Consider the following 115,343-nt stretch of genomic DNA (forward strand, 5'->3'; position numbering starts at 1 on the left):
AACAGGCCTGTTACATTGCCTTTAAAAACGAAGTCGGTGGAAACGTGAACGAGCTTCGCGCCATGTGCGGCACAGGCTCTCGCGATGTTAGCAGCCCCATCCCGGTTCACTTTTCGGCAGATTTCCTGCTCGTCTTCGGCTTTGTCTACGGCAGTGTAGGCGGCGCAGTTAATGACGAAGGAAGGGTTTTCAACTGAGAATAATTTATTGAGAAGCGCTTCATCTAATATGTTGCCATCCTGTTCTGATGGGAACGATATGTCTGTAATGCTTCTTTCAGTCGCTACTTTTTTCAGGCAACTACCCAGTTGGCCCGAGGCGCCTAATACTACTATTCTCATGTATCCTTGTTGAAAAACGTTCGAGACAAAGATAGGGAATGAAGGAGCTTAGCAAAATTATTTATTGATAATAAGCTTTTTTGAAGTAATAATTCCGTCCAAATTTTCCATGCTTAATAGGTAGATGCCAGAAGAAAGTAACCGAACATCAATTCCTCTGTCTGCCGACTTCGCCTCGATCCATCTTTTTCCAGTTAGGTCCTGGATCACAATGCGTCTGACGCGCTCAAAATTTACACCCTGAACAAAAATGCGATCACTAGCAGGGTTAGGATATATACTAATAGACACCTCTTCTACTTGACCAAATTTTACAATTATCGGCTTACGGGTAACAGTTCCTTCCGGGAAAGTAGTCCTTAAACGATAAAAGTTTTTGCCCGTGGCGGGATTTATGTCTTCCGCAAAATATCGGGATGAAACCGAATTGACAGCTTCCACACTAGCCACCTGCTCCCAGCTCGTGCTGTCAGTACTTTTTTCCACAGTGTATTCAATTGCCGTTAGAGAGTCTGTATTCCATTCTAAATTAATTCTTTGGTTATCTGCGCTTCCACTGAAACTCGTAGTGGCTAACGCTGGTGCCGCGGCAGTTGACGCTGGATCGGCGCCAAACGTGTACACGTTGTACGTGTTTGGCACAATGGGAAGATTTGTAGTGATGGACCCACTGCTGTGGGAGCTTTGACCTCCTAAAATAGACGTCGCATCATAAGTAGATGCAATTTTTACCCATTTCTTTCCATCCCACCCGACAATGTATAACCTTGTCAGGTTTCCGTTGTTCAGCAATTGGGCTATCCCACTCTGGCTATCCCAAGTCAGGGTAATTCTGGTTTTCGTGCTACCATTAATATCCCAATACTCTTTTGTTGATATAACCTTCACTGCCGCTTCCTTTTGTGATGTTGGAAACGGAGCGCCTAAGGGCAATGGCCCATAATTTCCTCCTTTGGGATTGCTAGTGACCGCCACACTTGGGTTTGCAGCATAATAGGCTCCCAAAGTTCCGTCCGCACTAACTGCAAATGGTCTAAATCGTCCATTGTCTCCAACTGGGAATGTAAAACGAGACGCTCCTGAAACCTGAACATAGCCATCAACGTAGTAACTTGTAATGGAAGAGGTGCTGACGAATTTTACCTTTCCAATGGGACTTTTCCGCTCAGCAGAGATATGGCCAGCTGATTGTGCTTCACAAAAGTTGTGGTATGCAAATATGATTAGGATGAACAAAAGCTTTTTCATTCCAATAAATATTACAATTGTAGAACTATTATACTACAAATATAAAATAAACTATGTAGAAAAAGTAGTATAAATTCATATTTGTAGAATTTATACTATTACGTTTAAAAAGAGAGGCCCCTGATTTTTGGTTGTCACACCAAAATCAGGGGCCTCTCTTTTTAAATTTGCGCAATCGCTTATTGCCCTCTCCCTAAAACCATTACTTGGACTGTTCGAAATATTAATTGCACATCGTCGAAAACACTATATGTTTTAAGGTATTGCAAGTCATATCTAAGACGCTCTACATTCTTAGCGACAGTATCAGCATAGCCCACATTGATCTGACCAATGGATGTGATACCGGGCTTCACTGTAAGCAACCTCTGAAATTCATGCGGTGCCGCTTCCATGAGCATATCGACGTCATATTTGTAAAGTGGCCTGGGACCTACCACGGACATTTCACCTTTCAGCACATTAATGAACTGAGGAAGTTCATCCAGTCTTGATTTTCTTAACATCCGCCCAATCGGCGTTATGCGAGGATCACCATCCCCCTGTGAATGCTGCAGCCCCATTTTATCGGCATCAACATACATGCTTCTAAACTTGTAAATAAAGAACATTTCTCCCCAGCGCCCTGAACGCTGCTGTTTGAAAAACACTGGACCGGGTGAGCTGATTTTAATTGCAGCCCAAACGAGGAAGAATATGGGTGCACCCAGCACCATAACAATGACAGAAAAAACAAGATCAAAAGTACGTTTCAATGTTTGCTCATTGAAACTGGAAAACGGCTTCGTGTTAACCTGAATGATCGGATACATATCATGGTATTCGATTGTTGCCATGTTAGTCATAAATCCCCGAAAATCAGGAACCAGCCGAATCTGGGTTCGTTGGCGTTCGCCCATCTTGATAACATCCCGTACCTGATCATCGCTCATCTCTGAAAGACAGCAATACAGGTAATCAAGCTGTTTTTCTTTAACAAGTGTTTCAAGGTCAACAATCTGATCATCCATGTTCTCCAAGCTGAACATGCCATAAAACCGGTAGCCAAGCTCTTTCCTTTCACCGTAGAATTCTCTGATTAAGGTTGCTAGGTCACCCTTGCCAACTATTGCATATCGATTGTAGTTGTATCCAGCCTGCCGGTATAATTTCAAGAACAATACTGCTGTGGCTCTGGAAGCAGTAGACATAATTACAAACAGACCGTAAGTAACCAGAAACTGATATCGCGAATATTCTTCTCCTTGTTTGGTAAGGTATAGAAATGCCATCATCGCAGCCCCATGGACTAGCACTGCCTTCAAGAAATTTCCAAGTTGTGTATTGAAATGATAGGATAAGCGAGTGAAATAATACGTCTTAAGAATATGGATCGTGAATATCCAAACCAGATTTGCAACTAAAAGCAAGTTTACATAATGATGGGGCAGAACACGTGAGCTGATCTCGAAGCGCAGCAGGTAGGCTATAATGAAGGACAGATTCAGTAGGAAAACATCTGTCCACAAATGGGCCTTTGGAAGAAGTCCGGAATAGTGATTTTTCATGATATAACGTTGAGTGTTGATAACTACGCTTTTCAAAAATTTTCCATAATAATCCGTGGATTAATACAGAAATGTGCGTCAACCGTCAGGCTTCTAAGCTTCTAACCGCTAGTTGGCCTTAGGATACACAAGTCTAAAACATTTTCAACGAAATTCCAAGTTATCTTTTTCTTAGATTGACATATCGGGTCCTTTTCGTAATGTGTTAATGTCGAGAGGACAGTCTAGTAAGTGTCAAAAAAATACTTCGTAAAGTGAACTACAATTACCACGTCGTTAACATTTAAAATTATATTTAAATATGTAGAAATAATTCGTGTTGGAAGGATGAATTGTCACTACTTTTGTATAGGTATTGACTGTTTAGATCGACATGGAAAAATATTACAGACTGTTTTTTATAATACTAATAGCGTTTCAAGTTTCAGATTGTGCCCTATACGCTCAAAAAGATCTAATTGTTGAAGCTTCCCGCATATCGCCTGTTGGCTTGGTTAGCTATGCTTCGGGGGTTAAGCTATCTGATATAGGCAATTCGAAGCATATAGATGGATATGTGAAGACTTACGGAGATGAGCATTTCATTTTTCCGGTAGGGCATCATAATGTTTACAGGCCTTTTGCAGCCGAAAGTGCCGGGACATACGGCGCTTACTATGAAGAAAATCCAAGCTTGATATCCTTGCAAGGTATAGGACCCTTTAGCATAAACGCAAAGGATAGTACTGTAAATAAAATTAGTAGTACCGAATTTTGGGATATAAACGGCAACAATGCTAGTAAACTGAGCCTAACCTGGAATCGCGCAAGCAGTATCAAAAACTTGACAGGCGATTCATTATCTAGATTGAGCATCGTCGGTTGGAATTCATCGACTAACAGATGGGAGTCAATAAGTTCTTCAATAGATGAACTGGCAATTACGGGATGGGTCAGTAATATTGATTCCGGCTCAATAACCACTCTTCATCGCATCATACCAAACTCCTATGAAATATATTCTTTGGCTTCGCTGAGTACTTCGTCTATACCCCAAAGTTTCGACGGATTACTTGAGAGCATAAATTGTGACACAATAAAGGGATGGGCCTGGGACAAAAGTAATCCATTGGCTCACGTTACGGTTGAACTCCTTGATGCTGATGTTGTTATTGCAACCGGTGCTGCGGTAACCTATCGAGCAGATTTAGAAGGAGCCGGATTGGGGACTGGTCGGTATGGTTTCAGCATTGTTGTTCCGCCTCTTTTAAAAGATGGAAAAGATCACAACATTAAACTCAGAGTAAGGAACTCTACTTACACATTACAGAATTCTTTACAAAATCTGAACTGCCCTTACGGGGGCCGCTTGGAAGAAGTGGATTGTGCTAATTTTAAGGGTTGGGCGTGGAATCCGAACAAGCCAAACATTGAAGGTCTAATTGTTGAGCTGCTCGAGAACAATATTGTATTGGGGTCTACCAATGCGAAAATCTACCGTGAAGATCTGGCTGCAAATGGCATTGGTACGGGTTACTATGGATTTCTTCTACCAATACCTCAAAGCTTAAAAAATGGATATGCTCATACCGTCAGCATGCATATCAAAGGCACCAATTTTTTCTTAGATGAGTCGCCTAAAACGTTTACGTGCTTTTCTCCTTCTTACGAAGGGGCGCTTGAAACGACGAGCTGCAACGAGCTGAAAGGCTGGGCATGGGACAAGAACAACCCTACTGCTGCTGCCTTGACAGTTGAGCTGCTGGATGGTAATGTGGTGGTGGGCAGCGTCGTGGCCAATGCTTACCGCCAGGACCTGAAAGATTCAGGTAAAGGGACTGGTAATTACGGCTTTACGCTAGCTATGCCGAATGTTTTGAAGGATGGCCAGCAGCACACGATCACTTTACGGGTGAAGGGTTCCAGCTATAAATTGGCTGGCACGCCGCGGGGTGTAAATTGTGTGATGCCTGCCTTGTACGGCGGGGCCCTTGAGTCGGCAACCTGCACAGAGATCAAAGGTTGGGCCTGGAACCAGAACTACCCGTCCAAAACGGTAAGTGTAGAATTGATCGAGGGCAGTACGGTCCTAGCAACGTCGGTCGCCAGCATTTTCCGTCAGGACCTTGATACATTGGGCACGGGCAACTATGGCTTCGTTATTGCTTCGCCAAGCATTTTACGTGACGGTCAGTCCCATTCTGTAAGCGTTCGCATACAGGGTACGAATATCCTTTTAAGTGGTTCACCGAAAATAATAAATTGTGCCATTCCACCTTCTTACGAAGGGGCACTTGAAACGACGAGCTGCAATGAGCTGAAAGGCTGGGCATGGGACAAGAACAACCCTACTGCTGCTGCCTTGACAGTCGAGCTGCTGGATGGTAATGTGGTGGTGGGCAGCGTCGTGGCCAATGCTTACCGCCAGGACCTGAAAGATTCAGGTAAAGGGACTGGTAATTACGGCTTTACGCTAGCCATGCCGAATGTTTTGAAGGATGGCCAGCAGCATACGATTACTTTACGGGTGAAGGGTTCCAGCTATAAGCTGGCTGGCACGCCGCGGGGTGTAAATTGTGTGATGCCTGCATTGTACGGCGGGGCCCTTGAATCGGCAACCTGCACAGAGATCAAAGGTTGGGCCTGGAACCAGAACTACCCGTCCAAAACGGTAAGTGTAGAATTGATCGAGGGCAGTACGGTCCTAGCAACATCGGTTGCCAACATTTTCCGTCAGGACCTTGATACATTGGGCACGGGCAACTATGGCTTCGTTATTGCTTCGCCAAGCATTTTACGTGACGGTCAGTCCCATTCTGTCAGCGTTCGCATACAGGGTACGAATATCCTTTTAAGTGGTTCACCGAAAATAATAAATTGTGCCATTCCACCTTCTTACGAAGGGGCACTTGAAACGACGAGCTGCAATGAGCTGAAAGGCTGGGCATGGGACAAGAACAATCCTACTGCTGCTGCCTTGACAGTCGAGCTGCTGGATGGTAATGTGGTGGTGGGCAGCGTCGTGGCCAATGCTTACCGCCAGGACCTGAAAGATTCAGGTAAAGGGACTGGTAATTACGGCTTTACGCTAGCCATGCCGAATGTTTTGAAGGATGGCCAGCAGCATACGATTACTTTACGGGTGAAGGGTTCCAGCTATAAGCTGGCTGGCACGCCGCGGGGTGTAAATTGTGTGATGCCTGCATTGTACGGCGGGGCCCTTGAATCGGCAACCTGCACAGAGATCAAAGGTTGGGCCTGGAACCAGAACTACCCGTCCAAAACGGTAAGTGTAGAATTGATCGAGGGCAGTACGGTCCTAGCAACATCGGTTGCCAACATTTTCCGTCAGGACCTTGATACATTGGGCACGGGCAACTATGGCTTCGTTATTGCTTCGCCAAGCATTTTACGTGACGGTCAGTCCCATTCTGTCAGCGTTCGCATACAGGGTACGAATATCCTTTTAAGTGGTTCACCGAAAATAATAAATTGTGCCATTCCACCTTCTTACGAAGGGGCACTTGAAACGACGAGCTGCAATGAGCTGAAAGGCTGGGCATGGGACAAGAACAATCCTACTGCTGCTGCCTTGACAGTCGAGCTGCTGGATGGTAATGTGGTGGTGGGCAGCGTCGTGGCCAATGCTTACCGCCAGGACCTGAAAGATTCAGGTAAAGGGACTGGTAATTACGGCTTTACGCTAGCCATGCCGAATGTTTTGAAGGATGGCCAGCAGCACACGATCACTTTAAGGGTGAAGGGTTCCAGCTATAAGCTGGCTGGCACGCCGCGGGGTGTAAATTGTGTGATGCCTGCATTGTACGGCGGGGCCCTTGAATCGGCAAGCTGCACAGAGATCAAAGGTTGGGCCTGGAACCAGAACTACCCGTCCAAAACGGTAAGTGTAGAATTGATCGAGGGCAGTACGGTCCTAGCAACTTCGGTTGCCAGCATTTTCCGTCAGGACCTTGATACATTGGGCACGGGCAACTATGGCTTCGTTATTGCTTCCCCAAGCATTTTACGCAACGGCCAGTCCCATTCTGTCAGCATTCGTATAAAGGGCACGAGCATACTTTTGGGTGGCTCGCCCATAGTAGTTAATTGCCCATCATCCGCACGAATGTCGAGTATCGCAACTGCTGAACCGCAAATTGATTTAGAAAAATCTTTGAGCTTGACAATATCGCCTAATCCGAATACTGGGAGCTTTAAATGTATATTAAATTTAAGTAACCATACGAAAGCAAAGCTAGTTATACGGAACATTGCCGGGACCGAAGTATGGAAACAGCAAGTTGTTGGATTGGGTGGAGAACAATACCAAGAAATCAATCTGAATATAGAGAGTGCAGGTATTTACATCGTGACTCTTGAAATTGGTGGGCAAATTATAAGCAAAAGAATGGTAGTTCTAAAATAGCTGAATGCTAAACATCCTCTGGGTAAGAGTCAGGCAGAATACTGCTGACTGTAGCCTTGACAGTTCTCTATGAATTATAACAAGCTACTCAGTTGTTTGGCATTCACAATAAATGTTGGTTTAGTTGCAGAATTGCCACCAAGGGAAGATGAAATGGTTAAGAGACCCTCTGCATTAGGATCAGAAACGGATAAGTCATAAGTTTTATCTTCCAAACTTGCCGATTTTTTTATACTACCAAGCCGTTCTGTTGAAAAAATGCCGTTTGAAGATTTGTAATAATAAACTAAAAAATTAGCAGCCATCAAGGCATCGCCTTTTCCACCGCTTTTTGATGTGACGGTTACCAACCAAACTCCCGGACCCTTAAGTTTATATTTTATACCATTTGGAATTGAATTGTTTGTAGAGGCTATACTTGCAACTTGATTTGAGATATCGTCGATCTGGGGGGTATCGGATTTTTTTGAAGCGCTCTCAGTTCGCAAACCGGCATAGTTGTCGTATGACTCTGTTCTCAAAGAACCGTCCAATTTTAATATCTTATTGTTGTTTTTGACACTTCCAGGCGTGATCTGATAAACATCTTTAAATATATCAACTCCCGAAAAATTCAGCGAAATTTGCTTGCCTGGTTCGGCATAAGCAACATATAAGTCGAGTATTTTGGCGTTATCGGGAAAATGAGTTGACTTTCCAATATTTTGAACAGTTATCTGTCGAAAATCACGACTGGTCTGCTGCAATTCTGTTCGGATTAGCGCAACGAAATCCGGGGCGGTAAGATTGATGTGTATGTCTCTTAAAGACAATGTGGCACCAGGAGAGGCGCAATGCCAAAGGTGGGTCAGGTTGGAAGTGCCTTCTATAAAGCAATTTTCAAAATTTGTAATGTTGTTTCCTACCTGAAAAATCCGGCCAACATCGTTCCGTTTTATGACTTTGGTAATGTAGAAATAGCATCCTTGAAATCTGTGATTGGAGCCATTGCCTACAATGAAAGCGACGTCAACCGGGGACTTGTCCATGTGAAAGCGGCATCCAATAAATTGAATGTCGTCTTGGTTTTGTCCCAGGTTCAACATTTTACCTGTAGCTCTCCAAACACAATTTATGAATGTGGCGCCCGTAAGCATTCCCGGGACAGCTTTTTTACTGGCTCCCCCGACAGTAAATGAATCCTTGTGAGTGTTGTAAAAATAAACATTCTCATATACGGTTATAGAACTTCCCTGGGCATCCCCGGAACTGCCTATAATTTGAAGCCCTGCCACATCGTTCGCATCCAGCTTCACATTTTTTAAGAATTTCCTTTCCCCGCCGGCATAGTTGTCAATCATAAATTGCCCTTTGAATTCCTTCAAGGCTTTGATGATTGCACCCTGATTGCTGTTTCCATTAATAGGGCAGGAGAAAGGTATTGGTGAGTTGATCAGAAAGGTGCCATTGGGAATGAGTATTCCTTCTTTGTTAGCTTTGGCCGCCTTGATAATGGGTTCCGTATCATCTGTTTTCCCATCTCCGACAGCACCATACCAGCGGATATTAACAAATCCATCGTATTGTCTCACGAATCTTTTGTTCCCGGAAACGATCACCATGCTACTGTCATCGGGAGCAGTGCTGGCAGGGTCGTAACGGAAATTGCCTGAACGGAGGCCTTCGTCAATGTATACAACACTTGCGATTTTGGGTGAGGAGGAGCGTAACTCATTCATTGTCATGAAAGGAATACGGTGCCCCATATTCTCCTCCATGTTGTCTAATGCATCCGCAACATGATTTGTTCTTACTTTTCCATCGGCTTCATTCCGAATTTTTTCAGTAAACTTATTGGATCTGCTTTCCCGGGAAATAGAATCTTTTTTCTGAGCGGCTGCTAAAAAAGAAATACTAATCAACAACAGTGACAACGATACTTTCATGCTAATAGAGCTTTGACCTTAACTAAGCAACGCTCCAGTCTTAGCTTATATTGGCGTTCTGTCGGAAAAGGTTCTCCTGCACTGTTAGCTCGTTGTTTTCACTGAGTAGTTACCCAAAAACTTCAGTTCACCTTCAACATGAATTTTTTTAGCTATTATATTGTGTCCAACTTCGACAATGTGGCCGCGGTTTATTCTAATTGCATCGGCAGCAGCAGGGACGCGTCCGTTCGACCAAGTCGAAGGATTAATCCAGGATCCCGAGGAAATAGATTGTACTAAATCGGAAAATAAGGAAGTTGTGTTAAAATTCCTGTAAAGGACTTGTTCGGTTGATGAACTTGCATTTCCAAACCAGTCATTTAAAATATCTGAATAAACCCGCCGGAAATCAATTTGCATTTTAATATCGCGATTAATTTCTGATGGACCAGGCTGTTCAGGTAAAAGACCATTCACCAGATCAGGATTTGTTCCAATAATTTGACGTTTGATACCGGTCCCAAAAACAAACATTGGCGCGGCAATGCCGTGATCAGTGCCTTTTGACGCATTTGAAGTGGCTCTCCGCCCAAAGTCGGAAAACGTGAGGCCAATCACCTTGTTCTCTGTTCCTTGCAATTTCAAATCGTTTTGAAATGCGGCAACGGCATCAGATAGTTTTTTCAATAACCTAGCATGAGTGCCTTCAACTGACGTTGTACCTACCTGACCCGAATGCGTGTCAAACCCCTCCAGTTCGACATAGTAAACTTTTGTTCGAAGCCCTCCGTGTATTAGTTTGGCTACAATTTTGAGTTGCTCCGCGAGATCGTTCGCCTCAGCTGCTGGAGGATAAGCAGCGAGATTAGTCCCAGCATCGGAAGCAGCTTTGATTTCCGATGCGTACCCAACGGACAGTAATTGTTGTTCGCGTACATATGCTATCAGATCGCCAGGATCACAGCAAGGTAAATCACTTGACTGCTGTGTTGGGGAGCCGACGATTTGATAGAAGTTACCAGGAGTTTTTATGTTAATCGCCGTCGACTGCTGGGATCCAAGTAATGTTGTGGTTGCAACATACCCGATCTGGAGTGCTAAGGGATCCTCCATGTTCGAGTTTGGGTATCCTTGCGGATAGCCGGGATAGTTTTTCTCGAGAAACCTGCCTGCCCACCCGGAAGTGGCAAATTGATTCGATTCTACACCCGTCATGTAAATATCTGCCGACCTGTTATGGGATTGATTTGGGTTAGGGTAGGAGACGGAATGTACAATCGCTAGCTTACCTTCGTCGTACATTTTTCGCATTCCAGTCATAGCAGGGTGTAAGCCGGTCTCTAAATTACCCTGAAGACGCAAAACGTTACTTTCTGGGATAGCAATATTACTGCGTAGTGAGTAATAATTAGAATAATGCTCTATTGGAATGACTGTATTTAACCCATCATTACCACCATTCAAATATATTATTACCAGAACCTTATCGTCTGCAATAGCATTTGTTTTTAGTATTGATTGAATCAACCCCGAATTTTTGCTGACTGATCTCAGGCTAAATCCATTCAGTGCAATAGGGAGCAAGGACGCTGATGCGGTTGTTAGAAACTGTCTTCTTTTCATGGTTCGTTGAATTAAAAAACTTGGTATTCAGCCATCCTGAACATATGTTTAACCAGCCATTGGCATCTTGATACGACCGTGTTTCTTTTCGAAGTGTCGGTAGGCGTAGTACGATACGCATTCCATTCCCTATCCCATGAGGTTCGGGGAATGCCTCTCATCATAATTGTATCTATTAAAAAGTTTTGTTGACTTTGGCTTAACTCAATTGCAAAAAGATTTTTGGAGAAATCTTTGAAGACCACATCAATGGAAATAGGAGGAGTACCAGTGACGTCAGAAAAATTTGGTTGAAGAGCAGTCAAGCGTTGAATAAAATTAATGCCCAACATTTGTCCGGGCTTGATTTCCATCCACGGGACAACGAATCCATCAGAATGCTGCCCTCTTAATCCCAGCGTCGTTCCATTTATCCAATTTTTTGAAAAGCCGGTTTGATAATAGGGGACGGAGCCGAAAACTAATGGCTGGTCCAGGAAGCTGAGTTGCATTGTTGTCATGTTCCAATACAGATAGTTCATGACTTTAAAAAATGCTGCATACTCAGTTGTAATATTTGGAATAGGCTGATTGATCATCCTGAGTGTGCCGATCATAAACTCTGCGGGAGATTTAAGAATTGCCCCTATGTTGTTAGTTGCAAAGAAAATCTGACTTGTCAGCAACTTTCGAAGGACAGGAGTTATTGCGAAATTGTTTTGGGAACTGGCAAAAAAGGTCGCCAAAGGAACAATGACCTGGCTTTCAATTTCTGGGGTGACATTCGGATTTACGTACCACCTGTAGAGCTTTCTACAAATATGTTTCGGCATTTCCGGATGATGGAGCAACATGTCAATAAGCTCATTTACTTCTGTATCTCCTGCAGTGTTATCATTTCTGCCTCTTATAACCGTATCATTGTATTTGGATGAAAACACCTTGTCCGAAGTGTCGTGTCGTGTCAAATTAAAAGTTGGATCTACACTCACTGTGCCGGCCTTCTTATAGTTAGGAACTTGCCATCCCGACAGCACCCTGGCGGCTGCTTTTACATCTTGTTCTGTATAATTATCGTTTCCCTGAAAGTCCTTTTGTCCCACTGTGAAAAGCTCCTGTAATTCACGCCCATAGTTTTCGTTTGGATGCGCCTTAGTATTTTCACTTCCATTTTGAAATATTAACATTCCAGGGTCTTTCGTGATACCGACCGCAAGGGTTTTAAAATTCCCAAGCGCATTTGCCCTTAGAAACCGGATATATCTATTTACTAGTCGGTAATCACCCACACTGGTATGTGCCACCACAAAATGATTCTGCCAAAAGGCCGTCAATTTTTCCAAAACGGACGGCTTCCCGTCCTGCTTGCACATTAATCCAATCCACCAGTATTTGATGTACATACTATAATCATATGTCCGGGTTGCATCATAAGGATTTGATAGAAATTGCTGACCAGCATTTGCTCTCGTTTCGTCCATTTCAACCGGCGGCGGCGGAGATGCGGCATATGTTGAGTTGCTGATTAATTTGTCAACAGCCTCCGTAGCTGTAAGCCCTGTAAACTCAGCTACTTCGGAATTTGTAGGTCCAAAGGTCACTCTTCTCAATAAATGAGCTGCGGTATTTGGTGTAAGCGGATCAGTATATACGTCCAGAAACGGCATAGTTTATTTGATTTGCTTTTTGTAGTGAGATACAATTCTCAACATTTATTCGAATCATTGATAGAATTAACTCTACAAAGTTAATAAAAGTTCGTAATACTTTTGTTCGAATTGAAGATAAGCTTGCAAAAGTTTTGCAGAGCCATTTATGAAGATGGTAACGACGTTAAAAACAGTCTTGCAGACATGATCAATGACATGCAAATACGATGATTCTAGGTTCTATTGACGCGTTATTTGTCTTGGAGATCGGATTTATTATGCGGGCTTTGATCCATCAAGAGGAATCTTTCGCTTTTCTGAACGACTTAATCTAATGCTGCTCCTGAGGTAGAACTCCGAAGAATTTATAACGTCTAGCAAAAAGTTGGAATAAAGTCCATTAGGATAGCTGAAATCAAAAATATAGCCATCGCCAGCAATCGTTTTATTTGCCAGATACATTCAGCTATTTGATACCGGAGAGTAACACTATTCAGTGAGCTGATAAAATTACAGCCTATCGGGACTACGAAGACAAACAAAATAATATGATTCATATAAAATCAGTAAGAACTAAATGTCGATTGTCGCAACAGAATCTTATCTTTATAGCATCGCTGAAACCTAATAATGTCTCAACTCCTCTATGCTATTTAACTCTATCAGTTTTGCCATTTTCCTTCCTATAATTTTTGCAGTATATTGGTTTTTGACGCCAAGAAATCATCGGGCCCAAAATATTATCCTACTACTGAGCAGTTACTATTTCTATGGCTCTTGGGATTGGCGGTTTTTAGGCCTTCTGGCGTTTTCAACTGCACTAGATTACTTCTCAGGGCTGAAAATTCACAATGCGAAATCTGACACTTCTAGAAAAACATGGTTATTTCTTAGTGTCGGAATTAACCTGGGATTTTTAGGGTGGTTTAAGTATTACAACTTTTTCGTCGACTCATTTGCAAGCCTTCTAAGCACTGCTGGATTTGAGGCAAATATCCCTACACTGAATGTGATTCTTCCAATTGGCATTTCATTTTATACATTTCACGGACTTTCTTACGTATTTGATATTTATAATAGGAGAATTGTTCCATCTACTAACATTGTTGAATATTCACTTTTTGTAAGTTTTTTTCCATTGCTTGTTGCCGGCCCCATTGAAAGAGCAACTCACTTACTTCCACAAATCGAAAGGCCACGTATTTTCAAATATTCCACTGCCACCGATGGTCTACGACAGATGTTGTGGGGATTTTTTAAGAAAATTGTGATTGCGGATAACTGTGCCCAATATGCCAATCTCACGTTTGAAGACCCGAGTTCTCATTCAGCAAGTACGCTCTTGGTAGGCGCAATATTCTTTGCATTTCAAATTTACGGTGACTTTTCGGGATACTCAGATATTGCATTAGGAACAGCAAGACTATTCGGCTTTGAATTACTCAAGAATTTTGCATTCCCATACTTTTCAAGAGACATTGCGGAATTCTGGCGCAGATGGCATATTTCTTTATCATCTTGGTTCAAAGACTATCTCTACTTCCCTTTAGGTGGAAGTAGAGGTGGCAAGTATAAAAGCCTACGCAACACTCTGATAATTTTCGCGGTCAGTGGCTTTTGGCACGGAGCTAACTGGACCTTTATAGTTTGGGGTGTCTATCATGGCCTGCTTTTCGTACCGTTGTTACTCCTTGGAAAAAATAGAAGGAATACTAACACTGTTGCACAAGGCAAGATAATTCCATCTATTTATGAGTTAATTCAAATGATAACAACGTTTGTATTAGTTGTTATTGGATGGATTTTCTTCCGATCTGAAAGTATTGAAAAAGCATTTGTATACATTGCTGGCATTTTAAACAAATCCCTGCTCAGTATGCCCTTGCATACAAAGTACCATACTACGATGTTACTTGTAACCATTATGATAGCCGTAGAGTGGTTTGGTAGACATAACGACCATGCTTTACAGCTTCAGAAAGTAAAATTTTCTGTGGTTAGATGGGCTTGCTATCTTGCTATTTTTATGGTATGCCTGGCTAATTTCAAACAGAATCAAGAATTCATATACTTTCAATTCTAGAAAAATGAAAAGATTTATTTTAAACATTACCGTGTTTATGCTGATAACTTTTTTAGCCATTTTTACCTCATTATTCTGGATTCATAAAGAAGGAATCGAGGATAATATGTTAGCTGCAATTGTTGACAAACATAAACTTTTGAGCGAAACTAAATCTCCCAAAATAATATTAGTTGGTGGATCTAATTTAAGCTTTGGACTTGAAAGTGCGAAAATAGAAGACGCATTTCATTTACCGGTAATCAATTCTGCAATCCATGCGGGGATCGGTCTAAAATTCTATTTCAGCGATATAAAACAATATATTAGACAAGGGGATATTGTTGTTATTGTACCAGAATATAGTCAGTATTATAGTGACTCTTTTTACGGGAGTCTGGAACTTGTTTCAATATTATTTGACGTATATCCAGAAGGGCGAAAGCTTATTGATAAGAAGCAATGGTATCACTTAGCTAAACTGATTCCTACATATGCCGCAACGAAGCTATCATATCAAAGTACAACCAAATTCAATACTAGGAAAGTTGGTGTTTATGACAGAAAATCGTTTAATTCCAGGGGTGATGCCTATATTCACTGGTCCCTACCTCGACAGCAGGTTGCAGTGGCAAAAAAAAATTCACCAGATGATAAAGCAAGAGATGAATCTATTTTGTTTCTAAAAGAATGTTTGAAATTCATTGCTGCCAGGAATGCTACGATGATTGTTCTGCCTCCGGTATACCAGGGTAGCTCCTATGAAAATCAAGAAAAACTGATAAACCAAATATTTGCGAAGGTACAAGCTTCTGATCTTCCGTTAGCTGCTGAGCCTATAAGGTACAAGTTCCCTGACTCTCTTTTTTATAATACAAACTACCATCTGACCAAAGCAGGAGTTGACCTTAGAACCTCATTATTAATCGAGGACATTGCTCCATATATTAACGGTAAAGTAGGTACAACAATAGCGATTCCCTATTCTATGAAATAATTGAATAGGAAATCGTTGTATCTGGTCTATCCAAGCGAATCGCACCCGATTTGTGTATGCTTTACATAGATGTCCCTAATTCGCTTGCGGTTTAAAACTTAAGTTCTTTCATCTTGGATATAACCCGATTGGCAACTATTTGATAGCCATTGTTATTCAAGTGAGTGCGATCTGCACGTAATCCCATCGGAAAAACTCCGTTTTCGATCTCAACTTTATCCTGATCCGTTGGAGTGTAGTTAACGGCCGTCATTTCGGTAATAGTTGGTGGTAACATTGGCACATACCGATTGCCATATTTTGCCTCTAACTGCGAGTTTAGCTCCGAAATCCATTTATAACGATCAGTGGTCATAGTTTCTAAAAGGCCAGCCAATACGCCTAGAATAATAATCCTTTTAGGCTCGGCGATGTAAACAACACTATGTTCGATATTTGCCAGGATGTCCGAAATCGCTGTTGCACCGGCAACGTCGTTGCGACCATACCATAGAATCTGAGTAGCAGTTTTTGCCTTTTCAGCATTTTCAAGGATTACCAACGAGTCCTCTGGTACCGCTGCTGTACTGGCAACATCAGGCCTTATTCTGTAAGTCTCCACAGTTGGATTACCCTTATGATCTCGGATAATGGTGCATTTGACGCCAGCAACAGTCACCTTCCTGGTTAACTGATTTACCGTTGCTGCTGTGGAAAGGAATTCATTTGATATTTTGGTTATAGGAATGGTCTCAGCTCCCCTGAATGCATTTCCTTCAACAGAAATTTTCAAGGGCAGCCCGCCTTGCCGAGCAGCTATTTGAGCGCTGTTTTGACCTCCAATTGCATCTATAAAGACGGGACGGTTATCGAGACTTTTCCCAACAGCTGTTCCGAGAGGCTGATCCACCAGCACCAACAGTCAAACTGTCACCGAAGAATGCAAGTGTTTTATCAAGTTCTGGTTCCGGTTCCGGACTTGGGGCAGGTCCTGGATCATCACCTCCACAGCTCACCAGAAAAAACGAACTTAGCGCCGAGAATCCGGCAAGCTGAAGGAAGCTTCTTCTTTCAATTTTGCTTAGTATAGCTGGATCTGTGTAGTATGTTCTTTTTCATAGGCATTATTATTTGCAAATGATAGTGATATCAAAGAAATCCCCTTTTAATAACGCTAATACTTACGCCGGTAGAGTTTTTGTATAATTTACCAATGTCTGATGCAAGCACAATCTTTCCATTGAGATTTCGCATTGTACCTAATCGAAGAGGGAAATTTAGATCAAGCATGGCAGAAGTTTGATTTATACCTTCCGGAAAAGGGCGATCATAGATTCCCAGATTCTTAGAGTATGACACTTTCGCAACGACACTCACTTGGTTGACCTGGCCAGCAATACCTGCATGAAAGACTTTTACCCTATTATTGTTAGAAAAGAAATATACTGATGGTTGTGGCAGATCTTGTCGTGTAGCAATCTTTGGAGTGATAAAGGGAGTGCCGATTGTATTTTCCTGATAGACCCATCCTTCGAACTGAGTGTGGTTAAAATAATTATCTCTTCCTCTTGGCCCACCGTCCAGATCGAAGCTGTTGCCACCCTGGCTTACAGTATATAAATATTCGAAAAGAAGAGACCTAAGATAAATCTTTGACGAACTTGGTTTACGAAGCTTGAGGGTGACACCATTCAGGCCATCGCGGATGTTCGCTTTTTGATACAAAGAGCCATCATCATAAAACGATTGTCGGTAAAACATCAGATTCCAATCTGCCGACCGGATTTCCAGGGCAACATCAATAGAACCAAGATGATTACCTACCCGGTTACCCCTGTCTATTAAGTCATATTTTGTGGGATCAACGTAGCCAAAGGTAGGAATGCTTTTGCCGGTAAATACATACCAATAGTCAATCCAGTCCTGGGGATTTTTTTTGCCAACAGTCCATCGGTTAGATGTTATCACAGTACCGCCCCATTGCACATTATGATTGAATCCACCGGAAATTGCCACTGGCCATTTATCTTTTCCGAACCTTAAATAAAACGCTTTCTGATGCGAGTAATGATTTCGCACAACTGCATTGGCATCAAACCATCCGTGATTGATAAAGCCCTTAAAGGCAACCAATCCTTTAAGTAAAGGAACATAGTTAGTGAAACCAATTTGGATCATAGGAATAGGTATACTATTCCCTGACTGAATGTACGACCCGCTGGTCAACGATGAGTCGCCAACAATTCCAATAATTTGTTTTTGCCTTCCACCGAGAATTTCAAAACGTTTGTATTTCGCCTTTATATATGCTTGCGGAACAATTACACTTGAACTTGCACCAAGATTTATCCACGTTTCAATTCCATAACCCCAATCCCAATTTTTTTTGGTATAATCGGACATAATGCTACCAGAGAGAAATATGTTGGGATTTTTTTCCGGCACTACTCCAAATTGGTTCGAACGCAGCCAAAATGGGGTCTGTGTGGCAGTTGCAACTGTAACACCTCCTCTTAAACTGTATTGAATGTTTTTCCTGGTTGAATCAACCGACGTTAACTCTGCCTGTCCATGCAAAAATCCAAACGTCGACATCATAATTGCAAGAGTTAGAAGAGATTTTATATTATGCTCTCTCCGTCTGAACTTGGGATAATACATGTGATGTTTGTATAAGGTGAATCAATTTATCCTCGAAAGATTGAAGAATTTTATCTTTCGTTAGAACGTCCTCTGCATATCTCCGCGCGTTGGTCCTGTATATGGTAAGATCTGACGTCAAAGCCAGGTCAATTCCATTTTTTAAAGCGGCTACAGACTCAGGTTCTATCAATATTCCCAGATTGTTACGTTTTACCGTATCATAAAGTGACGTATTTGGAAATGCTGTGACAATAGCGCACCCACCTGCTGCAAGAATCCCCGTTAGCTTGCTTGGCATTACTAGGTCTGAGGCAGACTTCTTTTGTAATACAAGATGAAGGTCTGCTGTAGCGAGAAGCGCAGACAGTTGTTCAATTGGCTGCAGTGGAAGAAAACTTACATTGGTTACATTCAACTCCGCAACCATTGTTTCAAGTTTTAATTTTCCTCCACCTGAACCCACTATCAAGAACTTGATGTCGCTCCTGGTTTTATATAGGGCCGCCGTCTCTATAATAAGTTCCAACCCCTGTTTTTCTCCCAAATTTCCTGAATAAAGAATCACTTTATCGTCCAATTCGATCCCAAATTGTTTGCGAAGTGAATTCTCCTTTGAAACCGGATGTACTACTTTCTCATCGACCCAGTTCGCGAAAAGCATTATTTTTGAAGACGGGAATCCCTTTAATAAAATCTTCCTCTGCATTCCGGGGCTAATGGTTGATATGGCGGAACAGCTTTTTAAAAGAAACGATTCAAGTTGGAACATAACTTTTAAAAGCCATGGATTTCGAATCATTCCAAGCTCCTTCGCTGCATCTATCTGTAAATCCTGAACATGAATAACTAGTTCTGAATTTTTAAGTTTTGAATAGATCAAAGCCATAAAACCCAGATGGAATGGGGGAGAAACACAAATGACAATGTCATATTTTTTCGCAAATAGGAGTTTAAGCCATATCGGTAAGCTGCTGATCAAGAAGGAAAATTCATGAATAATCCTGGTTATGGACGTAATCTTTTTAGGTACATAAAGTGGACAGCGATAGACCTCTACGCCTTTAATTGTTTCTTTCTTCCAAAAAGTATTTTTATAATTATCGTGAATATCCCATTCAGGATAGTAAGGCACAGCTGTAATGACTGAAATGTTATGCTTTTTATCAGCCAGCCATGACGCCATCTCACCAGTATATTTACCGATTCCTGTTAACTCCGGAGCGTAGTTAATGCCGTATATTAAAATTCGCATTATTCAATTTCAGTTTAGTTGCATTACCATCGTAAATACGTCAGGCAGATATCCCTCTTTCTTCCTTGTTCAGCCACTCAATCGTTTCTTTGCTACCATCTACGCGCCTTACAGGAAGTACTGGGGCTAATAGTTGTATAGGTCTTAAATCATGTATATTGTCCGTTGTCATATTTCGTAGCCTGAAGGAGGTCATAGGAAATTTAATACCAATGGCTTTCAATATGTCTCCAAATATTGCTGCTGACCTGAATAGGAAAAAAGGTACGGTCCTGATTTTTATGTTTGCTATACCAGCTATTTCATCAGCCCATTGGGTAATGTCATAAGGCTCATAATCGCCAATATAAAACACCTTTGAGTTTACTGCGTCGCTAGGAGCATAGACTAATGTTGTAATTTGGAATACAGCGTTTGTCACAAAACCATAAGTCTTCTTGCATGCCTTAGCGCCAAGGTGGAAGTATTTTCGAGATAGAACTATTTTAAAAAATAGGTTATACGGCTCTCCAAAATAAGGCCCCCAGATGGATGTTGGCCGTATAATTAACCAAGTATAGGCAGGATTTCTAGCCTTTATAATTTTCTCCGTTAAAACTTTGCTCTCGCCATAGACAGTATGTGGCAAATAATCGGAATCATTTTGAGGGCTGTAACCTGGTTTACATACATACATGGAAGACGCAAATATTACCCTTTGCAAATCAGCAACTTGATCCAGTGCGTCTAGTAAATTTGTTACACCGTCTGAGTTTGCTTTATAGTCGCTCAAAGTCTCACCATTAAGGTCAGTTCTGGCAGCTAAATGAATCACATATTGCGGTTGAAAGCTGGTTATAGCATTTATAAGCGCCGATCTATCACGAATGTCCACATTTTTCCAAAAGGCAATATGGGCGGGATTTTTTGGGCTGAAACTATCAAGGTTTAAAACGTCGTTATTTGCTGCTATCAAAGCTTGAACTACATGAGTCCCAATGAAACCAGACCCGCCGGTAATCAGATATTTGGCCATAAATACAAATGATATATTTTAAATCCTGTCTTTAATAGGTCTGGCCGGTGTACCGACACAAACTTTCCCCGATGGCATGTTTTGCAATACGGTACTTCTTGCTCCCAACACACAGCCTCTACCAATTCTAACGCCGGGAGCAACGTATACGTCGTTAGTGATCCAGCACTCGTCCTCTATTATCACTTCTTCACTAAATATGGGAAACGACTCAACTTTGTAATCATGCCCTCCTGTGTTTAAATACACTTTATGTGCGATCGCTACATTTTGGCCTATACTGATTTTACCTAAATTGTAAAGCACAGTATCATCACCAATCCATGTATTGTCGCCTACCGACAGATTCCATGGATATGTTACTTTAACTGTTGATCTGATTAAGACGTTTTTGCCAATCTTGGCTCCAAAACATCTTAGGAGAAACCTTCTCCACCCATATAAGACCTGAGGAGACCAGGAGAAGGCAGATGATTGTATCATCCACCAAAGCTGAACAACTATTTTAGATCTCCCACGGAAATGGGCTGGGACAGAAAACTTGCTTAAATCCTGATAACTCATGATAACTTATTCGTTGTTTTAGCTGGTTGCAGGATTTGCTGAAACATTTGTTTTGCAGCCTTTTCAGTAGTAAAAAGTTCTTGAAAAGTATTTGAAGCATTTTTACCCATTATTTGCTTTTCAGCACCCGATAGCGCAACCCAACGCATAATAAGACTCGCGGCTCCGGATGCATTATCGGGTTCAATCATTCCTCCTTTTCCAGCGTCTATTTCACGCCAGATATTAATTTGATCAGAAATGAGGACAGGCTTCTCACAAGCCATTGCTTCAACCACGGCAATTCCAAAATTTTCCTGATGACTTGGCAGAATAAATGCTTCGCAACCGTAAAATGCTCCCCATTTGGCATTTCCACGCAGCATTCCCGGAAATAGTATATCAGTGGTATTTGAAGCCAGGACTAGAAGTTGATCTCCGTAAGATGTCTCCATTCCAGGTCCCGCAATGACCAGCTTTGGTAATGATATTCCTTTTTGTTTTAATAATAAGTAGGCCTTGATAAGTAAGTCAACACCCTTTTTCTGGTCGATCCTGCTTAGGAATAGCAAATACGCATCGTCCCCCAAAGTAGGGCAAGCACTCCGGAATGCGATGTCCATATCGGTTGTGTATGCTGGCGGAGCAATGATCCCGTATCCAACATTAATTTCTTTTTTTGGACGATATGGTCTGAATGGAAGCCTGGCAAGTCGTAATTCCTCCAAACAGGTAAATAACACGCCATCCGAATTATTGACCACATCGCTTTCAAAGAACTTCCAGAAAAAATAGTTTCTTATTGCTTTTATCCGCCGTTCTTTGGCTTTTTGAAACCATGGATCGAGCATGCCATGTGGCATTACATAAATAATAGGAGTGGCCTTGTCAGGAAATTTTTTCCTGTAGATAGCGGCGGCTTTGTTAACGGCATAGCTATGATATTGCCAAAGACCATGGATAATGACAATGTTGTAAAGGTGAAAATTTGATACTAAATGTGGAATGAGCTTTTCGCAATAACCCCATGGTCCTTTGGATGGGCCCAATGCCTTAATAGGGAATGAATCCATTCCTAAAAAATCGGCATCTTGAGCATCCATACAAACCACCTCATTTTCAATACCCAACTTTGTAAGCTCGGGAATCGAATTCCTGATTCCTTGGCACGGGCCTCCAATAGAAGGATCCATACTGGGTATAACTCTTAGTATTTTCATCAAATCACAATTTATATCAAGCAATATGCCCAGTTCTGGTTTCGATAAGTTGTTTTAAATAGCCAACTATCGATTCTTCTCCGAACATTGCGATTGCTTTCGATGAAGATTCCTCGATGTCAGTTTTATTCTTTTCAAACCAGGATCTGGCTTCAGTAATTGCTTTTGCAAATGCGGTTACTGAATGATCAACAAACAATGTGCCCTTGGCCAACTCTTCAAAACCCGTGAAAGACAATTCAGTAGATATGAGCATTCGCCCACTAGCAATAGACTCGATCACTTTGAACGGAAACAGGCCATCCTTAAACTCTGCAATGGGGGTATGAGGGTTCAGAATGATATCACAGTCAGCGATGATTTCCATTAATTCTTTATCGTCAACCATGCCATGATAAACCAATTTGTCAGGAGTTTTTTGGCTTTGTTCTGTGAATAATGTAGACAGAGACCCGGATCCAGTTACATGCAATACAAAGTTGGACGACAGCATATCAGGAAGTGCCAGGACAATATCCGCACCTTTTTCTTTACTCAAACCTCCAAAGTATCCAATCTTCAAAGCTCTTCCACTCTTGGCAAAAGGCTCATTATTCTGTGCGATAATGGCTAAGCTTTTTGGAACGACTCCTGGCAACAGTGATACGTTAGAGCAGAGCGGTCTGACAATGTTCCTGACGTTAGCATTAATTGCATAAACCTTTTCAAACTTGCCGATACTTATGCGCCAAAAAAGATAATCGATCCACGGCTTAAGACTACCGCCACGATTGCGAGAAAAATGCCAATCTTCGAATTCAAGTATTAATGGGGCTTTGTATTTTTTTGAGACTTTATTTGCAAACAACATCTCGAATGCGTACGCATTATAGAACCAAAATAACTCAGGTGCTTTTCCCGTTTGCTCCTCAATTTCAAGTTGTTCTACAACTTCATTTATATTAACTAGATTTAGTAGTTTTCCAACCGCTCTGCGCTGTATTGTTGGGGGCAATATTTCAGTAAGTGATACTCCGTCAATTACAATTTTTCGCTTTACTAACGCATTTTTTTCCAGAGCGTTGTGAGCGGAATTGATTAGTATTATGTCATTTGAAAGTTTAGACAAGACGGAAATTACAAAGCGAATTTTCTTCGACGCGCCCAAATGAACATCGCCAGATTTATTATATCCCGTATATGGTGCAACTAGAACAATCATGAATATTGATTTATTGGGCTTGTTGGGTAAAATACCCGTCTCTTTTTCACAAGCTGTGGAGTAGTATAGTAAGCAATCATAACCGATATAATTAAGTTTACAGGGTAAATCTCAACAATAATCAAGGGAATGGAACACAACAAACTCATGACAAAAAACACAGTCAAATCATCTTTCTCCTTTTTCAATACATACATAACAAGCATAAACAGAATGATCAGAAAGCCTATGAAAAATATCAGCCCGTAGTTTGTCAGCATACTTGTAAAAAGCGAATCGGAAATGTAAGCGTCTCCGTTAGAAAATAAGTTCTTATTTAGGTTAACAGCAGTGTTTGTAGCCTCTCCGAATCTTGATGATATCAGCTCAACATTTGTGAATTGGCGAAGGAAAATATCTATTCGGGTAGAAAATGAGATATCCGAGGAACCTTCCTGCCGTCCGCTTAATAAATCGAGATTAAGAAATAACGCTAAACCAACTGGTATAGTCCCCAGAATCCATACCAGTTTATGCGAACTTTTCAAAAATAGGGGAGAAACGAGCAGTAAAATAAGAACCGCAATTCCAGTTGAAGACATGGAGAGGAACACACTGGCAATGCATATTAAATATATAAATAGTTTAGCTTTAGACCCGAATGCGGCAAAGTAACGAACAAGGAAGAATGTGAAACATGCCACAACTCCCGCCATGCTAGCATTTGAGAAAAAACCTGAAACACGACCGGATAACCCAAATTGGTTGAAGCCTCGGATCGCAGGCATATTGTACATCTCGTAAATTTGCGTAACGAAATTAAAGCATATAAAAATAGACATAGCGAGTGCCAGACGTCTTAAAAGATTTAGATCGATTAATCCTATTAACAAAAGAGACGTGAAAAAAGGTAAGCTCCATCTTAAACCTGCCACGGCTGTAAACAGGTTTCCTGATGAGAAAATGAAAACAATTACGGTAAAGGACAATAGACAAAGAAGTACAAAAAAGATATGGCGGGGAATCCCATTTTTTATATGATAAATGGAAGCCAGGATTAGCAAAATCACAAGCAGGCCTTCTTTGGGAGCTTTATAATAAATAATAGGCAGAGGAGATTCTATCAAAAGAAAGGTACACACCTCATTAATTCCAAAAAATGGAGTGAGGTAAATTAGGAGTATGATGATATTGGATATTGCCTTTTTCATATTATATACGATTAGGATCGAAGTCTTAATTATACCAAGCATTATTGCTTGGAAAGATAGCAATGCAGTCAGCCTACAACAGCCGGAGGTTCAGGGTTAAACTTTGGATCTCGAACATCTCCGATCACTTTCGCGGGGTTACCGCCTACAATGGCCATAGCAGGCACGTCCCGAACTACTACCGCACCGGCACCAACAACTGCGCCTTCACCTATCGTCACTCCTTTCAATATAATTGCACGAGCACCGATAAACACATTTTCACCAATATGAACTGGCTTACTTGGCACATATCTTGGGTCTGTCCTAAAATCAGGATGTATAGAATGAGCGTCATTGTCGGTTATGACGCACCCACTTCCTAACAGTGTTCTACTTCCAATAGTTACTTGTTCAAAGCAGGATATACTGACCCCCGACATCCCGACATCGTCACCAATACTTATACAAGCAAGCGGCTTGATTGCTTTAATTGTGACTTTCTGATTCACACCAAGAGAATTGTACTTTGGATCACTGCATGCAATCCAGTTTTTTCCAATTTTTAGCTTTGCCTTTGGGTGAACAAAAATAACGGGGGTTCCATAAAGGCGCCACGTAGAGCTCCAATAACCTATTTTAAGCAACGAATAGACAATATCCCTAGGGTATCTCCAACAATAAAGGAGCTGTAATACTTTGTTTTTCAGATCTCTTGAAAGTTGCATTGCCTGATCGGAAGTTATTGAATTGAATATCGCTTAGATTAGCTCATCATAGATATTAAAAACTCTCCTTGAGTTTACCGCATTATCAAATCTTTCGACAGCTATTTTTCTGGCCTCATTACCCATTTCCTTCCTTAATTCTACATCTGTTCCAAGCTTTTCACAACAGATACAAAGTTCGTCCAACGTATTATACAGCAAGCCAGTTTTCTTGTCAATAATTAATTCATTCACCCCTCCAACGTTCGCTCCAATGCTTGGCTTGGCAATGGCACATGCTTCCACAATGGAGCGGGCAAAGTGTGGCTCCTTAAACGGCACCACCATTATGTCACTAGACGCGATGAGCTGAGGTACATCACTTCGAAATGGTAATAAATGTATCTGGCCATCATCTTTTACACTTTCAACTACATCAAGGGTGTACCTGTCTTTTGCGTTATCTTTTAAACCAGCCAATACAAAATGAAAATTCGGATATTTTGCAGTTAGCTTTTTTGCAGCTTTAACCAGTAATTTGGTTCCATTGCTGGAACTGTATCGGGCGAGATATAAGAATAAGACTGAGTTATAAGGCAGATTTAACTCCTCTCTTATCAAGTTAGCCTTAATTAATGGGTTATACTGTTCAAAATTGACAGCATTATAAATGACTTTCATGTTGTCTCTAACTTTCATGCTAGCACCTGAATAGGAGTCAATCGCAATAAAATAGTCGACAAAAAAATAGCAAAAATACTTAATCAGCAATGCGGAAATTGAATATTTTAGAAGTGGTTCCCTAATATGGCAAACAGTTTTTATTTTTATATTTAAGAATTTTGCAGCCATTGCCACAATAAAAAGAGAGGAAGAGTTCAGATGAATTAGGCTAGGGTTAACTTCTTTGATTACCTTAATCGTCTGGATAAAAGATTGCGGGATCCGTACAAAATTATTTAAAAACAATTTAAGCGTCATTCCACTGACTGTAGAACCGTGAAAGGGGAAAATTTTCTCGTTTAAAATAATGTTAATGGGCATTTTTTTAAAAACGTCCAGTCCTGGTCCGTTTGCAATACATAGCAGCGAAACATCATATTTCTCTTTATCCACTTTGTCAATCAAGAAGGATAAGCTCCTAGGGGCACCTCCGAGATTTCCACTATGGTGGACGTAAAGAATTTTTCTCCTGGGATCGGACATCATTGATTTAATACCGTTTTTATTTCTTGCCACATACGTTCGCTGGAAGAAGCAAGCGTTGAATTAATTTCTGTGAGCTGTTTCCTGATTTTATTGTTTGTTTCGTGATCAAGCAATGCTTCAATTTTTGATAATATTAAATCACTTGGCTCTAAAAAACTAAATTCTTTTAAGCCATAGTCTTCAAACAACATTTCATACTTGTGAAGCCAGGAAGTACCAATGGAAGGAACATTTGAAGATAGTGCTGATGCAAGTGCATGAAAACGTGATCCGATCATAAATTCTGCCTTAGCAATTATTGATTTAAGTCGAACGGGATCCTCTTCTACAAAAAACGTCACCCGCTTGCTCAACGAGCTATCTAATTTTGCAACGATATCCTTGCCTACCTTTGCATCACCACTAGTACCTTGTGCATGTATCAACAACAGTACGTTCAGATCGCTCTTCTTTAATATAAAATCAATCGCATTAGCCATAGTGTCGACGTAGCTGTTTGTCCAACTTGCGGATGCCTTATCAAGCATTCGCTCATTAGGCACTATCGCAACAAAAGGCAAGTTGATTTGCCCATCTTCTATTGCTATCTTTTTGTAAAAAGTTAATGTGATATCTTGATATAACTTGATATTACTTTGCTCGGTTTTAATAGTATCAGTTATATAAGTATAAGATTGTCTGTCTCGTGCAATCAACAAATCTACCTCACTAACAACTCTGGTAATAGACTCTTTCATTCCGCTTTTCTCGAAAGACCCAAAGGCCTGGGGAAACAGGATAAACTTAGTTCCTTGGCTTTTCATCTTACGTGCGAATACTGCCAAATTGTACAAAGGCAACGAACCCCACTTATCACCGAACGCAAATCCTGAGATGTCAAAAACAGCATCAATGTCCCGCAATTCAATAGTCCCTTTTGCAACCTTTCCTTTCAGTTTCAGTAGCAGAGAAAAAAACCATGGATATTTTAGCAAATAGTCGAAATTCTTCCCATTACCATAATGATATAATGGATAGTTCAGCTTTTCTATTCCAAGCTTCTTCAGCTTATCATCATTTCCTAGTAACGGACTTACTACTATGGTTGCATTAGGTATGAACTTCCCGATCGAAAAGACCAGACTTTCAAGCATCAGTTGAGCACCTTTATTACTGAAATTAGCTCCGGTTATTAAAATGTTCATTCAGATAATTTTTTACGTTCGTTAAAAAGTAAGGCAGATTTGTTTGGACGCTTAGCTGAAAAAGGTATTTTACCATCATCGAGTGGATATCCCAAGCCAATCATCATAACAACTATCTCGCTTTTATCAATATTTAAAACCTTCCTCAACTGAGCCTCTCTGTCAGGGAGGTTTGGCCAGTTAATGCAAACTGTCCCCATACCAAGAGTTTCCGCGGCATATAAAAAGCTCATAATACTCAAGCTTGAATCAATGACCGGAGCATTGATATCTCGCACGTCAAAATATCCGTCATACCGCCCTAGAACGACCATTATTGACGGCAGAGAATATCCAGACACCCCACCCGGTATAGCAGCGAGTTTATCAACAATAGCTTTTTCATTATAGAACAAAAACTGGAACGCCTGACGATTACATGCACTAGGGGCGTATTTAGCAATCTCGTAAGCTTTCCGCACTAACTCGATATCAACAGGTTCCGGATGAAAGTACCGAACACTCCTTCTGCGGACTGAAAGACTGAGAAGATCTTCATAGTTGACAGTTATTGGCGGGCGGGTCGATGAATGGTATGGTACTGAATTGACGTAGTCAAAAGAACTTGATATTTGCTCAAAATCGTTTTTGATCAGTTTTAATTTGTCACTTAGCTTGACGGTTTTGAAGTAAAGCTTCAAGACAGATATAGCCCAATTTAAGGTATCGTCATCAATTACATCCTTCGAGATAGCTGATTTTAAAAACTGTATTGTTTCTACAATGTAGTCTTCGGCAAACACCTCTTTTGCAACCGGGTAAGACAAACCTTTTTCCAGTCGGTGAATGTTTCTTCTTAGGTTGAAAAGTGTCGACTGTCCACTAGTATTTAATTCAATTCCATGCTTTAAAGCAGCAAATTTAAATCGTAACTGGTGTAAAGTCTTAAACTGCCAAATGCTTGTTGACTTACTCATTGCAAATGAAGTAAGTGCTTTTGTTATACTTTTGACTTTTTTTATCATAATTTCATTTTGTCAAGCCCCAACTATCAGTTCGGGCTGCTCTTTTGCTTTCCTGAAGTCTCGAATAGTAGCTAGAATTTCGGATTTCATCCTTAGCCAAATCAATGCTGCATAAACTAGTATTATAATGACCGCTGCAACGATATAATTTGTGTCATACCATAAAAGGGTATAAGCAACCACTGCGGAACCAAGGGTAGCAAGAACGGGTGTCGCTAATGCTTTGCAAAATTCCATTGAGGAAATTTTCAGACTTAGCAACTTATTGAAGGTGTACTGCGCTAATAAAACGGCAAACACTTTATTTGCTAAAACTGCCCAGGCTGCTCCATTAATTCCCCCGTAGTAGATTCCAAAAGCCAATGACGGTAAAAAGATCAATGCTTTTACTATTTGCAATTGTAGTTCTAATTTAGCGAAGCCCAATCCTCTTATCAGCACGGTATTGCTATTTACCATCATAGAAAACAAAACTGAACCGGCAAGTATTTTTAATGGGTCGATGGTGTCAACCCATTTACTTCCAAATACTTGGTAAATAAATGGTCCGCTGAATACAACAAAGTATAGCATAATAGGATATATTATAATACAATTGTATTCAATCACTTTTAAGTAGTATCGCTTTACCGCAGAGGAGTCGTTTTGTTTTTTTCCATACAGTGGATAAAGTACTGTATTCATTACTGTTGTCAACCTATTTCGAAAAGTATCAGTTAATACAAATGCCAATGTGTAGGAACCTAATAAGGTAGCATTTAGTAACTTACCAATGATAAGATAGTCGATATTGCCAATTATATAATTAACAATGCTTGTCAAAGTTGTGAGCATTCCGAATCCGAAAATCTCTCTAAAGGCCAAAGTCTCCCAAATGAATTTGGGAGTCCACTTCGTTGCCCAGAAATATAATGGCATTGCGATAACAATGGAGGCCACAGAATTAAATGCAAGCGACCAGATGCCAAATCCTGCAAAAGCAAGTATCAGCGAGATCACTCCGGAAGTGACGTTGGCTATATTATCTATAAAAGCCATCTTTTTAAAGTTCATTTGCTTAGTTAGCTGAGCTTTATGAACTAAATTAATAGGGCTTGAAAGAATACCAAGACTAAGAACAGGGATGAGATCCTTTAAGATTGGTTCGTTATAGTATGAAGCTACAAAATCGGACAACCCAAAACTGATCAGCAGGTATAGTGACGTAGACCATAACACTCCTGTCCAAAATGCAGTGTGGAAATGGGCATTCCGTAGGTTTTGATCTTTCCGTTGTATTAGGGCTGCACCAATACCAATGTCATTTAGAACCTGGACAAAACCGGTGAAAACAGTAGCCATTCCTACGACACCGAACTGCTCCGGAAAAAGTATTTTGGCCAGCACAAGCCTAATGGCGAATGTTAGTGACTGATTAATTACCAGCTGTAAACCACTCCAGAATACTCCCTTAATGACTTGGCTTTTTGAGTTGCTCATCCTTAATCCTGCCTGAAAGTGATCATTCAAAGAAATTCATTACGCCGAAACCTTCCTTCAACAGCAACTGATCCTTTTGAAATAAGCGAAGATCTGACGATGCCATATCTTCTATTAATGTATCCAAAGTGTGTTTTGGCTTCCATCCCAATTTTTCCTGTGACTTAGTTGGGTCGCCAATAAGCAGTTCAACCTCTGTCGGACGGTAATATCTTGGATCTATTTTTAACACCGTTGTACCAGGCTGCAAGTGAGGGCCATATGCAATGCCAAGCTCTGACAACCGAGAACTATCTACAGATGCTATTGTACCAATTTCATCAGATTCCGAGCCTGTGAATTGTAGTTCAATACCAAGGAACGCAAATGTCTTCCTGATAAATTCTCTAACTCGGGTAGTAACGCCGGTCGCGATAACAAAGTCCTCAGATGTATCCTGCTGAAGTATTAAATACATGGCTTCGACGTAGTCTTTTGCATGTCCCCAATCTCTCTGGGCGTCTATATTTCCCATATATAGGCAATCCTGCAGCCCCAATACAATTTTGGCTGCTGCGCGGGTAATTTTGCGGGTAACAAACGTTTCGCCTCTTAATGGAGATTCGTGATTAAACAGAATTCCATTAGAAGCAAACATTCCGTAAGCTTCTCTGTAATTCACCGTGATCCAGTATGCGTACATTTTTGCAACTGCATAGGGTGATCTTGGATAGAATGGGGTGGTCTCAGATTGAGGAACAGCCTGCACTAAGCCATAAAGTTCGGACGTTGACGCCTGGTAAATTTTTGTTTTTTTAGTCAAGCCCAAAAGTCTGACAGCTTCTAAGATTCGAAGCGTTCCTATACCATCAGCATTTGCTGTATATTCTGGAATTTCAAAACTCACTTGCACGTGGCTCATTGCCGCCAAATTATAAATTTCGTCCGGCTGCACTTCCTGGATTATGCGTGTCAAGTTCATGGAGTCTGTCAAATCACCGTAATGCAATTTGAATCTAGCGTCAGTGACGTGTGGATCTTCATAAAGGTGATCGATACGATCAGTATTGAAAAGAGAACTCCGTCTCTTAATACCATGCACGATATATCCTTTGCTTAATAAAAGCTCAGTAAGATATGCACCATCCTGTCCAGTTACACCAGTAATCAACGCTATTTTTGACATCTTTTTTAAGTTTAATGACTATTGATTTAATATATTTTAAACAATGAGCATAAGGCTCAGTTAACAGCGTACAACTCTTGATTCTGTAAAAAATCATTGTATGCCAAATCTATTCCTTCTTTTAGTTGGATTGTGTGTTGCCAACCTAGCCCATGTAGGGTAGATACATCCATCAATTTTCTAGGCGTACCATCAGGTTTCGATGTATCCCATCTAATTTCTCCTTCATAACCCACAGCTTGTGCAACTAGTGTAGTTAGGTCCTTTATTGAAAGGTCTTGCCCGGTACCAATATTTACAAATTCTTTGCCGCTGTAGGTCCGCATCAAAAATAAGCAAGCGTCTGCAAGATCATCGGCAAATAAAAACTCTCTCATAGGCGAACCTGTACCCCACGCTGTCACAAAAGGTTGGTTTTCTTCTTTCGCTGTATGAAATTTCCGGATTAAAGCCGGTAATACATGCGAATTATTTAAATGATAATTATCACCATAGCCGTACAAATTTGTAGGCATTACACTAATAAAGTCACAGTTATATTGATCTCGATACGCTTCACATAGTTTTATTCCCGCAATCTTAGCGATTGCATAAGGTTCATTCGTTTCTTCCAAAACTCCTGTAAGCAGATACTCTTCTTTTAATGGTTGGGGAGCCATTTTGGGATAAATGCAGGAAGAACCCAAAAACATAAGCTTAATAACATTATTCAAATGAGCTTGATGAATGATGTTTGCCTCGATCATTAAGTTTTCATAAATGAAGTCAGCTCTATAGGTGTTGTTCGCCACAATTCCACCAACTTTTGCTGCTGCCAAAAACACGTAATCGGGCTTCTCTTCGGAAAAAAAATCTGCAACCGCTGCTTGGCTACGCAAATCTAACTCCGAAGAGGTACGGGTTAGAATATTTTCATATCCATTTTTCCGTAATGCTCTCGTAATGGCTGACCCAACCATGCCTCTGTGGCCAGCTACATATATTTTAGATAATTTGTCCATTCGTTTACAGATTCAATAGTTTTCTGATATTCGATTCTTGATGATTCAAAAAGCCTGATAAGTAAAGCCATGATTGAAGTTTCGAGGGTGCACTTACAATGTTGACAGGTCACTTAATCAGTTTGGCACTTGAAGGTCAGATACTTTTCTGGCTATATGTTTAAACAATCACTTAATTCCTTTTGTCAAAACTGACGCACGTGAACAAGCCGACATAGCAAGTTTCGACTACTGCCAATGTCATGTCTGAAGAAATAAATGATTAGTAATTAGGCTGGATGACATCCGGGGCCCCTCCGGAAAAGAGTAGCAAGACTCTGCGAATATCGATACCCGCTTAGGTGTAAGAGTGTTCTGTTCATATAACGTTGAGAGAATGTGACGATTTTATATCAAATCGATTTGTATAGAAATACATTTCGTTTTGCTTTTCTGAAAATAATTCAATCTTCAGTATGGTGCAAATTTAAAATTGCATTTTGTACTTAAATACAATTTTAAATTTGCGTAGTTTAATTTTTAAATATGATCACTAACTCCTTGTGATCATTTTCCTCAATTTTGTTTCAATGGTCTGGATTTTGCTCTCTGGTTCATCGCCATAATATCCATATCCATATCCGCCATATCCATATCCGTATCCATATCCACCACCGTATTTAACACCGTTGAAGATTATAGAAAGATTGGTAAATCGTTGGGCTCTTTGCAAATCGCCAATTCGCTTTAAATGATCCAGCAGAGTGTAATTAAAACGCACCAGATATAATGTGGCATCTACGTATTTCTCTATCAGAGACGAATCTGTTACAAGACCGAAAGGAGGCGAATCGATCAAAATGTAATCGTACTGCTCACGAAGCTCTTTCAACAGAATCGGAAGTCGGCCGTTACTGATAAGCTCAGACGGATTAGGAGGGATCGGACCACTTGTCAGCACATCGAACTTTGGATGAACCCCACTTGGTTGAATGAAGTCCTGCGGCGTTCCTTGGCCAATTAAGCAATTGGAGGCCCCAGTTTTATTTGAAACCAGCAGACGCTCGTGAAGGGTAGGCTTTCTTAAATCTAATCCAATCAAGAGAACTCTTTTGTCAGAGTAAGCTAAACTTGCGGCAAGATTTATACTAACAAAGCTTTTACCTTCACCTCCAATGGATGATGTGAACATAATAGTTCTGCAATTTCCATCCCCCAAATATTGCAAGTTAGTGCGGAGAGCCCTGAATTGTTCTGCAACAGCACTTCGGCTTGTCATTTTAATAATCGCATCCTCGCCAGGCTGATCCTTGGTAGTCTTCATCAGGCCTATTTCCCCCAGCACAGAAGTTCTTGTTGTGCTTTCTACTTCTTCCCGATTCTGTACTGTATTGTTTAGTAGTAAGAGTAAATTGATGAGCAACAAGGGAACAAGTATACCCGCCGCAGTAGCACCAGCCCACACGATCAGTCTTTTTGGTTTTATCGGAACAAAAGACGCGATTGGCGCATCAACTAATCTGCTATCCGTTACAGTTGCAGCATATCCCAATGCAGTCTCCTCTCTCTTTTGAAGGAGGTAGAGATATAGGCCCTCTTTAATACTTTGTTGACGCTTAATGCCAACATACTCACGTTCTTTTTGCGGAATACTGCGAAGTCCGGCAGAGAAGCGGGCGTTAACACCCTCTAAACTACTCTTAGTTACATCCAATCCACGTTTTAGATTCTGAACGTTTTCTCTTATAGCTTGCCGGGTATTTGCAATTTGAGTATTAATTGTACCTAGTAGCGGATTGCTTGCCTGTGTAGTCTGAGCATATTTTTCTCTCTGAATTTGCAAGTCGTTATATCTTGTCAAAAGTGAGACAAGTATAGGATCGTTAATCATATAGGTAGCAGGAGCAGGCGAACCGTCACCAGCATTTTTTATATAATTATCAACACTTTCTAAAACGCTAATCTTAATATTTACATCATTAAGTTGCGCGTCGTTTTCTTTAATGTTTTGCAGATAAAGATTAGATTCAGCACTTATGTCTGTGAGTCCTTGATTTTTCTTATAGGACTCAACATCCTTTTCAACATCTCCCAATTCCCCGGTTATCAGACCTAATCTGCTTTCAATAAATTTCAAGGTGTTGCTAGCTTCGCTATTCTTATCATTAAGGGATGATTGTACATATACATCCAATAACTTGTTCAAGACGTCCTTGCCGCGCTGTATGGAGGTATCCTCAAAACTGAGCTCCAGAACGGTACTTTTTTGATTAGGTTTTAATATTTCAAGCCTTTTTAAAAGGATGCCAGTCAGGGTTTTAACATCTTTGAAGTTAACATCGACATCTTTGAAGGTTGACTCTGCTCCCTTTTGTATTGAGAACAAACCCCACGGATTGCGAAATTTTTGACCGAATTTATATTTGTTTGTCTCATCATTTATAGTAAACGATTCATTGTCTATAACATGAATTACCAATGGATTTTCATAAGCAAATTCCGAAATCAGCTCAGGCTTTATAATGATTGGACTTTGTTTGTAGAGATCAATCGTTTTTAGGCCGTCGGTAGTCTCATAATTAATGTCCAGGGATAATTCCCTGATGGTCTGTTCCATTAATGATTGAGATTTGAGGATTTCAATCTCATTCTCGACCAATTTATTTCCTCCAAATTGAGCCATTTCCTCTATGATGTCATTTCCGCTTCCAGAAATTCCCTTTTGATCGTCTTTGATAAGGAGTTTCGCTTTGGCTAAATAGACTGGCTGTGTGATCTGAAGAAAAAAGAATGCTGATATAAGCGCTAAGGCTAAGCAAATTGGGAACAAAAACCAATATCTAACATAGCCTCTGATATAGGAATGAAGGTCAAATTTCTTCCCTTGCTCATCAATTTGATCTTGATGGAATTCGCTACTTTGATTATTCATACTAAGGAAATTATTTCTTTGTTGAGTTTTCTAGTGATAACACACTTCCAGAATACGGGGAATTGTGATTATCTTAATCTATAAATAACAAGTGTTAGTGCGGTTACCACACTGAGGAACAAAGGGGCCAGCTGAATTGTCCTGTCGGTTGTATTCATGCGAGCTTTTATCGGCTCAACATAAATTACATCGTTCTTATGCAAATTATAAAAAGGGGATTCAAATATGTCCCGAGATGTTAAGTCAATTCTCGCATATTGACGCTCACCCATTTCCTCTCGGATGATCATAATATTATTGCGTCTCCCATAGATCGTGAGATCACCTGCCAAACTCAGAACCTCTGGTAATGTAATTTTTTCATCAGGAATCACATAAACCGCAGGGCGGTTGACCTCTCCCAAAACTGAAACTTTGAAATTTATATTTTTGATGTTGACTGAAGGTTCCTTCAGATAAACCAACAATCTGTTACGGATGGTATCAGCAGCGGCCTGCATTTTTAATCCTTCTACGTGAATTTTGCCTACCAGGGGGAGCTCGATATTTCCCTCACTGTCGACAAGATAACCGAAAGGTTGTCTTGCATTATTACTTCCGGTTCCATAGCTGATCGATGTTGTAGAAAACTCATTTGCCGCATTAAATATTGAGTTAGCCTCAGGGCTCAAGCTTCCGACAATAATTGATAGCATGTCACTTGTAGCAATTTTGGGGACGTAATTCTGCTGAATTTTCGACGCTGAGTAGCGCAACGTATCGCCTTGGAAATATACAATCGACTTGGGAGATACACAGGATGTTGTTCCTGCGATCATCGCAATAAAAGCAAAAAGTAAAATGAATGTGATTTGAGAGAATCGCTTAGTGCGTAAGATCATGAGTTAACGTGAGTATATTAAATTACTAAATTAATTTGTTGTTATTCAGCTGATTGTCCTTGGGAAAACAGTCATTTAAGAATCAAAATTGCTACTCTTAATCTCTATTACTTTATTATACGGGCTTAAAGTACAAATGCGAGGGGAAGGTATTTCTTTCTATTGTGCAATAAATGCGAAATCAGTATTAATGACAAATATAGAATAAATTCAATTATCATCATTAAATATTTATAAGTTTTTCATTCTGAAAAGGATAATCCGTTACCCAGTTGTGTTTGTTGCTCTTCTGAATTAGCTCTAAGTGCTGAATTTTGTGAGCATCAGTCCCCAAAAAAGTAATGAGATTGTTTTTTAACAGCCATTCTGCCATCTTCAAAATATTGTCTCCGTAGTAACCAGTTAGTGATAAAATGTTCACTTGTAGCTCACAACCGCCATCTGCCAGTTTCTTGTAAACGGAAGGGTCTGAGTAGAAATAGGTATAACGCTCCGGGTGAGCTAGAACAGGTTGATAACCCTTGCTGATGATAGAGAACAGATTCTCTGATGTGTTCATCAGAGGCGTAGAGTAGGGTAACTCTACAAGCAGACGATTCCCGGGAAGTGTCATTAAACGTTGCCCCGACGCAAGCATTTCGTTGAAATGCTCATCAATGAAGTATTCGGCAGCGGCATCGATCTGGATTGATAGTCCTGCCTTTTTAGCACCTTGTCGAACATCTTCCAGTCCTGCCTGAATAATCTCTGGTGTATTTCTGTAGCAGTCCCACATAACGTGAGGACTTGTAACGATTTTAGAATAACCAAGAGATTGCATTTTAGCAGCCATCGCAACAGCTTCATCAACTGTTTCGACGCCGTCATCAATTCCTGGTATGATATGGGAATGTATGTCTATACCGATATGGGCTAAACTTACCTCCTTATTTTTCTTTTTGTCGAATAACCAGTTGAGCATATCAATTTCGATCCGTGACTTGGTGCTGTTAAAAGATCAACTAAGCCCGCCGATCGGAATTTTTGTTTGTTTGAAATTAGGACAAATTTAAGATAAAAAAAATGACACTATACAGAATCATAACCTGAAAAATTTTACGAAAATTTAGAAATGTAAAATTGTATTATTCTTTTGTACGATTCTTTGTATTACATGTAAGAAATAGTTTTTGCATTTCCGCAGTGCTTAAATGCCTCGATAAGTCGGGGGCTATCAAACTTCACTTCACCGTATTCTAACGGTCCTAAATAAGAGTAGTTTTCACCCAAAACCCGATTTAAATAAAAAGACCAACCAACACCTGCATCCAACCATTTTTACCTTTCTTATGAAAAAAACATTAAAAACACTACTCCTAACGCTCGCTCTAAGCCTGAGCCTGCAACTTACCACCTTCGCCCAGGATGGCTGGATTTCCATCTACAACGGTAAAAACTTCGATGGCTGGAAAATCGGGGCCAATGCAAGTTCTTTCACGATCGTGGATGGCAACATTCAGGTAGCAGGCCCGCGGGCGCACTTGTTCTACGACGGCCCTGTCAAAAACCACATGTTTAAGAATTTTGAATTCAAAGCAACGGTAATGACTAAGCCGGGGGCAAATTCGGGAATCTTTATTCACACTGCTTATCAGGAAGATGGCTGGCCTTCACAAGGTTATGAAGTGCAGGTGAATCAGTCGCATACGGATTACAAGCGCACGGGGAGTTTATATAACGTGGTTGATGTGAAGGAAACATATGTGAAGGATAACGAATGGTACACGGAATACATCAAAGTGGAAGGCAAGCACATTACCATTAAGATCAATGATAAGGTTGTTGTAGACTACGAAGAAACGGATGTGGACAAGAGAGAAGGCGATATGAAAAATAAATTCCTTAAAGCCGGTACATTTGCTTTGCAAGCGCATGACCCTAAGAGCGTTGTGCTTTATAAGGACATTATGGTGCGTCCGTTGACTGAATAAATTGTGCAAATAAACGTTCCATAGCAACATGGAGGCGAATTTTATATGATCGTACCTGAGGAAGTGGCCATGCAGTTTGTCCAGGGGCGTAAACCTGCTCGGGTCAGGTGCATGCTGAATGGTCATGTCGATTTTCAATGTGCGATCCGGCCGAAGGGTGGGGGAGGTTTCTACATTAATATAGGAACGCCGCTCAGGCAACAGGGAAAACTGGTGCTCGGGCAAAAATTGCATGCGGAAATCAGGCCGGATGATAGTGAGTTTGGCCGGGATGTGCCAGAAGAACTGCAAGAATTGCTGGAAATGGACGAGGAAGGGAAACGCCTCTTTTATGAATCCTTGCCTAGTCATCAGCGCGGCATCATATATTATGTTGCGGGCGCAAAGTCGGTTCAGGTTCGTATTGACCGCGCGATCATGATGATCAACCGGTTGAAGGTTAAATAACATTCTTATTTCATTTTCAACATTGGTTCGCTAACGGCCGAGGATATACATTTCCCGACCTTATCTCACCCCCACTTTTCATTTTCAGCAGGATATTTTTTATATTTGTTCAAATCAAGCGGTTTGCTGACTGGGAAATATTGAAGTCAGCTCTTTTTTTAACGCGTCCGTAGTCACTTAAACCTATGGACTTTACAAGCTGAATTTTGAATTTCAATGAATTTGAACTCCACGAAGACGTGCTCAACGCCGTGGATTCCATGAACTACCAGCAGGCAACACCTATTCAGGAGCAGGCAATTCCTTACATTCTTGGCGGCAAAGATCTGCTCGCCTGCGCCCAGACGGGTACAGGAAAAACAGCTGCTTATTTAATTCCTATCCTTGATAAGGTTGCCCACGAAAACAACGGGAACACCGGCGCATTGATCCTTGTACCCACGCGCGAGCTTGCCGTTCAGATCGATCAGCAGATCCAGGGGCTGGGTTACTTCGTCGGCGCAACCAGTATTGCGGTTTACGGTGGTAACAAAGGTCCGGAATGGGACCAGCAGAAAAAGGCTTTGACCCAGGGAGCAGACATTATTATTGCAACTCCCGGAAGACTTATCGCGCATTTGCAGTTGGGATATGTGACCTTCGGGAATGTGAAGCATCTGGTGTTGGATGAAGCTGACAGAATGCTCGACATGGGTTTTCTAAGTGATATATTAAAGATCATGAGCTTTTTGCCCGCAAAAAGACAAACGCTCATGTTCTCAGCCACAATGCCGCCAAAAATCGGCGAATTGGCAAAACGGATTTTGCAAAATCCTGAGGAAATAAGACTTGCCGTTTCACGTCCGGTTGACCGGATCGATCAGCAGTTTTATATGGCAAAGGATGAGCAGAAATTGCCTTTATTATTGCACTTGCTTAGTCAGGTTGAAAATACAAGTATGGTGCTGTTTACCTCGCGCAAATCTACCGTGGAGCCGATTGTAAGGGCATTGAAAAAACTGGGGCTTGCTGCAAGAGGGATTTCCTCTGATTCCGAGCAGGCTGACCGCGAAATTGTATTAAGGGATTTCAAAAACAGACAATTTCCGGTGCTTGTAGCAACAGACGTGCTTTCACGGGGGATTGATATTGATAACCTGAGCCACGTTGTGAACTACGATGTGCCCCGCGACCCGGAAGATTACGTTCACCGGATCGGCCGGACCGCCCGAGCTGAAACGAAGGGCACGGCGATCACCTTTATCAATGAGCAAGATCAAAAATACGTATTGAAGATTGAAAGGCTTTTTGAAAAAGAAGTTGAAAAGCAATCCATAACCCAGGATTTGGGACTTGGGGACGCTCCGGTATTTGAGCCGCGGCGTTTCAGGGCAGCCGGTGGCCGCAAGCCAGGCCCGGGCAGCAAACCCGCTAATAAGCCGTCGGGAAGACCTAAAAGACGTAAACCTAATAAAGAAACCAAAAATCCTACTCAGGCCTAGCCTGTCAGCGTTTGTCGAAAATGACGCAGCAAAAGCATCAGAGATATAACTATATCAATTTTTATTTTAAGGATATAAATGATATAAATGTGTTATGCCTTTTTTGCTTTTCTTTTGCTTAGTTTTTAAGTCGTCATGGATAAACTAAAATACCGTACTATTGGACCGTTTGATAGATTGGATAAGGAACCATAGGTTCAGCGTCACAGATCCGCCCATTGTATCAATGGAGGGTTTGTTCTCCTTGCTGTTGCTTTTGCTGTTAAGCCTGGTTGCTGTATTCTTTCACCTAATCCGTATTTTCTTTAATTCCCCCGTTGACTTTTCAATGGACTGGAATTTATTTTTAAGTTGGATTCCGCTGATCACCGCCTTCCTGGCCGACAACTTTACAAAACGCTTCGGCAGCATTCCATTAACGCTGATCATTTTAACCACAATCTGGCTTGCATTCTTCCCCAATGCGCCTTACATGATCACCGACCTGGCACACTTAACCGTTGATTATCAGCGGGATCTGACCTGGCATGATGTAATTATGCTCTTCTTTTACGCAGAAGTTAGTCTTTTCAATGGTCTTGTGTCATTATACTGGATTCACCGCTCGTGGCGGCGGGTTTTTACAAGACGCGTTAGCATTACATTTCTGTTGCTAAGTCTTCCGCTGGCTGGTTTTGGCGTATACTTGGGAAGGGTAAGGCGCATGAACAGCTGGGACATTATCCACGATCCCAGGGCCATCCTGAACAACCTGATAGAAAGCTCCCTGGATCGCACTGCCTGGGTTTTTAGTATGGAAATCGGCATGCTGCTGGGGATTTTGTATTTGGTACTTTGGGTTATTGTCCGTTTCCGGATCAGGTATAGCAAGAAGAACCAGGCTGTAGAGTAGGGATTTAGTCATGAAATCAATGTCATTTTGATATGCAAATATCCGATAACGTTAAGGACTCTTATTCATCACAATATAATGATGACTCCGTCTCGTGGCGCAACACCGGGGCCAAATACAAGGCACAAAATATAGTAGCACTTTCCAGGCACATCAATTTTAAAAATGTGCTCGAAGTAGGCGCAGGGGAGGGAAGTATCCTTAACTGGCTTTCACAGTGGGATTTTTGCCAGGATCTGAACTGCGTGGAAATCTCCGAAAGCGGGATTGGCCTGATAAAATCCAAGCAAATCAAAAACCTCAAAGATGTCCTGCTTTTTGACGGATATCACATTCCTTATCCCGACAACCATTTTGATCTGGTGATCTGTTCGCATGTTTTGGAGCACGTCGAGCATGAGCGCATGCTGTTGAGGGAAATAAAACGGGTTTCAAAATATCAGATTTTCGAAGTGCCGATTGATTTTTCTTTTTATGTAGACAAAAAAGTGAAGCATTTCCTTTCCTATGGGCACATTAACATTTACACGCCTGCCTTGCTGAGGTTCCTGCTGATGTCTGAGAACTTTCAGATCAAAAAGGACATTTGCCACCTTTACGATGATGAAGTGATTAAGCCACTTTATAAAAACAATCCGTCAGCGTTTTATATAACTAAAATCAAACATTCCATCTTGCGGATGTTTCCATATCTGATGGGCATCAAACCCAATGCCTATACAGTGCTAACGGAGAAGACGGAGAAGGATCTCTCTATATTTTAAGTGACAGAGCCGACACATCCTCACCTCCAAATCCTTTACCAGGACGCAGATCTGGTTGCGATCAATAAGCCAAACGGACTACTCGTTCATCGCTCACCCATAGCGGCCGATGCAGATGTTTTCGCAGTCCAGATCCTCAGGGACCAGCTGGGGCAAAAAGTATATCCCGTTCACCGGCTCGACCGAAAGACTTCCGGCGTACTGCTCTTTGCGCTAAATGAAGAAATGAACAGCCTGATGCAGCAACAATTTCAGGAAGGCAAAGTTGGAAAAACCTACCATGCCATTGTCAGAGGTTACACCCCGGATCAGCTTGACATTGATTACCCACTAAAAAAAGAAGACGGCACGATCCAGGAAGCCTTCACCTCACTTCGAACCCTGGCAAGAACAGAAGTAGATTTTGCCATTGGACAACATCCGACATCACGCTATTCCCTGGTCGAACTCAAACCTACCACCGGCCGCATGCACCAGCTTCGCAAGCACATGGCCCACATCTTTCATCCCATCATCGGCGACAGGCCGCATGGATGTAATAAGCAGAACCGGTATTTCAAAGAGCAGCTGGGGATGAGTACAATGATGCTGCATGCGACTTCCATACATTTTCAGGCACCACAAAAAGGCAAAGAAATGCACATCAATGCGAACTTTCAGCCAGATTTTTTAACCGTTTGCCAAAAGCTATCATTCCAAAACCTGGTTATTGATGAACCGGCCGGATCTAATCAGTTCAACATGATCCCAGGACTTACTTCGCAGCGCTAAAACCTTCAATCTCCCTAAGCATCACCAATGATCTGACGACAGGATCCCAATCCTTTCCACGGAAGATTATTCGCAGCACCAACAATTATATCACAGAATTATAAGCTTTTTTTTAATTTGAATTCTTGCGATTAAAAACATCAATCATGCATAGGTGTAGGAAGCCCACATTGGCTTCCTACACCTTTCGCCATTTCAGTAATGCTTAAACAAAATAGTTTTATTCACATTAAAACTAATTGTATTTTTATAAATGAATGAAGGGCTATACGGTATTGACGTTGATAATGGCAAGGCAGATAAGCTTATTGCCGGGGAACATAAGCGGTTGCAGGCGCTGCTAAGCTACTCAATCCTGGATACAGCCAGGCAGCAAGAGTTTGATGGTCTTACCGATCTGGCTTGTCTGGCATGCGACGCGCCGGTCTGCTTGATTACATTTATTGATCAAAAAAGACTCTGGATTAAATCTTCCAAAGGGACACAACTCGATGAAATGGTGCGGAAAACTTCATTTTGTCAGTATACCATGCTGCAAGATTCGCTCTTTGAAGTCCAGGATGTGGCCCTTGATGACCGTTTCCGGGGCAACGACTTACTTCATGAGCAGCCTGACCTTCGTTTTTACGCCGGATACCCGCTTACAGATTCTTCGGGCTACACGCTGGGGGCTATCTGCGTGCTGGATCGTAAAGCCCGAAAACTTACTCAGCCGCAAAGCGACGCGCTCCGACTCATCGCTTCCCAGGTTATGACGCTGGTTGCGTGTCATAAAGAACGTATACAAGCCGGGCGACAGGAGCAAGGAAGCGAAAACACCTATACTCAGGAAAAAACAAGCAGCAGCGAAGAAAAGCTTAAATCTTTTTTTGAAAGTTCTCAGGGACTCATGTGCACGCATGACCTTGATGGCAATTTTACAGCTGTTAATTCTGTTGGGGCTGATCTTTTGGGATATACCGTAGAGCAGTTTCTGAAAATGAACCTGCTCGATGTAACCCCAAAAAAGCACAGGCCGGGATTAATGGCTTATCTGCATCAGATTACGCATTCAGGCAAATCCAGCGGTTTGATGACAACCATGCATAAGAACGGGCACCCGGTCATTTGGAGCTATCGCAATGCATTGGTTATGGACGGAAACGGACACGGTTATGTTGTCGGTAACTGTATAGACATTACCCATACCCATAATCAGGCCAAGGAACTTCTCCGCACCCAACAGATGCTGATGCAAACCAATCTTATAGCAGGCATTGGGGGGTGGGAATATAATCTGAGTGAAAAGTCGCTTTACTGGTCGGATCTCGCGAGTAAAATCTACCAGCACGATCCTGATTTGAAGCTCAACATTGATAATGTGCTCGACCTTTATAAACCAGGCGAAAGCCGTGAAAAGGTGGTCAAAGCCATGACTGATGCCACAAATTATGGCACGGCTCAGGACATAGAAGTTCAGATTGTAACAAATAAATTCCAAGAGCGTTGGGTCAGGCTCGTCGTCAATGCAGAGTTCAAGGACGGAAAATGTAAGAAGCTATACGGGACTGTTCAGGATATTGACGAGAAGAAAAAAACAGAACTGCAGGTTGAGTACACCAAAGAGCAGCTGAACATGCAGCAGGCCCGCCTGTTGGCATTCGTCGAGCACATTCCTGCGGTTGTAGCCATGCTGGATAATGATAGCCGGTATCTGGCCGTAAGCCGTAAATGGGAACAGGAATACGGGTTGCGCAGCAAAGATATTATCGGAATGAGCCATTATGACTTATTTGACGATACGGAACAGGATTGGAAGCAAATTCACCGCAAGGCCTTAGCAGCTAAGCGCATGCTAAGGGGAGAGCAGGTTTACCGACCGGATGGATGGAGCCACGACCGGTATCTTAGTTGGGAAGTCTGGCCCTGGTTTCAGTTTGACGGAGCCGTTGGGGGCATCATCACCCTGATTCAGGATGTGACAGAAATAGAGCTGCACCGGCAGGAACTGAAAACGGCGCGCCACCTGGCCGAACAGGCTAATATGGCTAAGTCGGAATTTTTGGCTAATATGAGCCATGAGATTCGCACGCCCCTGAATGGCGTGATCGGTTTCACCGACCTGGTTCTCAGAACGCATATGAGTGATACCCAGAAGCAATATCTGAGCTTTGTTCATCAGTCTGCCAATACGCTTTTGAGCATTATCAATGATATTCTGGACTTTTCGAAAATCGAGGCCGGTAAGCTGGAACTGGATATTGACAAATATGATATCTATGAAATAGCCGCGCAAACGGCCGACATTATCTCGTTTCAGGTGCAGAACAAAGGTCTTGAAATGCTGCTGGACATTCCGGCTTGTCTTCCGCGCTATGTATGGGTGGACGATATCCGCCTGAAACAGGTTTTGATCAACTTACTAAGTAATGCAGCCAAATTTACCGAATGCGGGGAGATCGAGCTCAAAATTGAGATCCTGAATTACGAGCCGGAAACTGGTGATGATATTACGTGCCGGTTTATTGTGCGCGATACGGGCATTGGGATCCGCGAGGAAAAGAAGGCCAAGATATTTGAAGCCTTTTTACAGGAAGACGGTTCAACAACAAAGCGTTATGGAGGAACCGGGCTCGGGCTGACGATCTCAAATCAGCTTCTGGCGCTGATGGGCAGCAGCCTTCATTTAGACAGCATCCTGCGCGTTGGCAGCACGCTATATTTTGACCTCACCATGAAGTCGGAGCGCGGAGAGGCGCTTTCCAGTCAAACCATTACCAACATTGACCGGGTGCTGATCGTTGATGACAACGCGAAAAATCGCCAGCTTGTTCAGCGCATGCTCAGCCAGCTTGGCATCCAATCGGATCAGGCTGAAAATGGCCCGCAAGCATTGGATATGCTTTCAGCGCCACCAGCTTATAATGCCGTGTTAATAGATTATCACATGCCTTATATGGATGGCCTGGAAACGGTCCGCGAGATCCGCAAAACAATCTCTGCCGCACAACTTCCCATTATCCTACTGAACAGCTCGGCGGATGATTCAAGTGTGCTTCAAGCCTGCCAGGAGCTCAGCATTAGTTCGCGGCTGATGAAGCCTATCAAGCTGGGCGATATAGCACTTTCGCTTGCCAATCTATCGCCCGATGAACCACAGCAGCAGACCCGCGCCGGAGCTGAGCAACTGCGCTTCACTTCAAAGGAACTGAACATTCTTATTGCGGAAGATCATCTTATCAACATGATTCTTGCTAAGACCGTCATCAAAAAGCTTGCGGTCAATGCGGCGATCTGGGAAGCTGCCAATGGCATAGAAGCCTTGGCGCTTTGCGAAAAACAGTTGCCGGACCTGATCTTTATGGACATTCAAATGCCGCTTATGAATGGCCATGAGGCGACTTCGCAGATCAGGAAGCTTCCGGGTGCAGATAAAGTCCCCATTATCGCATTAACTGCCGGAAATGTGATGGGAGAAAAAGAAAGGTGTTTAGAGGCCGGTATGGACGATTTTGTGGCTAAACCTTTTGTCCAGAATGCAATCTGGCAGGTGTTTGAGCGGTTTCTGGACCTAAACGAGGACATTAATTAATACCGGTGGCACGGATTATGCAGATGTAGCGTAACAATAAGGCCTTTGTATTAATCAAAATAACAACATGAGTCAGTTTAAAGTAAAAGTTTTGTCGTTTGAACAAATTCAGCAGCTGCCCGGATCCTGGGAGAAAAGTGATTTGGTGAATCTTTTGGAGGCAATGGATTATGACAATCCCGGCGAGATCAACGACGCTGAATTAAAGGAAATGTGCATGATGTCACTCACTGATTTTGAGCCTGAGGAAGCAGCAAAAATTGTTTTGGACTATACCATTGCCGGAAGACTGACCGAAGGACAGATTCAAAATCTTTCGCATGAGATCTTAACCGAAAAATTGTGGGAGGAATATCCAGAGCTCCATTTGCATCCCGATCTTTTCCGCTCCACGCAGCTGCTCTATGAAGCATACAACGGCAAGTTCCCTCGCGCCGAAGCGGTACATTTTTCGGTAGAGATCACCGGAGACATCAGTATTTTTAATGATAACCCAAAGCCGCCGATCGTCAGAATTCTTGCCGCCGGCATGTCAGACCGAAGCCTGATCCATCGCCTGTTCTCCGACCAGATAGAAAGTGAGCGCTTCGAAGAAGCAAACGATATCATCTGGCAGCTAAGCGAAGTTTCCCGAAATGAGACCTCGGTTACCTACGACATCGTCAGCTCATCCTACTGGCTCGACGAAATCAAATATGCAGACAGCTATGATGCCGAGGCACATGCTGATAAGTTTGAGGATGAGGAGGAGAAATAAGGCGAGCATTTAAGCATCCTGACTACTTTTAGCAAGTGTTACAGTTTTCACTGTTTTGTGACTGGTCAAATAATTGACACCGACAGCCACAAGCAGTGAAAACAATAGCAAAATTGGAAGATCCAAATAACGGATCTGGTTATCCGCTGCAATCCTGGAAATATATAAGCTTATGACGAATACATGCGTCAGATACAGCGGCAAGGAAATGCTGTCTAGATAGTATAGCGTATTAGAAAATAATCTGATCCGGTAGCATATTATACATATCCCCAAGTAACCAACGAATGAAAAGAAATCGTTATACATTTTACCTATCGAACCAAAGTACGTCACTAAAAGACCGGTTATGGCAATGGTTACCACGGTAATAATAATGTAGAACATTAATGATTTCGAAATGAGCCTTTCCAAAAAATTTGTCTTGCAGATTACCATTCCCAATACAAATTCCCACAAAAATTGAAGGAAAAAGCTATTTAATTGCCGGGTTTCGGTTTGACCGATATATACAACCCAGCCACTATACATTAGTGAGATCAATGTTGAAACCAGTATAGCAGTTTCGGGCTTTGTTTTATCAACCAAATGTCTTAGAACAGGGAAGATCAAATAAAATTGCAATAGCGTAGAAATGTACCAAAAATGCCCACCGAAACTTGAAATATCGGATGTGAACATCTTATAAAACAAAATATGGCTCAGGTAACTTTCCCAGCCGTCGTTATATAGGTTAAGAGGAATATTTAATAAAAATATTGCTGTGATAATAAAATAGTAAGGTTTTACAACCCGGTTAAATCTGGCTTTGAAAAAATTCGCAACACCATTATATCTGCTGTTCATCAGGCCGTAACCTGAGGCGAAAAAGAAGAAGTGTACGCCTGCTCCACCCAGATTAATAGCACTGGCCATTAAACCCGGCAAGTTCATAGCTTGCAGAAAATGAAAACACACAATTGTGGTAATTGCAAATCCCCGCCCATAGGCTAAAAATGCCTGATGTTTTTGCATAATATTACTGGCGTTGCTCAAAATTTAAGATTTTGGGCTGTTCAAGATAAAAACAACTCGTTGCACTGATATTCAATACATGTATCAGAGCACATTGCCGGCATAGATAATATTTTTATCAGCAAGTGATGGCCACTGCGTATATACGCGGTCGGCAATGTGAATCGCAAGCTTACCACTCAAAGAGATGTGTTCAACATTGGCGATACTGTCCAGCCATATTGTTTTTGCTCCTATTAGTTTTCCGGCTATAATTCCAAATACACCAGGGGCGGCACCGGTTGAAATAACAATGTCAGGTCTTGTAAATACCATCAATTTCATCACTTGAAAAGCCACCATAAGCAATTTCAATTTGTTCCACCGGCTTGCGTCCGGGATCGTATAAAACTTATGTCCCTGTACGGTGTCACCCAGGTTCTTATGGGTGGAAATATAAAATACATCGTGATCTTCAAATGCTGGCGTAATGCGTTGTAGTTCAATCCAGTGTCCGCCGCCTGAGGAAATTGCTGCAATTTTCATAATGTTAAATTTAGATAGTTATGGAAGGGTTAAAAAGTAATAATTGAAGTTAAATAATGTCAGTCGTTGTTTCCAGCTGCATAAGGAATGTAGTCGGGAAGAGGTCTTTATATATATCTTCGAGTCGCTTCATGACTGTATTAATATCATAGCTGTCTATTAATTTCAATGATTGACGACCCATTAGCTCCTGGAGAGATTTGTTATCTAAAAGTTTTGCCATACTCGCCTCCAGCGCGTCCTTATCACCCGGTGCTATGATGTAGCCATTTACTCCGTCTTTTACAACCTCCGGAATGCCGCCTACATTGGTGGAAACTATCGGCTTACCATAACTCATTGCTTCCAGAATTGCAATCGGCAAACCTTCATTATAGGAAGGCAAAATCAAAACGTCGCAAGCCTGCAAAAGATCTTTTTTCAAGTTGCCATCCACCCAGCCCACGTACTTGCAGATTTGATTCAGCTGATGATCATTCAAATAACTTTTTAGCCGCTCAATTTCACCGTCACCTCCAATTGTCAATGACAGTTTCCCTTGATAATGATCTCTATTCTTGCTAATAACGTCGAGTAAATCAAATATTCCTTTGCGGTCTCCGATCCTTCCTAGAAAAAGAAAGGAAGTTATTGCAAAGTCCGCATTTCGGGTCTTTTGTTTCCTCAATGGAATTTCAACCGGATTGTGTAAAACCACGACTTTTTTAGGGCTGAATTCATTATTTATAAAATTTGCCCAACTCTCAGAAAGAACAATGACACAGTCAGCATCATTGATTAAATGTTGAATCAAACGCTTGGCAAAAGTATTTGTTTCTTGATAAAAAGTATGGAATTCAGCAGCGTGCAGATGATAGACGAATTTTTTGTTATAAATGTATTTGCTGAGAAGGAATATGATGTATTTGCGATAGAAACTTCCAAAAGACGCGCCATGTACATGAACGGCCTTTATTTTCCAATTGGTAGACAATTTGAAGAAGATCTTCAAAAATGAAAGAAAGAAAAACGGAATGTTGGCAATCGAACCGTAGTTTCCCTCATAGGATGGAATGAATTCAAAATCTTTAATATTATTTTTATACGTCTCAATTACTGCGCCCATCCCGCCTTTGTGGCGAATGTAATTGGGCCCGACATGCAGCACATTTTTAAAGGATATAGGTAAGCTCATCATATTACTGCCTCGTATATTTTTTGATTAGCATTTGTGTTTTTTACAACCCTGGCCGGATTCCCCACTGCGACGGAGTGCGCAGGAATACTTTGGATCACAACGGATCCTGCGCCGATGGTTACATTGTCTCCGATTACTATGTCACCTAATATGCAGACGTTTGCTCCAATATTTACATCATTTCCAATGACAGGACATCCGCCATTATCTGTTTTGTTTCCGATTGTTGTGGCCTGTCGCAGCGTGCAGTTTTTTCCAATGATAACATCGCGGTGAATGACAATCCCAGGAAAATGATAGACTTTCAATCCTGATCCAATCTTGACAGCAGCCGGAATTTCAATGCCCACAATCCATTCGAAGAATATCTTATAAAATGCCCGGAATGGCATTAGAAGAATCCGGAGTATGATGTTACGAGTCGGATAATTGGCTATTCTGAAAAATAGGCCGAAAATCCTGCCCTTGGTATTGACAGCGTTTTCCGAAAAATCCTGCGTGGCAAAACTGTATATATTGGTCATAATAATTGACGAATGTTGCGTGCTTTTTATCAATAATTGTGCTGGTTGGCTATCCGCTTCTGATATTTTGGATAAGCGATCCTGGCGGCAAAGGTTAATAGCTGCTTGTGTGCGAACCAGTTGATATGGCAAATCAGATAAGCCAAGACCTGTGCTTTTTGGGCAATATTGCAATAGCTTAGCGAACGCAAGCTGAGCAGAACAATTTTTTGCTTTCTCCATACACTCATTTCTGTATACGCAGTTTTGGACAAGGGTTGACTGTTATTTACAGTGGAGAAATATTCCTGTATTTGCGTGTTAATCCTGTTAAGCATTGCATAATTAACTCCGCGAGCTTGCCCGAGTATCCACTTCAGGTTTTCGGCCTCGATTTCAAAGCGGAATCTGGATTGAAGCAATCCTGAGCTCAGCGCAAACATTCTGCTCAATTGTCTGTCCTTTTGCGTATGGTTGATGCTGGAATTGTTATCGCGGTAATACAGTAAACATTCATCAATTGTATAGCAAACGCAACCGTCCTGCAACATCCTGTTCCAAAGATCAAAGTCTTCAATGTGTTCTTTGGATTCTTCGTCACAGTATTGGTAATGCTTTAATAGCTGGCTTTTAAGCATTACGCCAGGATGTGAAATGAAGTTTTGAAGAATACTCAGATGCTTGATTGCTTCGGGCCCCAATGTAATGGTCGACTTCTGCTCGCGAAAAAAAATGCCATTTTCCTGCAAATAGAATGCATTTATATTTACGATGTCGATTTCGGAATTAGAATCGAAAGCGGCTTTTTGCATTGCTAGCCTTTCGGGCAGCGAAATGTCATCGGCATCCATTCTTGCAATGTAATTTCCTCTCGCCATTTTCACACCCAGGTTCAGCGTTTTGATCAGTCTCAGGTTTGACGGGTTTTTTACATACACAATGCGCTCATCCTGGTATGATTGGATAATCTGCTCCGTATGATCGGTGCTGCCATCATTGATAATAATGAATTCAAAGTTTCTGAATGTCTGGTTCAGGATGCTTTCAATTGCATCATTGAGAAAACTTGCGCCGTTGTAGACGGGCATAATTACTGAAATTTCAGGCAGCTGCATTTGACGAATCGATTACATGGTTAAACATGCTGATATAATTCTGAGCCAATTCCTTATCGGCGTAGCGGCTTGTGACATGCGCTTGCATGTTACTTTTAAGCCGCGTGTAATCCAGGTTATGATTTTTAAGTCTGTCGATCATTAATTGTTCCAGGTTTTTAACATCTGAGGGATCGAAAAGATAGCCATTGATGCCTTCGATAACCTCGTCTCTGAAACCTGGAAAGTCCGAGGCCAAAACAGGTAAATTGTAGTAAAATGCAACCTTCATGGCCCCACTCTGAGATACCTGCCGGTAAGGCTGGACAAAATAAGATGCATTGCTGAAAAGCGCTGGAATTTCACCATTATCAATCATGCGAATCTGACATTCAAATAACTGGGGATAGCGTATGAGCGATTGATAATATTCCCAGTTTGTACAGGAACCGTTAATTGAAATTTTGAAATTATTATAACCCTGCTCGTAAATGTTGCATGCCGCCTCAATGAGCAGTTCGATATTTTTACTGTAATTAATTACGCCGAAGGACAGGAATGTAATCTTATTCTGGTCCGCTACAATCTGCTCGGAAGCTCCAAATGATTTCAAAGCGAGATAGGTGGTAAAGACTTCTGATTGAGGATAATTTGTTTTGAATTTGCTTGCCTGTGATTTTGAAAACATATTTACAAACCGGGCAAAGGAATATGAATATTTAAAAGCAATTTTAGTAATGGCTGCAAAGCTGAATGCTCCCGTTACTTCACCATCATGTGCGCAAAAAATGGTCCTGTTTTTATTGAGTAACCAAAATAGAGGCATAGAATATGGGTCCGGCACACAGTTAAAATAATTGATATCTGACCCGTCCTGCTTGATCTTCCTGAGCAGATTAAAATAATAGCCTAGTCTTCGCGGGTCACGTTGCCTGTGAGCGGAATAGAGGAATTCAATGTGCAGTCCATCCAGCTTTTGGAGCTCCTGAAAATCCCCTTCGGAAAACCGCGCATTCTTTGCAGGAAGCAATATGATCCAGTGCACTTCGAATGCTTGCAGGATGTGCTTGAAAATGTCGATGTTGAAATCGCAATCCACAAAATAGTCCGGTGTGACCCAGGTAATCTTGCGTTTTGCGTTTTGCATATTGAGCTCAGGAAGCATATTGATATTTTCTTTTTTCTTTAAAACTCAAAATCAAAGCGTAGCAGAATTCCTGAAAAGAAAGGTGCTTTGCTGTGTCTTTTAAACGCCATTTAACGAGTGAGATCGGGTTGTTTGCATTCGAATCGCAAATGGTCTGTATTTTCTTTTTTTGAATGAACACCTTCATTTGGTTCTTGATGTTCTCTCTCAAAATCAAGTCGACGGCATGTTTTGGTTCTATTTGCAAAAATTTATTCAGCCATTCCTCCTCACCTTTGATAGCGGCCAGTTTGTTGTAAAGGCTGCCGTTTGAGGAGATTGAATGTGTATTCAGCCGATATTCAAAAACGGGTTCGTTGGTGTGGGCAATGCCGTTTTGTATTGAACCGATGTAAGAGGAGATGTCGTCAGAGGCCCAGGCCAATGGAAGCTTATAGAATCCGCCATTATCCTTCAATGTGCTGGTGCGATAAACGTAATCTGAGATAAAAAAATGACGATTTCCTTTGATACGCTGCAAAATGGCATCGTATACGCTTTCAAATTCAGGACGCGGCTCAGTGAGTGTAATAGGTTCTGAATTTTCATTGATGATCATCGAGCGGCAATGATATACGCCGCAATCAGGATATTTATTTATCAGACGTTCAAACTCTGAAAGATAATTCGGGCGCATCCTGTCATCATCGCCCAGAAGTACAAAGAATTCCCCCTTTGCCAGCGACAAGCATTTGTTCCAGTTGTCTACAACGTGTAATGCCCCAAAGTTTTTTTCATTTCTGAAATACCGGATTTTGTCTGAATCATATTGTCTAACAAATGATTCAATGTCATTGGGAGAATTATCATCAACAATGATGAGTTCAAAATCCGTGAAATCTTGATTCAGAACGCTATCAATGCACTCTTTGAAAAACACCGTTTTATATGCGGGTATACCAATGCTGAATTTCATTATTTAGTTGCGTTTCAATTGGAACATGCTGATAACTTTCTGTTCTTCATACAGCCTGTGGTAACAGTATAAAACCAGCGCTGTGGTTATTACATAATAGTATGAAACCAGGAAATCAGAAGATAGGGAAGTGACCATGATCATCCAGATATAATATTTCAGATAATAATGATCTGCATCGACCGGGATTGTAAAACTCTTGATGAAAATCATTGCAAAGCCAATAATGGCCAAGATCCCGAATACGACATACACTTCGACCAACCCTACATCAGATAGAAAATACCCATAATTAACACTGAGCGCATTTAATGTCTTCCCGTAATTGGATGTTTCATTAAAGAATCCGTTGCCAAATATGTGGCTCACTGTGTTGGGTGTAAATTCGGTAAGAAAATATCTGGCCGACAAAATACGTATGTACTCTTCGCCGGCTGAGGCATCCGCCTTTTGTTGCTCTGCCAAGCCTCTGCTTATGGCATTATCAGAGACCAGGAAAAGATAGCAACCCAGCCCAAATGTGATAATCGTTGCTATTTTCAGAGGTAGCTTTACATTGCGCAGGAAATGTAACATATATATGAAAAGCATGACCGCGATCGTCTGCCTTGTTACTTGCAGCACGTTTACAATGAGGCCAAAGGATGCATATGCAAGCCAGATCATTTTATTTTTTAAATCACTTGTAACTTTATTGATCGCAATAAAACAAGCGAGAAAAAATACGCCTCCACCGGGAAAATTAACCCGGATAATGCCGCGGTCTTCTTTGAATTCCTCAACAGTTCCAAAATAGATTGTGCCTGTATGCGTGAGCTGGAAAAGAAACAATAGCATGTATATTAACCCGTAAATCAGGACAATGTTTTCAATCGTTTTGACAGATACATTTGAGCCTAACAGGTAAAAGAAAATAAACCACATCATATAGGGAATCGTGGAAACGCTGTGTTCCAGGCCCTGGCCCCAGGTATATTTGGCCATAAAAATGGATATCACTATGGCAATGCATATTAATTGGATCGGTAACACAAACCCGCCTCTATACCTGAAAAAATTGGGTATCGACATAAGGATGGCTACCACCATGTATGCATAGCAAATGTTTTTCAGGATTCCGGCCTGAGCAGCCACAGCTCCGAAATACTTTAAAGAGCATATCACTAAAAAGAACAGGAATATGGTCTTTTTATCGGTGAGAATGTCGCGTGTATTTGGATAGCTCAGGGTTTGCATGTTTCCGTTTTTATTGATTGACTTTAACATGTTGAAACCTTTTGATCATCGGCTGAACGTATTCACTCATGGCAGAGAGCCTGAAATATTCCCTGTTAAATGGATTTATCCCCTTTCTGATGAGCACCGTGCACATGCTGATCAGGATAAACAATTCAGTTGCCAGCCAGTTGAATGTGGTGCCAATGTAACCCCATTGCCGGATCAGGACGAGATTCAAGAAAATGCTTACAAACGCTGCGGCTACTGATATTTTAAAAAACTGTGTATCCATGCCCAGATTGAGCATGATCTGGATCCCAAATACATTGTTGAGTGAAAAAAGCAAGGGAACAATGGCCAGTATACGAAAGACCGGTATAGCAGCCTCAAATTGGGGCCCGTAAAACAGGGTAATCACAAATGGCCCAAGAACAAACATGGCTATCGATGCAGTGCCAAGGAAAAGGATAATTAAAGGAACCAGCTTTTGTACGACATGCAGCCCCTGCTGGCGACCTTCTCCAAATGCTTTCCCGATAAACGGATAAAACGCCTGAGCCAGTGGCATCGCCAGCACCGATTGGGCAATGATGATCAATCGCTGACCGGCCGTGTAATAGCCGACCTGCTCCTGGCTTTGAAAGAAACCTAGTATAACAGTATTTGTGCTTGAATACAGATTGACGAAAATCAGCGACAGGAAAATGGTCTTTTCTTCCCAAAGTACCTGTGCACATCTGCGCAGCGGCATATGAACAAATTTGAGTTTATACCTGCGAATGGCCCAGAAAAATGACAGCAATGCCACAATGGTTTGTGAAAGACCGATCAATAGCGGCTGCCAGATGTAGTCATCATTCTGGCGTATGACCAAAATAATAGAGGCTGTAAACATTAACCTGCTAATGAGATTAAAGAGGGCAACCTTCGACAGGTCCTGCATGGCCTGATACAGCCAGTTTTGCGTAAATAACAGGCTGATACACAATGTGTAGGAGAATATCAGGACAGTTTGATTTGCCTTAAAATCTTCAACCGTAAATAGCAAAACGGCAAATGCGGCCGTCGATATGCCAAACAGTAAGCACTGCGTAAAAAAAACTTCACTGAAAATTTGATTGCGTAATGCGGCATCATCCGGGCTTTTTGCAAGCTTCCGTGTTGCCGAAAAGTCGAAACTGTAACTGATGATGAGCGTGAAATACGTGATTAAGGCGGCAGCAAAATTGATTATGCCGTATTTTTCAGGTCCAATGATGCGCGAAATGATCGGAACGGAGATTAATGGCATCACATAGGTAGCAATCTGTACCACCGTCAGTGACAGTACATTCTTGGTAAGCTGCTGCTTTGATTTTTGCGTAGTGACTGATTGAACCATTAATGCTGCGGGTGATAAAGTCGGGATTTGAACCTGGAATGTATGGACAGACGGAATTAAAATCTTCCCCAAAAGTCACTGAAAGGCGAGGCTATGCCTTTACGCTTGGAGTCATAATAGTAATTGGCGTTGTAGTTATATCCATAGCCGTATTTCAGCCTTTGAATACCATTGAAAATGATATTGACATTATTGAGGTTTTGTTGCTCCTGGATTTCTTTCAGAAAGCTCAATTCCGCTTTTTGGGTCACACCTTGTCTGATCGTGTATAGGGTAATGTCAGCGTACGGCGAGATAATCATCGCGTCCGACACCAGGTGAACCGGGGGGCTGTCAATGACTATGTCCTCATAATGGTTGCGCAAATATTCGATCAGGTAGGCAAGCTGGGGTGTTTCAAGCAATTCACTTGGATTCAGTATGTGTTCCCCACAGCCAATCATGTCAACTTCGGATTTTGAAACGGACACCTGGATAATCTCATCAAGCGACGCAGTCCCGTTTAAAAAGTTGCTGATGCCCGGGTGCTGGTTATCGGTGCCGAAAATGGCATTCAATTTGGGTTTGCGAAGATCCAGTTCTAAAATAATGGTCTTTCTGCCCGACAATGCAAGGCTCACGGCCAGGTTACTGCTCACAAAACTTTTTCCTTCTCCCGGCACACTGGATGTAATGAGGGTCACCCGGCCTGTGGATGCATTATTGGACAGGTAGGAAAGTTTCAGCCGCAAAGACCGGAACTGTTCACCGATCGCGGTGGCTTTGTTGCTCTCGATCTGAATTGTGTTACGGGAAATTTCCAAGGGTATTTCAGCAACAACGGGGAGGTCCACCTCATCTTTGATTTCCTGGATGCTTTGAATTTTGGAGTTGAAAAGTCCGCGCACGTAAATCAGGCCAATCGGAAGTCCCAGGCCAATGAGCAGCGCGCCGGCAAAGGCCATCGACCGCTGTGTCTGTTTTGCCGGGCCGGAATAAGCATGGTCAACGATACGGTCTTCCGCCAGTTTTGACGCATAACTAACTGAAATTTCCTCACGTTTTTGCAGCAGATATGTATACAATGTTTCCTTGATCGCCTGCTGTCTTTTGATACTGATATACTGGCGCTCCTGCGTAGGAATGCTTTTGATGGAAGATTCAAAATTCTGATTGAATGACAGCAATTTCCGCTGGGTGTTCTGCAATGATGCTCTGATGCTTCCAACATTGTCCCGGATTGCGGCCTTCGTCGTAACGATCTGTCGGTTAATCGGCTCAAAATCAGGGTTTGTTTCGGGAGTTGTCGCCAGTAAACGCTCGCGCTGAAGATTCAGCTGGGCAAGTCTCTCAATCATACTTCGCAATGCAGGGTCGTCGATTCCAAGCGTCGTAGGCGTTTTGTCCTGACTTTGATTGGAGTTGATGTATTTCTCAATTTCCTGAACAACACTCAACTGAACATTAACCTCATTGAGATGGGCATCATTGGTCTGCATATTTTCCAGACTTATCTTGGAATTAGAGCTGATATCGGTAAGGCCGCGGGCGCTTTTAAAAACCTCAATTCCTTTTTCAGCATCATTGAGTTCTGTGCTGAGGGAGGACAAACGCTGGTCAATAAAGTCAAGCGTATTTCTGGCCTCACGATTACGCTGCATCGTGCCCGTTAAGTTGTAGTTGAAAATGAGCCGGTTGAGAACATCTTTTCCTCGTTGCGGAACCTCATCGTCGATGGATAGAATGATGGTCGTGGAAAGCTTGTTGGAAAGTGCAACAGACAATTTGCTCTGATAGCTTAAAGCTGTTTTTTCAACATCGGAAACAGAAATTTTAATTTCCTTACCAATAAATGCATCTAGATTTTCAGTAGGTTCCAGTTTCCATGTGCCAAACTTATTCTTAAAGCTATCTTTAAAGCTTACGGCTTTGTCTGTTTTATCAGGCATTCTGATCAAAAACGTCTTTCGGTCTTTGATAGTCAACGTAATGCTGCCATCCCTGCTGCCTGCCTGGGTGACAGTAAGTTTTACAGGACCTGAATTGTATAGATCTTGTGAGAAAACACCATCGATTTCCTGGTAACCTACACCCAATGATAGTTCTTCAACAACTTGCTTGATGAGCTGCTTGGATTTGAAAACCTCGATTTCATTTTCTATAATCCTGGAAGTGCTTAGCGCATCAATTTCGTGAAGCGGGGATGACTGGTTTTGGTTTTTCTTCTCATCCTGTATGACAATGGTTGCATTGATCTCGTAAATCGGCCTGGCTATTTTTAAATAAAAAATAATAGCGGCAATCGACAAGGTTAAGCTGATTACAAACAGTGGCCAGTGATACAAATACTTGTTAATTGTATTGCTGATATTTAAAGATTGTCTTCTTGCTTCCGGTAATGTGAATGTAGCAAGAGTGGCTTGTTGAGTACTCATTATATTTATCTGTATAAGTTCGAAAGAACAATGGCAATAATGGAAAGTCCCGAGAGCAGGAGCGTGGTAACACGATAACCCCGGTCTACTGTTGCATACTTGGTACGGTCAGGCTGCACATAGATCTCATCATTGTTTTTGAGATAAAAATAGGGCGATTCAAATAGCTTTTTTGATGTAAGATCAATAGGGATAAAATTTCTCTTTCCATTTTCTTCTCTTACCAAAATAATGTTGTTGCGCATAGCTGTGATATTTAAATCACCGGCCATACTTAAAATCTGAGTTATGGTTGTCCGCTCGTTTTGCAAGGTGTAAATATTGGGATGTTGCACATCACCATAAACAGCAACTTTGAAATTAATGACGCGTATATTTACGACTGGATCTTTATAATATGTAAGGAGAACTTTGGTTAATGAATCGCTCAATAATGTCGTTGTCAGCCCCGTAACTTTCATCTTTCCAATTAATGGTAAATGGATGTTCCCATTTGGATCTACCATGTAACCTGTTATAGGATTACTGGAAGATTGATCGTAGCTACTGCCATTCACCCGGTTTAAATTGTAATTAAATATCGAGGAAGATTCCGGGTTTCTGCTGGTTACATTTATACCCAATATATCAGCTGGCTGGATCGTTAATGGCGAATAGTTTTTGACAATATCCGTAACAAGAGAATCCCTTCTTAAATCTGTAAAGTAGGGTACTTTTTTGTAAGAACTGCAAGCAAGCTGAACCAGCAAAAACGCTGAGATCAATAAGTAAGTATTAAATCTTAAAAATGAGTTTAATAATGTGTTTCTCGAAATACTGGATGAATTTTTGTATTTAGCTAAACAAAAATTAAAAGAGCAGGACTGAATTAATGCCTGTACAATTGACTTCATGCTGAGGAGGAGCGTTGATTACAGCATAAAATACGGTATTGTAATTGAGTTGCTTCAAGTTTTTGGGGTGTTTCGGGATGACTCTGGGGTGCAAAGGGAAAAAAGGGGGGTATGAAAATTGGGTCAGGTTAGCGCATATTTGGAACCCGTTTTCAAAAGAATATTCCTGACTAATTTTGCAAAACAGCTAATTAGTCAGGAACATTTGAATAGTTCAACATTATATTGAAGCGCTGATATTTCCGCAGGATTTCGAACCTAGCATCATATACGTTAGGCGACTTATTTGCTGGTCAACACAGTGGCATTTCCCGACAATGCTAACTCGCCACCCGAGCTGACAAACACTTCCTTCACCGAAGCGTTTTTTTGTACTTTTACGATGTGACCCTGATTGATCTGGACCGAATCCTTTGCACCGGGGGGACGCCCGGTAGACCAGATCGATCGGTCCTGCCAATTCCCAGAGCCAATTGTTTGGACCAAGTCTGAAAATAGCGAAGTAGTTTTGAAGTTTTTAAACAAAAGCTGATCTGATTTCGACTGCTGGGTGCCGAACCAGTCGGTAAGCAGGTCATTATATACCCTGCGGAAATCGATTTGCATCTTTAAGTCCTGATTGTTCTGAGCGGTTTCGCTTGGCGGAACAAGATCTTTTACCAGGTCCGGATTTGTGCCGATCTGCTGCCGTTTTAAACCTGTTCCAAACAAAAACATCGGTGCTGCAATCCCATGGTCCGTTCCTTTTGAAGCATTGGAGCTGGCTCGCCTGCCGAAATCCGAAAAAGTCATTCCCATTACCCGGTCTTCTAAATTTGACATTTCAAGATCCTTCTGAAAAGCGCTGATCGCACTCGACAAGTTTTTCAATAAAGTCGCATGCGTCCCTTCTGTGGTGCTCGAATTAGTTACCTGGGCAGCGTGGGTATCAAACCCGCCCATCTCTACGTAGTAAATTTTAGTTTTAAGCCCGCCCTGAATCAGCCTCGCCACAATTTTTAGCTGTTGTGCCAATTCATTTTCGCCCTCGGGGTAAGCAGCCAGGTTTTTACCTAAACTGGCCGCTTTTCTTATCTCGGAGCTATATTCAATGGCTAAAACCTGCTGTTGCCTTATGGCTTTTATCAGATCGCCGGAGTCGCAGCAGGGAAGGTCGGTTGCAGGAACAAAGCTTTCCTGACCCACGAGCTGATAAAATTCATCAGGGCTGACAAGTGAAATGCCCATCGACTGTTTGTTTCCCAATAAGCTGGTGGATCCAACGTAGCCAATTTGTATCGCCAGAGGATCTTCCATTTCCTTATTTGGATATTGCTCGGGATAGCCGGGAAACCTATTGTCCAGATATCTGCCAGCCCATCCGCTCGTGGCATATTGATCTGCATCTACGCCAGTCATCCAGATGTCTGACGATCGTACGTGTGAGAAAGTCGGGTTAGGGTAGGAGACTGAGTGGACTATTGCCAGCTTTCCTTCTGCGTGGAGTTGCTGCAAACCTGTCATCGCCGGATGAAGGCCGGTCTCAGGGCTGCCAGTCAGCGGTAACACACTTTTCTCGGGAATCGCAATGTTGCGTCTTAGGTCGTTGTATGCAGAATAGTATTCCAACGGAATGACGGTGTTGAGCCCATCATTGCCTCCATTCAGGTAAACCATCACCAATATACGGTCTGAATACGCCGCGCCAGCTTGTGCAAGTGATTGGACCAATGCTGAATTCTGTGTAAAAGCTCTCAGACTGAAACCATTCAGCGTCACAGGGACTGCCATCGTTGCCGCTGCGGCTATAAAATCTCTTCTATTCATATTGTTAGCATTATTAAAAGACCTGGAATTCAGCCATACCGACCATATACTTCATCAAAACTTGCAGCCGCCAGTAGAAATTGGCTTTTGTAGCTTCTGATGGGTTTCGTCTGTAAGCATTAAATTCATAGGTCCATGAGCTTCGAGTAGAAGTTTGCATCATGATTTTATCAATCAAAAAATCCTTTTGCGACTGAAACAGCTCGTTAGCAAACAGGTTTTTTGACAATTCCTCAAATACTTGTTCACAGGTGATACAAGGAGTCCCGTCAACATCCGAAAAGTTTGGTTGCAAAGAAACGACCCAGGCCAGAAAGTCTATGCCGTATGTATAACCCGGATGATATTGATAAGGATAGATGAAGGTTTCGCCCATTTTGCGCCGCATACCAATGGTAGAGGCATTAATCCAGTTCATGGAATACCCCGTCTGATAGTAAGGCAAAGAGCCGAATACAAGGGGCTGATCCAGGAAATTCAGCTGCATGTCAACCATTCGCCAGTAGGTAGGCTGAGCATAATCACGAAATGCCGCGTATTCTTTTACCGGATGAGGAACCTTATGTTTAAAAAGCCTGAGCGAGCCAATGGCGAGCTCTGCGGGGGATTTTACGATTGCACCCAGGTTTGAACGGTCAAAAAAGATTTCGCTCGTCAGCAACTTCTGTAGTACCGGACCGATTGCATAGTTATTTGCCGGGCTGGCGAAAAATGCTGCCAGCGGTGCAATTACATTGGTTTCGATCTGGTCTGTTACGTTTGTATTTACATACCAACGGTATAATTTCCGGCAAATAAATTTGGGCGCCTCCGGATGCGCCAGAAGCATATCGACCAGTTCGTTTATTTCTTGATTTCCTGCGTCCGGTCCTGAGCGCCCGGTTATCACTTTATTATTATAATGGTGCGAAAACTGTTTGTTAGAGGAATCGTGCCTGTTGCTATTGAAGACCGTCCCAATGGTAGTGGAGCCATTAACATACTGATTAACAGCCTGCCAGCCAGTTAAAACACGCGCGGCCTGCTTTACGTCTTCTTCGGTGTAATTAGCCTGGTCTGATTTATTGCGTTGCCCAACTGTAAAGAGCTCCTGCAACTCCCTGCCATAGTTTTCATTGGGATGGTCCTTCTCATTCTCGTTTCCATTCTGGTATACGAGCATGGACGGATCTTTGGTAACCTCGATCGTCAGTGTTTTAAAGCTTCCCAATCCTTTGCTGCGCAGCAGCATCAGATACCGGTATATATATCGGTAATCTTCAACGACCTTATGCGTGGTGACAAAATGGTTTTGCCAGAATGCAGTTAGTTTTTCAAGGATTGACGGGGCTCCATTTTGATCTGCCATCAGGCCGATCCACCAGTATTTGACAAAGTAGGAATATTCAAACCTGCGCTGGTAATCAAAGGGCTTTTCCATGAATGTTTGCCCGGCAATACTGCTATTCTGGTCCATCACCACGGGCGGCGGCGGAGTGGCCGTGACAGAAACATTATCGAAAAGTTTCTGAACTGCGTTTTGGGCAGTCAGGCCGGTAAATTGGGTAATTTCATCAGGAGTTGGCCCGAAGGTCGCCCTTCTCAATAAGTGGGCTGCTTGTCGTGATGTTAGAGGAGATTGGTATTTGTCCAGATAGGGCATATAAACTCAGATTGCTTAGAAATTTGTCATATAGGTTGAAGTTTTATACAATGTTATCTTAATACGTATAGTTAACATTTTATAAGCATACTACAAACTATTCTACATATTATTTCCAGCATGATGCCCAATTGGTCCTGAACACCGGGTACTAACGGCTTTGGATAGCGACTTTTTCATATCCGGAGCGCTCATTGCCCACTTTAACCTCGTCGATAAAGATTACCCTCGAATTTGTAACCGATTTGTTTTTCAGTTCCCACCCCCATTTGTACAAACCAATTTTGAAATAGGGATACATGGCATCATTATAAGCATTGGGCTCATTAAGTCTTTGCAAAATAAGTTTTCCATTTTTCCAGACCTCAATGATGCCTGTGTTGTCATAAGCCCATCGAACGTGAAAAACCCAGTCAAGCCACTGCTCTTTTTCAAGTTTTCCAAGGTTCAGCCGGGTGAAAGAATAGTCGCCCTGCTGGTTTACTTCTTTGCTGTCAGATCTGATTTCCAGCACGACATTATCATTCAAAACGCCAAGCAGCAGCGGTGGACTCCTCCAATTTTCACCTTTGGAAAAGTCGGGCAATGCCTGCCATTGAACGATACTCTCCTCCATGGTATCCTTCACAAAACTTTGAGGGAAATAGACAGAAAACGCATACCACTCTTCACGATTTTTGTTGGGTGAAAGACCAAATTCCGACCAGGGCACGCCCATGGATAAGTCACCCTTTCGAAGTTCGATCCGGGCCGACCGCAAGCCTCCGCGTTTGATTGAGTCGGTAAGAGTCGCTGACCAATCACAACAGGTGTTTCTTTCGGACCATTCACCGATCTTTTCGTTAAAATTGTAGCTGGCCAGTATGTTATCCGCCGGGTGCTGCATGTCGATCGGCTCCTCTGGCTTGTCGACATGCATAGGTTCACAGTTGCCTAGCAGCAAAGGCAGGCACGCAGTGACGAGCATTACAGCCCACCTTCGGGTGGCATTGGCTAACATGTAATGCTTGGATTTGGATGCGTTCGGTGGCTGACTCACATCGTCAGGTATGTCTGTAAAGATGTAATCAGCTCAGTTGATGCATATTTTCCCACATTGTGCAGTGGTGTCAGTTCGCCTGTCAGCGCAGCAGAAACCTTGGCTTTCAATGTTGTGAAATCGTAAGCTGCGTGCAGGTAATTAAGGCTTTCAAGCCGTTTTGCTGTGGCCAGCTGATGGTCATTGCGATGCTCGCCGAACTTGGCAAGCTTGGGAAAAATAACAATCGGCTTTTTTCTCTCGAAGGCAGATATGATTGTCCCCATTCCTGCGTGACTTACTATCAGATGCGCATTGTTGAAATACATTTCCATGTCCAAAGAACTGGTAAATGCAAAGCTGTGCATATTTCTGACTTTATACTTGCTTTCACCAACCTGCGCAACAATTGGAATATCTGGCATAGAAAGCGCAAGTTCATCCATGGTCGTAATAAGCCGATCAAATGGGCCCTGAGTTCCGACGGTAACAAAAATCATGATGATAGAGGATTAAAAAGGTAGACACAAATTCATGCGTCGGTCTCGTCTCTGCAAGTTTAACTTTTCAAAGTCCATCTCTGTAACTTTTTGGGGTAATCGTAGCGAATATCAGGGTATAATACCGCCTTCTTTGGGGGCAATGATTTTAGGATTATTTTCAGTATTTATCAAGGTTAAACTATTTCGACAAGCGGGCGTACAACTAAAAACTCAGGAAAATGAAGTATTGCTATTATATAAAAATGAAAGAATATAAAACTAAATATCAAACAGCCATAAAAACATTTAAATGCTTAACCATTTTGTCTGTAAATTTCTTTAATTATTGATAGATATAATCGATCGTTCATCCATTTTGTGTGCGCAGTTTTCTAATGTATTCAATGGTATTTTTCTTATATATTGTTTATAACCCCAATCATCTGATTTTGTGAAAAATATACCACTATGTTTAGAAAAGATATTATCACCCCACAATTAATTGATTTGACCCCAAAAAGAAGTTGGCTAAATAATCCGTATTGTAGTTTTGAATCGTCAAATCGGTCTTGTCAACACATTTGTCCTTAAATCCACTCTTTTTAAATTGATAGCATATCAAAATCATCTCAAATGATTTTCCTTGATATAGCTCATATGCAAAAGAGTCAGATATTAGTGAAGTTCTAAATTGCTTATTATCAATTTGAGTAATTGCTCTGAATGTTATATGCAATAGTATCCTCCTGAATTTAATTTAACGTAATTGAATGAACAAGAAATTGTTTGACATTCCTGTTTTGTTAATCACATTTAACAGACCGGAAACAACCTGCCTGGTTTTTGAACAAATCAGGAAATTAAAACCCACTCATTTATATTTATTTTCTGACGCACCCCGATTAGATCATATTGATGATGTTGATTTGGTAGAAACTTGTCGATGTCTTCTCAATGATTCTCAAATTGATTGGCCTTGCCAGGTGGAAAGATGGTTCCCTGAAACTAATATGGGTTGTGCGCTTGGCGTATCTTCCGCAATTTCCTGGGCTTTCGAATCCAGCGAGCGGCTAATTATTTTAGAAGATGATTATTTCCCGCAGCCGGATTTTTTTAGCTTTTGTAAATCGATGCTGGAAATGTACCGCGACAATGAACGGATCATGCATATCTCCGGGGCGCATAGAAGTGAAAAGCTCGAGGCAAATGATGCGGACCATATTTTCAGCCTCATAGCAGAAACCGGAGGTTGGGCCACATGGAAACATGCTTGGGAAAAGTATGATTTTTGGATGGAACAACTCTCTGATATGAAAAGCCAAAACCATATTCAGCGGCTCGTCAGAGATAAGCACATTTCAAAATATTGGTATGAGCGCTTTGATCAGGTTTTTGAAGATGGTAAGAAGCAAAATTGGGAAGTACAATGGCAGTACACGCTTTTCAAGAATTACGGTCTGGCTGTGGTTCCGAGTACTCATTTGGTCAAAGATATCAGTGGAATGCTGGCATTTAGCCCGCGCAACGAAATGAGTGATGAACCTCCATTCAATTACTTAATCGGAAAGCAAAGTCCCCAGTCCAATGGTGTTACTAACATATTTGAAAAATTGACACTACTATTCCATCGCCTCCTCTAAAATTCCTCCAAACGTTATGAAGTCCTATTCTACTCAACGCCGTTCATTGTTCTACTTGTGGACTGATCTCCTTTTATTGAATTGTGCTTACCTGATCGCATCCGGGGTCAACTGGTATGGTGCCAAGACTTTTGATCACCAGAACTACACGGGGATACTGCTGATCAGTAACCTGTTATGGATAGTTTGTGTAAATCTGTTTGAGATTTATACGCCTTCATTCAATTCGCAAAACAATCTGGCGCGTTTCTGGCGGCTGTTGCTGACAGGCACGGTACATTTGGTTTGTATGGAGGTCTTCATCTATCTGAGTGGAAATACACCCCAGATCAGTGAGAACTGGATCTTTGCCGGATACCAGGTTTTTACGATTCTCATATTCATCGTGCACTTCACGATCACCGCTGTGCTATGGATCCTGAAAAGGTCCAGAGTCATGGTGAAGCGATATATTATTGTCGGAGACGAGGATTTAAATGATCTGATCAGGCCTTTCTATGAGAACCAGTATGAATTTGGATATGCCTATTGCGGCTCGTTCCAATTTGATAGTAAGCAGATACAACTTGAAAAGCTCGAAGATTTTATAGAAACCCACAAGCCTGACTTTGTCTACTGTGCACTGGCCGAGATGAACACAGATCAGGTCAAGGGTGTGATCAGGTTGGCCGAAAGGAAAAATACGCACGTTCGCCTGGTTCCGGATTATCCCAAATTTCTCTCCAAAAAGCTCAACATGAGAGCTCTTGAAGATTTTCCTATCATCGATGTCCGGACCAAGGCACTGACCAATTCAGACGAGCAGTTTACCAAGCGTGCCTTCGACCTTGCGTTTTCTTCGATTGTGATGATCTTGGGGTTGCCGATATTCTTACTGGTAATGGTTACAGTGAAGGTTTCTTCCAAAGGAAGCGTCTTTTTCTTGCAGGAGCGCACAGGAAGGTGGGGTAAAAAGTTCAAAATTATCAAGTTCCGGACCATGTATAGCGATGCGCACAAATACGGACTTCAGCATTCACTGGGCGCACTGGACCCACGTATAACGGTGGTAGGCAGATTTCTCCGGCGGACACGTCTGGATGAACTTCCACAGTTTCTCAATGTGCTAAAAGGCGACATGTCCGTTGTTGGTCCGAGGCCACTTCACAAATATGATGTGGATATGTTAATGGGCGAGGCGAGCCATTCATTTCAGAAAGTCCTGACGATCAGGCCGGGAATCACATCCATAGGTCAGATAAAGGTCGGTTATGCAAGCAACATATCAGAAAATCTGCTCAGGCTCAAATATGACATGCTTTATCTGAACTCTTACAGCATCACAACGGATATCTATCTTATATTCCTGACGATCCAGGTGATTTTGCTGGGCAAGGGAAGATAAGCGTATGTTTTGCGCCGCTGATCACGGCTAGCTGCGTCCCGGTATCGATCCAAAACTTTTTATTTTACACGTCCCTACTCTAATGGAAAAGTCCTTCCGAATCAATAATTTCGATCTTATCAGGATCTTCGCTGCGCTTCAAGTGTTGATATTTCATACGTTTGATCATTTGCAGATCCCTACTCCCGACTGGGCGGTCCCACTCTTGTATTTTCCGGGCGTACCCATATTTTACACCATAAGCGGGTATCTTATCTCTGCTTCCTTTGAGCGCAGCAGTGATCTTCGGCATTACTTCCGCAATCGGTTCTTGCGGATTTTTCCAGGGCTTTGGGCATGTTTAATCGTCACGATTGGAGTTGCCAGTTTCTTTGGATTTGACTTTTTTAACAAGACGGCCCTCATTTGGCTCCTTGGCCAAATGGGAGGGATAATCTATACCCCTGATTTTCTGACAAATTTTGGTTTTGGCTCATACAATGGCAGCCTGTGGACGATTTGTGTGGAAATGCAATTCTATTTCGTGCTTCCAGTCGTTTATTTTCTTGGCCGGAAGACCAAGAATTTGAATTACCTTATTATAGGTGCATTCCTTGTGTTTTTTGTGATCGCCTTTGTTGCGAAAATCTATTTTCCAGGCATTGGCACCAGCAGCGAGGTCCGGCTCGAAAAGTTGCTGCGGTATACTTACTTTCCTCATTTTTATTTGTTTCTGGCAGGGGTTGTCATGCAGCGCTTTCAGATATACAAATCGAGGTGGATCTATGGGAAAGGAATTTATTGGGTAGTAGGGTTTATTCTTATAAAAATTCTCTTTCCTGCTCTCAGCGCTCCGTCACTTTCTCTTTTTTCATTGCTTTACCTGTCCGTATGCACTATATCAGTGGCATATTCAGGTGTAGGATTGTCTAAGAAGCTGCTGCAAGGAAATGACATCAGCTATGGGGTGTATATTTATCACGGCCTGATTCTGAATATCCTGGTTTCGCTAGGCTTGCTTGCCAACATCAATTATCTATGGATTGTTATTTTTGGTGCCTGTTTACTTGGATATCTTTCCTGGATTTTCGTTGAGAAGCCATTTTTGTTAAAAAAAGGCGCATTGCCCGCAACCCATGTCCCTGCTAAGCTTGCCGACATCACTGTAAGCGGGGATTGATTAAATGTACTACAAACAATGTTACACCACGATCCGTATTACTTTCATAAATTTTTAATACCTTTTAACCGATATTCTTTGCCTGCTCCAAAAAAATAAGTTTAGTTAATGCTTGACCGGACCATGACCGTTGCGCCAGTGCACGGGATTACAACAACAAAACCTTCTTTTCAGGCAAAATTCGTTTTATACCTGTTACTGGCAGCCGGGATTTTAATAAGGGTCTTTCATTACATTGATAACCGATCACTCTGGGAAGACGAAGTCTTTCTTGCTTCCAGTCTGATTCACATGGACTTCAAGGCCCTGGCCTGGCAGCCGCTGGAATACATGCAGCGTGCCCCGCTCGGATTTCTAATGCTTGAAAGGCTCGTCGTTATTTTGTGGGACAATAAGGAAGCATCGTTAAGGCTTGTGCCGTTTTTGAGCGGGATTGCCTCGCTGTTATTAGTTGTAAGGGTAGCACATTTTTTTCTGCGATCGCAAGCTGCTTTTCTGGCCACAGTAGCCATGTTTGCCCTAGCGCCGCCATTGGTTTATCACGCCGTCGAGGCCAAACAATACGGGGTCGAGCTTTTAGCCACCCTTTTGGGCCTTTACCTTTATACGCTGAATTTTCAGACCCGGGCGGTGCCACGGCTTGTGCTTTGGGGGATTGCCGGAGCGGTTATTCTCTGGTTTTCGTTCTCTTCGCTGTTTGTATTCTTTGGCATTGCAGCTGCCGTGGGTCTGCGTGATCTGTACCGAAAGGACTGGAAGATGTTTTGGCTTCATATGATCCCTTTCAGCCTGTGGCTTGCCAGCTTTCTGATTCAGTATGTGTTGTTTATCAGCCGCTTCCCGCAGGAAGAATGGCTGGTGCAGTTCTGGCGCAACCGGCAGGCGTTTATGCCGCTTTTTCCGCGGACTATATCGGATCTGGGCTGGCCCATCGCGCAAATTTACGCCCTGATCCGTTACCCGATGGGGCTTTCGTGGCTCGAACTGGATTATACGGTCCCGTATTCGCAGCCGCTGCGCGTTTTGGCCAGGTTTCCTTTTATAGCCGTGGCAATGGGTCTGGCGGGGTTATGGCGGGTTTTTAAATTAGAAAAAGGAACTTTGCTGTTGTGGTCGATGCCAGTCTTGCTGGCGCTGGTTGCATCCTCGGTGGAGCTTTATCCGGTTAAGGAGCGGATGGCGGTATTTTTGGCGCCGATACTGTTGATGGTCGTGGGGAAAGGAATTGAGCATTTACAGCAGCGTAGCGGCTCTTCATTGGCTACAAAATTGATCGTGCTCCTGCTTATTGCCGCGCCAGCCCTGAACTCGTTTGCTCAGGTCATTAACCCGGATCTGTTTGGTGATTATAAAAAATCCCGCCAGCGCGAGGCCATGCAATATTTAAAACAGCATTACCGGCCGGGTGACATTGTCTATGTTTTTTGGAATAACCTGCCTTCCTATAAATTCTACGAAGAAGTATATGGCCTGAATTTCAACGTCATTTACGGCAGCGACATGCGCCAGCAATCAACAGATTTTGAAAGCTACTTTAAGAAAATGGAAGCCGAAGTGAGCGTTTTGAAAGATCACAAGCGTATATGGTACGTTTACAAACCATATAACAGCCTTAAACTAGGTGATATTGAAAATGAACCCAAGTGGTATTATCACAATGTGGATGCCAATAAAAATGTGCTATCCTACATGAGCCGCTTTGGCAAAGCAACACAAGCGTTTCCGTCAGCGTCATTGGCAACCGATGTGAAGCTGGTTCTTTTTGAGAAAGAATAAAGCGTGTCAATAAGTGACAAGCTCATGCTGTTTATTACAGCAATGCTCAATGAAAGGGAACTCAGAGGGTAACTAAATCCTTTTTACTAACAGCATTCTTATAGTTAGTAAAAAGCAACATGGCAGATAAACTTATTGAAGATATACCATTTTCCATTCTTGATCTTGCTCCGATCACGGAAGGGAATAATGCGTCCATAACATTTAAAAACAGCCTCCGGCTCGCCCAGCGCGTTGAGGAACTGGGCTACAACAGATACTGGCTCGCCGAGCACCATAACATGGAAAGTGTTGCCAGCTCGGCCACTTCGGTACTGATCGGTTACATTGCCGGCGGTACGAAGTCGATCCGTGTGGGCAGTGGCGGCATTATGTTGCCTAATCACGCGCCGCTGGTCGTTGCCGAACAGTTTGGCACGCTTGCCTCTCTTTACCCCGGACGCATTGACCTGGGCCTTGGCCGCGCGCCCGGAACAGACCAGGTGACCGCCCGCGCGCTCCGTCGCAACTACATGGAATCCGCCCAGGACTTTCCCGATGATGTGATTGCATTGCAGAATTATTTTTCAGCTGATAACAAAAGCGCCAAAGTGCGCGCAATTCCCGGTGAAGGGCTGGACATTCCGATCTGGATACTGGGCTCGAGTACCGACAGTGCGCAACTGGCTGCTCACCTGGGATTACCCTATGCATTTGCAAGCCACTTTGCGCCCACCCATTTCCTTACCGCCATAGCGCTTTATCGCCGCAATTTCAGACCCTCGAAATATCTTGCAAAGCCTTATGTAATGGCCTGTGTAAATGTGATCGCGGCTGACACAAATCCGGAGGCAGAGCGGCTTGCTACTTCCTTCTTTCAGCTGGCTACCGGAATTATCACGGGTAAGCGCAGGCCTTTGCAGCCGCCCGTTGAAAGCATGGACGGGCTTTGGGGAGATTACGAAGAAGCAGCGGTCATGCAAATGATGAAATACAGCTTTATCGGCGACCAGAAGAAAATTAGCAGCGATCTGGCTTATTTTCAGCAGCATACCCAGCTTGATGAGCTGATGGTCACCAGCCACATCTTTGATCCTGATGCGCGTATCCACAGTTATGAAATCCTGAAAGGCGTGCAGAATACAGTATCCTGACCTTGCTGTATTCTTAATAACTGGCTGGTATACAGCTTACTGTGCTGATGGAGGCGGCGTTTTGGTTCCCCAGGTCATATTGGGCTGAGCGCCCATGACAAAGGTAAGCGTGCCGCCTTTCATCAACTCATCACGGTACAGCCAGCAGTTATTCAAGGCCGCTCCGTTAAAACTTGCGGATTGAATGTAGACATGATCGTTGGAGTTGTTTTTGGCTTCAATTACAAGGCTCTTGCCATTGCCCAAAGTAATTGTAACCTTGCTGAACAAGGGACTGCCGATTTGTATAATTGGCCTTAGATCAGTCAAGCCTTTGACATCAAACAACCCCAAAGCATTCATCACATACCATGAGCCAAGCTGGCCCTGGTCTTCATCCTGTCCATAACCATAGCCATGAATGGGCTCGGTCCCGTAAAATTCCCTTCCGATAGCCCGCGTCCATTTCTGGGTTAACCAGGGCTTTCCTGAAAAATTGAATAACCAGCTCGTGTGTAAGTTTGGCTGATTTCCATGGTTATAAATGGAATTGACACCGGCAAATGCATCAATGGTTTTGCCTCCGCCAAACCCCAGTTTCTCCGAGACTGTAAATATGCTGTCAAGCCTGCTGTTGAAGTTGTCCCGGCCAATGGCATCGATCAGGCCCGCCGGGTTATGTGGTACGTAAAAAGTGTACTGTACCGAATTGCCTTCCTGAAATCCCCGCCATGGCTGATATGGGTCGAATTTTTCTATAAAGCTGCCATCGATTTTCTTGGGCTGCATCAGCTTGTTTTTCGGGTTGAAAATCTGCCGCCAGCCATTTGAGAGTTTGGTGAACTGATCATAATCCTGGAGTTTGCCCAATGCTTTGGCCATCTGCGCAGCGGCAAATGCGCTGAAACTATACTCTAATGTATGAGAGCCAGAGAAGTTGGATCCGCTGGAATCAGTGACAAAATCCTGGCCTTTCCGCTCCAAAAAAGGCACATAGCCATCTTCTACAAATGCCTTGGTGTCCAGTTTGCCTGAGCCTACCGGGCGATTTTTATAATGTAGTTCATTTGCTTTAATAGCCTTATAGGCAAATTCGGCATCGTAATTGCGAATCCCTGCGTTATAGGCGCCTGCTATGGCCAGGCCCACAAAGTTTGTGCCTACGCCCGAGACGAATTCACTGTTGGCAATGCCATCGCCAAACCAGCCTTTATCTTTGAAAATCTGCAAATGTGTATTGACAAAGCTGCCATACCATTCCGGGTAGGATAGGGCCCACAACTGGGTAATGTTCCAGAATGCGCCCCATATGGCATCGGTGTTGATGAACTCGTATTTTTGGTTCTTGTCAGTTTGCACCGGTAGCTGCCCGGTCTTTCCGCCGTGCTTGGGATAAGCGCCATTCACATCGCTGGCAATGCCTCTGCCCAGCAGTGCGTGGTAAAGGCCGGTATAGAATTTAATTTTATTTTGCTCATCCTGATCCTCGACTGCAATTTTGCCCAGCTGCTGCTGCCAGACTTTCTGAGCCTGCGCTTTGGCATTCTCAAAAGACAAACCACTTGCCTCGGCAAGAAAATTTTGTTTGGCATTCGACACTGAGGTGTAAGAAAGCCCGGTTTTAACTTCAATGATCTCCTGATCCTTTGTCTGGTAATTCAGTGCCAGACCCGCGCCTTTGCCCAAAGCGCTATTCTTGTTTTCGGTTATCTGATCAGCATTAAAGGCTGTAATGGAGGCGGGCTTTTTGCTGAGCTCGCCGTAAAAGAACATGGCAACTTTTCCTTCCGCGTCATATATTTTCACGTATTTGGGATAGGTTATCACGTAGCCCTCAAAGTGCGTATCATCGAGCATTTTTATACTGGCATCCGTGACAATGTCGCTTTCTCCCTGCTTGTTGCCAATATCCAGGATGAGCCGCGATTCATTATGAGCAGGAAAAGTATAGCGCTGGAAACCAACCCTTTTGGTTGCGGTAAGCTCGGCAGTAATGTTATAATCGTCGAGTAATACTTTATAATAGCCGGGCTGGGCAACCTGGTTTTTTCGGTCAAATTTTGAGCGGTAGCCGCTATTTACGGAGTCCAGATCACCGGGCTTGGTTTTTAGCGGGCCCGTCGTGGGCATATAACTGACTCCGCCCACCTGCCATTCATGAAAGTGCACAAAACCCTCTATGGAATTCTGACGCGTGTCATACCCGACGGCCTCCCACCCGGACGGATTGCCATAATGCCCGTTGGTCGACGGGGCCAGCTTGGCCATTCCGTAAGGCACAGCGGCAGGAGTATAAAAAAACCAGCGGCTATGCGCTGTACCAATGTTTGGATCAACATATTTTAGAAAACTCTGGCCCATCACTTGACAATGTGCACATACGAGCAACGACCAGGCTACGGCTAAATAGAACTTAGTTTTCATATAGGTAAATTTGAAAGTAGCTTTGGAATGTATTTTATAAACTTATGATCTTTTATTTGTATTTTTCAATGTGTCAACATGCAGCTTACAGATTCAGGCAAAATTTACCTAAACTATTTTTGTTTTACCATATTTTCTATACATTTAAATGTTCATACATACGAACATACATCGAACCCTTACAATATCACAGCGGCAAATGAAATTGCAACCCTTGTTTACTTATAGCATGCTGTTACTGCTGACGGCGCTGTGCTCCTGTGGCGGGGACGCTTCCTCAGGCAAGCAGCAGGAGGAGGTAACCCAGATCAATGAAAAGGAATTTACGGCTGAGCCCGATACGGCATGGACCAACATGTTTCTTAGAAAATCGGGTTGGTTTGGTGGTGACGGCATTTTTGCCATTCCACTATCAGGCAAAGATTCTGAGAAAAACGACAGCCTGCTGTTTTTGTTTAGTGATACAATGGTTGGTAAAATAAAAGGGGATTCATTGCTGCCGGGCTTTGTCATGATCAACAATTCGGTGTCGCTACTGACAGGTAAAGCGCCCGATCCCTCGAAGATGGCGTTTAAAATGGCCAGCGACAACGGGACTTATAGAGCCATTTTTAGTCCTAAGACAAACAAGCCAGACAAGGATACCTATTTTTGGCTGGGCGATGGTTTTGCCAATCGCGATGCGGGTAAGGATGTTTTTATTTTCGCCTATCAAATCACCAATACGCATGACAAATCACCCTTTCCATTCAAAGAAACGGGTAATGTGCTCATTCGCGTGCCAGCTGGCAGCCCTTTTCCTTACACTGACCAGCAGCAAATGCCGCTTCCATTCAATGATTACAAAAGCGGCGCAGAGACAATTTCGTTTGGGGCCGGGGTGTTCAACAACAGCGAATCGGCCGGTGAGGCAGAGCCTGATGGTTTTGTATATGTTTATGGTATAAAAGGCAAAAGTAAGCAGCTGGTTTCGGCTAGGGTGAAGCCCGGTCAGGTCGCCTCGTTTAACGATTGGGAGTTTTGGAACGGGCAGGGCTGGTCAAAAGATGTAAAGGCTGTGAAGGCATTGAGCGATTCGGTTTCCAATGAGATGAGCGTAAGCAGGCTTTCGAAAGGTAAATACGCGCTGGTTTATCAGCTGGGAAGCATCTTTCCCGAAATTTGTATGCAGGTAGGACCTACGCCCGTGGGCCCGTTTGGTCCCAGGATCGTGCTTTATAAAACCACCAATGACATTCAGGACCCGGATCTGTTTACTTATAATGCCAAAGTGCATCCGGCACTCTCGGCTCCGGGCGAGCTGCTGATCTCTTATAATGTGAACAGTTTCAAATTTTTCGAGATCATCACAAAAAAACCTAACCTGTATCGCCCGCGGTTTGTCAGGGTTAAGTTCAGCCAACAATCTTCCCAAACAAACCATTGAGTATGATGACCGAAGAGATCAATACAGAGCCCGCTAAAAACCGCCTGCCTTACATCATTCTCATTACCAGCGTCGCAGCATTCGGGGGCTTTCTTTTTGGCTACGATACGGCAGTGATCGCCGGGGCCATCGGTTACCTTCAAGTTAAATTTAATTTGTCCCCTCTCATGGTTGGCTGGGCAGCCAGCAGCGCGATCTGGGGCTGCGTGCTGGGAGCCATGTCGGCCGGTTACCTCAGCGATCGTTACGGGCGCAAGGCAGTTCTGATCGGAACGGCGGTCCTTTTTGCATTGCCCGCCTACGGCTCAGCGGTCGTAAATGATCTTACCAGCTTCATTATCATGCGGATGCTTGGCGGCATCGGGGTAGGCGCTGCTTCCATGCTTTGCCCGATGTATATCTCTGAGATCGCCCCTTCACGCCTGCGGGGCCGGCTTGTGACATTGTACCAGCTCGCTATTGTGCTGGGAATCAACATTATATATGTGATCAATTTGAAAATAAGCCAAGCTGGCGATGAAGCATGGAATATTGAATACGGCTGGCGTTACATGTTGGGCTCGGAAGTAATTCCTGCGGTGGTGTTTTTTATTCTGTTGTTTTTTGTGCCTGAAAGCCCGCGCTGGCTGGCCGCTCAGGGAAAGGACCAGGCGGCTAAAAAGATTCTCGATAAGATCAATGGCGAAGCTGTTTCCCGGCAAATTTTCAGCGAAATCTCTGAAAGCCTTCGGGACGAAAAAGGCAGGTTGAGCGATTTAATGGACCAAAAGCTTCGCAAGCCGCTTTTAATAGGCGTCGTGCTGGCGCTGTTCTCGCAGATTACCGGCATTAATGCAGTGATTTACTACGCGCCTGAAATTTTCAAGAGCATTGGTTTTGGCGCCGAATCGGCCTTTACGCAGACCATCATTATCGGCGTTGTTAATATGCTTTTTACATTGGTGGCTATCTGGCTCATCGACCGGGCTGGCAGGCGCAGCCTTTTGATCTGGGGAGTGGCCGGGATGATCATTTGCCTGTTTGCAACAGGGATCTGCTTTCATTTTCATATCGACAAAGGTCCCTGGGTGCTGATATTTATACTGGGCTACATTGCCAGCTTTGCTGTCTCGCTCGGGCCGATTCCCTGGGTGCTGATGTCTGAGATATTCCCAACCAAGATCAGGGGGATTGCCATGTCGCTGGCCACGTTGGTATTATGGATCGGGGTAGTGGCCATTACGCAGCTCACACCCTATTTTCTGGGAACCTTCGGCGGGGCAACTACATTCTGGATTTTCATGGTGAATGCGGTGATCATCTGGATATTTACCATTAAAAAAATACCTGAAACCAAAAACAGGACCCTGGAAGAAATCGAAAGAAGCTGGTAAGAAACCAAATCCAGGCAGAGCAAAAGCCATGGCAGAACTTGAAATGAAAGATATTTTTATAGGCGTTGATTTTGGCGGGACCCGCATCAAATTAGGGCTCGTTTTCCAGGGAAACATTATCGCAGATGCCAATATTGAAGCGGCCTCCGAGCGCACCTTTGCGCAAAGACTTGCTGATATTGCACTCGAAATGAACAACTTGCTCTCGCAAGGGGCATACCGGCTGATAGGGATCGGCTTTGCTTTTCCGGGCATTGTTAATTTTCACACGGGCAGGATTTTATCTAAATATGTAAAATATCCCGGCGCCGAAAATGTGGATCTGAACGCGTGGGCAAAAGAGAATTTCGGCGTTGCCATTGCCGTTGAAAACGATGCCAGGGCAGCGCTGATAGGCGAGTGGAAACATGGGGCAGGCGCAGAATGCCAAGATCTGGTGCTGGTAACCCTGGGGACAGGGGTGGGAACGGGCGTGCTGGTTAATGGCGCGCCGCTGCGGGGGAAAAATTTTGTGGGTGGCAACCTGGGCGGACATTCGACCATCAATTTCGAGGGAAGTATCTGTAACTGCGGCAATATTGGCTGCGTGGAAAGTGAAAGCTCGACGTGGGCACTGACCCAAATTGCAAAAGAATCGCCCGAATTTGTCACAAGCAGGCTGTCGGCAGTGGATATCATTGATTTTAAAAACCTTTTTGAGCTTGCCGGCAACGGCGATGCGCTGGCCATTAAATTACAGGAGCGCTGCCTGAAAGTGTGGGGACTATGCGTCATTAACCTGGTTCACGCCTATGATCCGGACAAGGTCATTTTTGGCGGGGGCATTATCAAAAGCAGCCACATTATTTTACCCTATATCAAAGAAATGCTCGACAAACATTCCTGGATCAGCTCTGCCGATGTGGACATGGTTGTGGCCGCGCAGCCAGAGCATGCCGGGATATTGGGGGTATATGAATTATTGAAACAAAAAAATACTGACAATGCATTCGAATTACGATAAGTTTCCATACGTAGAAATTAGTAAATCCTCAGCGCTGTGTTTTACAGGCTGGCAGCACATTTTGCTTGAAATAAAACGCCTTGCCGACTTTAAAGGCCAAAGCAAAACCATCATTTGCATAGACCTTTATCACGGTGTGGACGCAGCAAAAATGCTGGATACGGTTAAATCGCATCTGTTACCAGCGGCAGTAATCCAGACAAATGCGTCCCTAAAGGATAGCGATCAGATTCAGCAAATGGTGTTTCCGTTCGTCACGGACGACCAGATCTTTGGTAAGATCAGCAGTCTTGAAATCACTGATTTTTTTGATGCAGCAAAGCTAAACCAGCACAGGGAACAAATCCAGGCCATCGAGTCAGGGATCGTGGTGGTCTTAGGGGAAGGGGCGGCCCTTTTTGCTGAGGCGGACATTTTAATATATGCAGACCTGGCCCGCTGGGAGATCCAGAAAAGAATGAAACGCGGTCAGGTAGGTAATTTTGGCGTCAGCAACCTGGATGAGGGTTTTGCATTGAAATACAAACAGGGCTACTTTCTGGATTGGCGCGTTTTTGACCGGCATAAGCTCGCTTTTTTTGACCAGATCGATTATTTCATTGATGCCAATATCGCTGACGAGCCTAAAATGCTCGGAGCCGAAATTTACCGGAAAGGTCTGGATCAAACTGTTAAGCGCCCGTTCCGCGTCGTGCCGTTCTTTGATCCGGGGCCCTGGGGCGGGCAGTGGCTGAAAGAAGTCGCTGACCTGGACCGCGATGAAATCAATTATGCCTGGGGTTTTGACTGCGTTCCCGAAGAGAATAGTCTGCTATTTAAAGTAGGTGAGCATATTTTTGAGCTTCCTTCGATCAACCTAGTGCTGACCAGGCCAAAGCAGCTGCTCGGACAGGCAGTTTTTGATGAGTTCGGTGCAGAATTTCCGATCCGGTTTGATTTTTTGGACACCATGCAGGGCGGTAATCTCAGCTTGCAGGTCCATCCGACCAGAGCCTACATTCAGGAGCATTTCGGGATGAGCTACACGCAGGACGAAAGCTACTACTTCCTTGAAGCCCAGGACGATGCATGCGTATATCTCGGTACGCACAAAGGGGTGAATGCTGAGGCCATGATTGCTGATCTGGAAAAGGCGCAAAGGGAAATGACAGATTTTGACGCAGAAAAATATGTCAACAAGCTGCCTGTTAAAAAGCATGATCACATTCTGATCCCTGCCGGAACGATTCACTGCTCTGGCAAAAACGCAGTGGTTCTGGAAATTTCAGCCACGCCCTACATTTTTACATTCAAATTATGGGATTGGGGGCGGCTTGGCATGGATGGCAAGCCCCGGCCAATCAACATTGAGCATGGAAAAAACGTGATCGATTACGGCCGTGATGAGGATTGGGTAAAGCAGCATTTGTTTAACAATATTACCAACATTTCCCTCAATGGGCATGTGCAGGAAGAATCCACGGGCTTGCACGAAACGCAGTTTATCGAAACCAGAAGGCATTGGTTTGATTCAAAAGTAACCCATTACACAAACGGAACACTGAATGTTGTCAATCTGGTGGAAGGCCGCCAGGTGATGGTGGAAAGTCCTGACAAATTGTTTGAGCCTTATGTAATCTATTATGCTGAAACATTTATTGTTCCCGCCGATGTGCCGTCTTATACCATCACACCGGCAGGGGAGGCGGCCGGAACCCGATGCGCAACGCTGAAAGCATACATCAGAACTTAGCAGGTCGGGTGCTTGAAAGGCATCCGAATTTGCTATTTTTGTGATTCTCTACTCAATTTGTCGACCATGAAATTTAGCATAGATCATAAAAGCCCGGTTCCATTACACATTCAGGCAGAAAACCTGCTGCGGACGATGATCAATGATCCCGAGCATTTAAATGGTAAATTCCTTCCTAACGAAGTGGAGCTGGCCAAGCAGCTGGCTATATCCAGATCCACGCTTCGTCAGGCGTTGAACAAATTGGTGTATGAGGGTTTATTGATCAGAAAAAAGGGAATAGGGACCAAAGTAGCAGAGCCCGTTATCAGTTCAAAATCAAAGAACTGGCTTAGTTTTACACAGGAAATGAATGCCCGGGGGATCAATGTCAAAAATTTCGAGCTGCACGTTACCTGGGTGACGCCCGATGAGAAAACGGCTAATTTTTTTGACATTGACCCTTCAAAAAAGATCCTCAAACTCGAACGGCTCAGAGGCAAAGTGGAAGGTCCATTCGTTTACTTCATTTCCTATTTCCATCCCAGGGTTGGCCTATCGGGTGAGGAGGATTTCAAGCGGCCGCTTTATGACATTTTGGAAAAAGACCATTTGGTTGTAGCCACACTTTCCAAGGAAGAAGTCGGGGCCATAGCCGCCGACAAATTTATTGCCGCCAAGCTGGAAGTGGAAGTAGGCAGCCCCATCCTTTTTAGAAAACGCTTTGTCTATGACCAGGGAGACAGGCCCTTTGAATATAACCTGGGTTATTACCGCGCCGACAGTTTCGTATACACTGTTGAGAGCGTTCGGGAATAAATTTCATCTCAAATCTGCATATTTGTTGCGTATATAGTCAGACGTTTGGCTGACTGTTCGCTGGCGTTTATAGCCTCAGTTGTAATGCTATGCCTAGCTATTTTCATAGATCACTGTTTCTAGGCCCATTAAGGATCTCCAAATCTTCCGCTTTAAGTTAAAATGTCATTATTTCATTAAAATATATTAGCACTCCTTGTTTTTCCGAATTATGTTTATATGTTTGTACATATGTAAAATGTATTGAGATAGAGTGCTTTGTGTACTGATTAATCCTAAATCCTCACTTCGTGGGAAAAAAGCCATTTAACCACTAACTGCTTTTTATGAAACCAAAACTACTTGCAAAAAAAGGGCGCAGATCGATGGGCACCTATTTGGGGCTTGCGCTGGGAATCTTTCTGGCATCTGCCGTGCAGGCAAGCATTCCGCTGCACGGGGCGCCGGGCTCTGTTAAAAACGCAAAAGCAGCCCGCAATGCGGCCGAACAAACCATTACAGGAACTGTTTCGGATGAAAACAATGCGGGCATACCAGGCGTAAACGTGCTGGAAAAAGGAACGACCAATGGGGTGGTTTCGGATGCCGAGGGAAAATATTCTATTCAGGTAAAAGATGCCAACAGCGTGCTGGTCTTTTCCTACATTGGCTACATTACCAAAGAATTGAAGGCGGGATCACAGGCCGTTCTCGACATGAAAATGGAGGTTTCTTCCCAGGAGCTGAGTGATGTGGTGGTAGTTGGTTACGGAACCCAGAAAAGATCCGAGCTGACCAATGCTGTTGTGCAAACAACAGGCGCAGAGATCAAAAAATCCAGCGCAGCATCGCTATCGAACTCACTGGCAGGAAGAATGGCAGGCGTGTACGTTACCCAAAGAAGTGCTGCGCCTGGTTTTGATGATGCCCAGATCCTGGTTAGGGGGGCAAGCACGTATCGTAACACATCGGCTTTGGTTGTAATTGACGGGGTTGCCAATGCGGACCCCGACGGTTTGAACAGGCTTGATCCCAATGATATAGAATCCATTTCAGTGCTTAAAGATGCTTCGGCGGCCATTTACGGCGCGCAGTCGGCGGGCGGGGTAATCCTGGTAACCACCAAAAGAGGTGTGACGGGCAAACCTGCATTTGATTTCTCAACAACGCAGTCCTGGCAATCGCCCACGATGAAGGTAAAATCAGCCGATGCATTCCAGTATATGCAGGCGCTCAATGACCGCAGGGCGCTCGAAGGAACACCTGCAGACTTTCCGGATGCTTTGGTAGAGTCATTCAGAAACGGAACAAGAAGGCCCGAAGACTGGTGGAAAGCGTTGATCGGCCCGCCGGTAAGGCAAACCAGATACTCGCTGACCATGCGCGGGGGAACCGATAAGGTGCGGTATTTCGTGTCCCTGGGTACGGCTACACAAGGCGGGATCCTTCGTGGCGACAATAAATCCAAGCTCAGACAATATAATGTCAGAAGCAATGTGGATGTGACTGTAACCAAAGACCTGGAAGTAGGACTGGATTTGTCGATCCGCGAAAAGTCAACGCAAACGCCTCAGGGCGGCCCGGGTGGGGAAGTGGGTTCGCTGGCAACCACCAGTCCTTTGCAGGAAGCCTACATTGGAGGAGATTACCGTTACCCCGGAGAAGGATGGTCTCACCTGAACCCTGCCGCGCGATTAAGGAGTCCTGGTTACCGCAAATACAAAGCCGATGTGGCCAGCGGAACAGTCCGCTTCAAGTATAATATGTCTTTTCTGGAAGGCGTCAGCCTGGATGGTTATTTGTCTATTGTTAAATCCGTTGGCTACGACAAGCAATTCAACTACATATGGCCTTACTTTGAAAAAGACCCCGATGGCAACATTGTTGAAAAACAATCCAGATCGGTTGAAGATATCGGCCTCAGGGAAGATTTCAGACAGAGCCTGCGCACCACGGGAAATATAAAGCTTAATTATAACCGGACATTTGCCCAAGACCATAAAATAGCCGCCTTCGTTGCCTACGAGCAAATGAGCTATGACGACAACACTTTCTGGGCCCAGCGCCTGGGTTATGATTCCCCGTTGATCGACCAGCTTTTTGCAGGGACAACAAACCGTCTGAACTGGAACAACAGTGGATCCGCCACAGAATCGGCCCGCCAGAATTTCTTTGGACGGTTAAGCTATGATTTTAAGCAAAAATATCTTTTCGGTTTCAGCGCGCGCTATGATGGTTCACCTATTTTTCCAAAGGACAAACGATTCGGCTTTTTCCCGCAGGTGTCAGCAGGCTGGGTGATCAGCAACGAGGCATTTATTCCAAAAAATGTGCTTAGCACGCTAAAACTGAGAGCTTCCTGGGGAAAACTGGGTAACGACCGCGTGGATCCTTTCCAATACATTGCCGCTTACGGGTATACGGATGGATGGGTTGTCAACGGCGTGGATGCACGCGGTATCGCCGTGCAATCAACGCCTAATCCCAACATTACCTGGGAAGTGAGCGAAAAAACGGATATTGGTCTGGAAGCAGCATTTCTTAATAACCGGCTCACCTTCGAGCTGGATTTGTTCCAGAATAAAACTTCAAACATTCTGGGAAGAAGACAGGCTTCCATTCCGAGTTATACCGGGCTGATTTTGCCCGATGAAAACATTGGTAAAATGAACAGCCAGGGCATCGAGCTTCAAGCAGGTTACCGGCACAATTTCTCTGACCTTACCGTGCGGGTCAACGCAAATTATTCTTTCAACCAAAACAAGATCGTTTATTTTGATGAAACGCCGCAGGCAGAAGAATATCAGAAGCTGGAAGGGCAGCCTTTCGGATCGCGGCTGGTGTACAAATCCATCGGAATTTACCGGACCCAGCAGGATCTGGATAATAATGTGAACTATCCGGGGGCATCATTGGGCGGATTGATCTTCGCCGATCTGAATGGTGACAAGATCATCGACAGCAATGACCAGTATATGTTCAACTCGACCTACAATACGGACGATAATAATGTTACTACTGTCTTTCCAAGCACGCAGTACGGGGTCAGTATCGGGATGAATTACAAGAATTTTGACCTGGCGATGCTTTTGCAGGGACAAAGCGGTGCGAAGTTCCGACTGAGCAATGCATTTAACTCCGGCGCGGGTGGGAATGGTTTGGAGTACGTGGCCCTCAACAGCTACACGCTGGCCAATGTAAACGCGGAGCTTCCAATGATCTCGCCGACAGGCTTTGCCAATTCAGACAGCGACTTTTATTACCGCACTGCCACGTGGATGCGTATGAAGAATGTTCAGCTGGGCTACACGCTTCCTAAGAGCCTGCTATCAAAAGTAAAGATCGCAGCATTCAGGGTGTACGTTTCGGGCGACAACATCTTTATGTTATTCAATTCCCTTAAAAAATATGGTAATGGTGATCCCGAATTCCTCAGCGGGAATGGCAGTGCTTATCCCAACATGAAAACGATGAGCTTCGGAGTTAATCTTACTTTTTAATCAGAGAACGACCTATGAAATATTTAATCCAAAATAGATTGTTAAAAAGGGCGCTGAGCATCTCATTTATCGGCATCATTGCCACGGCGACCTCCTGTAATGTACTGGACAAAAAGCCACTGGATGCCATATCTGACGAAGCGGTATTTAATGATGCTGTATTTTTACAAAATTACGTTTACAACATTTATAACGGCATTAAGCCGCCCTGGGCGCCAGGGACCGGCGGGTTTGACGCCCTTACCGACATTGCTGTCAACCAGCCCGAAACCCACGAGCGCTCGGCCGGCATCCGCAATTACCTGGAAGGAAACCTGACTGCCGATAATGTCAATGACCTGCTGTCGGTTGCCAAGGAACAGCCCGTGCCCATTCCGCTATGGGACTATGAATATGGTTTTATCAGGAAGGCCAATGTGTTTTTCGAAAATATAGAAAGCTCGGCCATAGGCGAAGACAAGCTAGGGCCAATGAAGGGTGAAGTGCATTTTCTGCGCGCCTGGATGTATTTTGAGCTGATGCGGACATTTGGCGGTGTGCCCATCATTACAAACAGCTATCAGCTGAATTCAGAGAGCTTTGATGTTCCCAGAAATACCTTTGAGGAATGCGCCCAGTTTATCCTGAGTGAAGCGGATCTTGCCATTGGATTTTTGGATGGACAGCCGGTGAATACAGGAAAAATCAGCAAAGCCGCAGCGCTGGCATTCAAGGCAAGGGTGCTGCTGTATCTGGCCAGCCCGCTCAACAACCCAACCAAGGACCTGGCTAAATGGAAAGCGGCCGAAGCGGCCACCAAAGCCGTACTGGACCTTGGCTTCACCCTGCATCCGCAGTATGCCGAGCTTTTCAAAAAGCCATTGAAAACCGACGAAACGATCTTTGGCAAATCATTTACGCCTGCAACCAGGATACCCGGCTGGGGTTACAATTATGATTACTGGCCAAGTGGCTTTGATGCCCAGCAGCGGCTGGTCCCGACCCAGAATTTTGTAAATATGTTCCAGCTCAAAAATGGTGAATATCCTTATCTGGCAGATGGTGTTACCGTAAATGCCGCATCGGGATATGACCCGCAAAAGCCTGAGAAAAACCGCGACCCACGCTTCTATGACGCGGTGATCTATCCCGGTGCAGGTCCGCTGAACATCATCGACGGATCAAAAAGCACAGTCCGCAACTATGAATATTGGGAAGATGCCAATCCAAATCCCGACAATGCGGCACCCTACATTAACCCCAATAAGGTGGATCCCAAAAACGGGCAGAACCTTTTTGATTTTGGCAGGGATTCAAAAACCTACTGGGTAAAAGGACTTACCCCGTTCCACTGGCGGGTGCAGACGGGTTATACATTTAAAAAGACAGACGATTTTGCAGGACCGCGCGCCAGCTTCGATAATGACTATAACCAGGTGATCGTTTTTATGCGCTTAACCGAATTTTATTTGAACTATGCCGAAATTCAAATGGCATTGGGCAATGAGGCTATGGCGCGGGAATACATTAACAAGGTCCGTAAAAGGTCTTCTGTCAACATGCCTGATATCAAAAGCACCGGGGCGGCCCTTGTCAGGGATTACCGGAATGAAAGGGCCATTGAGCTTCATTTGGAGGATTCGCGCTTTTTTGACTTGATGCGCTGGAAAGCAGCGCCGGGTAATGTGGACATTGCCGTTCGCGGGCTTACAAAAGTAACCATGGACTGGACCGGGGCCAAACCCGGCGATGCCCTGGGCAAGCTGACTTACACCTACGGCGTCATTCCCGAAGCAGAGGTCAGAAAACCGTGGAAAGGGGATTACTATTACCTTTTCCCGATCCCAAACACGGAGATTAGAAAAAGCAACGGGGCGCTCAAACAAAATCCAGGTTATTGATACAGCTTTTGGTTAGGTTAGATCAATCAGTAAATGTACTTTCAATCAGTGGCGGGCAATGCTCCGCCATTGATTTTTTACGGGCATGGTGCTGATAAGTACAACCTAGTGCTGTAACGGTTACTTTGTACATACAAAGTCTGTTTATTATCATTGGTTTACCAGCAAATAATTTAACTTTGTATTTATTTAGTTGGCTTAAAGCAATATTGTGCTGATTAAGTAGCGTTAGTAAAGTAGTTTGTACAAACATAGTATGTAACAACAGGCTTTTCGGGTGCTGTTTTGAATATGAAAAAAAAACTTTTCCTTTTCTTGACATTATGTAGCGTTGCCTTTTTTCTGGTCGTCTCCTGTTTTCAAAAAAATAATACTTTACAAAAAGGGGCCGGTGCAGGGCAAGTGAGCTACAATTTTGACATTCGTCCGATCCTATCCGACAAATGCTACGCGTGCCATGGACCGGATGCCAACAAACGTGAGGCCGGACTCAGGCTCGATGTGGCCGAAAATGCCTACGCCAAACTGAAAGATGGAAAAGGGGTGGCGATTTTTCCGGGCAAGCCCGAGCAGTCGGAGGTTTATAAAAGGATCACCTCAGTGGACCCGGCCTATCAGATGCCCACGCCGGAATCACACCTTGGCCTGCTGAATGAAACTGAAATCGGGCTCGTCCGAAAATGGATCGAGCAAGGTGCCAAATATGAAAAACACTGGGCATTCACAGCGCCGGTTTTGCCTGCTCTCCCCCAGGTTTCAGATAAAGAATGGCCTAAGAATGAAATAGACTATTTTGTTTTTCAAAAAATGGAAGCGGCAGGGCTTGCGCCCAACGATGAGGCAGACAAGAGCCACCTGCTGAAAAGAGTTTCGCTGGATCTGACGGGCCTGCCGCCGTCGCTTGATCTTCAAAAAAGGTTCGCTGCTGACGCATCAGAAAATGCCTATGATAAAGTCGTGGATGAGCTGCTAAAACAGAAGGCTTATGGCGAAAAAATGGCGATCTACTGGCTGGATGTAGCGCGGTATGCTGATTCTTACGGTTACCAGGACGATGAAGTCCGCACGCAGTGGCCCTGGCGGGACTGGCTGATCAGTGCATTCAACAAAAATATGCGCTATGACCAGTTTCTGACCTGGCAGATCGCCGGAGACATGCTGCCTAATGCCAGCAAAGAGCAGATTTTGGCCACCGCATTTTTCCGAAACCATAAATATACCGAAGAGGGCGGCGTAATTCCGGAAGAATACCGCATCGAGTATAACATTGATAAAATAAAAACATACAGCACGGGCGTTCTGGGACTCACCGTTGAATGCGCCCAGTGCCATGATCATAAGTACGACCCGATTTCCCAGGAAGATTATTACCGCCTTTTCGCCTTTTTCAATAACTCAAAAGAGCTTGGTTTTGAAGGGGATATCTCACAAACAAAAACTGCCAAGAATCCGATCCTGCGTATTTCGGATGAAGAGGCAAAATCCTTACTGACATTTATTAACAGGCCCGATACGAGCCTACTGATGGTTTCGGTGATGGGCGACCGCGATACGCTCAGGCCCACGCACATATTAAACAGGGGTGTATATGATGCGCCCGGCCGTGTGGTTACGGCATCAGGGCTGCCTGCGGTCATGAAATTTGACACAAACGGGCTTCCCCAGAACAGGCTGGGCCTTGCCAAATGGACCACCAGCAGAAGCAACCCACTTACCGCGCGCGTGTTTGTAAACCAGGTATGGCAGGAATTTATCGGCAGGGGCATTGTAAAAAGTACTGGCGATTTTGGTATGCAGGGAGATCTGCCCACGAATCCTGCGCTGCTGGATTGGCTCGCCGTCGATTTTATGGACCATGGCTGGGATATTAAAAGACTTGTGAAGCAGATTGTGACATCGGCCACTTACCGGCAGTCGGCTAAGATTACTGAGCAAAAGCTGAAAGCGGATCCTGATAATATTTATTTATCCCGCGGACCACGTTACCGGCTTCCCGCCGAACTTGTCAGGGATATGGTGCTCTCTACCAGTGGATTATTAGTATCAAAAGTGGGAGGGCCCAGCGTAAAACCTTACCAGCCGAAAGGATTGTGGGAAGCGGCAACCTCCGGCAGGGGCACATTGAAAACATACCAGCAGGATAAGAATGAAGCATTATACCGACGAGGCATGTACACATTCATTAAGCTGACCGTCCCGCCGCCATCGATGATTATTTTCGATGCCAGCAACCGCGACCATTGTGAGATCAAACGTTCCAAAACCAATACGCCTTTGCAGGCGCTGGTCATGCTCAATGATCCTACCGTGCTGGAAGCATCCCGGGTTCTGGCAGAGAAACTGACTGCCCAGTCCACCAACATTGAAACCAACATTAAGGAATCGTTTCAAAGGATCGTGTGCCGACAGCCCACGGATAAGGAAATAAAGCTGCTGACAGAATACTATAACAGTGAAGCTTCCATGTTTGCAAAGGATAAAAAGCATGCTTTCAAAGTATTGAATGTGGGCGAATACCCGAGAAATGAAAAAGTAAATGAAGTACAGGCGGCCGCCCTGATGCGGGTGATCAACACGCTGTATAACATGGAAGAAACCATTACAAAAGGCTGATAACAGCTCAGGATCATGGAAAAACAAGTTTTTGATTACGGAATAAATACAACCCGCAGGCACTTTTTGTCCAAAATGAGTCTGGGACTCGGCGGTGCTGCTTTGGGCTCGCTTCTGATTCCCGATCTTTTTAAAGGCGGAGGCGGCGAAGCCAATACAGATGCGATCATGGCCGGGCTTCCGCACTTTGCACCCAAAGCCAAACGCGTGATTTACCTCTTTCAGAACGGAGCGCCCTCGCAGCTCGATCTGTTTGACTATAAGCCCATGCTCAACAAAATGCACGGGCAGGACCTTCCCGAATCCATACGCGGCACGCAGCGACTGACGGGTATGACGGCCAATCAGGCAAAGTTTCCGCTGGCGGGCTCTGTTTTTAATTTTAAACAATACGGCAAATCTGGTGCCTGGATGAGCGAGCTGCTGCCCCATATGTCTGGCATTGTCGACGATCTTTGCATTATCAAAACATTAAATACAGAGGCCATTAACCATGATCCGGCCCTTACATTCTTCCAAACAGGCGCCCAGGTAGGCAACCGCCCGAGCTTTGGTTCCTGGCTGAGCTATGGCCTGGGCAGTGAAAATCAGAACCTTCCCGGCTTCTGCGTGCTGCTCTCGCGGGGCAAAGGAAATGGGCAAGGTGTTTATTCCAAACTTTGGACGAATGGTTTTTTGGATTCGGTGCATCAGGGCGTCCAGTTCAGCAGTGGTGAAAATCCGGTTTTATATCTGAATGATCCCGACGGCATGGACAGGACCCAGCGCCGCAATATGCTCGATAAGCTTTCTGAGCTTAACCAGGGGACGTATAATGAATTTGGTGATCCGGAAATTACGGCCAAAGTCCAGCAGTACGAAATGGCTTTCCGGATGCAGACTGCCGTTCCGCAGATTACCGACATGAGCAAGGAGCCCGAATCCATTGTGAAAATGTACGGCCCGGAATGCCTGGTGCCCGGAACATATGCTGCCAATTGCCTTTTGGCGCGAAAACTTTCCGAGCAGGGCGTACGTTTTGTGCAGCTCTATCACCAAGGCTGGGATAGTCATGGCGGGCTGCCAAATGAAATCAAGGGCCAGTGTATGGATGTGGATCAGGCTTCTGCGGCATTGATCACAGATCTGAAACAGCGCGGGCTATTGGATGAAACGCTGGTGATCTGGGGAGGTGAATTTGGCCGTACCAACTATTGCCAGGGAACATTAACCAAAGACAATTACGGGCGCGACCATCACCCCAGGGCATTCACGGTGTGGATGGCAGGCGGCGGCGTCAAGCCCGGCATCGTGTATGGAGAGACGGATGAATTTGGCTACAACATCGCCAAAGACCCGGTTCACGTTCACGATTTTCACGCAACAATTCTCAACCAGCTGGGACTGGATCATGAAAAACTGGTTTATAAACATCAGGGTCGCCGTTACCGCCTGACGGATGTTGCCGGCAAGCTGGTGAAAGGGATTATTGCTTAGTGCATCCGTGGCAAAAATAAATACAAATGCGTCGATATTTATCAGATTGGAAAGGGCTGCTTTTTAACACAGCCCTTTTTCTGAATGGGTTACTGATTTTTCTTTTGATCTTCGAAAGCCGCTTTCTGGTTCCGTTCTGGATGCAGGCGGCAGGCCGGATGCACCCCTTGGTGCTGCACTTTCCCTTGGTAGTCCTCATTCTATACAGCATTTGGGTAGTGGCCATTGAAAAGCCAGAGTCGACCCGCTGGAATGGCGAGATTGCAGATACATTACTGGTTATTGGCGCCTTTACTGCGGCAATTGCTGCATTTTCCGGTTTTGTTTTGTCGCGGGAAGATGGATACGAGTCGGCCACATTGCAGTGGCACAAATGGTTAGGCGTTGCTATTTCACTGATGAGCATTGCCTGGTATGGTTTCCGGCAGCATCTGATGCCCTGGAAATTGGTTTCAAAAATGGTTGCCGGCGTGTTTTTGCTGGTCTTGTTTGTGGGAGGACATCTGGGTGGAAACTTAACCCATGGAGAGGATTTTTTAATCTCACCCCTTGGCCCCTCCGAAGACGAGCGTCCCAAAGTCACATTTGAGCAGGCAGAGGTTTTTGAGCACTTGGTAAAGCCCGTCTTGGAGCAAAAATGTCTTTCCTGCCATAATGAGGAAAAATCAAAAGGAAACCTGCAAATGCAGACGCAGGCATTGCTGGTGAAAGGAGGCAAAAGCGGGGCGCTTTGGGATACGACCAAAGCCGACCTGGGTTTGCTGATCAGCAGGCTGCATTTACCATTGGATGACAAAAAACACATGCCGCCGCGCGGCAAGGTTCAGCTTACCGAAGAAGAGGTGGTTTTGCTGGCTGCGTGGGTAAAGGCTGGATCCCGCTTTGATCAGAAGGTCAGCACATTATCAAGTCAGAATGCCATATATGCTTATGCCCAGAATACATTAGGGGGCGACCGCACCGAGGAGCAGTATGATTTCAGCGCAGCAGACCCCGACGAGGTCAAAAAACTGAATTCCACTTACCGGCTTATCAAATCGCTCTCGGCCGAATCTCCGGCATTGTATGTGAATTTTTATAACAGCGCAAATTTCAAAAGCGAGGAAATCGAAGGGTTGATGCCCTTAAAGGATCAGATTGTTTCAATGGATTTAAGTAAAATGCCATTGAAAGATGCGGATATTAAAACCCTTACACAGTTTCCCGAACTGCGCAAGCTCATCCTGAACTTCACAGACATTACCGGCGCTACGCTGGGTGAGCTGAAAAAGCTGGAAAAGCTCCGAGAACTTTCGCTGAGCGGAACAGCCGTGAAAATGACGCACGTACAGTCGCTGGAAACATTTCCTTCGTTGAAAAAAGTCTTCATTTGGAGCACCGGCCTGAATACAAACGAGCTGGCTTCATTAAGAAAAGGGCAGAAAATAGCTTTTGAAACAGGTTTTAGAAGCGACACCGTCATTTTGCCCCTATCTCCGCCCACTATTGTCAATGAAAGCCAGATTCTTGCAGCTGATGGCTTGGTTTCACTCAAACATCAGATTGCCCAGACCATTATCCGCTATACATTGGACGGCTCAGAGCCCGACAGTACGCAGTCGCTGGTTTACAAAAAGCCCATTTCGCTGGAAAAAAATACGCTTCTAAAAGCCAGGGCTTACAAAGAGGGATGGTATGGCAGCAAGACTGTCGGCAGACTGTTCTTGAAGGCGAGCATGAAAATAGACAGTGTCAGGTTAGCCAAACCGGCCGACCGGCGCTATGCAGGCAAGGCAGGGGCGACTCTCATTGATGGCGTAAAAAGTGAAGATGAACAAAACAGCGGAAAATGGCTGGGCTACAATGAAGACTTTCAGGGTTATCTGTTCTTTAAAAAGCCCGTGCAGGCAAGCCGCGTTACGCTGAGCATGCTCAGGAATCTGAACGGCTCTATTTTTCCTCCTACGCGTATAGAGGTGTGGGGAGGTGCTGATGAGGGCTCACTTAAACTGCTCAAAGTTCTTACGCCTCAGGTGCCAGCCAAAGATATTCCCGGCGTAGAAACGGTCCTATATGAAGCCGCCTTCGAGCAGCAGCAATTAAGCTGTATTAAAGTGGTTGCCAAGCATTTGCCTAAGCTGCCAGCCTGGCATTCCAACAAAGGCAATAAGGCGTGGGTATTTGTCGATGAGGTGTTTGTTAATTAAAGTAAATCAAATCTCCATGTTCAAACAGGTCGGTATCCGTTCTTTATTAAAGCTGTTTTCCTTACTGATGCTTTTTGGTTTTCACCAGACTTACGGGCAGCAAAAAACGATTTGGAAGATAGGAGAGGCTGATAATTCTGCTGCGGGTTTAGCCCTGGCGCCCGATCAGTTTAAACGATTTCTGGAAAAGGATTTTGGTTATGAAGATAATTTCTTTCTGATCGGGCAATCCAGTGCGCAAAAAGACTGGCCTTATGTGCTGCCGGGGCCGGTTAATGGCTGGGGCGGAACGGGCGGCACGTCCGGGATCAGATCGCATTTTCTGACTGTATTGTTTGACATCAAAAGCAAGCCGGCCTCAGGGAAATGGGAGCTTATGGTAGACATTTTAGAAACTGATTCGGTTTCCGCGCCTTTTTTAAAGGTGTTGATCAATGGTCAATCCTGGGGTTTTCAGCTGGCGAAAGGCTCTTCTTATAAAGATCCAGGCAAATTTCAGGCTAATGCAAAAGAACAGCTGGTTAAAATCCAGATTCCCTCGGAGCTCATCAAAACCGGAGTTAACGAAATTGTAATGACGACCCTGCAAGGCGGCTGGCTTGCGTTTGATCAGCTCAGACTTGATGGCCCTTCACAGGCAATATTAGCGCCCCCCGGGAAAGCATTGCTCAGAAATGTGCGTGCTGCCGATTATGAATTAAGTCTCGAAGGAAAGCAAATTCAGCCTTTGCTAATTGACATTACCCAGCTTGAAGGCGAGCCGTTAATCGAAGTTAAGCTCGAAGGAAAATCGATTTTGAGTCAAAAAATTGAACAAGACCGCTACATGCTTGAAGCGCCTATGCCCGCCGTTACCCAGCCCGGATCGGCAAAATTTGAAGTTTTTGCAGACAAACAGCTCATCAGTTCAGGGAAAGTCGAGCGAAGCAAGCAGAAGCTGCAAACGCCTGCAGGCTATGTCAACACAATGCTGGGCGCAGGTCACTCCCGCTGGATGATAGCCCCCGGCCCATGGATGCCATTTAGCATGGTTAAGCTGAGTCCTGATAACCAGAATAATGGCTGGCAAGCGGGATATGATCCTACTTTTGAATCCATAGGCACATTCAGTCACATTCATGAATGGACCATGACGGGTCTTGGCATTTTTCCTACCGCCGGTCCATTGGAAATTAAGATGGGTGACCAAAACAAGCCGGACGAAGGTTACCGTTCGCGCATGGATAAGCATTCGGAAGAAGCGCCTTTGGGTTACTATAAGGTCAATCTGACAGACAACAACATTACTGCCGAATTAACGGCCACAACGCGCGCGTCTTTCCAGAAATATACATACAACAGCAGCGAAACCGGCCGCATAATGGTCGACTTGCAGATCCCGACCGAGTACGGTTACAAATTAAAAAAAATCAAAGTTGACAAAGTAAGCCCAAACCGCATTGAAGGGTTTAGTGACCAACTTTCCAATGATGTATGGTCTGGCGGCATTGACCAGCAGTATAAAGTGCATTTTGTCATTGAATTCGACCAGCCTATAAAAAATCACGGCATATGGCTCAATGATCAAATCAAACAGCAGACTAACCTGCTGGCAGACAGTGCTAAAAACGCCGGGCTGTTTTTTGAATTTGATACAAAAACGAATCACGTAGTGCAGGTAAGAACCGGGATCTCTTATGTAAGCGTTGAAAATGCGGGGTTAAATCTTAAAACGGAAATTTCAGATCCATTCGGCTGGGATTTTGATAAAGTAAGAAACAACCAGGAAACGGTTTGGAATGAGCTGCTTGGCCGCGTGGCTATAAAAACCAATGATAGGCGCGAAAAAGAGCGCTTTTATACCAATATGTACCGGTCACTGGCCAGCAGGAACGCTTTCAGTGATGTGGATGGAAGTTGGCGGGATGCCGACGAGGTGGTTAACAAATTTCAAAATAAAGACGACGTGGCCCTGGGCTGCGACGCTTTCTGGAATACTTTCTGGAACCTGAACCAGTTCTGGAACCTGGTCACGCCCGAATGGTCCAACCGTTGGGTGAAGTCCCAACTGGCCATGTACGAGCGCGGCGGCTGGCTCGCAAAGGGACCCGCGGGTATGGAGTACATTCCCGTAATGGTGGCAGAGCATGAAGTTCCCCTGATCGTGGGTGCATATCAAATGGGCATCCGCGACTATGATGTCAGCAAAGCATACGAAGCGGTGCACAAAATGCAGACCACGACCGCTGAGGCTGTGGGCGGGGGACGCGCCGGCAATGAAGATCTGACAACCTATCTGAAACACCAGTATGTTCCTTATGACGAAGGCCGGTTTTCCAATTCCTTGGAATATAGTTTCGATGACTACACTGTCTCCCAGTTTGCCAAAGCATTAAACAAAAAAGAAGATTACCAGAAATTTGCCGAAAGAGGAAAATGGTGGAAGAATGTCATTGACCCTAAAACAGGCTTTGCACGCATGAAAGATGCCAAAGGCAACTGGCTGGCTGATTTTGATCCGTTTAAATCGGGCGCCAACCATCACTATGTGGAGGGAAATGCCTGGCAGCTTACATTTTTTGTGCCGCAGGATGTTGCCGGCCTTGCCAAGACAATCGGCGAAAATGAGTTTGTAAAACGGCTTGACTGGGGTTTTAATGAAAGCGTCAAATGGCGGTATAACGGCCCTAATGATCAGTATTGGGACTATCCCGTAGTCCAGGGAAATCAGCAGTCGATGCATTTTGCATTTCTTTTCAACTGGGTTAAAAAACCGTGGTTAACACAAAAATGGAGCCGCTCGGTTGTGGACCGGTATTACGGGCATGAAGTTTCAAATGCCTATCTGGGGGATGAGGACCAGGGGCAGATGAGTGCATGGTTTGTCATGAGTACGCTCGGCCTTTTTCAGACAGACGGCGGAACGCGCGTAGAGCCGATTTATGAAATCGGAAGTCCAATGTTTGAAAAATCGGTGATTGACCTGGGCGGGCAGTTTGGCCGGGGCAAAACTTTTACCATCGAAGCCAAAAATACATCCCGGAAGAATGTTTACGTTCAAAGCGCCTTGCTGAATGGCAAACCATTGACCAACTTCTGGTTTAAAGCCTCCGAGTTACTGAAAGGCGGCTCGCTGGTGTTGGAAATGGGCCCTGAGCCTAATATGAACTGGGGCACAGGCATGCTTCCGGTGGCCGATTAAGATGAGGTTGATATACCTCAATAGGCTTACGTAAATGTAACCTGCCAGAATCTGCTATAAGGAATGACCACTGTGCATTTGTCTTTGTAAGGCAATCAAAGTGCATGATGGTTATTAGTGACTATACAGCAAGCCTAAGTAGATAAAATTAGCTACAAAGCGAATCGTATAGCGTAAATTCCTTTATTATTGCAACTTCTTTATTCAAGACGCTTAACTTATGTCAAATAACGTATTCGATTTTGGAATGATCGGGCTTGGGGTAATGGGTAGGAACCTGTTGCTGAATATGGCCGATCACGGCTTCTCTGTTATCGGTTTCGATAAGGACGGGGCCAAAAACGCAGCATTGGAATCTGCTGCAACGCCTGGAACCACTGTGAAAGGGGTGGCAGAGCTTGCAGAAATGATCCAGCTTTTGCAGCGTCCGCGCAAAGTAATGATGCTTGTTCCGGCAGGTCAGCCTGTTGACGATGTGATCGCTTCTTTGCTTCCCTTGCTGGAAAAGGGTGATGTGATCATTGATGGCGGAAACTCGCATTATACCGATACTTTAAGGCGCGTGAAATACCTGCGCGAGAAAGAAATACATTTTATGGGCATCGGCGTTTCCGGTGGCGAGCAAGGTGCGCGTACAGGCCCAAGCATTATGCCCGGAGGCGATCAGCAGGCTTATGAGCATGTAAGACCTATGCTTGAAGCCATTGCCGCCAAAGTGGACGGCACGCCATGTGTTGCTTACCTGGGAAAAGAAGGCGCGGGTCATTACGTGAAAATGGTGCATAACGGCATCGAATATGCGATTATGCAGCTGATCAGCGAATCCTATGCGATCCTGAAACATGCCGGACTGACCAATGAGCAGCTTCACGAAGTATTCAAAACCTGGAATGAGGGCGATCTGCAATCGTTTCTGGTTGAAATCACAGCCGATATATTCCTGCAAAAGGACGATCAGACCGACGAACATCTTGTGGATATGATATCTGATAAAGCCGGCTCAAAAGGAACCGGTAAGTGGACTTCGCAGGATTCCATGGAATTGCCTGTTGCTGTGCCTGTTATCGATACTGCCGTGGCCATGCGAACATTGTCGGGCTACAAAGATGAGCGCATTCAGGCTGCCGAAATCTATGCGAAAGATGGTTACGGCTCTTCGGCTCCTTCCGACGAGCTGATTCAGGAGGTGCACGATGCATTGTATTTTGCAACCATTCTGAGCTACGCGCAAGGCCTGGCCATGCTCTTTCAGGCTTCGAAAGATCTGAATATGGACATTCCGCTTCCCAAGGTGGTCAGCGTGTGGAGAGGCGGCTGCATTATCCGTTCATCCTTATTGGAAATCTTCACCAATGCATATACGCAAAGCCCGGAATTATCCAACATTTTGCTGAACCAAGAGGTTGCAGCAGTCGTTAAGTCGGTAGAAGATAATACGCGTTCGCTGATCGCGTTTGCAGCCAAGGCAGGTGTGCCGGCAGCGGGGTTAATGTCGTCACTGGCATACTTTGACGCCTATAAATCCAAGCGCATGCCTACCAACCTGATCCAGGCCCAACGTGATTATTTTGGGGCGCATACTTATCAACGTATCGATATCCCCGGTACTTTTCATACAGAGTGGGGTCAACAATAAATTTGAAATTTTATGCAAACCACTAAACGTCCACCTGCCTCAGTAGTCTTTATTTTCGGAGGAAGCGGGGACCTTAATTACAGAAAACTTACTCCCGCGCTCTATAATCTGTTTCTGGATAACTGGATGCCCGAGAAGTTTGCCATAGCGGGCATTGGCCGCAGTGCTTATTCCAATGAAAAATATCATGAGCATCTATTGGACGGTGTTACCAAATTCTCGCGAAGAAAAGGAAAGCAGAATGGTCACTGGACAGAGTTTACCCAGCACGTTTCCTATCTGCAAATGGATGGCGATGATGCGGCGGCCTACCATTTGATTACGGATCTGGTCAAACAAAAAGAAGAAGAATGGGGCGTGCATCCCAATGTTATATTTTACCTGGCCGTTGCGCCGCAGCTTGTTCCTTCTATCGCCCAGAAACTGGGTGCATTAAAAATCTGCTCAGAAAAAGGCACAACCAGAATCGTTGTTGAAAAACCTTTCGGACACGATCTGGAAAGTGCGCATGAGCTTAACGAATTGCTTTCCAGCATGTTTGCTGAGGAGCAGATCTTCCGTATCGATCATTATTTAGGAAAAGAAACGGTTCAGAATATCCTTGCGCTGCGTTTTGCCAATGCGCTTTTTGAGCCCCTCTGGAACCGACATTACATTGATCACATTCAGATCACAGCTGCGGAAAGTGTTGGATTGGAGGGCAGGGGAGGCTACTTCGAGCATGCGGGTGCACTGCGTGATATGGTTCAGAACCACATTTTGCAGATCCTTTGTATGATTGCCATGGAGCCGCCTGTTTCATTTGATGCCAATGAGATCCGTAATAAAAAAGTGGATGTTTTAAATGCGATCCGTCGCATTACCAAGGAGCAGGTTCACGATTTTGCTGTCCGCGGCCAATATTCCGGCGGATGGAAAAAAGGTGAAAAAGTGGTAGGATACCGTCAGGAAGAAGGAGTTAACCCAAATTCAAACATTGATACATTCGCTGCTGCCAAGTTTTATATCGATAACTGGCGCTGGCAGGGTGTTCCTTTTTATGTGCGTACAGGCAAGTTTTTAAACCAAAAAGCAACGCACATTACCTTGCAGTTCAAGCCTGCTCCGCATTACGCTTTCCCTTCGGAAGCTGCCGAGACCTGGCGTTCCAACAGGCTGACGATCAGTATTCAGCCTAATATGGACATCAGCATTCGTTTCCAGGCAAAGCGTCCGGGCCAGACGATGACATTGGATCCTGTGGACATGACATTTGATTATGACGCAGTGGCTGGTGAACATGCTCCCGAAGCTTACGAAACATTGCTTTTGGATGTTATGGAGGGCGATGCAACGCTATTTATGCGTAATGATCAGGTGGATGCAGCCTGGAAGGTCATTATGCCGATCCTGGAAACCTGGGAGAGCAGAACACCGCAGGATTTTCCTAATTATGCACCCGATTCATGGGGTCCGGACGGTGCAGATGCGCTGCTTGCACGCGACGGTCATACGTGGATAAACCTTCCACCAGCTCCCTGACATATGGAAATTCATATTGCAAACGACACCGGACGGCTCAGCCATGATCTGGCCGCCTGGTTGAGTGATTATATTCAGAAAGTGTTGTCTAAGCAAGACCGCTTTACGTTTGTCTTGTCCGGTGGCAGCACGCCTAAGCAGCTTTATGCTTTGCTTGCCCAATCGCCTTATAAAGAGGCCATTGACTGGCAGAAAGTTCATTTTTTCTGGGGAGACGAACGCGCTGTCCCTTTTGAAGATTCGCGTAACAATGCGAAAATGTGTTACGATGAGCTGCTGAATAAAGTGCCGGTTCATGCCGACCACATTCACATCATGCGCACGGATATTGAGCCGGAAGAGTCTGCACGCGAATATGAAAAGGTCTTAAAAGAGTATTTTAAAGATTCGGAAATATCATTCGACTTTGTACTCCTGGGTATGGGCGACGATGGCCATACATTATCGCTCTTTCCCGGCACTGATGTGATTCATGAAAAAAATGCGTGGGTTAAGGCGTTTTATCTGCCTGCTCAGGAGATGTTCAGGATTACATTGACGGCCCCGATTGTTAACAATGCTGCCTGTGTTGCGTTTTTGGCCGCAGGAGCAGGAAAGGCAGAAACATTAAGACACGTTTTGAAGGGAGAATCCAATGTGGATCTTTATCCGTCCCAAATCATCAATCCTTCCAGGGGAGAGCTGCACTGGTTTGTTGATCAGGCCGCAGCTGAAATGCTCTGAGTTTTAACTTGTTATTCACTACAAAAAGACGCATCTGACCGATGCGTCTTTTTTCCTTGTATGGCTTTTTGATACGTTCAACATTGCAAAGCCGCCATTGGATAAAAATATTATGTGCCCGGATTTGTTAATGCTAAATTTATTCAAAACAAACCTCGCTGACATGAAATACTTACTTAAAATCCTGGCGGTCATCATCGTCATCACCTACGCGCTCAGACTTATCAATTCGCAATCCGACCTGCTTGTAATGGGCGGTTTAGCCATTATTGGCGCGTCTATCTACCTGCTTGTAAGGGATCTGAATCATTATTTGAACTCACTAAATTCTGAAATATAATGACGCTGGGTAGAAAAATCATAATCGGTTCTGTAAGTTTTTTTGTGGCTGTGATCGTGCTTTTTGTGCAGCCTTTCAGCTTCGAAAACATTGACGCCGGAAATGTCGGGATCCGCATTAACCTGTACGGAACTGATAAAGGTGTTGATAATATCACGTTGGTTACCGGGCGTGTTTGGTATAATAGCTGGACAACCAAGATCATTGAATTTCCGACGTTTACGCAAAGCGTCGATTATGATTCTTTTGTAATCACAACAAAGGATGCGGCCGAATTTAAGGTGGATCCAAAACTTAATTACCACATTAACCCTGAGAAAGTGCCTCAAATTTACCGCCAATACAGACGACCGTTAGGGGAAATTCAGCAGGGATTTATGAAAAACACGATCTATGATGCCTACCGGATCGTTGCTAACTCATTCAGTTCGGATAGCGTAATGTCCAACCGGGAAGCATTTGAGGACCGTGTTCAGAATGTGCTCACCAAGACTTTGGGAAAAGATGGCTTCATTTATGATCAGCTGACTTCTGCCATCACGCCGCCACCTTCGCTGCGCCAGATGATCGACGAGAAAAACACGTCTATCCAGGCCCGCTTGAAAGCTGAAAACATGGCCAAGCAGGCCGAAGCAGAAGCAAAAGTAATCATCGCACGCGCAGAAGGCCAGGCGAAGGCGACATTAATCAAAGCTCGCGCCGAGGCGGAAGCCAACCAGCTGCGTCAGAAAACCCTGACTCCACTGCTCATTCAGCAGGAATGGGTTTCGAAATGGAACGGCGTACTGCCTACCACCAATGCGGGCGGAAGCACCAGTTTAATGCTTGGGATAAAATAATCCATCTTTCCCCAGATTGAAATCTGGGGCCAGTTGATTGAACGTGCCTGACGGCACTGGACGAGCACAAGTGCCGTCAGGCACGATCAGTATCATTACCCAGAGTTTTAACCTTGGGATTATAAGAATAAAATCAAAGTTTCTTCAACAAGCTTCCCGGCACTTTGACATGCGCGCTGTCGCCGACTTGCAGATCAAGCGATTTGAAAACATTGGAGTCGACTTGAAAAGTGCTGCTATCCTGAACCGTTATTTTGCTGTTGCCAAACTCATTTTCACGATAAGTTGTCACAATGGCGCCTGAAACGAAATCTGCCCGAAGATCGCTGATCTGATTTTCCAGCATTACCATCGCGCCGCCGATCTGCTTAACAGTCAGGCTTTCCTGCTTCATGTTTTTGATTTTGCAGTTAATGGTGTTGGATTCCAACCCCTTCAAGGCCGGAACGAAAATGTAGACAGAAGGTAATGTATGCACGATTTGTTGCGGTGACTGCCCTCCTTCGGGAAAGTCTTTTTTGTAGTTGACCGTTAGTGTATCATTGATCACTTTCCAGTCCAGGAATTTGCGATCCACCACAAATTTGATCTCAAAATCCTTCCCCTGCGAGACCTCCGTTACGCCAAATCCGACTCCCTGCAATTTGACGTAATGAAATGGCTGCAAGCTGTGTTTGGTGTAACCCGAGTATGGGTCTTTTCTGTCTATTTTATCAAATTCCTTCTTTAAAACAAGGTTTGACGCCACCATCGCACTCAGAAACAGCGATAGCATGATAATGATTAATATGTTGCTTGTTTTCATGGGGTTAGGCTATTAAGTGACAGGGAAAGTGTCTGTGACAAACTGGTTATATCGCGCTTGCAATTCTTCCATATCAATGTTGAGAAGATAAAGCATTTTAAAAACCTCCGGCAGCTCAGACTCAACAAAGCGTTCTTTTTTATAAGCCAAAATACGCTCTTTCGCATCTTCACTGACCGAATAACCAATGCCTCTCTTGTTGAATATGATTTCTTTATTCTGTAAAAATTCATAGGTCCGCATGACCGTATTTGGGTTCACTTCCAGCGTGCCGCCCAAGTCCCTAACAGACGGAATGCGCTCATTTGGAGGCCATTTGCCCAGCAGAATCTGCTCGCAGATGTAATCGGCGATTTGCAGGTAAATGGATTGTTTATCTTTAAATTCCATGAAAGCGTGATTAAACTTCCTTCTCTTTAAGGCGTAAATAAGCTATATACCAGATGCTTAGAATAAACACTGTGATAAAGCCTTGAATAGCGCGGTAAATGGTTTCAGGAAAGTGGATATGAAATGTGTTCAGGCCGCGGAATACGGTGAAATTACCGTCTTTGAAATACCACATTTGCCAGCTGGCAAAAGGCAGCGTATTAAGCCTTGAAGGATAATGTGTCAGATAATTTGACATGGTGAAGTGAATGGCAAAGACAATAAAGATCGCAGCACACGTAAACGCGGCCGTTTTCACATATGAACGTTTGGAAAAATAAATGGATCCCAGAAAAACAATGCTATGCAACATGAAGTAGGCAAAGCAAAAATACACTGCCAGATCTACCGTCATATAAGGATATTTGTAACCCCACGACGGCAGCTTTGCGTTAGCAATATCGACGGTGCGGTAGTGCAACTGGAAATAAAAGACCAAAAAGAGAACAACAAAAAGAAGGTTGAAAAACATCGCGCTCAGGAATTTCTCAAAATGTGAAGCAGGCAGCATCAGGTTGCTGATCGAGCTTGGTGCTGCGGCATAATGCGTCATGGCGCTGCTTGTATAAAAAGAGGATGCAAACAGCATAACCATAAACATAGCCATATAATGCAGCGCTTCATAAGTGCCAACAGGTTTGCTGGAAGTCACGATCGGAAGCATCAATGCGAGCAACATGATGGTCAGTAGCAAGGCAATCAGCAGGTAATTTTTGCCTCTTTCAACCAGGTCCAGCTTGACTACCAGGGCAAACCGGTGAATGTTAAATGTCTGATTCATAGGATTAAGTCAGATAATAATGGGAAGAATTGATCTGGTAAGCGTTGCCAGTATCAGCAACAGCATGGATATGATGAGGCCCGTCATTGTTTGCTAAAAATTTGTTTGATCCGTTCGGGGTTACCAAGCACTGCATTGAACAAATATTCCAGGTCTACCCGGCTCTCTTCAAGTTCAGAATTTTCAAAAACGGCTTTGTAACCTTTCAGCGAGGGCTCTGAATAAAGCACACGGTTGTCATAATCAATGCTGGGAAGCGTGCCGAAGCACAGCTTTTGAGAGACTGTTTCAAGGCTGTCCTGGATCAAAATCTTGCTGTCTTCAAGGATGATGATCGAGTCAATCAGATTGTCCAGGTCGCGGACCTGGTGCGTTGAAATCAGAAACAGCCTGTTTTTGTCCAGATTCATTGAAACCAGTTTTCTAAACTGACTTTTCGAGGGAATGTCCAGACCATTCGTAGGCTCGTCCATGATCAAAACCCTGGTGTTGGCTGAGAGCGCAAATGCGATGAGAAACTTTTTCCGCTGCCCGTAAGACATGTCAGTCAGCTTATTATCGAGCGGAATGTCCATTTCTGCGATGTAACTATCAAATTGTCCGACATCAAATTTTGGATAGAACGGCGCGATCATTTCCAGGTATTTCCGGATCTTAACAGAAGGCAGGTAAATTTCTTCCGGAAGAAAAAACACATCTTGCAGAAATGCAGGGAGTCGCTTCTTAGGCTCGTAACCTACCACATTGATATTGCCCTGCTGCGGAAAAAGCAGCCCGACCATATTTCTGAGCAAACTGGATTTACCCGCGCCATTTCTGCCAAGCAATCCGTAAATGTGTCCGGCTTCCAGGTTAAGCGACAGATTTTCAAACAGCTTTTTCTTCTTACTATATCCAAAGGTTACGTGGTCTAGGCGGATCATTTTCCGAATCGTTTAGTGTTCTAGTCTAGTAGTACACTGTAAAAGTAAATATCTGAAATCAATAAGCAAGACTTTGATAAAAAAAGTTTGAATAAAATTCTAGGTAGGAATGCTAACCATTGCCCAGTAGTTTCTGGTAATCTTCCTGCGTATCAATGTCGATGCTGCCGGAAGGGAAGGGGACCGAAGTAGCGTCGGCGGCAAATTTGGTGATCAGTTTTTTGGCTCCTTCTGCTCCGGTTAGGCTTAATAGGGAATGGAAATAGTTTTTCGAGAAAAGAACAGGCGTTCCCAGCGTATTTTGATAAGCGGATGCGACAATGCATGAGCCGCGTTCTAATGATTTGTTTATCAATGCATTAAAAAGATCAGTGGTAACAAAAGGCTGGTCGCTGACGGCAAAAATCACGCCGGTGGAGTCGGGCTGCATGACGACCAGCTGCTGAACGCCTGCAACAATCGATGAGGCCATCCCAGATTCCCATGCTGGATTGTATACCGGCTGATAGGGAAGCGGATCCAGTTCCTTTTCAATTAAGGAAGCATTGGAGCCGGTAATGACAAACACACCGGTGCTTTCGGCAGCAATAGCAGCTTCGGTAACATGGCGGATCAGTGTTTTGCTTTGGTAATGAAGCAGTTGCTTGGGTTCTCCCAGGCGTGAGGAGTTGCCGGCGGCAAGGATCATGATTGCGTAACGCGCGATTTCCGCCATGTGGTTCAAGAAGCAGCAGTTTGTATTTCACAGAGAAAATTTTCCCGCGTGGATTTATGATAATCCACTTTTTGATCAGACCGGCTGTGAATGGGTTCGGGTTTTGCACGCAGGGACATTCCCGTTCTTCCATTGAGCACAGCCTTAATTTCAGCAAGAACCGACAATGCTATCTCCTCAGAAGTTTCAGCGCCAACATCTAATCCTACCGGGCCGAATATTTTAGTTTTTTGCTGCTCCGTAACCTCAATTCCTTCCTTTTGAAGATCGCCGAACATTCTGTCCAGCTTCTTTTTTGGGCCTAACGCGCCAATGTAAATGCATTCTTCAACGTTGATCAGCTCTTTCAGCAGGGCCAGATCATAATTATAATTGTGGGTCATCAGCACAAAAAACGTCTGCGTATCGGTTTCAATCTGCGACAAAACCTCCGAGGCTTTTGCTACGATGACTTGATTGGCTTGGGGAAAGCGCTGCTTGGTAGCATGACCATTCCGGCCATCGACAACAGTCACATTCCAGCCTAAAATATGGGCCATCTCGGAAAGCGGGATTGTATCATTTCCAGCGCCGGCAATGATGAGCGCAGGGGCCGGACGCAGATATTCAACGAAACCAGTCAGTTTTTGACCATTGCTATCAAATTCTTTGAAAAACGATTCCTGCCGCTTTTTTACCAGTTCAGCCTCGGGAAGCAACTGCTTCAAAAGAGCAGGGTCAGAAATGTTATTTACAGTTGCTTGATCCTTTTCCAGATCAAGAAAGCAGGTTCCTGGCTGGATGGCTGTCCGTGAATTCAGTGAAAACAGCGTGATAACCACAGCATTCTGCCGTTTTTCCAGCGCTTTTTTGAGCAGCACGATCGGATTAGCAGCGTCACTGTGGATAATAGGCTCGAAAAGGATATGAACAATGCCATTGCAGCCCAGCTGAACGCCTAATGTTGTGTCGTTGTCGTCTGTGGTGTCGTAGGTTACCAGTTTATTTTTTTGTTGGGAGATCGCCAGTAGCGCCTTTCTTAATGCATCTCCTTCCAGGCATCCCCCACTGATGGCGCCTGTTAGCTGACCATCATCAGTAACAAGCATTCGCGCGCCTGGACGGCGGTAAGAGGAGCCTTCTACATGTACAACAGTTGCCAGCGCCGTTTTCTTGCCAGCTGTAACCGCTGATTCATAAGAGCTTATGATGTCCGTAATTTCTTTCACCCCCTGTGTTCTTTTACTATTTTAGAAATTACCGCAACAGCATGATCTACTTGCTGTTGTGTAGAAAACCTCCCGAAGCTGAACCGGAAAGTGTTATGGATCAATTCATTAGAAAGCCCCATTGCCTTTAATACATAGCTTGGTTCCAATGTTGCTGACGTGCAGGCCGAGCTTCTGGAAAATGCGATGTCGCTCCCGGCCTCAAAGATCATTTTTTCACCGTCAATATCCCGAAATGAAATGTTGGTCGCGTGGGGCAGGCGAGGCGTCTTTCCCGCATTGATTTCTATATGTTGCAATTCGAGTAGCTGCCTTTCAAAATGGTCGCGCAGTGCACTTAGCTGCTGGCTTTCCGACGACATTTTCTCCAAGCAAATCTCACAAGCCTTCCCAAAAGCCACGACACCCGGAACGTTCAGCGTGCCGCTGCGCATATTGCGCTCGTGACCGCCACCGTCGATCTGCGCCGTGAGCGTGACTGCCGGATTCTTTTTTCTCACGTAAAGTGCGCCGACGCCTTTGGGTCCGTACAATTTGTGCGCGCTGAAAGCGAGCAAATCAATGCCGTCTTCCTGCACATCCACGGGGATCTTGCCCACTGCCTGCGTAGCATCTGTAAAAAACAAAATGCCGTGCGCCTTTGCAATAGCGCTGATTTCCCGTACAGGCTGAATCACCCCCGTTTCATTATTGGCATACATGACAGCGATCAGCACCGTTTCCGCTGTAATTGCCTTTTGCAGATCATCCAAATCAATCAGTCCATTGGGCTGAATGTCCAGATAAGTAACAGATCCGCCTTTATTTTCAATGTTCTTGCAGGTGTCCAAAACGGCTTTGTGCTCGCTTATGACGGTGATAATGTGGCCCTTTTTACCAGCATTATTTTCCCAAACGCCCTTTATAGCCAGATTAGCGGCCTCTGTTGCCCCGGACGTAAAAACGATTTCCTGCGGATTGGCGCCGATCAGGCTGGCTATATTTTCGCGGGCAATGTCTACGGCCTCCTCTGCTTCCCAGCCATAAGAATGCGTGCGGCTGGCTGCATTGCCAAATTTCTCTGAAAAATACGGAAGCATTTCCTCCAAAACCCTTGGGTCCATTGGAGTGGTTGCATTATTATCCAGGTAAACAGGCAATTTTAAGTTCATGGCAACAGAAGTGAATCTTTATTGGAGAAAACAAAAACCTTGTTTATAGTTCAAATTAAACAAAAAGCATCTCAATCTCAGAAACAGTTTTTGAAACTTATTATTTAATTTTGCGTTAACTCTATAACATTAGTAGATTATATTATCCACTTAAATCATTATATATTATGTCACTTCGACTAGGAGATATTGCCCCTGACTTTGAGGCAAACACCACACAAGGCCCGATCAAGTTTCATGAATGGTTGGGGGACAGCTGGGGATTGCTGTTTTCTCACCCTGCTGACTTTACGCCGGTTTGCACAACTGAACTCGGCAAAACGGCTCTTTTGAAAGGTGAATTTGAAAAACGTAATGTGAAAGTGCTTGCAGTGAGCGTTGACGACATTGATTCGCACAATCGCTGGATCCCGGATATCAATGAGATTAACAACACAGAGGTTAATTTCCCGATCATTGCCGACGAAGGCCGTAAAGTTGCTGAACTTTACGATATGATCCACCCGAATGCAAGTGAGAAATCAACCGTTAGATCTGTCTTTATTGTAGGACCAGACAAGAAAATAAAACTGACATTGACTTACCCTGCTTCTACAGGCCGTAATTTCAACGAAATTCTGCGCGTTGTCGATTCACTCCAATTGACTGCGAATTACAGCGTTGCAACGCCTGCGGACTGGAAAGATGGCGATGATGTGATCGTTGTGCCAGCCGTTAGCACGGAGGATGCCCAGAAGAAATTTACCAAAGGTCTTAATATTGTGAAGCCTTATCTGCGTTACACGCCACAGCCAAACAAATAAGAGGATTTACCATAAAAAAACGAGGATGTCTGTTTCAGGCATCCTCGTTTTTTTATTATATAGAAATCAACTTTCGTTTTCGCTTTCCAGCACCTCTTCGGGCTTGATCATTTCTTCTCCGTAGTAGGTCATGTGCCTTGCTCCCTGGTAATAGAACCAGATCGATGCGCCCATGCTGATGTGACTGATGTCGTTATAATTAAACCAAGGGCCAAAACTAAATTTAAGCGCATGCAATCCGGCCGAAACAGCGCCTAATGCTGTGGCAATGAAGATATTGACGCTTCCCGGGTCCTTCCGTTTTTTGTAAACATAAATTTCTATTAAAAACAGCATCAGGAACAGCCCATAAAAGGCATGAATCTCCACCACGACGAAGTTGAGCGTGATAAAAGTCAGTGCGAAAAATATAGCCAGCTCCACATAATTCAGCCAGCCAAGGATTAACCCGCTACGCTTTTGCAACAATGGTTTTATATGCCAGATCGCTGCACGTTCAAAAAGCGCTACGGCGATCATGCTGGCAAACCAGCCGGGGATTTTTCCAGGTTGACCCGTCAGATACAGGAATCCATGCCCCAGGACACCGCCGATTGCTGTGGCTATTCCCATGAAAAGGAAAAAAAACTGGATTTGTCTATACATGATATGGGCCCTTCTCAATTTACCAAGATGGATAAATGCGTAGATGCAGATCACAGTCATCATCAGACTTGAGATCACAGTGGAAGGTTCTAAAATGGTTACTCCAAAAACCTGAATCTGGTGAACCTTACTGAAATCAATGGCAACTTCATTCATGAACGGATGAGTGTTTTAAAAAATCAATCTAACAAAATTATACCACGATTCTGAAATGATCCCACATTTCCCGCTTAATCTCTTATTATTAGTTATATTGACGATATATTTGTGGTGTATGAAACGTTATAATACGGAGGAGTTTTAGCATTATTTTAATGCTGGATACGGATCGCGGGATTTACAATTTTAATTGCTATTTCATGAAATGGTCTTTTGTAATTCAACAAAAACTGAAAGCAGCAATGCTTCTTGGAGGGATTATGGTGCTGATTATATTGGCTACATTACTGTCCAGACGCAATATGGAGGGCATTGACAAGTCCTTTTCGTCCATTTATCAGGACAGGCTGATCCCGGCAACAACGATCATTTATTTAACCGAAAACCTTTACGGAAAGCGGCTTACTTTGGAAGAGTATTTGTTGGCAAACGGTGCAGGGGATAAAAGTGAGATCCGCTTCCAATTAAGCGCCCATAACCGGAACATTGACTCGCTGATCAGAGCTTTTGAACAAACATACCTTGTCGACGAAGAAGCAAAGAGCCTGACGGCTTTCAAAAACGAAGTGCTCAGATATACTGCGCTTGAAAAGTCGATATTAAAATTATGTAATGCAGGCGCGCAGGAGGAGGGCAAGAAACTTTTTGCGGGCGCAGGCGCAAATACATTTAAAAACACCATCGCCAACCTCAACGAGCTGACCAACATTCAATCAAGCATTGGAAAGGATTTAATGAAGGAATCAAAAAGTGACATTGCCAGCTTCGGCATTATTTCGTTTCTGCAAATTGCGCTGGCCGTTGTGATCGGGCTTATGCTGCTGGTGCTGATCCAGAATTCATCCATTGTCAATAAACCCAAAATTTCGGGGCAGAAAAACCAGTCTTTTCATCTCAATTAAAGATGCCTGTAAACGAAGAAAGGTCAGGATATCCTGACCTTTCTTCGTTTACGTAATAGCTGTTACTGACCAACCTTGCGGCCTTTCAGCGTTTCTCTTGAATTTTTAACCTGCTTCAAAAGATCTTTCTTTACAAATAAGCGGGCACCATTTCCGCCTTGCAGATCAAATGTTCTTTCCTTGTAATCAAACTTATTGTTAGGCAGCACATCCAGGAAATAATTCTGGCCGCTCAGATTGAACTTCATGCCTTTGGTATCCTGTTGGGTATCATCCCAGGAAACGAATATCACACCATTGTCAGAGCTCAAAGCCACACCCGGCGTAAACGGGAGCACGTTAATGGTCTGAATGCTTTTACCATTGCTCATGGTAATCTGTCCTTCGGGATTTACTTTAATGTCATTGGGATCCGAAACTTCCCTGCGAATGTTGATGGCCTTGTCGTTGAAGAACTGAACCTTGGCTATCTCGATGTTTGCTGATTCCAGGTCCCGGCGAAGATCTTCCGTAAACACAGTATAGTTAGAGAGAGGAACGGAATTCATTGTGGTGCAGGCTGACACTGCGCTCAATAAGAATACGCCTGCGAAGAGTTTTTTAATAAGATTCATGTTACTAATTGGTGTTCTGAATGAACTGTTTGAATGATTTTAGTTGAGTTGGTTACCGTTCGCAATATTAACAAAAAAGCTAGTCAGTTACCAACCGATCGATATATGCAGTCGATTTCAGCATTCCTGACAATGTGTCAGTCGAGCTGCATTTGAATTGTATTTGGAACGCATATTTGGATTCGGTATTGCAGATCAGAAAAAACAATTTCTTCAATATTATAAACAAAAACGGCATAATTATGGAATCAGTGATTCAGGAAAAAGGAAACCTAAGCATTCATACCGAGAACATATTTCCGATCATTAAAAAATTCCTTTATTCGGACCACGAAATCTTTTTACGTGAATTAGTATCCAACGCAGTTGACGCTTCCCAGAAAATCAAAAAACTTGCCTCATATGGTGAGTTTAACGGTGAACTAGGCGACCTGAAAGTGGTTGTGAAGCTTGATAAGGAAGCCAAAACCATTACGATTAGCGACAATGGAATTGGTATGACTGCTGATGAGATCAAAAAATATATCAACCAGATCGCATTTTCCGGCGCTACTGAATTTGTTGAGAAATACAAAGACAAAGGTGAGGATGGAAAAGGTGACAAAGGCATTATCGGCCATTTTGGTCTTGGTTTCTACTCTGCTTATATGGTTGCAGAGAATGTGGAGATCATTACAAAATCCTACAAAGAAGGTTCTGAAGCAGTTCGCTGGGAATGTGATGGTTCTACGGAATTCGAACTTGGGCCAGCTGAAAAGGCAGAGCGCGGTTCGGACATTATCCTGCACATTGCAGCTGATTCTGAGGAATTCCTGGATGAGCACCGTTTGCGCGGCATTCTTGAAAAATATGGCAAGTTCCTTCCGATCGAGATTGAATTTGAGGAAAAGGTCATTAACAATCCAAATCCGATCTGGACAAAAAATCCGGCTGACCTGAAAGACGAGGATTACCTGGCTTTCTACAAAGAGCTTTATCCGTTCAGCGAAGATCCGCTTTTCTGGATCCATTTGAATGTGGATTATCCATTTAATTTGACAGGAGTGCTTTATTTCCCGAAACTGAAAAACGATTTTCAGGGACAGCGCGAAAAAATCCAGCTTTACAGCCGCCAGGTATTTATCACCGATGAAGTAAAAGACATCGTTCCGGACTTCCTTCAACTGTTGCATGGTGTGATCGATTCGCCCGACATTCCTTTGAACGTTTCAAGAAGTTACCTGCAAGCCGATGGTAATGTGAAGAAAATCAATGGCTATATCACGCGTAAAGTGGCAGATAAGCTTTCCGAGATCTTTAAAAACGACCGCGAGGGTTTTGAGAAAAAATTTGATGATATCGGTCTTTTTGTAAAATACGGAATCATCAGCGATGATAAATTCTATGAAAAAGCGAAGGATTTCTGTTTATTAAAAAATACGGAAGGCAAGTTCTTCACTTTCGAAGAATATCGCGAGCACGTAAAAGGCAACCAGACCGACAAGAACGACACACAGGTTTGGCTTTACACCACTGACGAGAAAAAACAGGATGCATTTATCCAGTCGGCCAAAAAACGCAGCTATGACGTGCTGACATTCTCCACGATCATTGATTCACACTTTATCAACGCCCTGGAACAAAAGCTTGAAAAAGTGAATGTGAAACGCGTCGATGCCGATACGCTTGACAAACTGGTTGAAAAGGATGTGACATTAGAAAGCATTCTTTCCAGCGATGACCAGGATAAGGTGAAGAAGATCTTTGAAGAAGTAGCGGGAAGTAAAAGCGCGCATGTTCAGGTAGAGGCGATGCCGGTGGATGAATTGCCGGTGGTGATCACATTCCCTGAGTTTATGCGTCGTATGACGGATATGCAGGCGACTTCCGGACAGCGTTCCATGTTTGGCGATATGCCGTTGATGTACACGGTTTCATTGAACTCTAACCACCCGGTGATCAGCCGCGTGCTGCAAAGTGAAAATGAAGAAGCGCAAAAATCGCTGGCAAAACAGGTTTTTGATCTTGCATTGCTTTCACAAGGATTACTGTCAGGAAGTGATCTGACGCAGTTTATCCAGAGAACCGTTGCGACATTGTAAGATGTAATATAGACTTATCAAGTTCTTCAAGACTTGGTAAGTCTTCGTTCTACATATAAAAAAGCCCGCTGCTGAATTTCAGTAGCGGGCTTTTTTGTATATGAGTAAATCAGGATTCTTTACCTGACAGGATCAATCTTTTGAGCTGTTCCAATTCATCCCATTTCTGGTCTTTGGCCAGTAATGCTTGTTTTGGCCAGGATGTAGGATTCTGGATCTGAAACCTGGGCCCGGCTTTTTTCAAAACGGCTGCCAGCCTGATAATGGAAGTGTCGGCGAGCTGTTCAATGCTATGAATGCCTTCCCGATTAAGCAATTCCTCAATCTTGGGTCCGATTCCTTCTATGATCTTTAAATCTTCCATGAGCCGGGTTGCTTAGCGGTTCATCGAGATCAGGAATTCCTCGTTGCTTCTGGTGCCTTTCATATGTTCGAGCAGGAAGTCCATGGATTCCATTGCATTCATGTCTGACATATGTTTTCTCAGGATCCACACTTTTTTCAATGTTTCCTTATCCAAAAGCAAATCCTCGCGGCGCGTACCCGATGCCATAACGTCGATAGCCGGGAATACACGTTTGTTGGAAAGCTTGCGATCCAGTTGCAATTCCATGTTACCCGTTCCTTTGAACTCTTCAAAGATAACTTCGTCCATTTTAGAACCCGTATCGATCAGTGCAGTTGCAATAATGGTCAGCGATCCGCCGTGTTCAACATTCCTTGCCGCTCCGAAGAATCTTTTTGGCTTATGTAATGCATTGGCATCCACACCACCTGAAAGGATCTTACCGGATGAAGGAACAACGGTGTTATAAGCACGGGCAAGACGTGTGATAGAATCCAGCAGAATCACGACATCATGGCCGCATTCAACCATTCTTTTGGCTTTTTCCAAAACAATGCTGGCCACTTTTACGTGACGATCCGCCTGCTCATCAAATGTGGAAGCAATCACTTCCGCTCTAACGCTGCGCTGCATGTCAGTAACCTCTTCCGGACGTTCATCGATCAGAAGGATCAGAAGGAACACCTCCGGGTGGTTACGCGTAATTGCGTTTGCGATTTCTTTTAGTAAAACAGTTTTACCCGTTTTTGGCTGCGCAACGATCATTCCACGTTGTCCTTTTCCGATCGGTGCAAAAAGATCCAGGATCCTGGTAGAATATTGATCCGGGCGGGAGCTCAGCTTTAAGCATTCATCCGGGAAAAGAGGTGTAAGATATTCAAAAGGAATACGGTCCCTGATTTCTTCGGTTGTTTTACCATTAACTGTCTCGACGCGGAGCAAAGCAAAATATTTTTCCCCCTCTTTCGGTGGGCGAATCTGTCCCCTTACCGTATCACCGGTTTTCAGGCCAAAAAGTTTAATCTGAGAAGGCGATACATATATATCATCCGGGCTGGCCAGGTAATTATAGTCTGCCGAGCGGAGGAATCCGTAGCCGCCATCCTGCATAATTTCAAGCACACCCTCATTAACAATCAGTCCGTCAAACTCCCTTACGTAGTTGTTGTAGTTGCGTTTGATTTTAGACGATGGATCGTCGCGGTGGGCAGGCTGCTGCGGTTGTTGCGGCTGGCGTTCGCTAGAATCGTTGGGCTGATTCTGCTGATTTGGCTGGCGGTTTTGTCTTTCTTCTTTTGCGGCAGGTGTATTTTCTTCAGGGCTGGTTTCTGTTTTTTCCTGAACCGCTTCTTCGGTTGCAGGCGCAGCAGCTTCCGGCTGGTTGATTACTTCTTCCTTGCCCAGATCATTTAATGTATCATTATCAGAGTCGGATTCTTCACGAATGTCCAGATTATTAGGTCTTTCATTATTATCAGCAAGCTGATTTCTCAGGGAAGTATCAAATAGGGGAGCAGGTGAAGGCGACGCATTGTCTTTTTTCATCCTTGCCGACCTGTTGTTTGCCGGCTTCATGTTATCGGCAGGAGCATCAGATGGTCTTCGCGCTCTTTTTTTCTTGGGCTCATCAGAATCGTAACCGTCTGATTCCAAGGCAGGTTGTGCTGTCGGCGCAGCCTGAGCTATATTGGTAACAGTTTCAGCAGCTGCGGGAGCTTCTGTAACAGTTCCAGGTTCCTGTTTAAGCAGGATTCTGTTTATAAGTTCTTTTTTTGGGAGTTTAGCGTAATCTGCAACACCAAGGTTGCTAGCTATTTCTTTAAGCTCTGATAAAAGCTTAATGTTCAATTCATCAATTGTAGGCATACAGACAAGGGAAAGTAAAGTAGCACTTTACCGAATGGATATTAAGGTTTTGAATTTTTTTGGACAAAAGCCGAGAAGCATATCTCGTAGTGACGTGATGGTCATTAATATTAAAAATATCTTCTGTATAAGCCTGGGTGACGACTTTACAAATTGAAAAACTTGATTAATATACTCTGAAAGTTAACAATTGAGTAAAGGAAGTAAAGACAGTAAATCGTCAAGATTTTTAAAACCTCGATAACGTTGAGAGTTACCGTGAGATGGAATTTGGATTTAAAAGTCGATACTGGACTTATAGCGACGAAGGTAAAAAATTTATTCTTTACATCAAAATAAAAACCCGTTGAATGCAAGAAAATAAATGATTCTCCTTTTTTCTTTTTCGGGCTTTGCGTTTAAGTGCTGATAATGAATGCGGAAATCCCAAAGCGAACCTTTTTATAAGCACTAGTTTTTGTGGGCCAAATGTGGGACTTTTGCAAAATTATGAATATTGTCATTGATTCTGGGAACACGTATTCGAAAGTCGGATGGTTTGAAGGTGATAAACTGATACGCTATACGACGCGCCTTACTTTTGGCGAATTAATCGAAGCTGTGCTGGCCCAGGTTCCGGAATATATCTTATATTCATCTGTAAGCTTTACGGCATCCGATTTTGAAAAGGCCCTTGGAAAGCCGCTGAAAATATTTGATTTAACGCCCGACACACCACTGCCCATCACCAAAAACTATGACACGCCGCAAACGCTGGGAGCCGACCGGATTGCCGCTTCCGCAGGCGCCAATTTTCTTTATCCCAAAGAAGACCTGGTTGTCATTGACATGGGCACCTGCATTACTTACGATCTGATTGATAAAAACGCGGTGTTTCAGGGAGGCATGATTTCGCCGGGCGTGAAAATGCGATTTAATGCCATGCATTCGTTTACTAAGCGACTTCCGCTGGTCGAACCCGAAACAGATCCGGAATTAATAGGGAAAAGCACACGCAGCGCCATGCAAAGTGGTGTAATGAATGGGGTTCTTGCAGAAATGCAAGGAATTATTGAAAGGTATCGACACAAATCGCCGGATTTGCGCGTACTATTATGTGGAGGTGATGCTGCTTTTTTTGAAAGTAGCCTGAAACCACCCATCTTTGCGGTGCCGGAATTGGTTTTAATAGGATTGAACAGAATTTTAACATATAATGTCTCGTTACAGTAGATTCAGAATACTCACATTTGCAATTGCACTCATTTGGAATTGTACATACCTCAATACGGCGCTAAGGGCACAAGGCTTGGGCAATTCTCCATACTCTTCACTGGGAATGGGAGAGTTTTACGGCGATGCTTATTCTGATAATACAGGAATGGGGCAGTCCGGTGTTAGTACTGGCACCGGGTTTCAGATCAATAATCTTAACCCTGCACTTTGGGTGCGTAACCGGTTTACAACCCTGGACATTGGTCTGATCGGACAATATAAGGATGTTGTGTCCGGTGCAAAAAAACAGCAAAATGCTGGCGGTAATCTCGCCTATGTTTCCCTTGCCTTTCCTATCAGCCCGCGCTGGGTGCTGGGCGTAAGCCTTAAACCATACACGTTTGTTGATTATAGCAACTCTTCTATCCGCGACGTGCAGGGAACCCAGTTTGTGGGAATTTACAATACAACCGGAAAGGGAGGCATCAATAAGGCTTCTGTCACAACGGCTTATCAGGTTACGAAATATTTAAGTCTTGGTCTTGAAACTTCTTATTTCTTCGGAAATGTGCGGAAGGCCACAGAGGTTTCCCTGGTCGACAGGGCCGCGGTAATAAGAGGCGACGATCTTTCCAATGAATACATTGTTAGTTTAAATGACAGGACAACCTACTCGGACATTGCATTCCGTGCAGGTGCTGCATTAAGGATTCCGATTAAGAAAGAAAATAAGCTGAACTTGAACCTGGGCGCATCTTACAGCATTGGAACGACAAT

The 115,343-nt window shown here is 43.8% G+C and carries 89 protein-coding genes (2 of these 89 only partly in view); 37 read left to right on the top strand and 52 right to left on the bottom strand.

Translation table 11 applies throughout. The features are described from left to right. From rfbD to L0659_RS04170, 3 genes are all read right to left on the bottom strand, one after another. Positions 1-341, bottom strand: partial view of a dTDP-4-dehydrorhamnose reductase gene (rfbD, locus tag L0659_RS04160; RefSeq protein ID WP_235124388.1) — the 5' portion only. The gene continues 523 nt to the left of window position 1, outside the view; only the first 341 of its 864 coding nucleotides appear in the window; it begins with the start codon at positions 339-341; the stop codon falls past the left edge of the window. A gap of 57 nt (positions 342-398) precedes the next feature. Continuing rightward, a complete protein-coding gene (locus L0659_RS04165) occupies positions 399-1,589 on the bottom strand; it encodes a T9SS type A sorting domain-containing protein (protein ID WP_235124389.1) in 1,191 nt (396 codons plus the stop codon). A 179-nt stretch (positions 1,590-1,768) separates the two neighbouring features. Continuing rightward, the gene (locus L0659_RS04170) at positions 1,769-3,136 is read right to left on the bottom strand and encodes a sugar transferase (protein WP_235124390.1); all 1,368 of its coding nucleotides are present in this window, start codon (positions 3,134-3,136) and stop codon (positions 1,769-1,771) included. Positions 3,137-4,244: 1,108 nt separating this feature from the next. Here L0659_RS04170 and L0659_RS04175 point away from each other — a divergent pair. Beyond that, positions 4,245-7,541 (top strand): T9SS type A sorting domain-containing protein, encoded by a 3,297-nt coding sequence (locus L0659_RS04175; RefSeq protein ID WP_235124391.1) that lies wholly within the window; start codon positions 4,245-4,247, stop codon positions 7,539-7,541. A gap of 74 nt (positions 7,542-7,615) precedes the next feature. On the opposite strand, the gene L0659_RS04180 is transcribed toward L0659_RS04175, so the two are convergent. From L0659_RS04180 to L0659_RS04190, 3 genes are all read right to left on the bottom strand, one after another. Continuing rightward, the gene (locus L0659_RS04180; RefSeq protein WP_235124393.1) at positions 7,616-9,466 is read right to left on the bottom strand and encodes a glycoside hydrolase family 55 protein; all 1,851 of its coding nucleotides are present in this window, start codon (positions 9,464-9,466) and stop codon (positions 7,616-7,618) included. Positions 9,467-9,550: 84 nt separating this feature from the next. Next, on the bottom strand, positions 9,551-11,071 hold the full coding sequence (locus tag L0659_RS04185) for a DUF1501 domain-containing protein (protein ID WP_235124394.1): 1,521 nt from the start codon (positions 11,069-11,071) through the stop codon (positions 9,551-9,553). An 11-nt stretch (positions 11,072-11,082) separates the two neighbouring features. Next, positions 11,083-12,717, bottom strand: a complete 1,635-nt coding sequence (locus L0659_RS04190) for a DUF1800 family protein (RefSeq protein WP_235124395.1) — start codon at positions 12,715-12,717, stop codon at positions 11,083-11,085. A gap of 628 nt (positions 12,718-13,345) precedes the next feature. On the opposite strand from L0659_RS04190, the gene L0659_RS04195 reads away from it, so the two are divergent. After that, entirely contained in the window at positions 13,346-14,782 is a 1,437-nt protein-coding gene (locus L0659_RS04195; RefSeq protein ID WP_235124396.1) for an MBOAT family protein, read from the top strand. Positions 14,783-14,786: 4 nt separating this feature from the next. Further along, positions 14,787-15,758: a hypothetical protein gene (locus tag L0659_RS04200; RefSeq protein ID WP_235124397.1), complete on the top strand. Its 972-nt coding sequence runs from the start codon at positions 14,787-14,789 to the stop codon at positions 15,756-15,758. Positions 15,759-15,849: 91 nt separating this feature from the next. On the opposite strand, the gene L0659_RS04205 is transcribed toward L0659_RS04200, so the two are convergent. The 18 genes from L0659_RS04205 to L0659_RS04290 all read right to left on the bottom strand — a co-directional run bounded on the left by L0659_RS04205 (position 15,850) and on the right by L0659_RS04290 (position 37,282). After that, positions 15,850-16,647, bottom strand: coding sequence for an SGNH/GDSL hydrolase family protein (locus tag L0659_RS04205; protein WP_235124398.1), 798 nt, complete (start codon positions 16,645-16,647; stop codon positions 15,850-15,852). Positions 16,648-16,886: 239 nt separating this feature from the next. After that, a complete protein-coding gene (locus tag L0659_RS04210) occupies positions 16,887-18,335 on the bottom strand; it encodes a capsule assembly Wzi family protein (protein ID WP_235124399.1) in 1,449 nt (482 codons plus the stop codon). Between the two features lie 28 nt (positions 18,336-18,363). Then, the gene (locus L0659_RS04215; protein WP_235124400.1) at positions 18,364-19,632 is read right to left on the bottom strand and encodes a WcaI family glycosyltransferase; all 1,269 of its coding nucleotides are present in this window, start codon (positions 19,630-19,632) and stop codon (positions 18,364-18,366) included. Between the two features lie 40 nt (positions 19,633-19,672). After that, complete coding sequence (locus L0659_RS04220) at positions 19,673-20,647, bottom strand: NAD(P)-dependent oxidoreductase (protein WP_235124401.1); 975 nt, start codon at positions 20,645-20,647, stop codon at positions 19,673-19,675. Between the two features lie 18 nt (positions 20,648-20,665). Beyond that, a complete protein-coding gene (locus L0659_RS04225) occupies positions 20,666-21,211 on the bottom strand; it encodes a WcaF family extracellular polysaccharide biosynthesis acetyltransferase (protein ID WP_235124403.1) in 546 nt (181 codons plus the stop codon). Next, positions 21,208-22,410, bottom strand: coding sequence for a glycosyltransferase (locus L0659_RS04230; RefSeq protein WP_235124405.1), 1,203 nt, complete (start codon positions 22,408-22,410; stop codon positions 21,208-21,210). The genes L0659_RS04225 and L0659_RS04230 overlap by 4 nt, the downstream gene beginning before the upstream one ends. Positions 22,411-22,426: 16 nt before the next feature. Further along, the gene (locus L0659_RS04235) at positions 22,427-23,611 is read right to left on the bottom strand and encodes a glycosyltransferase (protein WP_235124406.1); all 1,185 of its coding nucleotides are present in this window, start codon (positions 23,609-23,611) and stop codon (positions 22,427-22,429) included. Then, on the bottom strand, positions 23,608-24,801 hold the full coding sequence (locus L0659_RS04240; RefSeq protein ID WP_235124408.1) for a hypothetical protein: 1,194 nt from the start codon (positions 24,799-24,801) through the stop codon (positions 23,608-23,610). Before L0659_RS04240 ends, L0659_RS04235 begins: the two co-directional genes overlap by 4 nt. A 68-nt stretch (positions 24,802-24,869) precedes the next feature. Next, positions 24,870-25,508 carry an acyltransferase gene (locus L0659_RS26365; RefSeq protein ID WP_304488758.1) on the bottom strand — a complete coding sequence of 213 codons (639 nt, stop codon included), beginning with the start codon at positions 25,506-25,508 and terminating at the stop codon, positions 24,870-24,872. A 33-nt stretch (positions 25,509-25,541) separates the two neighbouring features. Beyond that, the gene (locus L0659_RS04250) at positions 25,542-26,726 is read right to left on the bottom strand and encodes a glycosyltransferase (protein ID WP_235124410.1); all 1,185 of its coding nucleotides are present in this window, start codon (positions 26,724-26,726) and stop codon (positions 25,542-25,544) included. Continuing rightward, positions 26,693-27,880: a polysaccharide pyruvyl transferase family protein gene (locus L0659_RS04255; RefSeq protein WP_235124411.1), complete on the bottom strand. Its 1,188-nt coding sequence runs from the start codon at positions 27,878-27,880 to the stop codon at positions 26,693-26,695. Before L0659_RS04255 ends, L0659_RS04250 begins: the two co-directional genes overlap by 34 nt. Then, positions 27,877-28,884 (bottom strand): nitroreductase family protein, encoded by a 1,008-nt coding sequence (locus L0659_RS04260; protein ID WP_235124412.1) that lies wholly within the window; start codon positions 28,882-28,884, stop codon positions 27,877-27,879. The genes L0659_RS04255 and L0659_RS04260 overlap by 4 nt, the downstream gene beginning before the upstream one ends. A gap of 12 nt (positions 28,885-28,896) precedes the next feature. Beyond that, entirely contained in the window at positions 28,897-30,363 is a 1,467-nt protein-coding gene (locus L0659_RS04265) for a lipopolysaccharide biosynthesis protein (RefSeq protein ID WP_235124413.1), read from the bottom strand. Positions 30,364-30,385: 22 nt separating this feature from the next. Next, complete coding sequence (gmd, locus tag L0659_RS04270) at positions 30,386-31,528, bottom strand: GDP-mannose 4,6-dehydratase (RefSeq protein WP_235124414.1); 1,143 nt, start codon at positions 31,526-31,528, stop codon at positions 30,386-30,388. 56 nt (positions 31,529-31,584) lie between these two features. After that, the gene (locus L0659_RS04275) at positions 31,585-32,529 is read right to left on the bottom strand and encodes a GDP-L-fucose synthase (RefSeq protein ID WP_235124415.1); all 945 of its coding nucleotides are present in this window, start codon (positions 32,527-32,529) and stop codon (positions 31,585-31,587) included. 532 nt (positions 32,530-33,061) lie between these two features. Continuing rightward, entirely contained in the window at positions 33,062-35,440 is a 2,379-nt protein-coding gene (locus L0659_RS04280; RefSeq protein WP_235124416.1) for a tyrosine-protein kinase, read from the bottom strand. A gap of 68 nt (positions 35,441-35,508) precedes the next feature. Beyond that, a complete protein-coding gene (locus L0659_RS04285; RefSeq protein WP_235124417.1) occupies positions 35,509-36,321 on the bottom strand; it encodes a polysaccharide biosynthesis/export family protein in 813 nt (270 codons plus the stop codon). A gap of 223 nt (positions 36,322-36,544) precedes the next feature. Next, positions 36,545-37,282 (bottom strand): tyrosine-protein phosphatase, encoded by a 738-nt coding sequence (locus tag L0659_RS04290; RefSeq protein WP_235124419.1) that lies wholly within the window; start codon positions 37,280-37,282, stop codon positions 36,545-36,547. A gap of 367 nt (positions 37,283-37,649) precedes the next feature. Between L0659_RS04290 and L0659_RS04295 the strand changes: the two genes are divergently transcribed. From L0659_RS04295 to L0659_RS04330, 8 genes are all read left to right on the top strand, one after another. Further along, on the top strand, positions 37,650-38,291 hold the full coding sequence (locus L0659_RS04295; RefSeq protein WP_235124421.1) for a DUF1080 domain-containing protein: 642 nt from the start codon (positions 37,650-37,652) through the stop codon (positions 38,289-38,291). A 45-nt stretch (positions 38,292-38,336) separates the two neighbouring features. Continuing rightward, entirely contained in the window at positions 38,337-38,738 is a 402-nt protein-coding gene (locus L0659_RS04300) for a YdeI/OmpD-associated family protein (protein WP_235124423.1), read from the top strand. A gap of 206 nt (positions 38,739-38,944) precedes the next feature. Next, positions 38,945-40,219: a DEAD/DEAH box helicase gene (locus tag L0659_RS04305; RefSeq protein ID WP_235124424.1), complete on the top strand. Its 1,275-nt coding sequence runs from the start codon at positions 38,945-38,947 to the stop codon at positions 40,217-40,219. 160 nt (positions 40,220-40,379) lie between these two features. After that, positions 40,380-41,111, top strand: coding sequence for a DUF1361 domain-containing protein (locus L0659_RS04310; protein WP_235124425.1), 732 nt, complete (start codon positions 40,380-40,382; stop codon positions 41,109-41,111). Positions 41,112-41,143: 32 nt separating this feature from the next. Further along, entirely contained in the window at positions 41,144-41,875 is a 732-nt protein-coding gene (locus L0659_RS04315; RefSeq protein WP_235124426.1) for a class I SAM-dependent methyltransferase, read from the top strand. Continuing rightward, positions 41,876-42,646, top strand: a complete 771-nt coding sequence (locus L0659_RS04320) for a pseudouridine synthase (RefSeq protein ID WP_235124427.1) — start codon at positions 41,876-41,878, stop codon at positions 42,644-42,646. 253 nt (positions 42,647-42,899) lie between these two features. Next, positions 42,900-46,217 carry a response regulator gene (locus L0659_RS04325; protein ID WP_235124429.1) on the top strand — a complete coding sequence of 1,106 codons (3,318 nt, stop codon included), beginning with the start codon at positions 42,900-42,902 and terminating at the stop codon, positions 46,215-46,217. Positions 46,218-46,284: 67 nt separating this feature from the next. Beyond that, positions 46,285-46,974: a hypothetical protein gene (locus tag L0659_RS04330; protein WP_235124432.1), complete on the top strand. Its 690-nt coding sequence runs from the start codon at positions 46,285-46,287 to the stop codon at positions 46,972-46,974. Between the two features lie 9 nt (positions 46,975-46,983). On the opposite strand, the gene L0659_RS04335 is transcribed toward L0659_RS04330, so the two are convergent. The 15 genes from L0659_RS04335 to L0659_RS04405 all read right to left on the bottom strand — a co-directional run bounded on the left by L0659_RS04335 (position 46,984) and on the right by L0659_RS04405 (position 64,261). Continuing rightward, positions 46,984-47,988, bottom strand: a complete 1,005-nt coding sequence (locus L0659_RS04335; protein WP_235124433.1) for an acyltransferase — start codon at positions 47,986-47,988, stop codon at positions 46,984-46,986. An 84-nt stretch (positions 47,989-48,072) separates the two neighbouring features. Then, a complete protein-coding gene (locus L0659_RS04340) occupies positions 48,073-48,513 on the bottom strand; it encodes an oligosaccharide biosynthesis protein Alg14 (RefSeq protein ID WP_235124434.1) in 441 nt (146 codons plus the stop codon). Between the two features lie 49 nt (positions 48,514-48,562). Continuing rightward, positions 48,563-49,690, bottom strand: a complete 1,128-nt coding sequence (locus tag L0659_RS04345) for a glycosyltransferase family 4 protein (RefSeq protein WP_235124435.1) — start codon at positions 49,688-49,690, stop codon at positions 48,563-48,565. Then, the gene (locus L0659_RS04350; RefSeq protein ID WP_235124436.1) at positions 49,687-50,214 is read right to left on the bottom strand and encodes a serine acetyltransferase; all 528 of its coding nucleotides are present in this window, start codon (positions 50,212-50,214) and stop codon (positions 49,687-49,689) included. The genes L0659_RS04345 and L0659_RS04350 overlap by 4 nt, the downstream gene beginning before the upstream one ends. 29 nt (positions 50,215-50,243) lie before the next feature. Then, on the bottom strand, positions 50,244-51,308 hold the full coding sequence (locus tag L0659_RS04355) for a glycosyltransferase family A protein (RefSeq protein WP_235124437.1): 1,065 nt from the start codon (positions 51,306-51,308) through the stop codon (positions 50,244-50,246). Next, positions 51,295-52,434 (bottom strand): glycosyltransferase, encoded by a 1,140-nt coding sequence (locus L0659_RS04360; RefSeq protein ID WP_235124438.1) that lies wholly within the window; start codon positions 52,432-52,434, stop codon positions 51,295-51,297. The genes L0659_RS04355 and L0659_RS04360 overlap by 14 nt, the downstream gene beginning before the upstream one ends. Positions 52,435-52,441: 7 nt before the next feature. Continuing rightward, entirely contained in the window at positions 52,442-53,389 is a 948-nt protein-coding gene (locus tag L0659_RS04365) for a glycosyltransferase (RefSeq protein WP_235124439.1), read from the bottom strand. A gap of 3 nt (positions 53,390-53,392) precedes the next feature. Then, the gene (locus L0659_RS04370; RefSeq protein ID WP_235124440.1) at positions 53,393-54,655 is read right to left on the bottom strand and encodes a hypothetical protein; all 1,263 of its coding nucleotides are present in this window, start codon (positions 54,653-54,655) and stop codon (positions 53,393-53,395) included. Continuing rightward, entirely contained in the window at positions 54,636-55,988 is a 1,353-nt protein-coding gene (locus L0659_RS04375; protein WP_235124441.1) for a flippase, read from the bottom strand. Before L0659_RS04375 ends, L0659_RS04370 begins: the two co-directional genes overlap by 20 nt. Before the next feature lie 56 nt (positions 55,989-56,044). Beyond that, positions 56,045-58,402, bottom strand: a complete 2,358-nt coding sequence (locus tag L0659_RS04380) for a tyrosine-protein kinase (protein ID WP_235124442.1) — start codon at positions 58,400-58,402, stop codon at positions 56,045-56,047. Positions 58,403-58,407: 5 nt separating this feature from the next. Beyond that, positions 58,408-59,166 (bottom strand): polysaccharide biosynthesis/export family protein, encoded by a 759-nt coding sequence (locus tag L0659_RS04385; RefSeq protein ID WP_235124443.1) that lies wholly within the window; start codon positions 59,164-59,166, stop codon positions 58,408-58,410. A 411-nt stretch (positions 59,167-59,577) separates the two neighbouring features. Next, positions 59,578-61,101, bottom strand: a complete 1,524-nt coding sequence (locus L0659_RS04390) for a DUF1501 domain-containing protein (protein ID WP_235124444.1) — start codon at positions 61,099-61,101, stop codon at positions 59,578-59,580. Positions 61,102-61,114: 13 nt separating this feature from the next. Further along, positions 61,115-62,743 (bottom strand): DUF1800 family protein, encoded by a 1,629-nt coding sequence (locus L0659_RS04395; protein ID WP_235124446.1) that lies wholly within the window; start codon positions 62,741-62,743, stop codon positions 61,115-61,117. 151 nt (positions 62,744-62,894) lie between these two features. Further along, on the bottom strand, positions 62,895-63,743 hold the full coding sequence (locus L0659_RS04400; RefSeq protein ID WP_235124448.1) for a polysaccharide lyase: 849 nt from the start codon (positions 63,741-63,743) through the stop codon (positions 62,895-62,897). A 35-nt stretch (positions 63,744-63,778) separates the two neighbouring features. Further along, complete coding sequence (locus L0659_RS04405) at positions 63,779-64,261, bottom strand: glycosyltransferase (protein ID WP_235124449.1); 483 nt, start codon at positions 64,259-64,261, stop codon at positions 63,779-63,781. 752 nt (positions 64,262-65,013) lie between these two features. Between L0659_RS04405 and L0659_RS04410 the strand changes: the two genes are divergently transcribed. The 5 genes from L0659_RS04410 (at position 65,014) to L0659_RS04430 (ending at position 71,335) form a co-directional block, all read left to right on the top strand. After that, complete coding sequence (locus L0659_RS04410; RefSeq protein ID WP_235124452.1) at positions 65,014-65,883, top strand: hypothetical protein; 870 nt, start codon at positions 65,014-65,016, stop codon at positions 65,881-65,883. Positions 65,884-65,899: 16 nt separating this feature from the next. After that, positions 65,900-67,267 carry an exopolysaccharide biosynthesis polyprenyl glycosylphosphotransferase gene (locus L0659_RS04415; RefSeq protein ID WP_235124453.1) on the top strand — a complete coding sequence of 456 codons (1,368 nt, stop codon included), beginning with the start codon at positions 65,900-65,902 and terminating at the stop codon, positions 67,265-67,267. An 82-nt stretch (positions 67,268-67,349) separates the two neighbouring features. Continuing rightward, positions 67,350-68,426, top strand: coding sequence for an acyltransferase (locus L0659_RS04420; RefSeq protein ID WP_235124454.1), 1,077 nt, complete (start codon positions 67,350-67,352; stop codon positions 68,424-68,426). A 108-nt stretch (positions 68,427-68,534) separates the two neighbouring features. Then, on the top strand, positions 68,535-70,202 hold the full coding sequence (locus L0659_RS04425; RefSeq protein ID WP_235124455.1) for a hypothetical protein: 1,668 nt from the start codon (positions 68,535-68,537) through the stop codon (positions 70,200-70,202). A 119-nt stretch (positions 70,203-70,321) separates the two neighbouring features. Further along, entirely contained in the window at positions 70,322-71,335 is a 1,014-nt protein-coding gene (locus tag L0659_RS04430; protein WP_235124456.1) for an LLM class flavin-dependent oxidoreductase, read from the top strand. Between the two features lie 36 nt (positions 71,336-71,371). On the opposite strand, the gene L0659_RS04435 is transcribed toward L0659_RS04430, so the two are convergent. Then, positions 71,372-73,738 (bottom strand): GH92 family glycosyl hydrolase, encoded by a 2,367-nt coding sequence (locus L0659_RS04435; protein WP_235124457.1) that lies wholly within the window; start codon positions 73,736-73,738, stop codon positions 71,372-71,374. A gap of 199 nt (positions 73,739-73,937) precedes the next feature. On the opposite strand from L0659_RS04435, the gene L0659_RS04440 reads away from it, so the two are divergent. From L0659_RS04440 to L0659_RS04470, 7 genes are all read left to right on the top strand, one after another. Further along, positions 73,938-75,164 (top strand): DUF4185 domain-containing protein, encoded by a 1,227-nt coding sequence (locus L0659_RS04440; protein WP_235124458.1) that lies wholly within the window; start codon positions 73,938-73,940, stop codon positions 75,162-75,164. Between the two features lie 2 nt (positions 75,165-75,166). After that, entirely contained in the window at positions 75,167-76,537 is a 1,371-nt protein-coding gene (locus L0659_RS04445; protein ID WP_235124459.1) for a sugar porter family MFS transporter, read from the top strand. A 28-nt stretch (positions 76,538-76,565) separates the two neighbouring features. Then, the gene (locus L0659_RS04450) at positions 76,566-77,540 is read left to right on the top strand and encodes an ROK family protein (RefSeq protein WP_235124460.1); all 975 of its coding nucleotides are present in this window, start codon (positions 76,566-76,568) and stop codon (positions 77,538-77,540) included. After that, on the top strand, positions 77,521-79,272 hold the full coding sequence (locus L0659_RS04455) for a class I mannose-6-phosphate isomerase (protein ID WP_235124461.1): 1,752 nt from the start codon (positions 77,521-77,523) through the stop codon (positions 79,270-79,272). The genes L0659_RS04450 and L0659_RS04455 overlap by 20 nt, the downstream gene beginning before the upstream one ends. Before the next feature lie 66 nt (positions 79,273-79,338). After that, the gene (locus L0659_RS04460; RefSeq protein WP_235124462.1) at positions 79,339-80,070 is read left to right on the top strand and encodes a GntR family transcriptional regulator; all 732 of its coding nucleotides are present in this window, start codon (positions 79,339-79,341) and stop codon (positions 80,068-80,070) included. Between the two features lie 326 nt (positions 80,071-80,396). Next, positions 80,397-83,549 carry a TonB-dependent receptor gene (locus L0659_RS04465; RefSeq protein ID WP_235124463.1) on the top strand — a complete coding sequence of 1,051 codons (3,153 nt, stop codon included), beginning with the start codon at positions 80,397-80,399 and terminating at the stop codon, positions 83,547-83,549. A 14-nt stretch (positions 83,550-83,563) separates the two neighbouring features. Then, a complete protein-coding gene (locus L0659_RS04470; RefSeq protein WP_235124464.1) occupies positions 83,564-85,429 on the top strand; it encodes a RagB/SusD family nutrient uptake outer membrane protein in 1,866 nt (621 codons plus the stop codon). A gap of 22 nt (positions 85,430-85,451) precedes the next feature. Here L0659_RS04470 and L0659_RS04475 read toward each other — a convergent pair whose 3' ends face one another. Then, positions 85,452-85,751, bottom strand: coding sequence for a hypothetical protein (locus L0659_RS04475; protein ID WP_235124465.1), 300 nt, complete (start codon positions 85,749-85,751; stop codon positions 85,452-85,454). On the opposite strand from L0659_RS04475, the gene L0659_RS04480 reads away from it, so the two are divergent. From L0659_RS04480 to L0659_RS04520, 9 genes are all read left to right on the top strand, one after another. Beyond that, the gene (locus L0659_RS04480) at positions 85,721-88,042 is read left to right on the top strand and encodes a PSD1 and planctomycete cytochrome C domain-containing protein (RefSeq protein WP_409018696.1); all 2,322 of its coding nucleotides are present in this window, start codon (positions 85,721-85,723) and stop codon (positions 88,040-88,042) included. The two genes, L0659_RS04475 and L0659_RS04480, sit on opposite strands and share 31 nt — an antisense overlap. 15 nt (positions 88,043-88,057) lie before the next feature. Further along, complete coding sequence (locus L0659_RS04485) at positions 88,058-89,518, top strand: DUF1501 domain-containing protein (protein ID WP_235124466.1); 1,461 nt, start codon at positions 88,058-88,060, stop codon at positions 89,516-89,518. 26 nt (positions 89,519-89,544) lie between these two features. Continuing rightward, a complete protein-coding gene (locus L0659_RS04490; RefSeq protein ID WP_235124468.1) occupies positions 89,545-91,704 on the top strand; it encodes an FN3 associated domain-containing protein in 2,160 nt (719 codons plus the stop codon). Between the two features lie 16 nt (positions 91,705-91,720). After that, positions 91,721-94,885: a GH92 family glycosyl hydrolase gene (locus L0659_RS04495; protein WP_235124469.1), complete on the top strand. Its 3,165-nt coding sequence runs from the start codon at positions 91,721-91,723 to the stop codon at positions 94,883-94,885. 220 nt (positions 94,886-95,105) lie between these two features. After that, a complete protein-coding gene (gndA, locus tag L0659_RS04500; protein ID WP_235124470.1) occupies positions 95,106-96,521 on the top strand; it encodes an NADP-dependent phosphogluconate dehydrogenase in 1,416 nt (471 codons plus the stop codon). A 12-nt stretch (positions 96,522-96,533) separates the two neighbouring features. Beyond that, on the top strand, positions 96,534-98,042 hold the full coding sequence (gene zwf, locus L0659_RS04505; protein WP_235124471.1) for a glucose-6-phosphate dehydrogenase: 1,509 nt from the start codon (positions 96,534-96,536) through the stop codon (positions 98,040-98,042). 3 nt (positions 98,043-98,045) lie between these two features. Next, entirely contained in the window at positions 98,046-98,765 is a 720-nt protein-coding gene (pgl, locus tag L0659_RS04510) for a 6-phosphogluconolactonase (RefSeq protein WP_235124472.1), read from the top strand. Positions 98,766-98,928: 163 nt separating this feature from the next. Continuing rightward, positions 98,929-99,105 carry a hypothetical protein gene (locus tag L0659_RS04515; protein ID WP_235124473.1) on the top strand — a complete coding sequence of 59 codons (177 nt, stop codon included), beginning with the start codon at positions 98,929-98,931 and terminating at the stop codon, positions 99,103-99,105. Continuing rightward, positions 99,105-99,944, top strand: a complete 840-nt coding sequence (locus L0659_RS04520) for an SPFH domain-containing protein (protein WP_235124474.1) — start codon at positions 99,105-99,107, stop codon at positions 99,942-99,944. The genes L0659_RS04515 and L0659_RS04520 overlap by 1 nt, the downstream gene beginning before the upstream one ends. Positions 99,945-100,077: 133 nt before the next feature. On the opposite strand, the gene L0659_RS04525 is transcribed toward L0659_RS04520, so the two are convergent. The 7 genes from L0659_RS04525 to L0659_RS04555 all read right to left on the bottom strand — a co-directional run bounded on the left by L0659_RS04525 (position 100,078) and on the right by L0659_RS04555 (position 105,956). Beyond that, entirely contained in the window at positions 100,078-100,749 is a 672-nt protein-coding gene (locus L0659_RS04525) for a hypothetical protein (protein ID WP_235124475.1), read from the bottom strand. A 12-nt stretch (positions 100,750-100,761) separates the two neighbouring features. Further along, complete coding sequence (locus L0659_RS04530) at positions 100,762-101,139, bottom strand: GntR family transcriptional regulator (protein ID WP_235124476.1); 378 nt, start codon at positions 101,137-101,139, stop codon at positions 100,762-100,764. 10 nt (positions 101,140-101,149) lie between these two features. Then, complete coding sequence (locus L0659_RS04535; RefSeq protein ID WP_235124478.1) at positions 101,150-101,959, bottom strand: hypothetical protein; 810 nt, start codon at positions 101,957-101,959, stop codon at positions 101,150-101,152. A gap of 83 nt (positions 101,960-102,042) precedes the next feature. Then, entirely contained in the window at positions 102,043-102,882 is an 840-nt protein-coding gene (locus L0659_RS04540; protein ID WP_235124479.1) for an ATP-binding cassette domain-containing protein, read from the bottom strand. Positions 102,883-102,994: 112 nt separating this feature from the next. Continuing rightward, entirely contained in the window at positions 102,995-103,597 is a 603-nt protein-coding gene (locus L0659_RS04545; protein ID WP_235124481.1) for an NTP transferase domain-containing protein, read from the bottom strand. Between the two features lie 5 nt (positions 103,598-103,602). Beyond that, complete coding sequence (locus L0659_RS26395) at positions 103,603-104,805, bottom strand: XdhC family protein (protein WP_235124482.1); 1,203 nt, start codon at positions 104,803-104,805, stop codon at positions 103,603-103,605. Beyond that, entirely contained in the window at positions 104,802-105,956 is a 1,155-nt protein-coding gene (locus L0659_RS04555; RefSeq protein WP_235124483.1) for a cysteine desulfurase family protein, read from the bottom strand. Before L0659_RS04555 ends, L0659_RS26395 begins: the two co-directional genes overlap by 4 nt. A gap of 167 nt (positions 105,957-106,123) precedes the next feature. Here L0659_RS04555 and L0659_RS04560 point away from each other — a divergent pair, with 167 nt between their 5' ends. After that, entirely contained in the window at positions 106,124-106,759 is a 636-nt protein-coding gene (locus L0659_RS04560; RefSeq protein WP_235124484.1) for a peroxiredoxin, read from the top strand. Between the two features lie 66 nt (positions 106,760-106,825). On the opposite strand, the gene L0659_RS04565 is transcribed toward L0659_RS04560, so the two are convergent. Then, positions 106,826-107,560, bottom strand: a complete 735-nt coding sequence (locus L0659_RS04565; RefSeq protein WP_235124485.1) for a DUF6962 family protein — start codon at positions 107,558-107,560, stop codon at positions 106,826-106,828. Positions 107,561-107,763: 203 nt separating this feature from the next. Here L0659_RS04565 and L0659_RS04570 point away from each other — a divergent pair, with 203 nt between their 5' ends. Further along, complete coding sequence (locus tag L0659_RS04570) at positions 107,764-108,465, top strand: MCP four helix bundle domain-containing protein (RefSeq protein WP_235124486.1); 702 nt, start codon at positions 107,764-107,766, stop codon at positions 108,463-108,465. A gap of 62 nt (positions 108,466-108,527) precedes the next feature. Here L0659_RS04570 and L0659_RS04575 read toward each other — a convergent pair whose 3' ends face one another. Continuing rightward, the gene (locus L0659_RS04575) at positions 108,528-109,079 is read right to left on the bottom strand and encodes a hypothetical protein (protein ID WP_235124487.1); all 552 of its coding nucleotides are present in this window, start codon (positions 109,077-109,079) and stop codon (positions 108,528-108,530) included. 242 nt (positions 109,080-109,321) lie between these two features. Here L0659_RS04575 and htpG point away from each other — a divergent pair, with 242 nt between their 5' ends. Continuing rightward, entirely contained in the window at positions 109,322-111,160 is a 1,839-nt protein-coding gene (gene htpG / locus L0659_RS04580) for a molecular chaperone HtpG (RefSeq protein ID WP_235124489.1), read from the top strand. Between the two features lie 109 nt (positions 111,161-111,269). Here the strand turns inward: htpG and L0659_RS04585 are convergent, their stop codons facing one another. Together L0659_RS04585 and rho are read right to left on the bottom strand one after the other, a co-directional pair. Next, positions 111,270-111,524 (bottom strand): hypothetical protein, encoded by a 255-nt coding sequence (locus L0659_RS04585; RefSeq protein WP_235124490.1) that lies wholly within the window; start codon positions 111,522-111,524, stop codon positions 111,270-111,272. Positions 111,525-111,536: 12 nt separating this feature from the next. Next, the gene (rho, locus tag L0659_RS04590) at positions 111,537-113,372 is read right to left on the bottom strand and encodes a transcription termination factor Rho (RefSeq protein ID WP_235124491.1); all 1,836 of its coding nucleotides are present in this window, start codon (positions 113,370-113,372) and stop codon (positions 111,537-111,539) included. Positions 113,373-113,861: 489 nt separating this feature from the next. Between rho and L0659_RS04595 the strand changes: the two genes are divergently transcribed. Together L0659_RS04595 and L0659_RS04600 are read left to right on the top strand one after the other, a co-directional pair. After that, positions 113,862-114,584: a type III pantothenate kinase gene (locus L0659_RS04595; RefSeq protein WP_235124492.1), complete on the top strand. Its 723-nt coding sequence runs from the start codon at positions 113,862-113,864 to the stop codon at positions 114,582-114,584. Between the two features lie 106 nt (positions 114,585-114,690). Next, on the top strand, positions 114,691-115,343 hold the 5' portion of the coding sequence (locus tag L0659_RS04600) for a hypothetical protein (protein ID WP_235124493.1). It continues 544 nt past the right edge of the window; 653 of the gene's 1,197 nt are visible here — the first part of the coding sequence; it begins with the start codon at positions 114,691-114,693; its stop codon lies beyond the right edge, outside the window.

It is taken from the genome of Dyadobacter sp. CY347 (genome assembly GCF_021502655.1).
Taxonomy (GTDB): domain Bacteria; phylum Bacteroidota; class Bacteroidia; order Cytophagales; family Spirosomataceae; genus Dyadobacter.

What these genes read in the sequence shown, in the direction of transcription:
- L0659_RS04165 (WP_235124389.1), bottom strand. Translation starts at nt 1,589, where the DNA reads ATGAAAAAGCTTTTGTTCATCCTAATCATATTTGCATACCACAACTTT.
- L0659_RS04170 (WP_235124390.1), bottom strand. Translation starts at nt 3,136, where the DNA reads ATGAAAAATCACTATTCCGGACTTCTTCCAAAGGCCCATTTGTGGACA.
- L0659_RS04180 (WP_235124393.1), bottom strand. Translation starts at nt 9,466, where the DNA reads ATGAAAGTATCGTTGTCACTGTTGTTGATTAGTATTTCTTTTTTAGCA.
- L0659_RS04185 (WP_235124394.1), bottom strand. Translation starts at nt 11,071, where the DNA reads ATGAAAAGAAGACAGTTTCTAACAACCGCATCAGCGTCCTTGCTCCCT.
- L0659_RS04190 (WP_235124395.1), bottom strand. Translation starts at nt 12,717, where the DNA reads ATGCCGTTTCTGGACGTATATACTGATCCGCTTACACCAAATACCGCA.
- L0659_RS04195 (WP_235124396.1), top strand. Translation starts at nt 13,346, where the DNA reads ATGCTATTTAACTCTATCAGTTTTGCCATTTTCCTTCCTATAATTTTT.
- L0659_RS04200 (WP_235124397.1), top strand. Translation starts at nt 14,787, where the DNA reads ATGAAAAGATTTATTTTAAACATTACCGTGTTTATGCTGATAACTTTT.
- L0659_RS04210 (WP_235124399.1), bottom strand. Translation starts at nt 18,335, where the DNA reads ATGATGTCGACGTTTGGATTTTTGCATGGACAGGCAGAGTTAACGTCG.
- L0659_RS04215 (WP_235124400.1), bottom strand. Translation starts at nt 19,632, where the DNA reads ATGCGAATTTTAATATACGGCATTAACTACGCTCCGGAGTTAACAGGA.
- L0659_RS04220 (WP_235124401.1), bottom strand. Translation starts at nt 20,647, where the DNA reads ATGGCCAAATATCTGATTACCGGCGGGTCTGGTTTCATTGGGACTCAT.
- L0659_RS04225 (WP_235124403.1), bottom strand. Translation starts at nt 21,211, where the DNA reads ATGAGTTATCAGGATTTAAGCAAGTTTTCTGTCCCAGCCCATTTCCGT.
- L0659_RS04230 (WP_235124405.1), bottom strand. Translation starts at nt 22,410, where the DNA reads ATGAAAATACTAAGAGTTATACCCAGTATGGATCCTTCTATTGGAGGC.
- L0659_RS04235 (WP_235124406.1), bottom strand. Translation starts at nt 23,611, where the DNA reads ATGATTGTTCTAGTTGCACCATATACGGGATATAATAAATCTGGCGAT.
- L0659_RS04240 (WP_235124408.1), bottom strand. Translation starts at nt 24,801, where the DNA reads ATGAAAAAGGCAATATCCAATATCATCATACTCCTAATTTACCTCACT.
- L0659_RS26365 (WP_304488758.1), bottom strand. Translation starts at nt 25,508, where the DNA reads ATGCAACTTTCAAGAGATCTGAAAAACAAAGTATTACAGCTCCTTTAT.
- L0659_RS04255 (WP_235124411.1), bottom strand. Translation starts at nt 27,880, where the DNA reads ATGAACATTTTAATAACCGGAGCTAATTTCAGTAATAAAGGTGCTCAA.
- L0659_RS04260 (WP_235124412.1), bottom strand. Translation starts at nt 28,884, where the DNA reads ATGATAAAAAAAGTCAAAAGTATAACAAAAGCACTTACTTCATTTGCA.
- L0659_RS04265 (WP_235124413.1), bottom strand. Translation starts at nt 30,363, where the DNA reads ATGAGCAACTCAAAAAGCCAAGTCATTAAGGGAGTATTCTGGAGTGGT.
- gmd (WP_235124414.1), bottom strand. Translation starts at nt 31,528, where the DNA reads ATGTCAAAAATAGCGTTGATTACTGGTGTAACTGGACAGGATGGTGCA.
- L0659_RS04275 (WP_235124415.1), bottom strand. Translation starts at nt 32,529, where the DNA reads ATGGACAAATTATCTAAAATATATGTAGCTGGCCACAGAGGCATGGTT.
- L0659_RS04280 (WP_235124416.1), bottom strand. Translation starts at nt 35,440, where the DNA reads ATGAATAATCAAAGTAGCGAATTCCATCAAGATCAAATTGATGAGCAA.
- L0659_RS04285 (WP_235124417.1), bottom strand. Translation starts at nt 36,321, where the DNA reads ATGATCTTACGCACTAAGCGATTCTCTCAAATCACATTCATTTTACTT.
- L0659_RS04290 (WP_235124419.1), bottom strand. Translation starts at nt 37,282, where the DNA reads ATGCTCAACTGGTTATTCGACAAAAAGAAAAATAAGGAGGTAAGTTTA.
- L0659_RS04295 (WP_235124421.1), top strand. Translation starts at nt 37,650, where the DNA reads ATGAAAAAAACATTAAAAACACTACTCCTAACGCTCGCTCTAAGCCTG.
- L0659_RS04300 (WP_235124423.1), top strand. Translation starts at nt 38,337, where the DNA reads ATGATCGTACCTGAGGAAGTGGCCATGCAGTTTGTCCAGGGGCGTAAA.
- L0659_RS04315 (WP_235124426.1), top strand. Translation starts at nt 41,144, where the DNA reads ATGCAAATATCCGATAACGTTAAGGACTCTTATTCATCACAATATAAT.
- L0659_RS04325 (WP_235124429.1), top strand. Translation starts at nt 42,900, where the DNA reads ATGAATGAAGGGCTATACGGTATTGACGTTGATAATGGCAAGGCAGAT.
- L0659_RS04330 (WP_235124432.1), top strand. Translation starts at nt 46,285, where the DNA reads ATGAGTCAGTTTAAAGTAAAAGTTTTGTCGTTTGAACAAATTCAGCAG.
- L0659_RS04335 (WP_235124433.1), bottom strand. Translation starts at nt 47,988, where the DNA reads ATGCAAAAACATCAGGCATTTTTAGCCTATGGGCGGGGATTTGCAATT.
- L0659_RS04340 (WP_235124434.1), bottom strand. Translation starts at nt 48,513, where the DNA reads ATGAAAATTGCAGCAATTTCCTCAGGCGGCGGACACTGGATTGAACTA.
- L0659_RS04345 (WP_235124435.1), bottom strand. Translation starts at nt 49,690, where the DNA reads ATGATGAGCTTACCTATATCCTTTAAAAATGTGCTGCATGTCGGGCCC.
- L0659_RS04350 (WP_235124436.1), bottom strand. Translation starts at nt 50,214, where the DNA reads ATGACCAATATATACAGTTTTGCCACGCAGGATTTTTCGGAAAACGCT.
- L0659_RS04355 (WP_235124437.1), bottom strand. Translation starts at nt 51,308, where the DNA reads ATGCAGCTGCCTGAAATTTCAGTAATTATGCCCGTCTACAACGGCGCA.
- L0659_RS04360 (WP_235124438.1), bottom strand. Translation starts at nt 52,434, where the DNA reads ATGCAAAACGCAAAACGCAAGATTACCTGGGTCACACCGGACTATTTT.
- L0659_RS04365 (WP_235124439.1), bottom strand. Translation starts at nt 53,389, where the DNA reads ATGAAATTCAGCATTGGTATACCCGCATATAAAACGGTGTTTTTCAAA.
- L0659_RS04370 (WP_235124440.1), bottom strand. Translation starts at nt 54,655, where the DNA reads ATGTTAAAGTCAATCAATAAAAACGGAAACATGCAAACCCTGAGCTAT.
- L0659_RS04375 (WP_235124441.1), bottom strand. Translation starts at nt 55,988, where the DNA reads ATGGTTCAATCAGTCACTACGCAAAAATCAAAGCAGCAGCTTACCAAG.
- L0659_RS04380 (WP_235124442.1), bottom strand. Translation starts at nt 58,402, where the DNA reads ATGAGTACTCAACAAGCCACTCTTGCTACATTCACATTACCGGAAGCA.
- L0659_RS04390 (WP_235124444.1), bottom strand. Translation starts at nt 61,101, where the DNA reads ATGAATAGAAGAGATTTTATAGCCGCAGCGGCAACGATGGCAGTCCCT.
- L0659_RS04395 (WP_235124446.1), bottom strand. Translation starts at nt 62,743, where the DNA reads ATGCCCTATCTGGACAAATACCAATCTCCTCTAACATCACGACAAGCA.
- L0659_RS04400 (WP_235124448.1), bottom strand. Translation starts at nt 63,743, where the DNA reads ATGTTAGCCAATGCCACCCGAAGGTGGGCTGTAATGCTCGTCACTGCG.
- L0659_RS04405 (WP_235124449.1), bottom strand. Translation starts at nt 64,261, where the DNA reads ATGATTTTTGTTACCGTCGGAACTCAGGGCCCATTTGATCGGCTTATT.
- L0659_RS04410 (WP_235124452.1), top strand. Translation starts at nt 65,014, where the DNA reads ATGAACAAGAAATTGTTTGACATTCCTGTTTTGTTAATCACATTTAAC.
- L0659_RS04415 (WP_235124453.1), top strand. Translation starts at nt 65,900, where the DNA reads ATGAAGTCCTATTCTACTCAACGCCGTTCATTGTTCTACTTGTGGACT.
- L0659_RS04420 (WP_235124454.1), top strand. Translation starts at nt 67,350, where the DNA reads ATGGAAAAGTCCTTCCGAATCAATAATTTCGATCTTATCAGGATCTTC.
- L0659_RS04425 (WP_235124455.1), top strand. Translation starts at nt 68,535, where the DNA reads ATGCTTGACCGGACCATGACCGTTGCGCCAGTGCACGGGATTACAACA.
- L0659_RS04430 (WP_235124456.1), top strand. Translation starts at nt 70,322, where the DNA reads ATGGCAGATAAACTTATTGAAGATATACCATTTTCCATTCTTGATCTT.
- L0659_RS04435 (WP_235124457.1), bottom strand. Translation starts at nt 73,738, where the DNA reads ATGAAAACTAAGTTCTATTTAGCCGTAGCCTGGTCGTTGCTCGTATGT.
- L0659_RS04440 (WP_235124458.1), top strand. Translation starts at nt 73,938, where the DNA reads ATGAAATTGCAACCCTTGTTTACTTATAGCATGCTGTTACTGCTGACG.
- L0659_RS04445 (WP_235124459.1), top strand. Translation starts at nt 75,167, where the DNA reads ATGATGACCGAAGAGATCAATACAGAGCCCGCTAAAAACCGCCTGCCT.
- L0659_RS04450 (WP_235124460.1), top strand. Translation starts at nt 76,566, where the DNA reads ATGGCAGAACTTGAAATGAAAGATATTTTTATAGGCGTTGATTTTGGC.
- L0659_RS04455 (WP_235124461.1), top strand. Translation starts at nt 77,521, where the DNA reads ATGCATTCGAATTACGATAAGTTTCCATACGTAGAAATTAGTAAATCC.
- L0659_RS04460 (WP_235124462.1), top strand. Translation starts at nt 79,339, where the DNA reads ATGAAATTTAGCATAGATCATAAAAGCCCGGTTCCATTACACATTCAG.
- L0659_RS04465 (WP_235124463.1), top strand. Translation starts at nt 80,397, where the DNA reads ATGAAACCAAAACTACTTGCAAAAAAAGGGCGCAGATCGATGGGCACC.
- L0659_RS04470 (WP_235124464.1), top strand. Translation starts at nt 83,564, where the DNA reads ATGAAATATTTAATCCAAAATAGATTGTTAAAAAGGGCGCTGAGCATC.
- L0659_RS04480 (WP_409018696.1), top strand. Translation starts at nt 85,721, where the DNA reads ATGAAAAAAAAACTTTTCCTTTTCTTGACATTATGTAGCGTTGCCTTT.
- L0659_RS04475 (WP_235124465.1), bottom strand. Translation starts at nt 85,751, where the DNA reads ATGTCAAGAAAAGGAAAAGTTTTTTTTTCATATTCAAAACAGCACCCG.
- L0659_RS04485 (WP_235124466.1), top strand. Translation starts at nt 88,058, where the DNA reads ATGGAAAAACAAGTTTTTGATTACGGAATAAATACAACCCGCAGGCAC.
- L0659_RS04490 (WP_235124468.1), top strand. Translation starts at nt 89,545, where the DNA reads ATGCGTCGATATTTATCAGATTGGAAAGGGCTGCTTTTTAACACAGCC.
- L0659_RS04495 (WP_235124469.1), top strand. Translation starts at nt 91,721, where the DNA reads ATGTTCAAACAGGTCGGTATCCGTTCTTTATTAAAGCTGTTTTCCTTA.
- gndA (WP_235124470.1), top strand. Translation starts at nt 95,106, where the DNA reads ATGTCAAATAACGTATTCGATTTTGGAATGATCGGGCTTGGGGTAATG.
- zwf (WP_235124471.1), top strand. Translation starts at nt 96,534, where the DNA reads ATGCAAACCACTAAACGTCCACCTGCCTCAGTAGTCTTTATTTTCGGA.
- pgl (WP_235124472.1), top strand. Translation starts at nt 98,046, where the DNA reads ATGGAAATTCATATTGCAAACGACACCGGACGGCTCAGCCATGATCTG.
- L0659_RS04515 (WP_235124473.1), top strand. Translation starts at nt 98,929, where the DNA reads ATGAAATACTTACTTAAAATCCTGGCGGTCATCATCGTCATCACCTAC.
- L0659_RS04520 (WP_235124474.1), top strand. Translation starts at nt 99,105, where the DNA reads ATGACGCTGGGTAGAAAAATCATAATCGGTTCTGTAAGTTTTTTTGTG.
- L0659_RS04525 (WP_235124475.1), bottom strand. Translation starts at nt 100,749, where the DNA reads ATGAAAACAAGCAACATATTAATCATTATCATGCTATCGCTGTTTCTG.
- L0659_RS04530 (WP_235124476.1), bottom strand. Translation starts at nt 101,139, where the DNA reads ATGGAATTTAAAGATAAACAATCCATTTACCTGCAAATCGCCGATTAC.
- L0659_RS04535 (WP_235124478.1), bottom strand. Translation starts at nt 101,959, where the DNA reads ATGAATCAGACATTTAACATTCACCGGTTTGCCCTGGTAGTCAAGCTG.
- L0659_RS04540 (WP_235124479.1), bottom strand. Translation starts at nt 102,882, where the DNA reads ATGATCCGCCTAGACCACGTAACCTTTGGATATAGTAAGAAGAAAAAG.
- L0659_RS04545 (WP_235124481.1), bottom strand. Translation starts at nt 103,597, where the DNA reads ATGGCGGAAATCGCGCGTTACGCAATCATGATCCTTGCCGCCGGCAAC.
- L0659_RS04555 (WP_235124483.1), bottom strand. Translation starts at nt 105,956, where the DNA reads ATGAACTTAAAATTGCCTGTTTACCTGGATAATAATGCAACCACTCCA.
- L0659_RS04560 (WP_235124484.1), top strand. Translation starts at nt 106,124, where the DNA reads ATGTCACTTCGACTAGGAGATATTGCCCCTGACTTTGAGGCAAACACC.
- L0659_RS04565 (WP_235124485.1), bottom strand. Translation starts at nt 107,560, where the DNA reads ATGAATGAAGTTGCCATTGATTTCAGTAAGGTTCACCAGATTCAGGTT.
- L0659_RS04570 (WP_235124486.1), top strand. Translation starts at nt 107,764, where the DNA reads ATGAAATGGTCTTTTGTAATTCAACAAAAACTGAAAGCAGCAATGCTT.
- L0659_RS04575 (WP_235124487.1), bottom strand. Translation starts at nt 109,079, where the DNA reads ATGAATCTTATTAAAAAACTCTTCGCAGGCGTATTCTTATTGAGCGCA.
- htpG (WP_235124489.1), top strand. Translation starts at nt 109,322, where the DNA reads ATGGAATCAGTGATTCAGGAAAAAGGAAACCTAAGCATTCATACCGAG.
- L0659_RS04585 (WP_235124490.1), bottom strand. Translation starts at nt 111,524, where the DNA reads ATGGAAGATTTAAAGATCATAGAAGGAATCGGACCCAAGATTGAGGAA.
- rho (WP_235124491.1), bottom strand. Translation starts at nt 113,372, where the DNA reads ATGCCTACAATTGATGAATTGAACATTAAGCTTTTATCAGAGCTTAAA.
- L0659_RS04595 (WP_235124492.1), top strand. Translation starts at nt 113,862, where the DNA reads ATGAATATTGTCATTGATTCTGGGAACACGTATTCGAAAGTCGGATGG.